Origin of the sequence: Leifsonia sp. RAF41 (genome assembly GCF_052114085.1) — a bacterium.
In the GTDB taxonomy this organism is placed as follows: Bacteria; Actinomycetota; Actinomycetes; order Actinomycetales; family Microbacteriaceae; genus Leifsonia.
Genome location: NZ_JBFREB010000001.1, coordinates 505,070 through 620,412, shown reverse-complemented (window position 1 = coordinate 620,412; position 115,343 = coordinate 505,070). Strand labels below are relative to the sequence as shown.

The window sequence follows — 115,343 nt, the reverse complement described above, 5'->3', positions numbered from 1 at the left end:
AGTCCTTCCCCTCCCAGTCGATCAGGTGTGCAGGCGGCTCGTCGGTCAGCCCCTCCCACCAGACATCGCCGTCGTCGCGCAGTGCCACGTTGGTGAAGATCGTGTTTCCCCAGAGCGTTTCGACTGCGGTCCGGTTGGTGCTCTCACCGGTGCCCGGCGCGACGCCGAAGAAGCCCGCCTCCGGGTTGATGGCGCGGAGCCGGCCGTCCGGTCCGGGTCGCAGCCAGGCGATGTCGTCCCCGATGGTCTCCACGCGCCAGCCCGGGATGCTCGACTCCAGCATCGCCAGATTGGTCTTGCCGCACGCCGACGGGAAGGCCGCCGCGAAGTGGAAGGCGCGCCCCTCCGGCGAAGTGACCTTGATGATCAGCATGTGCTCGGCGAGCCAACCCTCGTCGCGCGCCATCACCGAGGCGATGCGCAGCGCGAAGCACTTCTTGGCGAGGATGGCGTTGCCGCCGTAGCCGGAACCGTACGACCAGACCTCCCGCGTCTCCGGGAACTGCACGATGTACTTCGTCGTGTTGCACGGCCACGCGACGTCGTCCGTGCGCGTCCCGCTCACGTCGACCAGCGGGTGACCGACGCTGTGGACGGTCGGAACCCAGGGCTGCCCGGCGTCGATGAGGTCGAGCACGGTCGCGGTGACGCGGGTCATCATCCCGAGGCTGACGGCCACGTAGGCGGAGTCGGTGAGTTGGATGCCGACCTGCGACAGTGGGCCGCCGACCGGCCCCATGGAGAACGGCACGACGTACATCGTGCGGCCGCGCATGCTGCCGGCGAAGACCGTGCGGAGCTCGGCCCGCATGGCTTCCGGCTCGCGCCAGTTGTTGGTCGGGCCGGCGTCCGACTCGTCCCTGGAGCAGATGAACGTGCGGTCCTCGACGCGGGCCACGTCGCCCGGGTCGGTGCGCGCGAGGAAGCTGTTGGGCCGCCACTCCGGGTTCAGCCGGATGAGCTTCCCTTCCGCGACGAGTTGCTTCGTGAGGCGGTCGGCCTCGGCGAGAGAGCCGTCGCACCAGACCACCTCGTCCGGCTGGGTGAGGGCGACGATGTCGTCGACCCAGGCTCGGACCGCGGACAGACCGCCGATCGGTGCGGTGCCGGGAAGGTCGAGTTCGGCGATACTCATGGGGAGTCCTTTTCGTCGAAAGAAGTGGTGATGCATCCAGCATCCGGGATGTTCCGCGGCGTGGGCCCCACAATTTCTCCGTAAGAATCGCGAATCTTTCGCTATCGTGAAGGCATGAGCAACGTGGACGCCGGCGACATCGATGTCGCCACGCTCGGGCACCGCATCCGTCACTTCCGCACGCGCCGTGGCATGACGCTCGATGATCTGGGGGCGGCGGCCGGTGTCGCCGCGAGCCAGCTCTCCCTGATCGAGAACGGCAAGCGGGAGCCGCGGATCTCGCTCCTCAGCAGCCTCGCCTCCGCGCTCGGCGTCCAGCCGGCCGACCTGCTCTCCGCCGAGCCCCCGGATGAGCGGGCAGCGCTGGAGATCGAGCTGGCTCGAGCGCAGCGCGGCACGCTGTACGCCTCGCTCGGGCTGCCCGCGGTCAAGCCGACGAAGGGCACGCCGACCGAGACCCTCCGCTCACTGGTCGGACTGCACCGGGAGCTCAGCCGACGCGCGACCGAGGCGGTCGCCACGCCGGAGGAAGCGCGGCGGGCGAACACCGAGCTCCGGGAGCGGATGCGCGCTCAGGACAACTACATGCCCGAGATCGAGGAGCTGGCGGAGCAGCAGGTGCGCGCATCCGGCCACACCCGCGGCGCCCTGACGCACCGCGAGGTCAGCGTGATGGCCGAGAAGCTGGGCTTCGAGCTGATCTACGTCAACGACCTGCCCCGATCCGCCCGGTCGATCACCGACCTGGAGAACGGGCGGATCTACCTGCCGCCGGCCTCCATCCCGGGCGGGCACGGCCTCCGCTCGATGGCACTGCAGGCGATGGCCCACCGGCTTCTCGGGCATACGCGACCCACGTCGTACGCGGACTTCCTCCGGCAGCGGCTGGAGATCAACTACTTCGCCGCCTGCTGCCTGATGCCGCGGGACGCCGCCGTCGGTTTCCTGCAGCAGGCCAAGAAGGAGCGGGATCTGGCGGTCGAGGACTTCCGCGACGCTTTCGGCGTCACCCACGAGGCGGCCGCGCTGCGGCTGACGAACCTCGCGACCAGTCACCTCGACATGACCATGCACTTCCTCCGGGTGGGCGACGACGGAGCGCTCTACAAGGGCTACGAGAACGACGGGCTTCCGCTGCCCACGGATGTGACCGGCTCGATCGAAGGCCAGGTGGTCTGCCGCAAGTGGGGTGCCCGCAGCGCCTTCACGCACACCAACCGGACGACCGAGCTGTACCAGTACACCGACACGCCCGCGGGGACGTACTGGTGCGCCACGCAGACCGGCACGACCACCGAAGGCGGCTTCTCGATCAGCGTCGGCGTGCCGTTCGACGAGGCCAAGTGGTTCCGCGGCCGAGAGACGACCGACCGCGCGGAGTCACGCTGCCCCGACGAGTCGTGCTGCAAGCGGGCGCCATCCGAACTGTCCGGACGCTGGGCGGGCAAGGCCTGGCCGAGCGCGCGGCTGCACGCACACATCCTGGCGCCGCTGCCGTCGGGGTCGTTCCCGGGCGTCGACGACTCCGACGTCTACGCCTTCCTCGAGGCGCACTCCGGAGCCTGACGCCTTCGGAGGCGGCGGCTCCCGCTACTTGGGCTGCATGCGGATCGCGCCGTCGAGGCGGATCGTCTCCCCGTTGAGCATCGGGTTCTCGACGATCGCTCGCACGAGGGCCGCGTACTCGGCCGGCTTCCCGAGCCGAGATGGATGCGGCACCTGCGCCGCCAGCGAATCCTGGGCCGCCTGCGGCAGCCCCGCCATCATCGGCGTCTCGAAGATGCCCGGCGCGATCGTCATCACCCGGATGAGACTGCGGGCGAACTCCCGCGCCAACGGCAGCGTCATGGCCGCGACGCCACCCTTCGACGCCGCGTAGGCGGACTGTCCGATCTGGCCGTCGAAGGCGGCGACGGACGCCGTGTTGACGATCACGCCGCGCTCCTCGCCCACCGGCTCGGTCTGAGCGATCGCCGCGGCGGCGAGCCGGACGACGTTGAAGGTGCCGATCAAGTTGACGCGGACCACGCGCTCGAAGTGCTCCAACGGGATGAGGCCGTCCCGCCCGATGACCTTCTCGGCCGTGGCGATGCCCGCGCAATTGACCACGACGCGCAGGGGGCCGAGGCCGGACGCGGTGTCGATCGCCGCTTGCACCTGCTCCTCGTCGGTCACGTCGGCCGGCACGAACCGCGCGGTGGGGCCGAGGGCGACCGCCGCTTTCTCCCCCTCCGAGCGCGGGAGGTCGAGAATGACGACATGCGCGCCTGCCTCGGTGAGCGCGTGAGCTGTGGCGTTGCCCAGGCCGCTGGCCCCGCCGGTGACAAGGGCGGAGCATCCGTCGAGCTGCATGGTTCTCCCTGGGGGTCGTCGAGTGAATGGATGTGGTCGCCGCGCCGGTTAGCGCAGCACTTCGATGAGGGTCGCGTTCGCTGTGCCCCCACCCTCGCACATCGTCTGCAGCCCGTACCGGCCGCCGCGCGCCTCCACCTCATTGAGCAGCGTGGCCAGCAAGCGGGTGCCGGACGAACCGAGCGCGTGCCCGAGCGCGATCGCGCCTCCCCGGGGGTTCAGCTTCGAGGGGTCGGCGCCGAACTCCTGCTTCCACAGCAGCGGGACCGGTGCGAACGCTTCGTTCACCTCGTAGGCGTCGATCTCGTCCAGCCCGACGCCGCTGCGGTCGAGCAGCTTGCGGGTGGCCGGCAGAATCCCGGTCAGCATGAGCAGCGGGTCGCTTCCGGCGACCGCGAACGAGTGGAACCGGGCTCGCGGACGCAGCCCCAGCCGTGCGGCCGCCTCCGCGCTCATGATGAGTGCTGCGGAGGCGCCATCGGTCAGCGGGGAGGAGTTTCCCGCGGTGATCCGCCACTCCACCTGCGGGAAGCGCTCGGCCAGACGCTCGCTGCGGAACACCGGCTGCAACTGCGCCAACTTCTCGGCGGTCGTCCCCGCCCGGATGGTCTCGTCCGCGATGACGCTGCCCGAGTCGGGCGTCGGGACGGCCACCAGCTCACCCTCGAACGCGCCGCTGGCCGCGGCCCATGCTGCGCGGCCATGCGATTCGGCGGCGTAGTCGTCGAGCTGGGCACGGCTGAAACCCCAGCGGTCGGCGATCAACTCGGCAGCGACGCCCTGATTCACGAGTCCCAGCGGATACCGACTTTTCAGCAGGGCCCCGCCGAGCTCCGCGCCCTGCGCGTTGGAGCCCATCGGGACGCGGCTCATCGACTCCACCCCGCACGCGATGACGACGTCGTACGCCCCCGCGATCACGCCTTGTGCCGCGAACGCCGCCGCCTGCTGGCTGGAGCCGCACTGCCGGTCGATGGTGACGGCCGGGACGCTCTCGGGGAACCCCGCACTGAGCACTGCCGTGCGGATGATGTTGCCCGCCTGCTCACCCGACTGCGTGACGCATCCACCGATCACGTCGTCGACGACCGCCGGATCGATCCCGGTACGCCCGACCAGTTCGAGCAGGACGCCGGCGAGCAGGTCGGCCGGGTGGATGTCGGAGAGCTCGCCATCGGGCTTGCCACGCCCGGACGGCGTCCGCACTACGTCGACGATGACCGCTTCGGTGCGAGCCACGTCAGGCCCCGAACGGGTTCGGCGTCAGGGTGTACTTGGTGTTGAGGTACTCGTGGATGCCCTCGAAGCCGCCTTCGCGACCCAGCCCAGACTGCTTGACGCCGCCGAACGGCGCCGCGGCGTTGGAGACGACACCGACGTTGAGGCCCATCATCCCGGTCTCGAGCCGCTCGATCATCCGCTGACCGCGTGCCAGATCCTTGGTGAAGACGTACGACACCAAGCCGTACTCCGTGTCGTTCGCCAGGCGCACCGCCTCGTCCTCGTCGGAGAACCGGATGATCGACAGCACAGGCCCGAAGATCTCCTGACGGAGGATCTCGCTCCCCGGTCGCACATCCGTCACGACGGTCGGCTCGAAGAACGTCCCCGTGCCGTCCACACGCCCGCCTCCGGTGAGGACAGCAGCCCCCCGCGTGACCGCATCCTGGAGCAGCTCGGACGCCTTCTCTATCGCTCCCTCGTTGATGAGCGGACCGATGGTGACGCCGTCCTCGGTGCCTCGGCCGACCTTCAGCCCGTTTACGCGCTCTGTGACGCGTCGGGCGAACTCGTCGGCGACGGCCTCGTGCACGATGAACCGGTTTGCCGCAGTGCAGGCCTCGCCGATGTTGCGGAACTTGGCCAGCATGGCCCCGTCGACCGCCTTATCGAGGTCGGCATCGTCGAAGATGACGAAAGGTGCGTTGCCGCCGAGTTCCATCGAGGTGCGCAGGACGTTCTTCGACGCCTGCTGCAGCAGCTTGCGACCGACCTCGGTCGAGCCCGTGAAGGAGAGCTTGCGGAGGCGTGCGTCGGCGATGATCGGCGCCGACACCTTCCCGGAGGTCGTCGTCGTGATCACGTTGAGCACGCCGCCCGGGAGCCCCGCGTCCTCGAGAAGTTTCGCGAAGTACAGCGTCGTCAGGGGTGTCAGCTCGGCCGGTTTGATGACGACCGTGCAGCCTGCCGCGAGTGCCGGAGCGATCTTCCGGGTGGCCATCGCGAGGGGGAAGTTCCACGGCGTGATGAGGAAGCAGGGGCCAACGGGATGCTGCGAGACGATCATCCGCCCGTTGCCTTCCGGGTTGGCGCCGTAGCGTCCGGAGATGCGAACGGCCTCTTCGGAGAACCAGCGCAGGAACTCGCCGCCGTACGTCACCTCGCCGCCGGCCTCGGCGAGCGGCTTCCCCATCTCGAGCGTCATCAGCAGCGCGAACTCGTCGCGCCGCTCCTGCAGGAGGTCGAACGCTCGCCGCAGGATCTCGCCGCGCACGCGGGCCGGGGTCGCGGCCCAGTCGTCGGCGGCGGCGACCGCTGCATCCAGCGCCCGGATGCCGTCCTCGGGTGAGGCGTCCGCGATCTCCTTGATGCGGTCCCCGGTCGCCGGGTCGAACACGGCGAAGGTGCCGGCCGCGCCTGTCGTCCACTCCCCACCGATGTAGAGCCCGTCGGGCACACGCTCCAGCAGAGCCTTCTCATCCATCACTTGTGTTCCTCCTCGGTCGTCGCGCTGTCGCTGTCAGGACTCACAGCCGCCTGAACGAGCGGCACGGTTCGATGGTCGATCACGGTGGTGAGAGCGATGACCGTCGACGTGCGGCCCACCGCCCGGTCGCCGTCGATGCGGTCGATCACCCGTTGCAGGTCGGTGTTGGTGCGAGCCACGGCACGAACCATCAGGTCCCCCGCTCCAGTGATGGTGTGCACCTCGAGCACCTCCGGGATGGCCCTCAGGTGCTCGGCGACCGCACCATCGCCGCGGCCATCCTCACGCGCGAGCTCAACGGTCACGAATGCGGTCACCGGGTAGCCGAGCCGGGCCGTGTCCACCGTCGGCGCGAAGTCGCGCACCACGCCCGACCGCTGCAACCGGTCGAGCCGCGCCTGTACGGTCCCCCGCGCGACGCCGAGGCGCCGCGACGCCTCGAACACGCCCAGCCGCGGCTCCGCGGCCAGCAGCGCGATCAGCTCGGCGTCGAGCTTGTCGATCATGCGGCCTCCTTCGGTCCTCGCACATCGTACGACGCAGGGTACGCGCCTGCGGCACGGTGATCGAAGCTCTCAGGAAGAGGCGGGCAGCCTGCCCGAGGCGGCGGCCCGAGGCGGCGGCCCGACTGCTCAGCTCGCCAGGAACGGCAGTGCCGCCTGTTTGAACGCCCGCGCGCTCAGCGTCGTGACGTGATTGCGCTTCGGAATCACGATCAACTCGGCGTTCAGCAGCCGGGCCGCCTCCTCGGCGCCCTCGGTGACGGGGTCCACCTCCCCGACGACCAGCATCGTGGGCACCACGCTGGTCAGCGGCAGCGGATGCGCAGCCATCCCTTCCGCGCAGGCCGCTAGCGCTTCGCGGTCGACCCCGGGCGCCTGGCGCAGGGACGCGAGCAACGGCCCCAGCGGACTCGCCGGATCCAGAGCGGTCGCGTCGTCCCGCAGCGCCGCCTGCACGGCGGACACTCCCCAATACCCGAACTGCTCAACTGTGCCGACCCCGCCGACGACCAACCGCCGCACCCGCTGCGGGACGAGCCCGACGAGCGCGAGCGACACCCAGCTGCCCATCGAGTAGCCGATAACATCCACCCGGTCGACGTCCTCCTCATCGAGAACGGCCACGAGGTCGGCGGCGAGGAGGTCGGGCGAGTACGCGTCCGCATCGTGCGGGGAGTCGCTCCCGCCGTGGCCGCGGAGGTCGGGGACGATCGCCCCGCGACCCACCTCGGCGAGCGCGGCGACCCATCCCGTCGCCTCCCAGGTGAGGGCGCCCGTCGACGCGAACCCGTGTACGAGCAGCACGGGGTCCGCACCGGGATGCCGTTCGACGTGGAGACGCGTCATGACGTCACTCTCGCCCACGCGGAAGCCGCGGGCAAGCCGGGCGTCAGGAGTCGACCTCCGCGCGTTCGACGTTCGTCGTGTCGCGCCAGAGCTTCGACGGCCACCAGATCGCGCGCCCGATGTCGTAGGACGCGGCCGGGACGAGCAGCGAACGCACGATGACCGTGTCCAGAAGCACGCCGAACGCGACGATGAACGCGATCTGCACGAGGAACAGGATCGGGATGACGGCGAGCGCCGCGAACGTCGCCGCCAGCACTACACCGGCGGAGGTGATGACGCTGCCGGTGAGCCCGAGACCGCGGAGGATGCCGGGGCGCGTCCCCAGCCGCACGGACTCTTCCCGAACCCGTGTCATCAGGAAGATGTTGTAATCCACCCCGAGGGCGACGAGGAACACGAATCCGAACAGCGGCACGGCCGCATCCGCGCCAGGGAAGCCGAACACGTGGTTGAAGACCAGGGCGGAGACGCCCAGCGCGGCCGCGTACGACAGCACGACGCTGCCGATCAGGAGCACCGGCGCCAGGATCGACCGCAGCAGCAGCATCAGGATCACGAGGATCACCGCCAGGACGATGGGGATGATCTTGGCGAGGTCACTCTGCGCCGTCTCGTTGGTGTCCAGCGCGATGGCGGTCACGCCGCCGACGAGCACAGAGCCGTCCGTGGACAGCGAGGCACGCAGGTCCTTCACCACCGCCTCGGCCTCGGCCGAGTCCGGTTCCGACGCCAGCGTCGCCTGGATGAGGACGTGACCGTCCTTCACGACCGGGTCTGCCGTCGCGCCGGGTTGGGGACGGCCTCCCCCGGTGTAGAACGCGGCGGACGCGATGCCGTCGGCCTTCTTCGTCGCCGCGAGCACGGCGTCGCCGTCGCTCTCCGGCGCGACGATCAGCACCGGCGAGCCGGAGCCTGCGTCGAAGTGCTTGGCGACGACCGCCTGCCCGTCGACCGCGTCCGACTGCGAGAGGATGACATCGGTCTGCTGCACACCGTTCGCCTTGAGCTGCGTGAGTCCGAGGGCACAGGCGGCGAGCAGAACGAAGGACACGATCCACGTGACCCGGGGCCGGCGCGCGATCAGGCCGCCCACTCGCCGCCACAGCCCATGGACGCCCTCGAGACCGGTCAGGGTGACGCCATCGGCGTGCTTGTGCGGGCGCCCGCCGACGACCGGCCGGAACGGCCAGAAGGCCGCCCGGCCGAAGACCGCGAGCAGTGCGGGCAGCAGCGTGAGCGCCGAGAACAGGGAGAACACGATCCCGATCGCGGCGATCGGCCCGAGGCTCTTGTTCGAGTTGAGGTCGGAGAACAGCAGGCACAGGAGCGCCAGGATGACGGTCGCCCCCGACGCGACGATGGGCTCGAACGACGCCTTCCAGGCGCGCAGGATCGCGACCCAGCGCGACGGCTCGTGCTCGAGCGCCTCCCGGTAGCGGGAGACGAGCAGCAACGAGTAGTCCGTCGCGGCGCCGATCACGAGGATCGACAGGATGCCCTGGCTCTGCCCGGACAGCTTGATCCACCCCCAGAGCGCGAAGAGGTAAACGAGCAGGATCGCCGCGCAGAGCGCGAAGATCGACGTGAACAGCACCAGGAACGGCAGGAGCAGGGCACGGTAGACGAGCAGGAGGATGACGAAGACGGCGGCAACCGCTACCAGCAGGAGGACCCCGTCGATGCCGCCGAAGGCGTTCACCAAGTCGGCGGTGAGTCCCGCCGGGCCGGTCACCCAGGCCTGTGCGCCGTCAGGGACCGCTTCATCGGCCACGGTTCGAAGGTCGGCGACCACCGTCTTGACCTCGTCGGTGTTGGACACCGGCACGATGTACTCGACGGCTCGGCCGTCCTCCGACGGGATCGGGCCGGCCACGCTCGTGGTCTCACCCTCCGCCGGCGCCTGCACGCCGTCCACCTGTCCGAGCTTCGTGCCCAGGTCGGCGTACGTCGTCCCGAGTTCGCTCTTGGGGATGACCTCCTCCGCCTCGACGACGACGATGGCCGGGATCGAGCCGGAGTCGGTGAAGCGCTTCTGCCATTCCTGCACTTCGGTCGACTCGGCGCTGGCCGGCAGGAACGCCGCCTGGTCGTTGCTGGAGACCGCGGAGAGCTTGCCGAAGGTCGGGCCACCGATGCCGGCGAGCACCAGCCAGATCAGGATGAGCGCGGTGGGGACGACAATACGCAGCCAGCGGGCCGGTTCGCGGCCGGGGACGTCCTTGGACACTTCGCCTCCTGATTACTAGATGAGCTAGCAATTAGGGTAGCGCGAACGGTCCGATCCGTCCACGCGAGTGGTCCGAGTGGTCAATCCACGAGTTCGGCGCCCGCGTGAGCGAGCTCGACGAGCGCGGCCTCCGAACTGGCGGGGGCGACTCCGGCGACCAGCGACGTCAGCACGCGTACGTGCTGGCCCCGAGCCAGCGCGTCCAGCGCTGAGGCCCGCACGCAGTAGTCGGTGGCGATCCCGGCGATGTCGATCGTGTGGATGCCGTGCTGGTCGAGGATCTCGTGCACGGTCGCCCCCGACTCGGTCCGACCCTCGAACAACGAGTAAGCGGGCACTCCCTGCCCCTTGCGGACGTGGAACATCACCCGCGCCGTGTCGAACGCCGGATGGTAGTCGGCGCCGTTCGTGCCAGCCACGCAGTGCTGCGGCCAGCTGCTCTCGAAGTCGGGCGCATCGTCCGTCGCGAAATGCCCGCCGTTGTCGTTGTCGCCGTCGTGCCAGTCGCGACTCGCGACGATGACGGCGTAGTCGTCGGCGTGTGCCCGCAAGAGCTCGGTGACACCCCGGGCGACCGCCGCACCACCCTCCACCCCGAGGGCGCCCCCCTCGGTGAAGTCGTTCTGAACGTCGACGATGAACAGCGCCCTGCCCATTCGGTCCTCCCGGATCGGTTGTCCTCCGACCGCTCGGCTCAGCCGTTGGAGAGGTTGTCTCCGCAGTTGTAGAAACCGGTGACGAGGCTATCGATCGCCTGCTTGGCGTTGTCGCCGACGTTGCCGAGGGCGAACACCGCGAAGGTCAGAGGCGTGCCGTCGGCGGCGTTGACGATGCCGGACAGCGTGTAGCCGTGGTCGATCCAGCCGGTCTTCGCGAAGACCGCACCGCGCGCGGCCGAGCTCGACCCGGTGAACCGGTTGTATCCGGGGCCGAGCGTGCCCGACTTGCCGGAGACGGGGAGGCCGTCATAGACGACGCCGAGACCGTTCTGCCGGTTCAGCACCTTGATGAAGAGCTGCGTGAGGTACGACGGCGGCACCGCGTTGTCCGCACTCAGCCCGGAGCCGTCGGCGATGTGGATGCCCGCCGTGTCGATCCCGTAGCCTTTGAGGCCGGCGAGGACGCCCGCGTTGAGCGCATCGAAGGTGTTACCGGCGCCGTTCTTGATCGCGACGAGGCGGGCGAGTTCCTCCATGATCGTGTTGTCGGAGACCCGCATGGCCTGGTCGATCAGCGTGGTGACCGGCTGCGACTGAACCACGCCGAGCTGACGCGCGCCTGCCGGCGCGACGCCCTGACTGACGCCGACACTGGTGCCCAGGTACTGCTGGAGGTACTGCACCGCACGTGCGACCGGGTCGGTACTGCGCGGCGACTCCACCGCGGTGGGGTCGTCGCGGTCGCCGTCGACCATCAGCGCGGTCATGTACGGCGTGGAACCCTCGACGACGCGCTCCTCGCGCTCGTCCCAGCTGGGCTGCCAGAACGGTGCGCCGAAGAGGGAGGCATCGACGACGATGGAGGTGATCTGCTGGCCGCCCATCGCCTGCTTCACCTGGTTGGCGAGGTCCTGGATCTTCGGGGCGCCCGTGTAGAACGAGGCCTGGCCGTCGGGCAGACGAGAGAGCGTCACATCCCCACCGCCGACGATGACGATCTGGCCGGGGGTGCTACCTGCGACGACCGTGGTTGAGACCCGGTAGTCCGGGCCGAGCGTCGCGAGCGCGGCCGCCGAGGTGAGGGTCTTGAGCACGGATGCCGTCGGCCCCGGCTTCACACCGTTGCGGTCGAACAGGGTCTGACCGGTCTTCGCGTTGACGACCTGCGCCTCCAGGCTCCCGAGTCGACCATCGGCCGCGAGGCCCGCCACCGAACACGTGCGGATACGCGTAGCCGCCGGCTGGTTCGCCGGGACCGGCCGGGCCGGGTCCACCGTCGGCGTGGGCGTCGGCGTCGCGGTGCGGGTGGGGGTCGGAGTGCTGGTGGAGGGGATGCCGACCGCGGCAGCAGGGCCTCCGACCGTCGCGCCCAGGGCGACGCTGCCCGTGCCGAGGAGCACGAAGACGACGGCGGCCGCCCCGGCAATCCACGCCTTGGGGTGCTTCCGAATGGTGGCCATGACGCCGGCTGCGACGCCTGGGGAGGGGGTGGTCGACGGGGCGGACGGGTCGGGCCCTGTGACCGGCTGGTCCGATTCGTGCATCCGGGTATGCTACCTGGGCTTTCTGAATGCTGCCACGAGACGGACGGTCATTTCTTCTTCGAGCGCAGCGCCTCGGCTTGTCCACGCCGTGGGAGGACCGCGAGAGGGATGAAGTGGAGCCGCCCAAGGGAATCGAACCCTTGACCTTCTCATTACGAGTGAGATGCTCTGCCGACTGAGCTAGGGCGGCGTGGGCCGGCTTCCGCTCGGCGCACAGTCAGATAGCTTACCCGATCCCGTGCGATGGTGACGACCAGGAGGGATGCGCGGTCAGCGCACCTGCGCGCCGAGCTCTGACAGCTGCTTGAACGAACTCCGCAGGCGGTCCGACAGCGGCTCGACGCCGCCATGGTCGGCCCAGCACGACCAGGCGTGCCGCATCCCGGCGAAGGCCACGTAGGTCACCAGACGGGCGCGCTGATGCAGCCCTTCGGGGTCGCCCGCGAGGGCGGGATCGTCGTGGGCCAGCCGGCGTTGCACCACGCCGCTGAGCGCGTCCTCGAACTTGTGCATGCTCGCCATCCGCAGCGCGAACAGCTCCGGGTTGTCCTTGAGGAGTGCCCGGCGCAGTGTGTGCAAACGTTGCATGCTCTGCGGATCCGAGCCGCCCTCGTCCGGCTCGCCCCCGGTGTCGCCGACGTCGATGGCGGCGATGAGGAGGATGCTGATGCCGTCCAGGATGGCCTCCTGGGGCCCCGCGGTGACGAAACGGTCGATGCTCTCCTCGTCGGGGAGCTCCGGGAGTTCGCCAATGATCGCGGACTCTTTCGACGGGAAATAGTTGAAGAAGGTACGCGGGGAGACGTTGGCCACGTGGCTGATCTCATCGATGGTGACGCGGTCGAAGCCGCGCTCGCTCGCAAGCTCGACGGCAGCGATCTGGATCGCCCGGCGGGTGGCGATGCGCTTGCGCTCGCGCAGTCCCAACTCGCCCAGCGTGGATTCGGGGGCCACAGACACGAACACGATTATTTCATTCCCTGCAAAATTGCACCACTCGTCAGCAGGTCTTACCTTCGTCGGGGATCGTGCCCTTCACGAGGTAGGCGTCGACCGTGTCGTTCACGCACGAGTTCGACTTGTTGTAGGCCGTGTGGCCCTCGCCCTTGTAGGTGAGGAGGTGGCCGTTCTGTAGTTCGGCGGCCAGGTTCTTCGCCCACACGTACGGCGTGGCCGGGTCGTTCGTCGTGCCGACGACGAGGATCGGCGCCGAGCCGTCAGCCGAGATGGGGCCCCGCTCGCCGGTCGCTTTGTAGGGCCAGTTGGCACACCCGATGTCGCCGTAGGCCATGTACGGGCCGATGACCGGAGCGGCCTGCGCCAGCGCGGCGGCCTGCGTCCGCATCAGCGCGGGGTCGGCATCGTAGGTGTAGTCGAGGCAGTTGATCGCGACGAACGCCTCGGTCGAGTTGTCGGAGTAGGCGCCGTCCGCAGTGCGGTTGTTGTACGTGTCGGCCAGGGTGAACGCGACGGACGCGCTCCCCTGCATTACGGACTCGAACAGCTTGTCGAGGTACGACCACGCCGTCGCGTCGTACAGCGGGGTGATGATCGCCGTGACCAGGGTGTTCGCACCCAGCTCGCGGCCATCCGAGTTCCGGATCGGACTCTTCTCGACCGCCGCCAGGAGCTGAGCGACCGTTCCCATCGCGCCGTCGACCGTTCCGCTGAACGGGCAGTCCTTCTGTTTCAGGCAGCTCGCGAGGTAGGCGCGCAGGGCGCTCTCGAAGCCTTTGGCCTGCACCTCGGTGACATCGAAGTTGGATGCGGCCGGGTCCAGCGCGCCGTCGAGGACGAGCCGTCCGGTCTTTCCGGGGTAGAGCCCCGCGTAGACCGAGCCCAGGTAGGTGCCGTACGAGTAGCCCAGGTAATTCAACTTCGTGTCGCCCAGGGTGGCGCGCAGGAGGTCGAGGTCGCGGGCGGCGCTGACGGTGTCGAGCTTCGGGAGCGGTTTGCCGGTGTTCTTCTGGCAGGCCTCGCCGAAGTCCTTCGCGATCGCCGTGTTCTCCGCGATCCATTGATCGGACCCCCGCACGCCCGGGGTGATGCCGTAGAGGTACTGGTCCATCTGCTTGGGGTCGTAGCACTTCACCGCTGTGGAGCGTCCGACCCCTCGGGGGTCGAAGCCGACGATGTCGAAGTGGTCCTGGAGGGTGGCGTCGGCCACAAAGTCGACGGAGTCTTTCACGAAGTCGAAGCCGGAGGCACCGGGGCCGCCCGGGTTGGTCAGGAGGGAGCCCTGCTTCGTCCCCTTGGCCGGTTGGCGGATGAGTGCCAGCTCGATCTCGCCGGCCGCCGGGTCGGTCCAGTCGAGCGGCGCCTTCGCGGTGGCGCACTGCTTCCCGCTCGCACACGACGTCCAGTGGAGGATCTGGCCGTAGTACGGCTGCAGGGCGGCCGAGACTTTGTCCGGGGCGGGGCTCGAGGTGGCCGGGGCCTTCGCGGGCATGAACCACGTGACGCACCCGCTGAGGGTGAGGGCGAGAATCGCGGCCACCGCGATGGCGGCTGTACGGACGGCGTGCCTCCGAGCCGCTGTGCCGCGGTCGCCGGACGCGCGGCTGCCGGTTCGGGTGGTCACAGTTCGGTCCCCTTCCGCGCGTTCGTTCCGCGCAGGATCGTGGTCAGCATGGCCTCGAGGGCGAGGGCCGGGGCGACGTTGCCGTCGATGCGTTCGCGTGCGGTGGCGACGGCGTCCATCGCGGCGAGCGTAGCGGCCGGATTCGTGTGAGCGCTGAGAGCGTCGAGCTCGGGACGGAGTTCTTGATTGACGAGTTCGCTGTCGCTCCCGAGCTGGATCATCATGACGTCCCGGTACAGCGAGAGCAGGTCGACGAGGATGCGATCGATGCCGTCCCGCAGGCTGCGGGTGGCGCGACGCTTCTGGTCCTCCTCCAGCTGGCGCAGCTGTCCGCGCAGAGCCGGAGGGATGGTGCCGCCCGGCTCGATGCCGAGCGAACGGAGGGCGTGCTCCCGCTCTTCCGCGTCCCGCTCCTCGGTGATCGCCTTCGCGTCGGCGCCGGCGATCTCGAGCAGGGTTGCGGCGGCCAGCACCGCGTCGGAGAGGGAGCGGATGCCGAGCGCCAGCTCGAGCGTCTGCTCGCGGCGTCTTCGGGCCTCCTCGTGTGTGGCGAGACGGTGTGCCATCCCGATGTGGCTCTGTGCGTGCCGCGCTGCACGTTCCGCGGTCTCGGCGTCGACTCCGTCGCGGCGCCGGATCAGCTCGGCGACATCGGCGACGCCAGGCACGCGCAGACGCACGGTGCGAACGCGGGAGCGGATGGTGGGCAGCAGGTCGGCGTCGCTCGGTGCGCACAGGATCCACACCGTGCGCTCCGGGGGCTCCTCAAGGGCCTTGAGCAGGACGTTGGACGTTCGCTCGGTCATCCGGTCGGCGTCTTCGATGACCATCACGCGGTAGCGGCCGACCGACGGGGAGAACTGGGAGCTGGCGACCAGGGCGCGCACCTCGTCGATGGAGATGATCACCCGTTCCGTGCTCAGGACCGCGAGGTCGGGGTGCGTGCGGGCCTCGACCTGACGCTGGGTGGCGAGGTCGCCCTCGGGAGTGCCCGGGCTCAGGAGGGCCGTGGCGAACGCGTAGGCGAGGTTGGACCGCCCGGAACCGGGCGGGCCTGTGATGAGCCAGGAGTGCGTCATCCCCCGGCCGGTGGAGCCGTCCGGCGAGCGAACGGTCGATCCGGCCGCGGCGGCGCGGACGACCTCGATCGCCTCGTCCTGCCCCGTGAGCTCGTCCCAGACCGTCATGGTCTCCAGGCTAGCTGGCACGGCGGACACCGCTGCACACCCGCTGCTGGACGGCGGGATCAGACCCGTGCGGCGAGACGGTCGCGGATCTCGGCGGCGATCTCTTCCACCGGTCGCGACGCGTCGACCACGAGGAATCGATCGGGTTCGTCGTCCGCGAGGCGGAGGTAGGCGGAGCGGACGCGGGCGTGGAAGTCGGAACGCTCCGCTTCCAGCCGGTCGTAGCGCGTCCGCGACGTGTCGAGGCGCGCACGGGCGGCCTCCTCGTCGAGGTCGAGCAGGATGGTGAGGTCGGGGACCAGCCCCTCGGCCGCCCAGAGCGAGAGGTCGCGGATCTGCTCCGCGTCCAGCACCCGCCCCGCGCCCTGGTAGGCGACGGAGGAGTCGATGTAGCGGTCCTGGACCACGACCTCCCCGCGCGCCAGCGCTGGACGGACGACCGTCGCGATGTGGTGGGCGCGGTCGGCGGCGTAGAGGAGCGCTTCGGCGCGGGGAGCGATGTCGCCGCGGTGGTGGAGCACGATCTCACGGATTTCGACGCCTGCGGCCGTGCCACCGGGTTCGCGAGTGCGGACGACGGTCCGGCCCTGCTCGGTCAGCCACCCCTCGAGGAGGGCGGCCTGGGTCGACTTGCCCACGCCGTCCCCACCCTCGAGAGTGATGAAGAGGCCGCCGCTCACTCGGCGGGCTTCTTCGCGGCGGTGGACCGCGGGGTAGCGGGTCGCTTCGCTGCAGGCTTCTTGGCTGCCGGCTTCTTGGCCGCGGTCGTCTTGGCGGCGGTCGTCTTGGCGGCTGTCGTCTTGGCGGCGGTCGTCTTTGCCGTGCTTGTCTTGGCGGTCCCTGCCGCCTTGCGCGCCGGCTTCTTGGCCGGCCCCTTCGCCCGCTTGTCGGCGAGCAGCTGGACCGCTCGATCGAAGTCGACCTCGTCGACGGTCTCGCCGCGCGGGATCGTGGCGTTGGTCTCGCCGTCGGTCACGTACGCGCCGAAGCGCCCGTCCTTGATCCGGATGGGCTTACCGCTGACCGGGTCCGCGTCGAACTCTTTCAGCGCGCTCGATGCACGGCGGTTGCCGTACTTGGGCTGCGCGTACAGTTCGAGCGCCCCCGCGAGATCGACGTCGAAGATGTCGTCCTCACTGGGGAGGGAGCGGGTGTCGCTGCCCTTCTTGAGGTACGGGCCGTAACGGCCGTTCTGCGCCTGGATCTCGTCGCCGCTCTCCGGGTCGACACCGACGATGCGGGGAAGGTCGAGGAGCTTGAGCGCGGTCTCGAGATCTATGGCCGCGAGGTCCATCGACTTGAAGAGGGACGCGGTGCGCGGCTTCTCGGCAGCGGCCTTCTTCGTCTTCTTCGGGGCCTCGGCGACCTCACCCGTGTTCGGGTCGACGGCAGAATCGTCGTCCGGGTCCGCCTCTGTGACGTACGGACCGAAGCGTCCGTCTTTGGCGAGCACCTGCTTGCCGTTCGCGGGGTTGGTCCCGAGCACACGGTCGGTCTGCACGGGGGCGTCGATCAGCTCGCGTGCTTTGGCGGGGGTCAGTTCGTCGGGGGCCAGTTCCGGCGGGATGTTCACCCGTCGTGGGGTCGCATCCGGGGCCGCGTCCGGCTCGCCGACCTCGAGATACGGGCCGTACTTGCCGATGCGGAGCGTGATGCCGTCGTCGATGGTGATCGAGTTGATGCTGCGCGCATCGATCTCGCCCATGTTGTCGATGACGCGACGGAGTCCCTTGTGCTTGCCGCTACCGAAGTAGAAGCTGTTGAGCCAGTCGACCCGCTCGGCTTCGCCGTCGGCGATGCGGTCGAGGTCGTCCTCCATCTCGGCGGTGAAGTCGTACTGCACGAGGTCGCCGAAGTAGTCCTCGAGCAAGCGGACCACGGAGAACGCAACCCAGCTGGGGACCAGAGCCTGGCCGCGCTGGGTGACGTACCCGCGGTCGATGATCGTCGAGATGATGCTCGCGAAGGTCGAGGGCCGCCCGATGCCCAGCTCTTCCAGCGACTTGACGAGGCTCGCCTCGGTGTAGCGGGGCGGCGGGGTGGTCTCGTGGCCGTCGGCCGCGACCTCTTCGACGTGGAGCGGCTGCTTCTCGGTGAGTGGCGGGAGCTTCGCGTCGGCCGAGTCGGAGGTGTTGCGCTCCTCGTCCTTGCTCTCTTCGTAGGCGTTGAGGAAGCCGCGGAAGGTGATGACCGTGCCGCTCGCGGTGAACTCGGCGAGTGTTCCGTTCAGCGGACCGTCGGTGACCCGCGCTTCGACGGTCACGGAAGCGGTCTGCCCCTTGGCGTCGGCCATCTGCGAGGCGACGGTGCGCTTCCAGATCAGTTCGTACAGGCGCATCTCCTGGCCGCGGAGCGACCGCTCGAGCTCCGCCGGGGTGCGGAAGGTCTCGCCGGACGGCCGAATGGCCTCGTGCGCCTCCTGTGCGTTCTTGCTCTTGGAAACGTAGGTGCGTGGCTTGTCGGGCACCGTCTCGGGGCCGTAGAGCTTGGCGGCCTGTGCACGGGCAGCATTCGTCGCCTGCTGCGACAGCGACGCGGAGTCGGTGCGCATATAGGTGATGTAGCCGTTCTCGTAGAGCGACTGGGCCACGCTCATCGTCTGACGCGCGGAGAAGCGGAGCTTGCGGGCAGCTTCCTGCTGCAGCGTCGACGTCGTGAACGGCGCAGCAGGTCGCCGGGAGTAGGGCTTCGAGTCGACCTTGGAGACGGCGATGGCCGTGCTGGGCTGACGGATCGCTTCCGCCAAAGCTGTCGCCGACGCTTCGTCGAGCGTCCTGGCGTCCGAGGTGAGCTGTCCGTGGTCGTCGAAGTCGCGGCCCGTAGCGACGCGGAGGCCATCGAGGCGCGCGAGACGGGCGTCGAATGCGTTGGCGTCTTCCGGTGCGAGTCGCGCGGTCAGCCCCCAGTATGAGGCGGGGACGAAGGCCAGTCGCTCGCGCTCACGGTCGACGACGAGCCGCGTCGCAGCCGATTGGACGCGTCCCGCGGACAGTCCCGGACCCACCTTGCGCCAGAGAACGGGCGACACCTCGTAGCCGTAGAGGCGGTCGAGAATGCGCCGCGTCTCCTGAGCGTCGACCAGTGCGGTGTCGATCTCGCGGGTGTTGTCGCGTGCTTTCTCGATGGCTTCGCGGGTGATCTCGTGGAACACCATCCGCTTCACGGGCACCTTCGGCTTCAGCACCTCGACGAGGTGCCAGGCGATCGCCTCGCCTTCGCGGTCCTCATCCGTCGCGAGCAGGAGTTCGTCGGCGTTCTTGAGCGCGCGCTTCAGATCGGCGACCGTCTTCTTCTTCTGGTCGGAGACGACGTAGTAGGGCTCGAACTCGTTCTCGACGTCGACGGAGAACTTGCCCAGCGACCCCTTCTTGAGCTCCGGGGGGAGATTCTTCGGCTCGATGAGGTCGCGGATGTGGCCGACCGAGGCCATGACCTCGTAACCGTCGCCCAGATACTGGGCGATCGACTTGACCTTGTTCGGAGACTCGACAATCACGAGCTTCTTCGTGTCAGGCACCTGACTCCTCTTAATATGCAGACGCTGTGTCGTCCACAGCTGACCATGTCGTCCACGACTGGACGGACGTGGCGTGCTCCCCCTGCGGCGACGCCCCACACCCCGCGTGGTCCGTCGTCCGACAGGCAAACCATACACACCTTCGCCGCTTGTCCGCCTAATCGGGTTCGCGACGTTCGCCCTCGGCGCAGCCGCCCAGCGAGCGGCGGACCACGCCGAGCGAGCCCGCAGCCCTTTCCCGCCGTGCCCCGCAGGAGGACAATGACAACATGGCAACGACAATGATGTACACCGCCAAACTGATCGACGGCCCTCTCGAAGGAAAGACGATCTCGACCGGTTTCCTCGATTCCGGCGACGCCCGCCCTCGCCTCCAGATTTCCGCATCCGTCGGCTCGAAGCACTATCTCTATGTCCGCGCTTCGGGCGACGAACGGGAGTACGCCTCGGACGACGGTCGAGGCGACCGGCCGACCGCGGTCTCGTATCGCTTCCTGGAGACCGTCTTCGACTGAGCCGATGCCGGCTCACCCGCCCTCGGGAGGTCCGGCTCGCGCCGATGCGGACGCGCTCAGGCCCAGATAAGGGGTCGAAGCGGTGACCGTTACGATCAGGCCCGCCTGGCTGCAGGTGACGAGGCGGGCGCTGTTGGCGCGCGCGACGACCTCTGCTGCCTCGCACGGCACTCCGTCGGCGCGCCCGGTCGCGACATCCGCAGCAGCGAGCGCTGCCAGATCGGCTGCCGCTGCAGCCCGCGCATGTGCCGCGCCCGCACCCACGACCGAGATCGCGCCACCTCCGACGGCAACCACGGTGCACACGATGCTCAACGCGAGCACGGAACCCGACCCTCGGTCATCCCTCCAGCGGACGTTCACCCGCCCCTTCACTTGCGGACCCCTTCGTCGAGTGCGCATGCGCGGGCACTGAGCCGGATGCTCAGGCGACTGAGCACCGTGTCGTCTGCCGCCGCCATCGATACGCATAACACTTTCCCTTCTCGTTCTATCGCCGTGATCGCTCCGCCCTGTACGCCCGCGGCTGGGTCGTCGCCACGGCCGGCGAGCCGCGCGGCGACCGCGGCGCTTCCGGCCAGGCCCGCGTATTGAGCCATCCCCTGCACCACTCCGACACACAATGCGAGACAGGCGAGCACGCTCGGGACCGCGATTGCGAACTCGGCGGTGACGCTCCCCCGGTCACCCTCCGGAGAGCGCACGGTGCACCAGGTCGGACAGGATCGCCTTCACCTCGTCACCCTTCAGGAGGGCGACGAGTACACCGGCGAACCCCACCGCGGCCAGAATGGTGATCGCGTATTCCGCGGTCGCCGCTCCGCGATCTCCGCTGACGCGTCGACTCGCTCTGCGCAGTAGTCCGATCATGTGAGACATCGGATCTCCCTTCTTACCCGTCTGGGTTTCCTCGGCTGTGGTGGTTCCACTGAGTCCATCCTTCGGCGCGCTGCCATCCCCTCGGGCGCAATCGCGACATCCGTGGAAACCTCATCGCAACCCGGCCGTTGTGGACGACAACAGGGACAACACGAGCGGAGCGACGGCCAGCAGGAGAAAGCTCGGCAGCACGCAGACTCCCAGCGGCAGCATCAGCCGGACACCGAGTGTCGCCGCTGCGCGCCGCGCATCGGCCCGGGAAGATCGCCGCTGCTGGCGCGCCGAGGCCGTCAGCAGGTCGACCGCCGGTGCGCCGGCGGACTCGGCCACTCGCAGGATGCGCCGGGCGCCGGTGTGATCCTGCGGTCGCAGTCCGACGGCACGGATCGCGCGATTCGCCGCGTCGACCGATGCCTCGGCCGACGCCCCGCCGGCCAGAGAAAGGGCGACCAGTTCCTCTCCCAGTCCCGGGATCGGCCGACGCGCGAGCGCCTGCCGGAGAAGCGCCCGCATCCACCACCGGCCGGCGAGCATCAGGGCGACGCCCGCCACCAGAACCGTCCCTCCGGCCGGAGTCGCCGCGGTGCCGACGACATCGGCCCCGATGGCCAGCGCGAGCACCACCCCGGCCGCAGGCAGCCAGGCGACGAGTCGCGCGGTCGCCCGCGGCCCGCTCAGCGCAACCTCCCCCTCGCGTTCCGCCTCGGCGACGTCTCGCACGGTCTCCGCCACCACGCGGAGCGTATGCCCCAGCGGTGCGCCCGCGTCTTCGGCCACCTGCCAGGCGGCGGCGACCGCGCGCACATCGTCCGATCGCGCCGCATCCCGAAGTCCGCGGGCGCACGATGGCTGAGCCGCCAGCGATGCGACAACGTGCGCCGCCACCGGATGGCCGCCGTGCTCAGCCACCGCGGCCCAGGCCGACCGCGGCGTGAGCCCTGCGTCGAGGAGCACGGCGAGCGACTCGGCCAGCGCGGCGACGGCGTCGGCCTCGGCGCCGGGAACGCGCCGTTTCATTCCGGTTCCTCGGGGAGGCCTCCGAGCCGGCGGATCGCGAGTCGCCCGTCCGCATCTAACCGGAACCGCCCGAACCCGCCCAGCCGACGCAGACCGCCGGAGCGCTCGAGGTGCACGACCAGTCCGATGGCACTCACCGCCTGCCGTGCCAGCGCACGATCGTCCAGCCCTGCGAGCGCTCCCAGCGCCTCCAGCCGAGCCGGCACATCGTCGAGGGAGTTGGCGTGCAGGGTGCCCGCGCCCCCGTCGTGGCCGGTATTGAGCGCCGCCAGCAGGTCGCGCACCTCCTCACCTCGGCACTCCCCCAGCACCAACCGATCGGGTCGCATGCGCAGCGCTTCGCGGACGAGCCGACGGAGGTCGACACCCCCTGCGCCTTCCAGGTTCGGCTGGCGCGTCTCCAGGCCGACGACATGGGGGTGCGGGATGCGGAGCTCGGCCACATCTTCGATGACGACGATGCGCTCGTCCGGCGGCGCGTTGGCGAGAACCGCTGCGAGCAGTGTCGTCTTCCCTGCCCCGCCGGCGCCGGTGATGAGAAGGTTCGACCGGGCCTTCACCGCCCGAAGCAGACGATCGCGGTCGCTCGTTCGCATCCCGCCCGCCGCGACCAGTTCGTCGAGCTGTGGCTGCGAACGCGGCGGCACGCGGATGGAGAGCAGCGCACCGCCCGTGGAGACCGGCGGAAGCACCGCATGAACGCGCACGCCTCCGCGGAGCCGGACATCGACGAACGGGGTGGACTCGTCGATATGCCGCCCACCGGCCGAGATCAGACGCACCGCGAGTTCGCGCGCGCTGCGCTCGTCAGCACTCCACCCCTCCTCTCGTCGCAGCCCATGTGGGGGCCCGTCACTCCACAGCTCCCCCGCTCCTGTCACGAACAGATCGGTGACTCCGGGGCGAAGCAGATATGGGGCGAGCGGCCCGAACGTGCGCCAGAGGCCGGGCTCTCGGGTGGAGGAAGAAGGTGCGTCGATCGTCATATGGCGACACTAGAAACTCGGCCGCACGCACGAGCGCAGACCGTGAAGACCGTGGAGAACCGAAGCGACTCCGGAGCTGTGGACGACGCCGTCTACAGCGCGAAACGCGCCAACCAGCGGTTAAACAAAGGGGGGCCGCACCTATTGGGGGGAACAGGTGCGGCCACTGCGGCGCAGGATTGGGGGGAATCGATTGCGCCGCACGCACGAATTTACATTCGGCCGGGGACTAGTTTACGCAGAATCGATGCAAACGCAAGTCTTCTGCGGCCACCTCCCTGGCAGGTTGTAGAGTCAGGCATTGTCGCGCCACGACCCGTATCGACCGCATCGCGAAGGAGCGAAAAGCCTCCCTATGAGCAACACAATCGACAACCTGCTCCACGAAGCCCGCCGGTTCCCGCCGAGCGAAGAGTTCGCGGCGAACGCCATCGCGAACAGCGACCTGTACGAGCGCGCAGCCGCCGACCGTCTGGGATTCTGGGCCGACCAGGCTCGAGAGCTCCTGCACTGGCACACGCCTTTCACCCGGACTCTGGACTGGAGTGAGCCGCCCTTCGCCAAGTGGTTCGACGACGGCGAGCTCAACATCGCCTACAACTGCCTCGACCGCCATGTGCTGGCGGGAAACGGCGATCGGGTCGCGATCCACTGGGAGGGCGAGCCCGGAGACGCCCGCACCATCACGTACGCCGAGCTCACGACTGAGGTCAAGAAAGCGGCCAATCTGTTGACCAGCCTGGGCATCCGGGCGGGCGATCGTGTCGCGATCTACCTTCCGATGATCCCGGAGGCCGTGGTCGCGATGCTGGCCGTGGCACGCATCGGCGCCGTTCACTCCGTCGTCTTCGGCGGCTTCAGCGCCGAGAGCCTCCGCTCGCGCATCGACGACGCGGAAGCGAAACTCGTCATCACCGCGGACGGCGGCTGGCGCAAGGGCCGTGTCTTCCCGCTCAAGGACGCTGTGGATGCGGCGCTCAGCGGCGAGGCCACCTCTGTCGAGCACGTCCTCGTGGTGAAGCGCGGCGAGAACGAGGTGGGCTGGACCGAGGGACGCGACCTGTGGTGGCACGACGAACTGGCTCAGGTCGACGCTGACCACGTGGCCAAGGCGTTCCCCGCCGAGCAGCCGCTGTTCATCCTGTACACCTCGGGCACGACAGGGAAGCCGAAGGGCATCCTGCACACGTCGGGCGGCTACCTCACGCAGTCCGCTTTCACGCACAAGAACGTGTTCGATCTGCACCCGGAGACGGACGTCTACTGGTGCAGTGCCGACGTCGGCTGGATCACCGGTCACACGTACGTCGTCTACGGCCCGCTCGCCAACGGCGCCACCCAGGTGATGTACGAGGGCACGCCGGAGACGCCGCATCCCGGACGCTGGTGGGAGATCATCGAGAAGTACAAGGTCTCGATCTTCTACACCGCACCGACCGCGATCCGCTCCTTCATGAAGCTCGGCCGTCAGCACCCGCAGCAGTTCGACCTGTCCAGCCTGCGCGTGCTCGGCTCGGTGGGTGAGCCGATCAATCCCGAGGCATGGATGTGGTACCGCGAGGTGATCGGCGGCGACACCACCCCGATCGTCGACACGTGGTGGCAGACCGAGACCGGAGCGATCATGATCTCCGCGCTGCCCGGCGTCACCACCTTGAAGCCGGGAAGCGCCCAGGTACCGCTGCCCGGCATCTCGGTCGACATCCTCGACGAGGCAGGGACGCCGGTCGGCAAGGACCAGGGCGGTCTGCTGGTCGTCACGGAGCCGTGGCCGAGCATGCTGCGCGGCATCTGGGGCGACCCGGAGCGTTTCAAGGAGACCTACTGGTCGAAGTTCGGCGACAAGTACTTCGCCGGCGACGGGGCCCGCTACGACTCCGACACCGAGATCTGGCTGATGGGCCGCGTCGACGACGTGATGAACGTGTCCGGACATCGACTCTCAACGGCCGAGATCGAGTCTGCGCTGGTGGCGCATCCCTTCACGGCCGAGGCCGCGGTGGTCGGCGCGAGCGATGAGACGACCGGTCAGGCCGTGGTGGCGTTCGTCATCATCAAGCAGAACCAGCTCGAGCAGGCGGGAGCGATGGATGTCGCCGCTGAGCTGCGTAAGCATGTCACCCAGCAGATCGGCGCGATCGCCCGGCCGCGCGACATCTTCATCGTGTCCGAACTGCCCAAGACCCGCTCGGGCAAGATCATGCGGCGCCTACTGCGCGATGTGGCCGAGGGCCGAGAGGTCGGCGACACCACCACGCTGGCCGACACGTCGGTGATGAACTCCATCCAGGCGAAGCTCACCTGACGAGCGGTGGGGACGACGAAGGGGCGGTGCCGATCGGCACCGCCCCTTCGCTGTTCGTCGAGAGTCGCGGGTCGTCAGTCGACCGCGAGGATGAGTTCGACCTCGACGGGCGAATCGAGCGGCAGTACCGCGACGCCCACGGCCGAGCGCGCGTGCACACCGGCGTCGCCGAAGATCTCGCCGAGGACCTCGGACGCGCCGTTGATGACGCCCGGCTGACCGGTGAACGCGGGATCGGAGGCGACGAAGCCGACGACCTTGACGACCCGACGCACCCGGTCGAGGGATCCTAGGACGCTCTTCGCCGCCGCCAGGGCGTTGAGAGCGCAGATGCGCGCGTACTCCTTGGCATCGGTGGAGGCCACGAGTCCCGGCCCTTCGCCCACCTTGCCGGTCGCGGGCAGCACACCGGACACCATGGGAAGCTGCCCCGAGGTGTACACGTGGTCGCCATCGAGGACGGCGGGAGTGTAGGCGGCGACCGGCGGGACGACCTGGGGCAGCTCGATGCCGAGCTGGGCCAGACGCGCTTCGACGTCCGCCATCAGGCCTGCTCCCCATCCAGCACGGGTCGCTTCAGGTAGGCCACGAGGCCGCCCTCCGGCCCGGTCACCACCTGCACCAGCTCCCAGCCGTCGGACCCCCAATTGTTCAGGATCGCGGCGGTGTTGTGGATCATCAGCGGGGTGGTCAGGTATTCCCAGCGCGGCATCGTACTCCTCGGTTCGGGGGATTTCGCAGGTTCATCACCTACTCTGATCCTATGTCTGCGCAAAAACCACAGGCTAGAGGTGTGCTCGGTGCCACTGGTGCCTTCATCGGCATGAGCGTCGTGGCCGGTCTTCTGGTCACCGCCGCCGTCACCCCCGCGATCGCGGTCACAGGGATGGCCGCGAACAACAGCATCGGCGTTTTCGAGGGACTCCCGGAGTACCTGAACGTCGATCAGCTCGCTCAGCCGACCACCATCTATGCGAAGAACGGCGACCAGGACGTCCCTCTGGCCACGTTCTACTCCCAGAACCGACTGCCTGTCGGCTTCAACCAGATCTCGCAGGCCGCGAAGGATGCGGCGATCGCGGGTGAAGATCCGCGCTTCTACAGCCATGGCGGGATCGACGTCCAGGGCACCGTCCGCGGTGTGCTGTCCACGGTCGGCGGTGGCGGTGTTCAGGGTGGTTCCTCCATCACCCAGCAGTACGTCAAGAACGTGCTCCTGCAGAAGTGCGAGGCGCTCCCGGTCAAGACCAAGGAGCAGAAGACCAAGTACCAGCAGTGCGTGGATGACTCCACCGGCGTCTCCCCGGACCGCAAGGTCAAGGAGATGAAGTACGCGATCGGCATCGAGAAGAAGTACACCAAGGACCAGATCCTGGTCGGGTACCTCAACATCGCCGGTTTCGGCGGCTCCGTGTACGGCATCGAGGCCGCGGCGAAGTACTACTACAACACGACAGCGGCGGCACTGACGCCGGCGCAGGCGGCGAGCCTGATCGCGATCGTGAACGAGCCGACGAGCCTGAAGGTCGACGACCCCGCGTCGAAGACCAACGGCGCGGCCGACGGGTACGCCAAGAACAAAGAACGCCGGGACTACATCCTCGGCAAGATGTACCAGTACAAGAAGCTGACCAAGACGCAGTACCAGGAGGCGGTGAAGACGCCGATCCAGCCGGCGATCACCCCGTCCGTCCGCGGCTGCCAGACCGCCGGCGGCTCCGCCTACTTCTGCGACTACGTGCAAAAGATCATCCTCAACGACCCGAGCTTCGGCGCCGACGAGGACACCCGCGCATCCAACTTCAACCGCGGCGGTTACAAGGTGTTCACGTCTCTCGACCTCCAGCTCCAGCAGGTGGCCGAAGAGACGATCGCGTCGTACGTGCCGCCGTCGTACAACCGCGCCGACATCGGCGGCGTGCTCACCGGTGTGCAGCCAGGCACCGGACGCGTGCTCTACATGGCGCAGAACAAGAAGTACAGCCAAGACCCGGACGTGCTGAACACCAGCACCGACTACTCCTCCGTCAACCTCGCCACCGATCAGAAGTACGGCGGCTCCGGCGGCTTCCAGGTCGGCTCGACCTACAAGGTGTTCACCCTCGCCGAATGGCTCAAGCAGGGCCACTCGCTCAGCGAATCCGTCAACGCGAACATCCGCACCTACAAGACGTTCAAGGACTCCTGCACGGGCGGATGGAACGGCACCTACACGCCGCAGAACGACTCCCCCGGCGAAACCGGCATCCGAAATGCGCAGAGCGCGACGACGCAGTCGATCAACACGGCGTTCATCTCCATGGCGAGCCAGCTCGACCTCTGCGACATCAAGAAGGATGCGGAGGCGTTCGGCGTCCACACCGCCAAGGGGGAACCGCTCGACACGAACCCCGCAGCCGTGCTCGGCACGAACTACATCGCGCCGCTCACCATGGCGACGGCCTTCGCCGGCATCGCCAACAACGGCCTGACCTGCACGCCGATCGCCATCGACAAGATCCTGGACGCGACCGGTAAAGATGTGAAGCCGCCGGCCACCGCCTGCAGCCAGTCGGTCGACCCCGCCGTGGCCCACACCATGGCGAAGGCGCTCATGGGCCCGCTCCAGGGCGGTGGAACCGCGTCCGGTATGAACCGCACCGGCAAGGACATGCTCGGAAAGACGGGAACCACCGAGTACAACGACCAGCTGTGGCTGGTCGCCGCGACCACCAAGGTCGCCGGAGCGTATTGGGTGGGCAACATCCAGGGTCACGTCGACTTCCGTAGGGTGTACCCGACGCACGGCACAAGCCCCGCCAGCGCCCGAACGGCCGTGATGCGCACCATGATGTCCGCTGCGGTCGGCAAGTACGGCGGCGACGACTTCCCGGCACCGCCGGACAAGCTGACCCGCGGGGTCCAGGTCGCCATTCCGGATCTCACTGGCAAGTCGCCCGACGAGGCGAAGTCCATTCTTACGGGTCTGGGTCTCGACTCGGCTGACGGCGGTCCGCAGGACTCGGTCGTGCCAGCAGGCGCCGTCTCGGCCACCGACCCGGCCCCCGGTACCCAGGTCAGCAAGGGCACCGTGGTGACCCTCTTCACCAGTAACGGTTCGCTCGTCGCTGTTCCCAACGTCGTCGGGCAGAAGTACTCCGACGCGCTTGCGGCGCTGACCGCCGCCGGCTTCAAGGTGAAGACAACTGGTGGCAACAGCCCGACCGCGATCGTGCAAGCTCAGGATCCGGCCGGCAATGCACCGGCCAAGCCGGGAACCCAGGTAACCCTGGCTCTGGCTGAAGCCAGCGCTCCGCCGACACCGGGCGCCAAGGGCTAGTGGCGCGCACGGCCTTGCGTCCGGCGGCGTCCGCCCTGGCCTTCGTGGCCGCGGCGGGCACCGCCGCGTTCGCGTACGGTTCCCTGGTCGAGCGTCGTGCCTACACGCTCCGCGAGGTGAGTGTTCCCGTTCTGCCGGCCGGCGCCCAGCCCATCCGGGTGCTCCACCTGTCGGATCTGCACATGGCCCCGTGGCAGCGGGACAAGCAGGAGTGGATCCGATCGCTGGCCCGGCTGAAGCCGGACCTGATCGTCGAGACGGGGGACGTGCTGGGCCACGCCCGGGGCCTCGAGGGTGTCCGCGCCGCTTACGAGGGCTTCCAGGGGATTCCGGGCGTCTTCGTGCACGGGTCGAACGACTACTTCGGTCCTCAGGTCAAGAACCCGCTCAAGTACTTCCTCGGCCCGTCGAAGAAGAAGGGCCCCACGGCAGCCCGGCTCGACACGGCCGCCCTCACGGCGTTCTTCCGCGACCTCGGCTGGACCGATCTCGACAACCGCGCGGCCGGTCTCGAGGTGCGCGGCACCCACCTCGAATTCTTCGGAGTCGACGACCCGCACATCCGCTTCGACCGGGTCGAGTCGATCCCTGGCGCGCTGGATGAACTCCGCGAGAACGACCCGTTCTCAGAGGACAACACCTGGCCGGACGCCGGTCCGAGCCGACAGCGGCAGGCCGTCACGATCGGGGTCACCCACTCCCCCTATCGCCGGGTCCTGGACGCGTTCGTGACCTACGGCGCCTCGATGATCTTCGCGGGCCACACGCACGGGGGCCAGGTCTGCGTGCCCGGCTTCGGTGCCCTCGTGACGAACTGCGACATCCCTCGCGCCCAGGTGAAAGGCTTGAACGTCTGGCGCCACGCCTTCCGTTCGGCCTACCTGAACGTGTCGGCCGGCCTGGGCACGTCGATCTTCGCGCCGGTACGGTTCGCGTGCCGTCCGGAGGCGTCGCTCGTGACGCTGACTGCCGCGTCCTAGCAGCCTGCTGCGACCGCTGGGCGGGTGCGTTCCGCTCCGGCACTTCGTCGTTTCAGGCGACAGCGGCAGTTGCCAGCCGAGAACGCGACGCTCAGAAAGCGTCCGGCCGAGCGAATTCGCGCTCTGCCAGCTGCGCCTCTGGGTCGACGTTCGCCCGGATGAGCGGCAGGGTACGGGCGACGGCCGTGTCGATGCGCTGCCGCAGGTCGTCCGACCGGATCTGGTAGTCGGCGAAGTCGCTCTCACTGGCGTAGATCCCCAACGGAACCGTCAACGACTGGAAGAACCCGAAGAGCGGGCGCATCTGGTGCTCCACCAGCAGAGCGTGGCGGTCGCTGCCGCCCGTGGCGGTGAGGACGACCGGCTTGTCGATGAGGGCGTACTGACCGACGTGGTCGAAGAACAGCTTGAACAGGCCCGTATACGTGGCCCGGTAGGCGGGCGACCCGACCACCAGGATGTCCGCAGTCTCCACGGCCTCCAGCGCCTCGGTCACGATCGGGCTGAGGCTGCTGCGGAAGGGTCCGGCACCGAGCTCGGGCAGCAGAGGAGCGAGCTGGATGGTGCGGGCGACACCGCCCGCGGCCTCCGCGTACGAGCGCGTGACGTCGTCCACGAGCACGGTCGTCCGGGACGGATGTGTCGGGCTTCCGCTCACTCCGACCACGGTCAGTGGGTGCGACATGGGTACCGCCTTTGCTCAGATCCGGGATGTGGCCCCACGGTACCTGCCGATGACGGCGACCGCGCGGGTCGCCGTCACGGTCCGTCATGCAGCGGGGTACAGCTCCCGGACGATCTCGAGCGAGCGGATGCGTCCCTCCACGGTCGCGGCGCCGGACGAGATCATCAGCTCGTCGGTCTGGGTGGAGGCGAGCAGGGAGTCGAGCCGCGCCTTGACCTCGGTCGGCGTACCGATCGCCTGACGGGCGTTCCGGGAGGCGATGAACTCCTCTTCGAGAGGCGTGAACTCGTAGGCGAGCGCCTCCTCGACGCTGACCGGCTCCGGCTTCAGGCCGCGTCGCATCCGGAGGAACGACAGCTGACCAGGCAGGGACAGCGCACGCACGACCTCAGGATCCTCATCGGAGACGACGTTGACGGCGATCATCGTGTGCGGTTCACCGAGCATGTCGCTGGGCTCGAACCGCGAACGGTACAGATCGAGCGCGGCCTCGGTATTCTCACCCGCGAAGTGGTGCGCGAAGGCGAACGGCAGTCCGAGCGCCGCGGCGACCTGGGCACTGAAGCCGCTGGAGCCGAGCAGCCACACCTGGGGCGCATCGCCGAGACCGGGGACGGCGGTGATGCCGTGCAGGGGGTTGGCGTCGCTCATCCCGCCGTAGAAGAAGCCGAACAGGTCGAGGAGCTGCTGCGGGAAGTCTTCGACTCCGAGACCTTCGGGGCTGCGGCGGAGCGCCATGGCGGTCGCGCCGTCCGTGCCGGGCGCGCGGCCGATGCCGAGGTCGATGCGGTCGCCGTAGAGGGCGCGGAGGGTGCCGAACTGCTCTGCGACCACCAGCGGCGCGTGGTTGGGCAGCATGACGCCGCCGCTGCCCACGCGGATGCGTTCGGTCGCGGCCGCGACGCCGGCGATGAGCACGGCGGGGGCGCTGGAGGCGATGCCTGGCATGCCATGATGCTCGGCGACCCAAAAGCGTTCGTAGCCGAGCGCCTCCGCGGCCTGCGCGAGCCGGATGGTGCCGCCCACCGCATCGGCGTTGCTGCCTCCGGCTGGGCGGCTGGCGAGGTCGAGGACGTTGAGGGGGATGGTGGTGGCGCTCACCTCAAGCGCAACGCATCCCCCCACGCGACGATTCCCGGCCGGACCTGTGGGGTCCGACCGGGAATCGAATCGGGGTGGTGCTGGTGCGTCAGGACTCCGTCCGGACCCTTCGCAGCCAGGCCATGATGGCCAGGGCGATCAGTCCGAGGATGACGAGCGAGCCGCCCATCCACACCGCCCAGACGGCGATGGTCGAGCCCGTGTGGGCGAGCCCGTTGTCGCCGGGGTCGACGGCGGTGCTGTACTGGTCCGCCGGGAGGACGGTCAGGGAGGCGGGGCAGATGTGCCCGCTGGCCTGGCCGCGTCCGACGACGCTGTACGTGCCCGACGCGGACGCCGGGATGGTCACCGTCAGGACATCGCTGCCGTCGGCGTTGGAGTGCTTGGTGAAGTGGAGACTGCTGTTTGCCGTGCTGAACGAGGCGAGGCGGAACGATGCCCCGTTCTCCCCGGTCACGGTCCAGTCGATCGCTTCTCCAGGGGACCACGTCCCCGGGATGCAGATCAGTGTGGCGGTGCCTCCAGCCTGCGCGACGCTTGCGTCGAAGGAGCATTGGGCACCGGCGGTGTAGTCGGCGGCGTTCGCGGCAGCTGGGACCGCAAGCAGCAGTCCCGCGCTCACGGCGATCGCCGCCAGGATCTTCTTGAACATCGGCCCGCCTTTCTGTTGGGCCCGGCTCACGGTCGGGGTAGTTGAGTAATCTTCACTTTACGACGGAAGAGCACTGAACGACAATGGGCGCCACGGTGTTCTGTGCCCCCATATCGGGGGTCGACCCGTCCCCCGGAAGCGTCGGAGTCGTAACGACGCTGAGTTTCGTCGACGATCCACGCGAGTTGAGAAACTGCACGGACACGGTCTGGGAGGCGCCCGGCGCCAACTCGACCGTGAACACGCTCACCGGATGGGAGCGGTCGACGCCGGCCACCGTCGCGTAACCGCGGCCCTCGCTCTGGGTAGCGGCGAGCAGTGAACCGGCAGGGCCATAAACGGCCACCCGCGTGCGGATCGAACCCGGCGGTACGCCGTAAGTCCCACCACCGGTGACATACCGCGGAAGCGTCGCGCCCGCGTCCGCCGGCGCACGGTTGGTCAGCGTCACGTTCACCACTGTCGACGGCCTGCCGTCGGCCCGGCACACCTTGGAGCCCGCGGCGACCGATGTGGCCAGGTAGTAGTCCATCTTCGCGCCGGTCGCGTCGTTGTAATAGACGCCGACCCCCGACGACGGCGTCTGGGAAGCGGGGAGGCCACCGGCGAGGGTCGTTCCCGCAAGCGTTCTCTGGTCGCCGTCGTGGGCACTCCAGATCAAGACGCGACGCGCCTCGCCGGCAGCGGCCAGCGCGCTCACGAGCTTCGCGGCATCCACACCCCCGGTCGACAGCCTGCCGAACACTGCGCTGGCGGCGCTCGCGAAGAAGGCGTCCTGCTGGGCTGGATCCGAATACCGCTGGTAGACGTCGCTCAGCAAGAGTTTCACCGCGTTGGACGAGGTGAGCCGGTCGCCTTCGGGCAGCGTCACAGGGCCTGTCGACTTCAGCAGCGCACTGAGAACGATCGGGTCCATGGCGATGACGCCGTCGACCTTTCCTCCGTACTTCGTCGTCCACATCCGGGACACGGTGGACGCGGCGACCGGGAAGTCCGGGGTCAGGTTCGCGTCCTGCATGAAGCGACCGACCAGCGGGCCGTAGAGACCCTGAGTGTTCAGGGGAACGTCGGCGACCGGGGTCTTCCACGGACCGATGGCCGATCCGGCGGACTGCCGCTGCAGGGACACCGCGCCCTGATCGGTGTGGACGAGTGCGATGGCGCCGACCAGGCCGCCAGTCGCGCGCAACTCGGCGGGGTTCTGAGCCGCGAGGAGGTAGTCGCGCGGGCCGTCCGCTCCGAGCATGGCAGGAAGCAGCCGGACGGCATTCCCGAGCGCGTCGATGCCCGGCCCCACCTGGTCGAGGACACCGCGCAGGCGTCCGATCCCGCTCGCGACCGGGCCGAGGAGCTCATCGGTGTGGATGGCCGTCACGCTGGCGTGCGCCGTCGCGAAGGCAGCTTGCGCCCGAGCGACGGCCGGCTGCGCCGCCTGAATCGGAGCGAGGTCGATCCGACCCTTGTCGATGGCGAGGGCGCGCAGGTTGATCGCGGAACCGGCCGCTACGAGGGGCTGAACCACACGTGCAGCCACAGTGTCGGACGCAGCTGCCACGGTTCGCACCGCCGTGAGGTTCGGCCCGACCCAGGGAACGACCTCCGCCGCCCTCCAGATCGGGTCGGACGTCAAGGCGACCGCCTGTTCGGTCTTCCGGCGGAGGTCGCCGGCCGCACGCCCCGCGGAGGCGAGGTCGCCTGAGGCGACGGAAGTCTTGATGTGGTCGGCCGCGGGAACGGCGTCAGTGAGCGCGCGCTGGGCGAGGAATCCGCGAACACCGATCCAGGCGACGACGAACACCAGGACAGCGGCGATACCCACGAGCACCCAGAAGACGACAGGATGGCGCATCCGCCGGGACCGCGGAGCGCCCGGCAGTGCTTCCCGGTCGGCACGCGGCGGCGCGTCGGGCTCGGTGAGATCTGTCGCCATACGACAAATCTAACAAATCCTCACTTTTGCGGCGGCCCCCAAAGGGGAGCACACGATGAGGCCCGTCTCAGCGGCCGAGGCCGCGATACGTCCACCCGGCGGCACGCCACGCCTCGCGGTCAAGCGAGTTGCGGCCGTCGATGATCGTCCGATGCGCGACCAGCTCGCCCACGGCCTCCGGGTCCAGCCCGGTGAACTCCGGCCACTCCGTGATCAGGAGCACGACATCCGCATCGCGCACGGCATCCTCGGCCGAGTCGACCAGCGTCAACTGCGGCGCACGGCGGCGGGTGTTCTCCACCGCCTGCGGGTCGGTCGCCGTCACGATCGCGCCGGCCTCCGCCAGACGCAGAGCGATCTCCAGCGCGGGCGAGTCGCGGATATCGTCCGAGTGCGGCTTGAAGGCGAGGCCGAGCACACCGACGCGCACCCCGGCGAGCCCGCCGGCCTCCTCGCGCACCATTTCGACCACCCTGGTGCGCCGCCGGAGGTTGATCTTGTCGACCTCGTCGAGGAACTGGACCGCATCCCCGCGGCCGAGCTCACGCGCCCGCGCGCTGAATGCGCGGATGTCCTTCGGCAGGCACCCTCCGCCGAAACCGACGCCCGCGTTGAGGAAGCGGCGGCCGATCCGCGCGTCGTGCCCGATCGCGTCCGCCAGCTGCGTCACATCGGCGCCGGTCACCTCGGCGATCTCAGCCATAGCGTTGATGAACGAGATCTTCGTGGCCAGGAAGGCGTTCGCCGACACCTTGACCAGCTCGGCGGTCGCGTAATCGGTCACGATGACGGGAGTGCCCGAGCCGACGGCGGACGCGTAGACCTCGTCCAGCAGGCGCGCGGCGCGCTTCCCGGCCTCTCCCTCCGGAACCCCGTAGACCAGGCGATCGGGGCTGACGGTGTCCGTGACCGCGAAGCCCTCGCGAAGAAACTCGGGGTTCCAGGCGAGGGTGGCACCCGGCTGTCTTTCAGCCACGATTGCGGCGAGGCGTGCTGCCGTACCCACGGGGACGGTGCTCTTGCCGACGATCACGTCGCCGTCCTTCACATGCTCCAGGAGCGACGCGAAGGCGGTGTCGACGAACCGCATGTCGGCGGCGTCGCCGTCAGCGATCTGCGGCGTCCCCACAGCGACGAAATGGACGTCCGCGTCCGCGGCGGCGGCGAAGTCGGTGGTGAAGCGGAGTCGGCCGGACTCCGTCGCCGACCGCAGCACCTCCGGAAGTCCGGGCTCGAAGAACGGCGCGCGACCGGCGGAGAGCGAGGCGATCTTCGCCTCGTCCACATCGATGCCGACCACATCGTGGCCGAGATGCGCCATGGAGGCGGCATGGACGGCCCCCAGGTAGCCGCAGCCGATCACGGAGATTCTCATGGTGTCCACTTCTCTCAGCTGGAGGGGCTTCAGGAACCGGGCCGGCTCAGGTGAAGTCCGGGTCCGGCTCGTCGACGTACGCGGGCGCGGCATCCACGGGCCAGTGCCTGCGGCCGTTGTTGAGCACGCCGCGGCTTTCCTGCAGGTAGCAGTTGCCGCACAGGGACTCGTAGGAGACCGAGGCGCCGTCGATCGCCACCTGGTCACCGTCGAAGACGAAGACCCCGTCGATCTTGCGCGCGTTGAAGATCGCCTTGCGTCCGCAGCGGCAGATCGTCTTGAGTTCCTCGAGGCTGTGGGCCACCTCCAGCAGGCGACGGCTTCCGGGGAAGGCGACGGTCTGGAAATCGGTGCGGATGCCGTAGGCGAGCACCGGGACACCGTCGAGCAGCGCGATCCGCAGCAGGTCGTCGACCTGTGCTTCTGTGAGGAACTGCGCCTCGTCCACCAGCAGCGCGCTGACGTCGGTGTCGAAGCGCTTGATCGTGCGCTCGCGGTGTCGCTGGAAAGCTCCGTACGCATCGGTATCGGGGGTGATGAGGAAGTCGACCTGACGGGTGACGCCCAGCCGCGACAGGATGCCGAGGTCGCCCTTGGTGTCGATGGACGGCTTCGCGAGCAGCACGCGGTGCCCGCGCTCCTCATAGTTGTAGGCGGCCTGGAGCATCGCCGTACTCTTGCCGCTGTTCATCGCGCCGTAGCGGAAATACAGTTTTGCCACGCAACGATCCTAGAGGGACGGCGCTGTGAGAACGGCGACGCCGCGTCAGGTCAGGTAGCCGTCCTCGGCGGCGCGACGGATGAGATCGGCGCGCGAACTCGTGGGGCGGCCCGCCTTGCCGTACTTCTCACGCACGCGCCGCAGGTACGTTTTGGCGGTCTCGTACTGGACGTTCATGGCGCGCGCCACCTCGGAGGTGGTGCGCCCGTCCGCGTAGAGCACGAGCGCCTGCCGCTCTCCGTCGCTCAGGCGCGGTCGCGCCGACTGAGGGATGAGTGGTCTCGGCCGCCATGCCGGCTCGGCTGCTGCGGTCCGCACGACACCGCGGCCCACCGCAGAGAGTGCCGCAGCCACCAGCTCTGCCATGGGCTGCGACTTCGTCACGTAGGCGACCGCGCCGGCGGCGAGCGCGGCGTCGCGATCCTCCGGAGTGTCCACGGCGCTCAGCACGACCACCTTCGCCCCCGCGGCGCGGCAGGTGCGGACGCGCGCGCCGATCGAGATGGTCTCCTTCAACTGCAGATCCATGATGACGAGGTCGGTCGGGAAGGCGTCACTGTGGACCAGCTCGAGCCAGCTTCCCGCACGCACGACGAGGTCGAACTCCGGAGCGTTCTTCTCTATCCAGCTGGAAAGGCTGTCGAGGAGGATCTCGTGGTCGTCGAGGATGGCCAGCCGGATCGGCGGCTCGATGTCGCGGGCGGTCGTGCGGCTCTGCGCGGTCGGATCGGGGTGTGCTTGTGTCATTGTCTTCTCCCCTCAGGGTAAGGGAAGCTGCGCTCCGGGTAAGTGAATCGCACGGTCAGCTCGCCGCCATCGACGGTCATGGTGGCGCGCATGGTGGCCGCGTTGAGGGAGCTGACGAACGGCAGCAGTTCGCGGCGCAGCTCGTTCCACGGCTCGTCGACGCGGGCACGCAGAGTGAACGACGGCTGGTCCGGGTCGCTCGCCGCGATCCGGACGCTGGAGGGGTCGAGACCGGGGCGCCCGGCGATGCTCGCGATGAGCGCTCCCACGATGGCTCGCTGGTCGGTGGTCAGGACCCGCTCGAGGCGGTCGGGGTCGTCGACGCGATCACGAGGCTCACCCTCGGCGGGGATGGACTGCGCCAGCCGCTGGCCGAGCGCGAGCTGGAGGGTGTCCTCCAGCCAGGTGCGCTCGACGGCTCGCACCGACAGGTCGCGCAGGCGCTCGGCGATCGCCCGGGCCGTGTCCCTGTCCTCCGCCGTGATCGCATCGCGACCCGCCACTCCGGTCAGGAAGGGCACCGCCTCGGCGTTGAGAGCCGTCATGCGTTCCTGCGAGATCATCCGTTGGGCGGCCTGTCGCAGTTCCCCCTCCAGGCGGATCTGGCCTTCTCGCGCCACTTCGCGCCACCGAAGCGTCTCTCCGGTCAGCGTCCAGGCGTAGCCGGCGCCGCCCGCGGCCAGCGCGAGGATGGGCGTGGCGGCCACGGTGGCGTAGACCAGAGGGGCGTTGCTGATGACGATGGAGTGCTGCGCAGCCGCAAGACCGCCGAGCACCACCGCCGAGACGACAGCCGAACCCGCCACTTCTCCGATCGGGCGGTAGAGCGGCATGGCGACGATCATCAGCGCGACCGCGATCTGACCCCAGTCGTCCTGGATGCGGTCGTTGCGACCCCAGACGGAGGCGCTGAACAGACAGGCCGCCGTCAGCGCCCCCGCGATGACGCCGAAGTGCGACCATCGGCCGAACGGTGCGAAAGCGGGATGTGTGCGGATCGCGGCCACCACCACGGCGAGCGCGAGCACAAGGATGCCGACCAGTGCGGGCGTCAGGTCGCGAAACTGACCGGAGTGACGAACCGTCGAGAAGACGGCGTACGCTACCGCGACCGCACCGAGCAGCGGGACGAGGAGCCACGCGGACTGGGCACCCAGCGGGTCGAGCCGCTGCGGGGTGCGCTCGACGGCGACCGAGCGCGCGCCGACGATGGTGCGTGGGTTGAGGGCGGTCATCCGGCACGGCCTTCGGGAGTGTCGCGCGGGTTCTGTGGGTGAATCGGCGTCGTCGGTACCGTCAGGATCACGGTCGTCCCGACCTCCGCGGTGGAGTAGATGTCGACGCTGCCGCCGACGCGCGCGATGCGGTCCTGCACGGATTGCCGCAGGCCCAGCCGGTCCGCCGCCGGTCCGTTGGCCGGGAAGCCGCTGCCCCCGTCCACCACCATGATCGAGAGCGACCCGGCGTCGGCGGACAACGCGACCTCGGCGACGGGACTGCCGGAGTGACGGATGACATTCACCAGGCACTGCCGCACGGCCAGTCCGACGGCGCGTCGCACCTCCTCGTCGAGGCGGACGAAGGAACCGGGATCCCCGGAGATGTCGACGGTGAGGCCTTCGTCTCGGGCCGCTTCGATCGCGCGGTGCAGTTCGCTGTCGTACCAGGGGTCGACGTCAGACGGGAAGTCGGGGTCGCCGCCTCCCGCCACATCCCCTCGCCCGGTGGCGGTCAGTTCGCCGCCCAGCCCGCGCAGGTCGGCTTCGATCCGGCGAGCCAGCCGCTCGTCCAGCGGACCAGGGCTCGACCCGGCGACGGCGGCCAGCTCGCTCAGCACGGTGTCGTGAAGGTCGGCGGTCGAGGCGGCAACGATCTCCCGCCGGAGATCGACGAGCCGCGCGTCGCGGACCGCCCGGTGCAGGGCGGACTGCGCCCGGGTGCGCGTTCCGCGAGTGAGACCGTCGTAAGCCAGGATGCCCACCAGCAGCAGGTACGCTCCCAGCGAGATGGCGTCGGGGACGTACGCACGGCCGGTGGTGGCCGCGCCGACGATGACCGCGGCTTCGGCGAGCGCGAATCCGAGCGTCGCCCACAGGATGCCGGCGAGCGCGCCGGTGCCGGTGCCGCCGACGAGCGTCATCGCGACGACGGGGAGCGCGATGACGAAGAGGTTGGTGTCGCGGTAGGCGGGGGTCGCGGTGAACAGTGCCACGACGTAGAAGTAGGTACAGACGGTGCCGACGAGGAGATAGGCGACCGTGAGCCCCGCCGTTCGTCCGCGGGCCAGCACCAGGAGCAGTGCCACCATCGGGACCAGCACGACCAGGCTGACCCAGGACGTGAGGCTGTCACCGGTCACGCTCGATGTAGCCACGTTGACGGCGGCGGCGCCGAGGCAGACCAGGCCGGCCCAGCGGGCCGCGGTCGCCAGCGCCCGAGAGTTCGCCGGTCGCGCCAGGTGGCTGGGCAGACCGAGCGACACGACGACCCGTCCCTTCTGGGCCAAGCGCGCCTCGGTCCCTTCCGGATTATGGCATCCTCTTCGGCTGCTGTGTACCCCGGCTCGTACCCCGATGCATGCCGTATCCGATCCGCGCACATTCGCACGCGGGAGGGGTGTCGTGCTCCTCAGAACAGCGTTGGCTGCACCCCCAACCCGGTGAGAGACGCACTCACGACCGAGGCAGCGTCCGGCGCCCCACCCGAGGCGGCCCGCACCGCCGATCCGACCGTCCGGCGCTCCCCCTCGTCGTTGCGCAGCATCCCGAGCGCCGTGGACCGCACTCCCCCGGTGAGCGGGTCTTCCTCACCGCGCTCCAGTCTGTGCGACCGGATGAGCGGCTTGATGCGCCCGGCCAGCCAGCGTCGGTACTCCTGAGGGGCGTAGGTGCCGCGGCCGTACATCTGTCGATACTTCGGCAGCAGCTCGGGATGCGCCTCGCCGAGCCAGAGATAGAACCACTCCTTGACCCCCGGCTTGAGGTGCAGCGCGGAGTACAGCACCGATGTTGCGCCCGCCTCCTTCGCCTGGCGAAGCGCCTCATCGAGGTGGGCCCGGGTATCGGTGAGGTACGGGAGGATCGGCATCAGGAACACGCCGCAGTCGAGGCCGTGCTCGCGGACCGCCGTGACCGTCGCCAGCCGCGCCTTCGTCGTCGGCGTGCCGGGCTCGACCGGCTGCTGCAGTTCGTCGTCGTACACCGCGATGGACATCGCCAGGTCGACCGGCACCCGCTTGCTCGCCTCAGCGAGCCGGTCGAGATCGCGCCGCAGCAGCGATCCCTTGGTGAGAATGCTGAACGGCGTACCCGTGTCGGCCAGCGCGTCGATGATGCCGGGCATCAGCGCGTAACGCCCTTCCGCCCGCTGATACGGATCGGTGTTGGTTCCGAGTGCGACCGGATGGTGCCCCCAGCTCGGCTTCGACAGTTCGGCGCGCAGCACGTCGGCGACGTTCACCTTGACGATGATCTCGTTGTCGAAGTCTTTGCCCGAGTCGAGGTCGAGGTACGTGTGCGTCGGCCGCGCGAAGCAGTAGACGCAGGCATGCGAGCACCCTCGATACGGGTTGATGGTCCAGCCGAATGGCATCGGGCCGCCCCCGCCGGGGATGCGGTTGAGCGCAGACTTCGCCAGCACCTCGTGAAACGTGATGCCGGCGAAGTCGGGCGTGCGCACCGAGCGCACCAGGTTGTTCAGCCGCGCCAATCCGGGCAGCGCAGACGGCTCATCGACCGACAGCTCCTGACCACTCCAACGCATGGCTCCATTCGAACATACGTTCGAAGGTTAAGCAAGATGCACCGTCTCCCCCGTCCACGCGGACCGCAGCCAACGGTCGTGGCTGGCGACGACGACCGCTCCGGGATACGTCCCGAGCGCCTCCTCCAGCTCGGTCGCCAAGGCCAGCGATAGATGGTTGGTCGGTTCGTCGAGGAGGAACAGGTGCGGCGGCCGAGCGACGATCAGCGCCAGGGCGAGCCGCCGCTGCTGCCCGATCGACAGTGCGCCCACCGGACGGTCAGCGTCGCGAGGCGCGATCAGCCCGAGGGAGGTGAGCGGCGCGGCCTCCGACCGCCTTTCGCCCACGGCCGTCTCGTAGATCCGACGAGGGGACAGCGAAGGATCAGCGAACCGCACGTCCTGCTCCAGCAGACCCACCCGGAGGCCGCGCCGCCGCTGCACCGATCCCGCATCCGGCTCCAGCCTCCCGGCCAGCACCGACAGCAGGGTCGACTTGCCGGCTCCATTCGCTCCCGTGACCAGGATGCGCGATGACGGACCGACCGAGAGTTCGTCAACGGCGAGCCGAGCAGGGATGCGGACATCGCGGGCATGCACCAGCAGTCCGGTCCCGTCGCCCAACGTCTGGAACCCGGCCGGGATGCCGGCGAAGCTCAGCGGTGCAGGCGGCTTCCGCACCTGCGAGTCGCGCAGCGTCTCCAGCCGACCTTCCGCGTTACGGATGCGGCGGCTGATCTGCTTGTCCAGGGCATTCCCCTTGACGGACTTCACGAACTTGTCGTTGTCGCGGATCTTCCCCGACCAGGCGATGGATCGTGACGTCACGTCGACCGCATGCTTCAGCTCCTTCAATTCGTGCTGCTCGTCGGCGAACTGCTTCTCCCAGCGCTCGCGCTCGGCCGCCTTCTCCGCGAGATAGGCGCTGTAGCCGCCGCCGAAGACCGTCGTCCCCGATCGCGCCGGGTCCAGGTCGAGGAGCCCGGTCGCCACAGCGTCGAGGAAGGCGCGGTCGTGGCTGGCGAAGATCACCGGGCCAGCCCATCCCTTCAGCTGTCGCTCCAGGAAGGACGCTGCTTCGTCGTCGAGGTGGTTGGTGGGCTCGTCGAGCAGCAGCGCGTCCGGCCGACCGAGCAGCAGGGCCGCCAGTGCGAACCTGCTGCGCTGACCACCGGAGACCTCGCTCAGCCGCCGGGCCAGCGGGATGTCGCCGACTCCGAGACCGGCGAGCAGCTCATCGCGCCGGGCGTCCACGCTCCAGATCTCGGCACGCTCTGCTGCGGCCAAGGCCAGGTCGTAGCGCGCCGCAGCGGCGGGGTCGTCGGACCCGAGTGAGACCGCCGCGTCCTCCAACTCGCGCTCGATGGCGCGCACGTCGGAGAGGGCGTGCTCGACGAGCGCCGCAAGCGTATCGCCGGGCTCGAACCGCAGCTCCTGCCAGAGGAAGCCGGTGCGGGCCGGCCGGGTGAGCGCTCCGGCGTCCGGTATCTCGGCGCCGGAGAGCACGCGCAGCAGGGTCGACTTGCCCGCCCCGTTCTCTCCGATCAGGCCCAACCGCTGGCCGGGGGCGACCGTCACGGACACATCGGTGAGAACACGGCGCTCGCCGTAGACCACCGAGACGCCGTCGGCGCGCAGCGGGGTGAGTGTGATGGTTGGCATGGGAACCGTCCTTCCGGGCGCTCCACAAGGAGCGGGTTCCCGCCGGGCGATCTCCGTCGTGAGCGGCGCTGGAGCGCCCAGGTGCCTGACCGGGCAGCGCGTGACCTATGGGTCCTCTCTCACATCGACGGCGCCTCAGGCGCGGGACGTTCGGAGGTTCTCACTTCATAGCGGGATGACGATAACAGGTCGCCCACGCGTTTGTCCAGCGGCCCTACTGCTGCAGCTGGAGCGTCTCCGCGGTCGTGGAGAGCACGCGCTGCGCCTCGTCCGGCCGGTCGTTGAGCGTCGTGCCGACGGTCGGGATCAGTTCCTTGATCGTCGGCAGCCAGCCGGCGAAGCGGTCCGGGAAACAGCGCTTCAGCAGGTCGACCATGATCGGGACGGCGGTGGATGCGCCTGGCGAGGCGCCGAGCAGGCCGGCGATCGAGCCATCCTCCGCAGCGACGACCTCGGTGCCGAACTGCAGCACGCCGCCCTTCTTCGGGTCCTTCTTCATCACCTGGACGCGCTGACCGGCGGTGATCAGTTCCCAGTCCTCGGACTTCGCGGTCGGCATGAACTCCTGAAGCGCCTTGACCTTCTTGGCACGGTTGGCGAGGACCTCACCCACCAGATACTTGATGAGGTCGAAGTTGTCCCGAGCGACGGCGAGCATCGGGCCGAGGTTGCCCGGACGGACCGAACCCGGCAGGTCGAACCACGAGCCGGTCTTCAGGAACTTGGGGCTGAATCCCGCGTAGGGACCGAACAGCAGCGACGCCTGACCGTCGACCACACGCGTGTCCAGGTGGGGCACCGACATCGGCGGGGCGCCGACAGCGGCCTTGCCATAGACCTTGGCCTGGTGCTGGGCGACGATCTTCGGGTCGCTGGTGCGCAGGAACTGGCCGGAGATCGGGAAGCCGCCGAAGCCCTTGATCTCCGGGATGCCGGACTTCTGCAGCAGGTGCAGCGCACCGCCGCCCGCGCCCACGAAGACGAACCGCGCCGTCGCGACGTGGGAGGTACGGCCGACGTCATGCCGGACGTTGAGGCGCCACAGGCCGTTCTTTGTGCGCTTGATGCTCCGCACGCTGTGGTTGAGCGCGAGGTCGGCGCCGTTCTCGACCAGGTTGTCCATGAGCGCGCGGGTGAGCGCGCCGAAGTCGACGTCGGTGCCGGAGGTCTGACGCGTCGCGGCGATGCGCTGCTTGGTGCTGCGCTTCTTGGTGAGCAGCGGCGTCCACTCCCCGATGACCGCGGGGTCTTCCGAGTACTCCATCCCGGCGAACAGCGGCTCGTCCTTGAGCGCCTCATAGCGCTTGCGGAGGTAGCGGACGTTGTCCCGCCCCTTCACGAAGGTCATGTGCGGGGTCGAGTTGATGAAGGTGTTGGGCTCCGGCAGATCGCCGGCCGCGACGAGGCTCGCCCAGAACTGCCGGCTGAGCTGGAACTGCTCGTTGATGCTGATGGCCTTCGCGGGGTCGACGGTGCCGTCGGACGCCTCGGGCATGTAGTTCAGCTCGCAGAGGGCGGCGTGACCCGTGCCTGCGTTGTTCCACGGGTTCGACGACTCCTGGGCCACTTCGCCCAGGCGCTCGTAGATCCGGATGCTCCAGTCGGGCTGAACGCGCTGGATCATGGCCCCCAGCGTGGCGCTCATGATGCCGCCGCCGATCAGGACGACGTCGATGGGAGAATTGCTCACCCGTCAATCCTATGATGCGGTGGGGTCCGGGCCGCCCCACGGACGGCCCGGATCTCTCGATATCGAGACAATCGCGCGGGATGCCCTACGCGGTGACCGGGTTCGCGAGGCGCTCGGCGACGAGTTCGGCGATCTGTACCGCGTTGAGGGCCGCGCCCTTGCGCAGGTTGTCGTTGCTCACGAAGAGCGCGATGCCGCGACCCGCCGGGGCCCCCTCGTCCGCGCGGATGCGGCCGACGAAGCTGGGGTCGCTTCCCGCGGCCTGCAGCGGGGTCGGGACGTCCGTGAGCTGGACGCCGGGTGCATCCGCAAGCAGCTCGGCGACGCGCTCGGCGCTGATCGGGTCGGCGAACTCGGCGTTGATCGAGAGCGAGTGACCCGTGAAGACCGGAACGCGCACGCAGGTGCCGCTGACCAGGAGCTCGGGGAGGCCGAGGATCTTGCGCGACTCGTTGCGCAGCTTCTTCTCCTCATCGGTCTCGTTCAGCCCGTCGTCGACGATGGAGCCCGCCAGCGGGATGACGTCGAACGCGATCGGACGCAGGTACTTGACGGGCGCGGGCATGGCGACGGCGGAACCGTCGTGCACGAGGTCGAGCAGGTGCTCGTCCGCGACGGCGGCGCGGGCCTGCTCCGCGAGTTCCTCAGCGCCGGCGAGGCCGGAGCCCGAAACGGCCTGGTAGGTGCTCACCACGAGACGGGTCAGACCGGCCTCGTCGTGCAGCGGCTTCAGGACGGGCATGGCCGCCATGGTCGTGCAGTTCGGGTTCGCGATGATGCCCTTGCGGGCGTCGGCGATCGCGTCGGGGTTGACCTCGGAGACGACCAGCGGGACATCCGGGTCCATGCGCCAGCCGCTGGAGTTGTCGATGACGATGGCGCCGGCCTCGGCGAATCGCGGCGCGTGCGCCTTGGAGCCGGTCGCGCCCGCCGAGAACAGGGCGATGTCGACTCCGGAGACGTCGGCCGTAGCGACATCCTCGACCGTGATCTCCTGGCCCTTGAACGGCAGGGTCGTCCCCGCGGAGCGCGACGAGGCGAAGAAGCGGATGCTCTTCACCGGGAAGGAACGCTCCTCGAGCAGGCGGCGCATGACGCTGCCGACCTGGCCGGTGGCGCCCACGACGGCCAGTCGCACGCCGTTGCTGTCGAAATCGGTGAACTCGCTCATGTCAGCCCCTTCGGGTTGGTGTGATGAGGGGAACCGCCGGAATGGGAGGCGCATTCCCTCGGGGAAGATCTAGCGGCCGGTTCCGGCGTAGACGATGGCTTTCTCATCGCCATCGAGACCGAACGCCGTGTGGACCACGCGGGCGGCTTCGGCAACGGTGTCGGCGCGGGTCACGACCGAGATGCGGATCTCGCTGGTGGAGATCATCTCGATATTGATGCCCGCGTCGTAGAGCGCCTCGAAGAGCATGGCCGAGACGCCGGAGTTGGTGCGCATCCCGGCGCCGACCAGGGCGAGCTTGCCGATCTGGTCGTCGTACTGCAGCGACTGGTAGCCGACCTCGTCGCGTTCGGCGGTCAGCGCGGTGAGCACGCGCTGCCCTTCGGACTTGGGGAGGGTGAACGAGATGTCGGTCAGGCTGGTGGCCGCGGCGGAGACGTTCTGCACGATCATGTCGACGTTGGCGTTGGCCTTCGCGACGATCTTGAAGATCTGCGCGGCCTTGCCCGGCACGTCCGGGACGCCGACGACGGTGATCTTGGCCTCGCTCAGGTCGGTGGCGACGCCGGAGATGATGGGCTCTTCCACGGTTCCATCCTTCTTGGCGGCCTCGGCCGCCGCTGCTTCATTGAGGACGTACGTGCCCTCCTTGTTCGAGAACGACGAGCGCACGTGCAGCGTCACGTTGTGGCGACGCGCGTACTCGACGGCACGGATGTGCAGGACCTTCGCGCCGGCGGCGGCGAGCTCGAGCATCTCCTCGCTGGTGATGCGGTCGATCTTGCGGGCGAGTGGCACCTGGCGCGGGTCGGAGGTGAAGACGCCGTCGACATCGGTGTAGATCTCGCAGACCTCGGCGCCCAGCGCCGCGGCGAGCGCGACGGCCGTGGTGTCGGAACCGCCTCGGCCGAGCGTGGTGATGTCACGGGATTCGCGGCTGAAGCCCTGGAATCCGGCGACGATGGCGATGGCGCCCTCGCTGAGTGCGTCTTGGATGCGGCCCGGCGTGACGTCGACGATGCGGGCGGAGCCGTGCTGGGCGTCGGTGATCATGCCCGCCTGGCTGCCGGTGAAGGAGCGGGCGTCGTAGCCCATGCTCTTGATGGCCATCGCGAGCAGCGCCATGGAGATGCGCTCACCCGCGGTGAGCAGCATGTCGAGCTCGCGCGGCGCCGGAATCGGGGTGACCTCGTGCGCCAGATCGAGGAGCTCGTCGGTCGTATCGCCCATGGCGGAGACCGCCACGACTACCTCGTTGCCCGCCTTGCGCGTCTCGACGATGCGCTTCGCGACGCGCTTGATGCTCTCAGCTGTCGCGACGGACGAACCGCCGAACTTCTGGACGATGAGGGCCACGGACACTCCTGAACTCACGGGATTCTCATCCTACCGGCCGCGATATGGCGGTTCCTTCATGTGACGTCCGCGACTGGATGAGTGGGTGCGGCGTGAGGTCAGGAGACCTGGCGGCGGCCCTCGAACGCGCGACCGAGGGTGACCTCGTCGGCGTACTCGAGGTCTCCTCCGACGGGCAGTCCGGAGGCGAGGCGCGTGACCCGGATGTCGAGGGTGGTGAGCAGCCGGCTCAGATAGGTGGCGGTCGCCTCACCCTCCAGGTTCGGGTCGGTCGCGATGATGACCTCCTGCACGGTGCCGTCGGCGAGACGGGGCATCAGCTGCCGGATGCGGAGGTCGTCCGGCCCGACGCCGTCGATCGGGCTGATGGCACCGCCGAGCACGTGGTACAGCCCACGGAACTCGCGAGTGCGCTCGATCGCGACGACATCCTTCGCCTCCTCCACCACGCAGATGGACGCAGGGTTGCGACGCGGGTCGCGACAGATCGAGCAGGTCGGCTCTTCGGAGACGTTGCCGCAGATCTCGCAGAATCGGACCTTGTCGCGGACCTCCAGCAGTACCTCCGCCAGGTGGGTGACGTCGAACGTTTCGGTCTGCAGGATGTGGAACGCGATGCGCTGAGCGGACTTCGGGCCGATGCCCGGGAGCCGCCCGAGCTCATCGATCAGCTCTTGGACGATGCCTTCGTACACCGACTACCTCATCCCTGGAGTCGGAGGCGCGGGCTGCTCCTCGATGAAGGTGGCGCCGAGGATCTCGCGCACCACCGCCTCGCCGTAGCGCTGCGGCTGCTGGAAGGTGGGCGTGCGGGAGCCTGCGGCTGGGGCCGACGCCGTTCGTGCGGTGCGGGCCGAGGGAGCGTCGGGTGCGGCCGGTGCCGCCGCCGGCCGTTCTGTCGCTGACGACCGGGAGGCAGGTCGGGCGTCTGCAGCAGGCCCGGCGGTCTCCGCCGACGGGGATACGGACCAGTCGCCGCTCGGTTCTTCCGGGACGGGCGGCTCGTAGGGTGGCTCGATCTCGGGCGGGGGCACGTCGTCGTAGGGCGGGTCGTCCGTTGCGGGAGTCGCTGCGCCGACAGACGGCCGCGCGGGCGCCTCCGCTGGTGGACGCTCCAATGTCACGACAGGAGCAGACGACGTCACCGATGCCGAGGCGGTCTCGTCGGCCAGGGCCGGCGACGAGGGGATGGCGACGGTCGCCCACTCGGTGACCGTGCTGGCTGCGCCGGTGGGGCCAGCCGAAGAATCAGTGACGCGGGCTGCGGGTGCAGCAACCGAAGGGGAACCGCCCGAGGCCGACGCGGACGCGCCAGCAGCGGGCGCCGATGGCGCACTCGCGGGGTCCGCACCGGGCCACGTCTCGGCCGTCGGCGCTGTGGGCGCACCTCCGGAGGGTCGTGGCGACCCGCCGGAACCCGGCGCGGAATCGGCGCGCGCGATGAATTTGACCCGGATGCCGAGGATCTCGACGATCGCCTGGCGGAGGTACTCGCTGACGCCGGGGGCGCCGGCCGCGTCCGGCTGACGGAAGCTCTGCACGTCGTTGTCGCTCGGGAACGACAGCGTCAGCACGTCGCCGTTGAGCGAGCGGACCTGGGCGGTGAAGACGACCATCCACGCGCTGCGCTTGGCGCGCTGGACCGCCTCCAGGATCTGCGGCCACGAATCCTTGACCTGCTGGGTGGTGACGGCACCGATCTCAGCGGCGGCGGCGGGGGCGGCCGCGGAAGCTGAGGTGGCTGAGGTGGCTGAGGTGGCCGACGGTGAGTCGGCGGACGGCGCACCCGCGGCCTCGGCCGGCTCGGTCGCCGCCGGGGTCGATGCAGGCGCCGACGACGCGGACGCGGACTGTTCCGGAGTCGCGGCAGTCGCAGAAACAGCCGGTGAAGCAACGGCAGCCCCCGGCGCGGCCGCAGGCGCAGCAGCAGGCGCGACGCGTGCAGCCGGAGCCGCCACCCGCTCCACACGGCGCTCGGGCTCCGCCGCGACTGCGTCGCTGACGCCGACCCGGCGCTCCAGCCGTTCGACGCGAGCGAGCGCACCGCGCTCGCTCTCATCGCTCGACGGAACCAGCACGCGGGCGATCATCAGTTCGAGGTGGAGTCGCGGTGAGGTGGCGCCGGTCATTTCGGTCAGGGCCGCGTTGACGATGTCGGCGGCGCGGCTGAGCTCGGCCGCGCCGAACTTCATGGCCTGCACGCCCATCCGGTCGAGCTCGTCTTGCGGCACCCCGCGGAGCACGGCGGCCGCGCCTTCGACGCTGGTCGCCGCGACGACGATGAGGTCGCGCAGCCGCTCCAGCAGGTCTTCGACGAAGCGCCGCGGGTCTTGCCCGGTCTGGACGACCCGGTCGACCGCCGCGAACGCGCCCGCTGCATCCCGGGCCGCGATGGCGTCGATGACGTCGTCGAGCAGCGCCGCATGTGTGTAGCCGAGGAGGGCGACCGCACGCTCGTATTCGATCGCGCTTCCCTCCGAGCCCGCCATCAGCTGGTCGAGCAGGGAGAGAGTGTCGCGCGGCGAACCGCCGCCCGCGCGCACCACGAGCGGCAGCACTCCGGGGGCGACCGTCATGCTCTCGCTGTCGCACAGGGTCTGCACGTACGCGAGCATCTGCGCCGGCGGCACCAGGCGGAACGGGTAGTGGTGGGTGCGGGAGCGGATGGTCCCGATCACCTTCTCGGGCTCCGTGGTCGCGAAGATGAACTTCACGTGCTCCGGCGGCTCTTCCACGATCTTGAGCAGGGCGTTGAAGCCCTGCGGCGTGACCATGTGGGCCTCGTCGAGGATGAAGATCTTGTACCGGTCGCGGGCAGGAGCGAAGATGGCCCGCTCGCGGATGTCGCGCGCGTCGTCGACGCCGTTGTGGCTGGCGGCGTCGATCTCCACCACGTCGAGCGAGCCTCCACCGTCACGGCTGAGCTCGATGCAGCTGGCGCATTTTCCGCACGGGGTGTCGGTCGGGCCTTCGGCGCAGTTCAAGCAGCGGGCCAGGATGCGGGCCGACGTGGTCTTGCCGCAGCCGCGCGGGCCGGAGAACAGATAGGCGTGGTTGACGCGATTGGTGCGCAGCGCCGTCATCAACGGATCCGTCACCTGGGACTGGCCGATCATCTCGGCGAAGGTGTCTGGCCGATAGCGGCGATACAGGGCGGTTACCACTCACACATGGTACTCATCGCCGCCGACATTCTGGTGGGGATCGGACACCTCAGGCGTTGCACCGATCGAAGGGTGAGTTGTGGTCGCTATTTTCGCCAAATAACGACCACTACTCACCCCTCGGCGATCGCCCGGATTCTCAGGGTCCGCGGACGTTCAGCGCCCGAGCGATCGCCGACCAGAGCGACACCCGCGCCTCCTCCGTCGCCCGGGCTGCGGGCGGCGGTGGGAGGTAGAGCGGCGTGTAGGGCGGCACGTAGAAGAGGTGCGTGGCCTGAACGGCCCGCACATATGCGTCGCCCCCACGGGCGGGGCGGACGGCCGCCGCCTCGTCCATCCACCGGCACGCGTTGTCGAGCTGCTCGTCCTGTCCGGCGCACCCCAGCACGACCGGGCCACGGATGCGCGTCAGGTCGAGCACGGCGGCCCGTGTGACCTGGCGGTTGCCGCTCAAGCACGGCACCCACGATCCGCCGACCGTCACCGCCGGCCCGGGCACCGGCGAGGGGCACACCAGCCCGGTCGTCCCCGCCGGGGCGATCGCGCCGTAGACGAGTTCGGGATGGGCGACCGCAGTCCAGAGGGCCAGCTGCGCTCCCCGCGAGCTGCCGAAGACGAAGATGCGCCGCGCGTCGACTCCCGGCTGAGAGCGCAGCCAGTTCAGCGCGGCGACAACGCGCTCCCCCTCCAGAGTCCGGATCATGTTCACCTCACCGGCCGAACCGTAGGTGGAGAACGCGAGCGCCGGGTAGCCCATCGCCGACAGGGTCGACGCCGACAGCACCCCGCTCGGGGCTCCCGGGTCCGTCCCGTCGAGCACGAGCACCGCCGGACGCGGCGCCCGGGAGCCGGTCGACGGCTCGAAGTAGTCACCGGTGATGCCGTCGTCGAACACGGCCCGCGACGGCGCGACCGACAGCAGTCCGACCCGGTGGATGCGGCGCGCGGCCACCCGGCGCCCGTCGACCACGGCGTCGAGCTCCACGAACATGCTCGCCGCACCCCACTGCTCCGGGGAGGTGGCCGCGGCACCGGAGGCGGCGCCCAGTGACCAGAACAGCCCCATCCCGTCCGCCCCGGTGAACGGCGCCTCGACGGGCGCCTCGCGGTCCAGGTCGACGACGCCCGAGGACGGCACGACGTAGACGGCCTGGGATGTCCACTGGGCGCCGGCCATCGCGCGGGCACGCACCGTCACGCGTCCCCCGGGCGGCAGCGCGACGAGACGCACGTGGATGGGCTCCCAGACTCCGCTGGGGTCTTCGTTGACCACGAACCGCGGGCCCGCAGCGCCGGTCGTCGCCTGCCCGCAGCCGACCAGCGCCGTGAGCGCCAGTCCGAGCGCCGCAACGACCGCGGCCAACCGGGCAGCCAGTCCTCCGCGCTTCCGCCTCATGGCCGGGTCGCTCCTGCCAGCTTGGCCACAACGAGCGCCCAGAAGGACCCGCGAGCGTCCTCGGTGGACTGCGCGGTCGCCGGGGGCAGATCACTCAGCCCGATGGGCAGCAGCGGCGGCGTCGTGATGTCGTGCCCCGCGCCGTCGGCGTACAGGAACGCGTCGCCGTCCCGCTCCCCGCGCACCTGCTCGCCTGCGCGCGTCCAGTCGCAGGCGGTCGGGAGCTGCCGGTCGGCCGTTCCGCAGGCCAGGACGAGGGGGCCCTCGATGCGCTGGAGCGGCAGGATGTCGGTGCCCGCGATGGTCCGCTCCGGGTTCGCGCACGGAAGCGCCCTCCCGTGCTGGATCAGCAGAGGGCTGCCCGCCGCCGACGTGCACTGCAGCGCGGTCGCGCCGCTGGCGGCGAAGGCGCCGTGGATGCGGCCTGGTTCCTCCGCCGCGAACCACAGCGCGAGCGACGATGCCCGCCCGGTGCCGTAGACGAAGATGCGGTCCTCGTCGACGATCGGCAGCGACGAGAACCAGGTCAGCATCGCGTCGAACGTCTCGACGGACAGCGCCGCCGAACCGGGGATCTGCCCGGGCGGAACGAACGCGGGGAGCACGGCCACGGGGAACCCGGCCGACGCGATCATGCGGGCCGCGAAGGCTCCGGCCGCTCCGCCGTCGTCACCGTCCACCACGATCACCCCGGGTCGCAGGTCGACCGGTGTCGGCACCGCCGTGACCAGCCGCCCGACCCGGGCCGTCGGTCCGAGCGCCGACGCGTCGGGGTTGCCGCTGCCGATGAGATCGCTGCCCAGCACATCCCGCTCCACCGTCCCCGCCGCGAGCGCCGAACGGCGGAGCTCGTCCGAGGCGACCGGACGGCCGTCCTGCTCGGCGGTGAAGCGGATGTCGAGTCCGCCGAACACCCACTGCCTCTCCAGCTGTGCCTGACTCAGCGACGGGCCGGTCAGACTCCACAGCAGCCCGGACCCGTCCGCGCGCGGGAACGGCGCGGTGAGCGGCTCCTGCGACCACAGCCGGACTCGCCCATCCGGAGGAACCGCGTACACCGCGCGCGATGACAGCGAGCCCGACGCGGTGCGGGCTCGAGCCGTGACCACGACCGGGTGCCCCGGCTCCAGCCCGGCGAGCTGAACTCCGACGGGCTGCGTCACGCCCTCGCCGAACCGGCTGAAGGCGAACCGCGGGCCGCCGTCGGCTCCTGCGCTGCATGCGGGAACGAGGAGCGCGACGAGGAGCGCCACCACTGCGGCGCCCGTCCAGCGGGCAATGCCCGGCCGTCTCATCCCAGCACCGCCCGCAGCAGAGCGCGGCCGACGGCGTCCCAGAAAGCGACCCGCGCTCTCTCGGTCGGCTGACCGCCCGCGGCTGGAAGCGCAATAGGTAGTCCGGGAGGCACCGACACGGCGTGCGCGGCGCCGCCCGCGTAAATTGTCGCGTCGCCCGCGCGCGGGCTCCGGGTCGCGGCGAGCGCCCGCTGCCAGTCGCAGGCGTTCGGGAGCACGTCGTCCTGCTCCCCGCACGCCAGGACGACCGGCCCCTCGATTCCCTCGATCGGCCGGATGGCGTCCGGGACGACCGACCGCGCGCTCGGCAGGCACGGCAATCCGGAGGCGTCCTCGAAGGCAGGCGCGACACGCGCCGACGGCAGACAGAGCAGGGCCGGGGACCCAGCGGCAAGGAACAGGCCATGCACCCGCCCGGGGACACGGGTCGCCGCCCACACCGCCAGCTGTTCGGCCGCACCCGTTCCGTACACGTAAATCTGGTCGTGCACGATGTCCGGTCGGTCGGCCAGCCAGTCGAACACGGCGTCCACGGTCGTACCCGAGATGATGCTCGTCGAGCGGATGCCGTCGGCGCTCGGTGACACCGGGATGCGCAGAACCGACGCACCGAATTGCGCGATCAACGGTGCCGTGTACTCGGCTGACGCCCCGGGGGTCGCGTCGTCGAACATGACCACCGCCGGCGTCTGCGGATGCTCGAGGGTCGCCGCGCTGAAGAAGGTGCCGAGCACCACATCCTCATGCGTCTGCCGTGGCAGCCGCGGGTTGATCGCGGGCCGCAGGTCGCGCGTGTACAGCGTGCGGACGGACAGGGATGCCGCCAGCCCGTCGAGCTGGAAGGTGCGGGAGGCGATCACACGGTCGCCGTCGGATGCGGTCATCGTGACGCGGGTGGTGTCGAACATCCACTGCTGGGCCGCGGCGGAGCCCGACAGCCGCGGGCCACGGAGCGACCAGAACAGTCCCGCCGAATCCGGCTCGGTGAACGGGGCAAGCTGCGGCCGGGCTCTCGCGAGGTCGAGCGTCCCTGACGCCGGGACGGTGTACGTCGCCGCCGAGCTCCACGAACCGTGCGCCGTCGTCAGCCGCGACGTCAGTCGCAGTTGCGCGCCGGGCTCCGCTCCGACCAGTTGGAGGGGCACCGGCCAGAGCACCGCGCTGTAGCGGACCAGCGGCGGAGTGACGAACCGGGCGCCCGCTCCGCCGTCGACGGCGCTGCAGCCGGCCAGCCCGGATACGGCGAGCACGGTCGCGGCGACGGCCGCCAGCACGGCCGCGAGACGCGCGCGCAGCGACCGCGGCGGCATCTTCTGCCGCCCGTCGTCGCCGCGCCGTCGCCGCATGGCCCTGCTCCCGTCAGCCCCCGGTCGTGTGACGGACAGCCTGCAGCGACTGCCGAGAGATCTCCAGCTCCTCGTTGGTCGGCACGACGAGGACCGTGACCGCCGAGTCGTCCGCGGAGATGACGCGCGCCTCCCGCGACGGACTCGCGTTGCGCCCTTCGTGGAGCCGGATGCCGAGCACCTCCAACCCGCTGAGGACTTCCGCCCTCAGGGCCGCGTCGTTCTCGCCCACCCCGGCGGTGAACGTGAGCACATCGAGGCCGCCCAGCAGCGCCGTGTACGCGCCGATGTAGTGCTTGAGGCGGTGGACCGTCACGTCCAGGGCGAGTCGCGCCTGCTCCTCGCCGCGGCCGGCGGCAAGCCGGACATCGCGCATGTCGCCTCGGCCGGAGAGCCCGAGCAGGCCGCTCCGGCGATTCAGCAGCTCATCCTGCTGGTCGGTCGTCAGGTGGGCGCGCCGGGCGAGGTGGATGAGGACAGCCGGATCGAGGTCGCCGGACCGCGTGCCCATCACCAGTCCCTCGAGCGGCGTCATGCCCATGGATGTGTCGACCGACCGGCCGCCGTCCACGGCACAGGCCGACGCACCGTTGCCCAGGTGGAGCACGATCTGCTTCAGCTCACCGAGCGGACGATCGAGGAACGCCGCCGCCGCCTCGGAGACGAACTTGTGCGAGGTGCCGTGGAAGCCGTACCGGCGCACCCGATGCCGCTCCGCCAGGTCGGCGTCGATGGCGTAGGTGTACGCCGCCGGCTCCAGAGTCTGGTGGAAAGCGGTGTCGAACACGGCGACGTGCGGAACGTCCGGGAACGCCTTCTTCGCGGCGCGGATGCCCTCCAGGTTCGCCGGATTGTGCAACGGCGCCAAGTCGGAGAGGTCCTCGATGTTGATCTCGACCAGCGGAGTGATGATGGTGGGCTCGAAGAAGCGCTTGCCGCCGTGGACCACCCGGTGACCCACCGCATCCAGCGGGTTGTCATCGAGGCTGGGACCCTCGGCGGCGAAGGCGTCGAGCATTGCCCGGAAACCGGCGGTGTGGTCGGGGATATCCAGCGTCCGCTCCGTCGTACCGGAGGGGCCCCGGTGCGAAGTGCGCCCGCTCGCCTCGCCGATCCGCTCCACGAGCCCGGACGCCAGGGATTCTTCCGTCTCGCTGTCGATCAGCTGGTACTTGAACGACGAGGAGCCGCTGTTGACGACCAGGACGGCGCTCATGAGAGGGCCGCCTGGATCGCGGTGATGGCCACGGTGTTGACGATGTCGTCGACCGTCGCCCCGCGGGACAGGTCGTTGATCGGCTTCCGCAGGCCCTGGAGGATCGGTCCGATCGCCACGGCGCCGGCGCTGCGCTGCACCGCCTTGTACGTGTTGTTGCCCGTGTTGAGGTCGGGGAATATGAACACGGTCGCCCGCCCGGCCACCTCCGACCCGGGCATTTTGGCCGCGCCGACCGCCGCATCCGCTGCCGCGTCGTATTGGATGGGACCGGCCACCGCGAGCTGCGGTGCGCGCTGTCGCACCAGCTCGGTCGCGGTCCGCACCTTCTCCACGTCCTCCCCCGCACCCGAGTCGCCGGTCGAGTACGACAGCATGGCCACGCGTGGTTCGATGCCGAACTGCTCCGCCGTCATGGCCGATGAGATGGCGATGTCGGACAGCTGCTCCGAAGTCGGGTCCGGGATCACTGCGCAGTCGCCGTAGACGAGCACCCGGTCGGCCAGGGCCATCAGGAAGACGCTCGAGACGACCGACACACCGGGCGTCGTCTTGATGATCTCGAACGCCGGGCGGATGGTGTGGGCGGTCGTGTGGGCGGCGCCCGACACCATCCCATCGGCGAGTCCGAGCTGCACCATCATCGTTCCGAAGTACGACGGATCGGTGACGGTGTCTGCGGCCTGGTCGACCGTGATCCCCTTGTGCGAGCGCAGCCGGGCGTACTCGTCGGCGAACCGCAGCCGCAGCACGTCGTCGAACGGGCTGAGCACCTCGGCGCCGGACAGGTCGAGTCCCAGCTCGATCGCCCGCGAGCGCACCTCGAACGGCTCGCCGAGGATGGTCAGCTGGGCCACACCGCGCGCGAGCAGGGTGTGAGCGGCCCGCAGGATGCGGTCGTCCTCCCCCTCGGGCAGCACGATGTGCTTCTTCGCGGCGCGGGCCCGCTCGATGAGGTCGTACTCGAACATCAAGGGCGTGACGACGTCGTGGCGGGTCACGTCGAGGCGGGCGAGCAGCGCCGCCGCATCCACGTGTCGCTCGAACAGGGCCAGCGCGGTGTCGTACTTGCGCTGCGAGTCCGCCGCCAGCCGACCGCGCGCGTGGGTGATCCGGACCACCGTCTCGTAGGTGTCGAGGCCGGTCCGCACGATCGGCAGCGGGGAGCGGAGCCCGGCGAGCAGCCGCTCGATCGGCTCGGGCAGGTCGAAGCCGCCGTTCAGGACGATGCCCGCGATCGAGGGAAACGTCCCCGACGCGTTGGCCATCAAAACGGCGAGCAGAACCTCGGTGCGGTCGCCGGGCACGACCACCACAGCACCGTCGACGAGCCGCGGCAGGACGTTGTTCATCGACATGCCGGCGACGACGACACCCAGCGCCTCCCTCGCCAGCAGCGCCTCCTCACCGGCAAGCAGAGTCGCCCCGGTCTGCTCCATGATCGAGCGGATGCTCGGCGCGACCAGGAACGGGTCCTCCGGGATCGCCCACACGGGCTGGCGGTCGCTGCTGCCCGCCGCGACGGCCGCGGCACCGACAGCCGAACCCACAGCGGCGATGATCTCGTCCAGCCGCGCCTCGTCGGCGCGGTTCGCGATGACGGCGAGGAGCCCGGCATGCTCAGCACGCAGCTCGGCGACCGCCAGCTCGGCGAGCTGACGCAGCTCCTCCGGCGACCGCGGGTCGGCCTGCCCGAGGCGCTCGCCGAAACCCTGACCGACCCGCCCACCGAGCACGAGCAGGACGGGAGCACCCAGGTTGGCGGCGATCCGGGCGTTGTAGGCGAGCTCGGTCGGACTGCCGACGTCCGTGAAGTCGGACCCGAGGATCACGACGGTGTCGCACCGCGCCTCCACCGCGCGGAAGCGTTCGACGATCTCGCCGAGGGCTGCGTCCGCGTCGGCGTGCACATCCTCGTAGGTGACGCCGAGGGCATCCTCGTAGGTCAGCTCGGCGGTCGTCCGCTGCAGCAGCAGCTCGAGCACGTAGTCGCGCTCGTCGGTCGACCGGGCGATCGGGCGGAAGACGCCGACGCGACCGACGGAGTGCCGTAACGACTCCAGCACGCCGAGCGCCACCGTCGACTTGCCCGTGTGCCCCTCGGCGGAGGTGATGTAGATGGAACGCGCCACGTCAGCCGATCCGCTCGATCGCGGGGATGGTGTAGCTGCCGTCCAGCACATCGTCGCCGGGTTCGTAGAGCCGCAGGATCGGCCGGAAGGGCCCCTCGGGCGTCGGCAGCCAGTTCGCGGCCGCCTTCTCGTCGGCGGGTCGGGTGGTGCTCATCGTGATGGTCAGTCCTCCGTCGTCGTCGTACACGAGCCCGCGGGTCCTGTCCCCCACCGAGTAGCGCTCGATCGGGTTGCGGACCAGGAAGTAGTTCGGCAGGTCGTACATGGTCAGCGACCAGAACGCGCCGACCGGCGGCGTCGGGCTCAGGCGCAGCCGGTAGACGTGGTCGCCGGTCAGCCGCTCGCCGTCAGCGTCCTCGTAGGTCATGATGTACGCCGCCTCGTAGGCATGATTGCCCCACAGGCCGCCCAGAGCGGCGGATGCGCGAAGCGCGTAGCGGGTGCGCGGCTCGGCCATCTTCCACGCGGGAGAGTCGATGGCACCCACCTCGAAGAAGTCGAGGTTGTAGTCGAAGACGTGGAGGTTGACCAGCCAGTGGTCGTCGAGCACTCCCGCGGTCCGCAGGGCGGATTCGAGGGCCTCCTTGCCGAGGGCGTACCCCTCCTCGAGCGCATCGCGAACTCCCTCGGGCTGCTCGTCCACGGTGTAAGGGCTGACTAGGCCGAGCGGTGCGTACGACTCGAGCGCCGGCCGGTCGCGCGCCGCCGGCGGGAACGCCTGCGACCACACCCGCAGCTTCTCGAAGAAGTCGAGCGCTTCGTCGGAGCCGGGCGGCACGGCGGGGACACCCTCCGGCGGGACCAGCGTCTGGTGCACGGGAGTGAGCGCGAGCGCATCCTGGAGAGCGAACACGGCAGGCAGGTCCTCCTCTCCGTCAACGGCCCAGCGGCCGACGATGGTGCCGACGCGCGTCGGGAACCGGATCGTCGGAATGCGCCCATCCGGCTGCGTGTCGGTAGAGATGTCGGCGTCAGGCGGGAGCAGCAGGAACTCGCCGGCGGCGCCTCCGGTCGCCCGGGTGCCGACATAGGCGAAGTTGTTGGTCCACGCGTCCACGAACTGGAGGACGTAATAGCGGTCACCCGCCTCCGGCACGGTCAGGCGGATGGGCCCGACACCGAGGTCGACCTGGGCGATGGAGTACAGGGTGTCGTTGTTGATCGAGACGAACGTGTCGTCCGGGCCCGCGAGCCGTCGAGCGTGGCCGAACGCGTTAAAGGGGGTGGCGGGCACGCCGCCCACACCCTCTTCGGTGAAGCGGACCACCTGCTCCAGGTCGAACACCAGGGGGAAGCCCACGACGTAGGCCTCGGTCGCCAGCTCGGTCAGCTGCTCGGTCACTGCGGCACCCCGTCCATCCAACGCTCCACGGAAGACACGAGTCATTCTACAGGGCGTAGAAGACCCGGCACTGATGGGCACAATATACGCGGGCGCGATGACCTGGTGCTGGACATGGAAAAGACCCCCCACGCACCCGCCAGAGCCCGGTTACCCTTGCTGCGTTTCCGCCCTGGGGGAGTTGGCCTGGATGGCGCCACGTGGGGAGCCGGAAACCAGTGTAGCGGGTGCCGGTGGGAGGCGTGTGCGCGAGCGCCTCCGACGATCCAGTAAGATATTGGGAGCCGTCGGCCGCGAGAGCGGAAGGCAGCGCCAGGAGAATTCGCCTAGTGGCCTATGGCGCACGCTTGGAAAGCGTGTTGGGTGCAAGCCCTCGGGGGTTCGAATCCCCCATTCTCCGCCATTTTCTTCTTTCGGCTTCTGCCCCGCGATCCCAGTGGTAGCGCGGAAGTTCGGCACTCCAGGGTTCATTTAGTCGTCGCTGCGAGCACGCTGTGCCCACACTTTGCCCACATTTTTCTGACGGCCTCCGGCATCTAGGCGCATCGCAACCGCATCCAGGTCATCATCGAAGAGGTCTGCATAGGTATCCAGCGTCATCGCTGCGGACTTGTGTCCGAGCATCCGTTGCACGGCTTTCACGTTCGCTCCTGAACTGACGGCGAGGCTCGCGGCGGTGTGACGGAGGTCGTGCGGTGTGAGCCGCTCGAGGCCTGCTCCGGTGAGAGCGGTCAGGAACCAGGAGCGCTTATTGTTGCTGGCGCTGGGGCGCCTCAGGAAGCCGCCAAAGCGGTCCGCAAACAGCAGGTCGTCGGGCTCCTTCCCTTCGCACAGGCGCGCTAGGGGTTCGGCGAGAAATGGTGGGAACGGGACGGAACGCTTCTCCCAGGTCTTAGGGAGACCCTCCACGACGTTTCCGTTCACCTCGGTCGCGGTGCGATTGACTTGCAGTCGTCGGCGCAGCATCACGACGTCCCGCACGCGGAGCCCGGTTGCCTCGCCCCATCGGAGTCCGCAATAGGCCAGGACGATGAGTAGCGTCGCCTGCATGTCCGTCTCGGCCGCCTCGGCGAAGCGGATGACCTCCTCATGGCTCAGGTAGCGGCGGGTCTTGCTCGAGTGTTTGCGGGGCGTCCCGTCGGCGCCGCGGGCGACGTTTTTCGCGACGCGACCGTCTTTCAGAGCGACGTCGAGAATGCCGGCAAGAACGCCGAGCGCCCGCAGCACCACGGTCGCGGATCGCGGGCGCGAGTCGTCCGCGGTCCAGCGGACGCGTTGCGTCGAGACGGCCGAGCCTTCGCCGAGCTCGCGGATCCACTGTTCAACGGCACTGGGCCGGATCGACCCGACGGCGGTAGTGGACCAACGTGGTTCCACGTAGACGCGCCACGAGGTGTCGACGGAGTGAAAGCTGGAGGGCTTCATCGCTTGGCGTTTGTTGGCGAGCCAGTCGACGGCGAGTTCGCCGACCGTGATCCGCGAGGCGCGCGGATCGACGTAAGAGCCCGCAGCTTTGGATATCTCGACGTTGGCTAGGAACAGCTCGGCATCGCGTTTCGTCGTGAAGCCGCGTTTGTCGGTCTGTCGATGGTCCGGTGTGCGGTAGCGCACACGCCATCGACGGCCGCCGCCGGTTTCGTAGGGTGTGACGGTTCCCACCGCGACCTCCTCGCTCGGCTCCTGAGCCGTTCACTTCGGCGATGAACTTCCAACTACAAGTTGTGCTTTGGGCATCGATTTGACGCGCGCCATCGATTCACCCGAGACCCGGCTTCTCTCCATCCACCCCGGCCAAGGAGGATCGCGCTTTGAGAGGCCGTGTCAAGGGCGCTCCGCGTCGCTTCGCGATGCAGCGGAGCTGCACCCTTGACTCGGCGTCTCAACGCGCCAGGCTGCTCCGTGCGGGGCGGAAGGAAAGTCATCAGGACCGCCCCTGGGTCTTGGAAGCGCGCATGCTGAGCGCTTGTCGGCTCAGTCCGCTGGCCGCTGCGATGGAGTTCCAACTGGTTCCTAGTTGCCTCAACTGGAAGATCAGTTCGTCCCGATCGGTCAAGAGAGCATCTTCTTCTCGTCGCAGACGGTCTAGGTCTCGGCCAAGGTGATGCAGTCGTCGAAGCGTATCTGTCCGCGTGCGCGATTGGGATTCCGACGCTCGTCGCTGCTCTGCTTCGAGGTTGTGGACGACTTGAAGCTGGCGCCCTTCAGCACGTCGAGCAGCCGCCACCTCGTGCTCCTGCCGCTGCCGCGCATAGGACGCCACGCGTCGTTCAACCCTGCCGAAACTCCCCCGTTTGGCCATGCAACTGGGTTTACACGCGACCCCCGACATTCCGGCGATTTTTCGGTCCACTCAAAAGAGTGCCTACGTGCATTGGCTTTCCACCTTGAGGCCCTCTCGCCGCTCCATCTGTATTTCGTGCGCTGGATCGGATCCTCGCTCTTTGATCCTCCCGTGGGCTTGTTGCTCGGCTGCCCCGGCTTCACTTGGTGGTCACTTTGGTGGTCGCGGCATGTCGCGACCATGGGGATCAATTGCCGCCCTGAGCGAGTCTCTGGTGAACGTGGACGTTCGACACCGACTCGATGAGGCGTTAGCTTTTGGCGGCGAGGCAGGCATAGTCGATCGCATGCGCCGACTCTTGCGGTTGGGCTGCCTTGACCCGGCATTTCGCGGGCGCGTCTTACGGGAACATCGCCTCCACAACCCAGCGGTCCTGGCAGGTCTCCGTTCCAACGACGTCCGCGAAGCCGTAAATGGGCCGTCACCAGCGGCGCCAGTCCGTCAGCTCCGCCTCCCAAGCCCCTGCCAGCTAGCTTCAGACCCAGTGGCTTCGAGAGATCAGCTCTCGATCGATAGGGCTCTGGGGACGCTTCGGCGCATCGAGAAGACGGCTGGCGCGACGGTGGCGACCAGGAGGATGGGAACCGCGATGACTGCCACCCACGCCGAGCCGGCAACACTCAATGCCGCACGGGCGCTTCCTGAAACGGTCGCGAGACGGGCGCCCTCTACGAGGGAACAGCCGCCGATCACGACGACCGCCAACGCTGCCGCAGTTGCCAGGTTGATGACGCACTCCCAGACAGTCATCGTGACCAGGAATCGCGGTGTTCCGCCCACGGCAGCCGTCAGTGCCAACTCGCGGGAGCGGGCCTGGCTCGACATGAAAGTGGAGGCAGCGGCGCCTATCAGCGCCATCAGAATTGGCCCACTCAGAATCAACTCGGCGCCTGTGGCCGGTGCGGAACCACCCCCAGTTGCCGAGGCCAGCGTGTCGTGTCCAGACTCCAGCGCCATGGGCACGGCAAACGCGACCATCAACGCCACCGTCGTCCCGGAGCTTCGGGAAGTCGCCTGACGAACGGCTGCGCGGGCCATGAAGAACGAACCGGAAGCTGACGGCGGAATGAGTCCGGTCCAGGCGAAAGTGACAGCGGGAATGAGCCATGGACCAATCGCCGCCACAACCCCGATCGCCAAGGGCCCGATAAAAACCACTTGGGCTCCACCGGTGTGCAAGGAGCCGGGCAGCGTGACAACCATTTGGGTCACCACGGCAGCCAGGCTGGCTGCGACTACGACGCGCAAGGTGAGCCGAGGTCGAGGTTCGCGCCCCCCACCAGTGGTCAGTGCCACGGGCGGCGTGCGGCCCGCCCGACGCGCGGCGCTACGGCCTACGCCCACGAGAAACAGCGATACGAAACCCACCACGATCAAGGCTGACATCGCCGTGAGGTGAGCGTCGACCGTGCCGACGCCCGGGAGGGCTCGAATCTCCTCCTGTACAACGGAAGGCACAAAAGCGGCAGCGATAGCAATTCCGCAGCTGGTCCCGAGCAGGCTGACCGCCGCCAACTCGGTGGTTACCACTCGCGCGATAGCAGTTGGAGACAGACCAACCACCGACCAGAGGCCGAATGAACGCCGCCGGACGGCTACGTGAAGTTGCATCGACGATCCGGCGACGATCGCAACCGCCAAAGTCGAAAACAGGATCACAACCCCGCTGATTGAGGCAAGAGCAAGGCTGGCAAGGCCACCGGCACGGATAGCGCCGCCGATGAGGGACGCGGGGATCGAGTACGCGATAGCGGCACCAGCAGCGATCCCAAACGCTGAGATCCAGAGTCTGACTGTGGCCCTCAGATCGCCGGCAATGAGCCGAATCATGACACGTCCGTGCGCGGCGTTGGTCCGAGAGCGGAGAAAACCGCTGCCGGTGACGGGTCGCGGAGGCGCTCTACGATACGGCCATCCCGCAGGACGAAGGCGGCGTCCGCGCGCGCAGCCGCATCCACATCGTGGGTAACCATGACAACGGCCGCCCTATCTGACGCCAGCTCGCGCAGAAGGTCGAGCACGGCGGCGCCAGCTGCCGAATCCAGCGCCCCTGTCGGTTCGTCGGCAAAGACGACCGAAGGGGAGCCGGCAACTGCCCGTGCGATGGCAACTCTTTGCTGTTGGCCTCCCGAGAGGGTGCTCGGTAGGCGGTTTTCGAATCCCGACAAGCCGACGCGATCCAGCGCGCTGAGGATCCGGACGCGGTCGGGCCGTTGCCGCGCCAGTCGCACGGGCAGGGCAACGTTCTCGTAAACGCTGAGGGACGGGATCAAGTTGTAGGCCTGGAAAACAAATCCGATCCGGTCCCGACGAGTGACTGCCATTTGTCTCGCTGTCAACGCCGCGAGGTTCGTGCCCTGTAGCTTCACTGAGCCGGCCGTTGGTGCTTCCAAGCCGGATAGGCAGTACAGCAGCGTGGATTTTCCCGAGCCACTTGGGCCGACGATGCTGACCATCTCGCCTTCGGCGACGGTAAGGGACACGTCCTGCAGGATGCTGCGCGGACCACCATCCGCATCCCGAACAGATTTGGATACACCGGTCGCCTCGATCAGGGCGCTCACTGGTCACTCACCTCTGTAACTCGGTCGTCTCAGAGCGTAGAGCCGGGTAGAGCACTCCAACATCGGACGAAAGGCCCTCCCGTACGGTTCGAGTCGTCTCATCGGCGAGGACTTCATGTGCGTCGGACTCGAGGCCGTCGTACACCTCATTGACGACGTCGGCGGGGCGGTTCATTTCAGGGATGGTCATGCCGTCGTTCATCGGCGTGTCTGTGAATGCGAGATATGCACCGAGAACCTGGACTCCCTCTGGAGCCAGCTCCAGGCGGAACGCGTTCGTCGCTGCCCAGAGGGCGGCTTTGGAGACGCTGTAACCCTTACCGATGGCAAGCCAACTCAAGACGGACGCAACGTTGATAACGGCTCCGCCATGAGCTTTGAGGGCGGGAGCAAAATCGCGAGTGATGTGAATGGCGCCGAACAAGTTCGTTTCCATCTGCTCGCGTATATCCGCCAGTGGCCCTTCTGTCAGTGAGCCCCGGCGGAGAATCCCCGCGTTGTTGACTACGACTGTCACGTCTGTGGCCTGATCGGCAGCGGATCTGACGGAGGTGGGGTCGGTGACGTCCAGCTGCAGCGGGACAATCCGGTCGTTGCCCCAGTCGCGAGGTGTGCGGGCGGCCGCATAGACCTTGGCAGCGCCTCGGTTGAGCGCTTGCTGGACGAACTGCTGTCCGAGTCCGCCGTTGGCTCCCGTCACGAGGACGACGGCATTGATGAGAGTGGTCATGGGTTATCGCTTTCGTCGAAGGTCTGGTGGTGCCCAGGGGGCCAGTCTTGGAGGTCCATCGGGACGGGCGCGCCCAGTGCGCGGATAAGAGCGGCTAGCTCCGAGGACAGGTCGCGCCCGACATCGGTTATTTCTGGTCGTTCGAAGGAACCGAATTGAAGGTGTGGCAACTCGGCAGTGAATAGGACGGGGCCGTCCCCAGCCTGGGTGAGTTCCACACGGAGGGGCGCGTAATTCATCACACGCGGATCGTGGCGGAACATGCGCTCTGCGATCACGTGGTTTCCCATCAGGTAGGCCGTGCAAAAAGAGGTGTTGCCGGCCACACGCATGAGCAGTGTCGCGTCGTTACGCCAGTACCGCAAAAAGCCCAGCGGCGCTTGCGCGCGGGTCCACTCGGCTATGGCCTGCCAGGAGGAGCTTCTCCGTGCAACTTCTGTCAGCTTTTCGACGTCGAGTGCGGGGACGAGAGATTCATAGAGCTCCCGGGCTTCGTCGAAACCAAGCGAAACAGGCGTGGAAAACCGAGTTGCGAGGTACTTGCGGGTACCTGAGATGACGGCACTCATGTGCCCCCTCCGTTCGTATGTCTCGGAAACAGCTGGTTGTACAAGCGTGTCGGGTTGACCTCGTCGGGGCGTGTCCCTGACAACCCCACCCGACCGGGATGCGGTTCAACCGATCTAGGACGGGATCGTTTGACCGCGACCCGCTGACCGCGGCCTGTTGCGCGAGCCCTCCACCGTCAGACGAGCCGAACGGAAATAGGCGGAGATCGTCTGGGTGGCCCTTCCCGGGACCTGTTCCCAATGGGGACACGCGTCCCCGAGATGGCAGCTTCTACCGTGTTTTCGGGGAGCAAACGACCAGGGCGACTCGAACTACCAAGCGGCATCGCTGGGCAGAGAAGACGGGCACGGCGGTCTTGCCGAGCGGGGCCTTCCCTCGGCCCAGGCGCTTGCGGCCCCCGACGCAAATCTCTTGATGAAATAAGGAAGCGACCATGACTGACACCTCGCAACTGACGGCACCCACTCTCACCGTCGAAGCTGCAAACGGAGTGACTTACGCGTATCGCCGATTCGGGGAAAGCAGCGACGGCGTTCCGCTGGTCTTCCTGATGCACTTCCGCGGCAATCTAGACAACTGGGATCCGGCCCTGGTCGACGCAGTTGCGCAGAAACAAGAGGTCATCCTCGTCGACAACGCCGGCGTCGGCGGATCGACAGGCACCGTACCGTCGACCATCAAGCAGATGACCATCGACCTCATCGCGTTCATCGACGTGCTCGGTCTGCGCACTTTCGATGTCTTCGGCTTCTCGCTCGGCGGTTTCGTCGCCCAGGAGATCGCGTTGCTGCGGCCGTGGGCCGTGCGCAACCTTGTCCTCGCGGGTACTGGCCCTGCAGGAGCACCCGGAATGCACGGTTGGAGAGAAGACATTCAGCGCGAGTCTCGAATCGACCAGAGCACAGCAGAGAGCTTGCTCTACATCTTCTTCGCGCAGACCGACACCAGTCGGGAACTCGGAAAGGCATTCCTCGGACGTATCTTCGCTCGCACCGATGATCGTGACGAGCCGACGACCGCGGCAACGCGTGATGCCCAGTACGACGCCATCCTCGATTGGGGAATCCCCGACATCACCAAACTGGAACGCCTCACTGGCATCTCGCAGCCCACGCTGATCCTTCAGGGGGATGACGACCGGATGATCCCGACAAAGGAGAGCCACACGATGGTCGGTCTCATCCCCAACGCTCGCCTCCACATCTTCCCCGATGCAGCGCACGCGTCGATCTTCCAGTACCCGGAAGAGGCGGCTGTGTTGGTCAACGACTTCATTTCCGAACAGTCCAGCGCCGTCTGAAACCACCCAACGAAAGGAACAACCATGTCATCACTTCTCGATAAAGTCATCGACGCCCACGGTGGAAGCCGCTGGTCCGAGGTGAAAACAATCTCGGCTATCCGCTCGTTCGGGGGTGCGCTGTGGGAGCTCAAGCAGGTTCCCGGCATCGCTGAGCACGGCCGCTTCACGGTCGACCTGACGCGCGAGTGGACGTCCCTGCAGAACTTCGGCGACCCGGATGTTCGCACGGAGTTCACGCCTGACCGCGTCGCGCTCGTGCGCGGCGACAACGAAGTCATCGAAGAACTCACGAATCCGCGAGCCTCTTTCGACGGACACGAGCTGACGACCCCCTGGAGCAAGCTTCAGGCGGCCTACTTCACGGGTTACGCCATGTGGACTTACAACACGGAACCGTGGTCGTTCACTTTCCCTGGAGTCGTCGTCGAGGAGACGGGAACCTGGACCGAGAACGGGGAGACCTTCGATCGACTCCAGGTGACGTACCCGAGCATGCTCGCCACGCACAGCCCTACCCAGACCCTTTACGCCGATTCGGACGGCATCCTTCGGCGCCGTGACTACGACGTGCTGATCATGGGCGGCAACCCGGCGGTCGAGTACATGACCGGCCAAACCGAGGTTGGCGGACTCATCCTCCCAACGGATCGATCCATCTTCGTCCGCGACGAGGAAGGCCACGCCGTCCCCGAGCCCCTGATCGTGTCGATCAACATCAGCGACATCACGGTGGAATGAATAGGTTTTACTGACGCGTCAGGTAAGTGGTAGTGTTCCTGACGTGTCAGCAAAAATGCCCGCGAGCCACTTAGATACGTGGCAGAAGTTGCAGGTCGTGCTCGAAGTCCTCCGCCGAGAGGTCGGCAGAGACCTCTGGGCCGAGTCCCAACTGTCGGACTCGGAGTTCACGATCCTGGCTCAGCTGTCGAGCGCAAGCGGTGACGGCGTCCGTCCCACCGATTGCGCTCGAGCCATCGGCTGGGACTCCAGCCGGCTCGCCCATCAAACGCGTCGCCTCGAGAAACGGGGCCTTGTCGCAAAAACGGCTGCATCCGACGACGGAAGGGCTATTCGCCTCGCCGTGACGGATACGGGTCGTGCTGCCTACCGCGCATCACTCGGGCCCCACCTGCGTTCAGCAAAGAAATGGTTCGCAGACGGACTGACCGAGGAACAAGTCGCGGGGCTCGAAGTCGCGCTCGATGCGCTGACAACCCACATCGAAAACCTCACTGCCACCCCACCCGCAAGGACTCAGGACTCGTGACCCAGCTAGAGAACACACCCGTCAAATCAGGAGATCTCTCCGGGGAGAACATCCTCGTCGTAGGCGGTTCCGGCGGCGTCGGAGAAGGAGCGGTCCGAGCCCTCCTGGCCCGAGGCGCGAACGTCATCGCCACCGGTCGGTCGAAGAAACGCTTGGATGCGTTCGAGGCGCGGATCAACAACGAGAGCCTCTCTACGCTCGTGCTCGACTCCCTGGCACCCCAGTTCGCCGCAGACGTTGAGCGTGAGGTCGCGGCCTTCGGGCCCTTGAGCGCCGTCATCGTTGCTGTGGCCTCTTGGGGCGACCAAGGCGCGAAACCCCTTCTGTCCCTGGAAGACGACGAATGGTCGGCTCTCATCGAGCAGAACCTGACGAGCGTATTCCGCGCCTACCGCGCCCTTGTTCCGCTGATTGCTCCTGGCGGGGCGCTCATCCAGTTGAACGGCATGTCCGCCGAAATCCCATTCCCGGGAAACGGGGTCGTTGGCCTGACCGCCGCCGCCGGGAAATCCTTGACAGTGACCCTCGCCGAAGAGCTGAGGCGAACAGGAATCCGGGTTTACGAAATCATCCTCGGCGTCGTGCGCACGCGCCAGCGACAGCTCGCCGGCATCGACAACGAACTCTGGCTCTCCGGCGACGAAATCGGCGATCATCTGGCGGACCTCATCACAGGCACCAGCCCGCTGGCCGCAACGACCCTTCAGTACTTCGTGGACAAGACCATTGGACCGACCCCGACCGTTCCCCGCCTGAGGTGACTGTGAGCATGCTCGAAATTCGTCCTGGTGATGCCCGCTACGGAAGCGTCCAACACGTCTACGGCGCCGTGGGTCGTCCAGCCCTTGTGCTCTTGCCGGACACGACCTCGCAAGTGGCCGAGGCCATCGTGCGGGCTCGCGACCTCCCCGGCCCCCTCGCCATCCGCAGTGGTGGCCACGGGATCAGCTCCTTGTCCACGAACGACGGCGGAACGGTTATCGATCTTCGGCGCCTTTCCCGCATCGAACGACTCGACTCCACGCATGTTCGGCTCGGCCCTGGTGCCCGATGGGGTTCTGTGGCCGACGCGCTCCAGCCCTGGGGGTTGGCAATCAGTTCCGGTGACTCCGGCGACGTCGGCGTGGGAGGCTTGGCGACCACCGGAGGACTTGGCCTGATGGGGAGAGCCCACGGCCTCACCATCGATCGTCTCCGCCGCGCTGAAGTTGTCCTGGCCGACGGTAGCGTGCACGTAGTCTCTGCGGAGGAAAACGTTGACCTCTTCTGGGCCGTCCGCGGTGCGGGAGCCAACATGGGCATCGTCACGTCGTTCGAGTTCGAGGCCTCTCCGACGTCGGAAGTTGCCCGAGCCACGATTGTGTACGCGCCCGAGGATCTCGCGTCCTTCTTCGTCAGCTGGGGTGCCGCAGTCGAGGCGTCACCTCGGGCCATCTCAGCGTTTCTCTACGTCGGCGGGGGCCCAACTCCGTTTGCGCAGGCGACCGTCGTCTATGCGGGCAGCGATGTCAACGGGGCGCAGAAGGCGCTCACCCCGTTCGCTGCGCTGCCGGGAATCCGGGGCCAGCGAGCCGAGCTCGTCCCCTATGCTGACGTCCCCATCACGATGGGCGCGCCGCACTCGGGTCAGCAGACGGCCGTCACCCACACAGGCCTTGCCGACCACCTCGACCTCCACCTCAGCGCAGCCCTCGCGTCGCTCGTAGACCGCGGCGCTCTGGACATGCTCCAGATTCGCTCAGCTGGCGGCGCGATCAACGACGTCGACGAACTGGCCACCGCTTATGCTCACCGCCACCAGAACTTCTCCGTGACAGGAGTCTCGGCGTCCGCATCGGCTGCCTTCGACGACGGGTGGGCTCCCCTTCGAGACGATATGCCCGGTATCTACCTGAGCTTCGAATCGAATCACCGCCCGGAGGACATCGCTCGGGCGTTCCCGCCAGCCACTCTCGACAAACTACGACGGATCAAGTCAACCGTCGACCCCGAGAGCGTGTTCAATCAGAACTTCGACCTCAGCGCGACAGCGCCGAACACCTGACCGTACGCCGCACCCCTTCCGCAAAGACACAACATGCCGGGCCTGCACGGACGCCTGGGTATCTCCCGAGCAGTGGGGCACCGTCCTAGGCCTGCTGAGTCGCGGCCAGGTGAGAGAGCACGTCGCGAGCACGGCTGCCTGTCTCCGCATGGAAAGTCGTGAGTACATACCCGGGTGAACCTGTCACGGCGAGGTTCTGATAGTTCAGCTCGATGCTGCCGAATCCCTCAATGCGATGAGTCGTCCTCCCGATGTTCACAAAGCCGACGTCGTGGCGCGCCCACATCTGCCGGAACTCGGCGCTCCGGACGGACAGGATGCCGACGACTTTCTGGAATCCCTTGTCGAACGGGTCCCCGCGAAAGCGGAGCGCTTTTACGCACCACCTCGCGACCTCCTGCCAATCGTTCGACAAAGATTGCGCGAGGTCACTGAACACGAGCATCGGAAGGTTCACTCCCGGATTCAATCCACCGGCTCCCAAGGCCTGCGCTAGAGAATTTGACATCACGATGGTGAGGTTCGAGTCGGTGACAAGTGCTGGTGTGCCCGTCCACTGTTGCAAAAGTCGACCCATGTTCTGCTGCGCATGGGACGAAAGCCCCGTCGCGGCGCTTCGGCCGACCTCGTTCTCCAGTAGCGCAAGTCGTGCCAGGTGGGTCCATTCGTCTCCGTCGAGTCTCAACGCACGAGACAGGGCATGAAGTACCTGCTCGGAGGGCTGGCGGTCCCTGCCTTGTTCAAGTCGCAGGTAGTACTCGGGGCTGATTCCGGCGATGCGGGCAAGTTCGTCTCGCCTGAGTCCTTCCACCCTGCGTCGTGATTGGCGAGGGAGGCCGACGTCCTCCGGCGTGATCTGGGCTCGTCGAGCTCGCAAGAAGTCGCCTAGCGGCGCTACTGCGCCGTCCATCAGACGGACTCGCTTTCGATTCGTCTTTGCGGTGTGCTCACGGTGTCTGCCCTCCAGGGTTCAACATCTCTCTGAAGAACACGATCCCGGAGGGGATGACCTAAGAGCATCTAGCAAATGACCACATTCGGCGTCGACGACCTCTGCGGTCAGACGCCAGAGGTCGTTGCGGGGTCACCAAGCGACGCCAGGTAGTCAATTGCGCGGCTGGACTCGGAATCGGGTTCGGCCTGAAACACCGTCAACACGTGACCATGGGTACCGAGGATCTCGAGATTTTGCCATTCCAAAGGCACTACTGTCCCGAGGCCCTGGATGTAGTGCTCCGTGTGTCCAGATATCAAGGGGCGAGCGTCATGACGTGCCCACATACGTGGAAAGAACGGGTCCCGGACCGAGAGAGTACCGACCAGTTCCTGAAGCCGCGGATCGAAAGGGTCAGAGCGGTACCGAAGATCTGCGATCGTCGAGGTTGCGAGCTCATCCCAGTTGGGCGTCAGATCGCGCATCAGCTGACTGAACATCGTCTCGACCAAGCTTCGGCCGGGGTCCATGTATCCACCGCCGAGATGGCGCGCCAATGAGTTGGCGAGGACGATGTCCTGGGTCGGAGTCACAACGAATGCTGGGTTCTGGGACCACTGATCCAGCATCTGCGACAGGCTCTGGTGGACCGCGTATTGGTCCGCCGGCGGAGCGTCGTGAGGGCTGTGTTGCCGCAGCCTGGCCATGCGTCGCATGTGTTCAAGCCCATCGGGATCCAGCTGCAACGCACGAGCCAGTGAAGCCAGCACTTGGTCCGATGGTTGCGTGTCACGACCTTGCTCCAGTCGCAGGTAGTAGTCCGTGCTTATCCCGGCGAGGGTGGCGACCTCGTCTCGCCGCAGACCCTCAACGCGCCTGTTGTCTTCCCGAAACAGTCCGACATCTTCCGGCTGAACAAGGGCACGCCGGGCCCATAGGTAATCCCCAAGCAGGGATGACTTGCTGTTCATCGTTCCTCCAGTGACTTGACCACCTGGTCAGTCTGCCCCGTGGGGAAACAAGCGCGGGGTGGGTGGGATTCCTGGGAACACCTTCGCCGGCACCCCCGCGGGTAACGTGTCTCCCATGGCAGTTGACGAGGACCCAGAGTTCCCCCGAGCTGCGGCGATGCAGCTTGTCGATTCGTGGGGCGACACTCCTGCCTTCGTCCACGACAAGCACCTCACAGTGCTGGCAGCAAACGCACTAGCGAGGGCAATTCTTCCCGGCCTGGATGTGGGCATCAACATGGCCAGATTTACGTTCCTGGACGAGCGCATCGCAACGGACGCCACGGGTATCAGCGACGAAGTGGCGTCGGTGTTGCGTGAGTCGCTGCAAAGGCACAACGAAGACCCCGTATTCATTGAGATAGTCGGGGAATTGTCTGCACGCAGCCGCGAATTCGCGGAGGCCTGGGCCAACGACGATGTTCGAGCGCCCACGACGCGAGCACACCGCCTGGAGCCGGAAGGCGTCGAGCCCATGACGCTCGCATACCAGCAGCTGCAAGTGCCCGGGCGCGACGAAGAGATCCTCGTCGTCTGGAAGCCGTGCGACCCGAATTCCGAATTAGAGCTGGCGCGCCTAGCGAACATCATCCGGGGCTCGGCCTAGCGCCGGCAGGCAAGGACGACGCCGACGTGGCGGAAGGCTGTATCGTCAGCCAAAAGTCGTCACCGAAATCAAATCGGCCGAAACTATGGTGGGTAGTCATGAGAACCGTGGCGTACGCGCTTGTCCGCTCGCCTGATCCGGATGTCCGGCACGAGACGTATGCTCTCGAGGCTAACGGTGCGAAACGCGTTTACATGGATGACGCCAATGCCGGGCCAGCGCAGCCGAACCTGGCCGCCTGTATCGATGGGTTGGGCGCCGGTGACCTGCTTCTGGTCTATTCGCTGGACCGGCTGGGGCGGAGCCTGCGAGACGTGTTCGTAACCGTTGAGCAACTGAAAGCCCGCGGCGTCGCATTGCGATCGCTGACGGAGCCGATCGATACCGTCAGGGTTGGAGGGGAGCTCTTTTTCGATCTCTGCGCCGCTCTTTCGAGTGTCGGAAGCCGCTTTGCGACTCGCCGTTCTCAGCCGGGTCTTTCTGCTGCACGGTCGAGGGGGCGAACTGGTGGGCGCCCGACGGTGATGACTCCCGAGCGCATCTCGATTGCCCGCCGTATGCGCCGGGAAGGTGCGACGTGGCAGGCGATAGCCGACCACCTAGGTGTGGGCGCATCGAGCGTGCGACGGTCAGCGGGATTTTTGGACTGATCAACGCCCCGCACCTCCGCTACGACGCGAGTCGGCCGACACCTCCAATAGCTTGTTGCAGTTGGGAGCGCCGACTGATGCCGAGCTTGGCGAAGGCGCGATGCAGGTGCGCGCCGACGGTGCGGGGGGAAAGGTACAGTCTGTCGGCGATCTCCTTGTTAGTCAGGCCCGTGGCTGCGAGTTGCGCTGCAAGCAGTTCCTGGGCGGTGAGGGAACGGCTCATCTCGGCTTGTTCCTCGAAGGAGGTGTCTACATTTGCCACGCCTGCGGCACGGAGTTCCGCGGCGGCACGGGTCGCCAAAATCGCTGCCCCTGCCTCCTCGAATCCCCGTTTAGCGTTGGCCAGGTGACTTCTGGCTTCGCGGATTCGACGCTCGCGTCGCAGCCACTCTCCGAAGAGCAGTTGTGAGCGGGCCACATCGACCCGGGCCTCCGTGCGGGCTCCGTATTCAATCGACAGCTCAAAGTGCTGGTGGGCTTCGTCGCCGTAGGAGAGAAGCGCCCGGGCGCGGTGTACCAGCATTCGCAGATGATCCGAATCCGCGCTCTCCGCCGTCGTCTCCGCGAGGGTGACCCAGTCTGAGACGAGGTGCCCCTGTTGAGATCCAGCAGCTGCTTCGACAAGGTCTGCGCCGGCCCAGAGCGCGATCGGCGGGTTGGCAGAGGTGCCTTGCAACTCTGCAAAAGCTTCCGCGAAACGCCCGTGCTGCAGGGCCAGGAGCCCGGAGGCCCAGGCCCCCATTGCGGCGATGCGTGCGACGACTTCGCCTTCGGGCCGGAGGCGAAGACGGTCCAAGGTCTCTTGTGTTCGCTCTCGGTATCCTTGCATGGCTTGGACGCGCGCCAATCCGGCGAGCCCCATCGCCAAGACCACGCCCAGGTTGAGGTCTTGGCTGATCTGAATGGACTGCTCGAGGTCCATCACGGCCAGATCCAACCGTCCAAGCACCGCGCGCACGACGCCACGACCACACAGCCCGGCCGCCTCGTTCGCAACCTGGCCGAGGTTCCGGTACAGCTCCACGGCAGCGGACCACACCGATTCAGCAGTCTGCATGTTGGAGTTTTCCGTAGCAAAGGCGAGGAGGTTGAGGAGGTGACCATCGGACTCGCTGACCTTGCCCTCGAAGCGCTTCAGCGCCACTGTCGGGTCGTCGAATCGGACTTGGGGGTCGGCCAGCGCGAAACCTACAGATCGGAGTACGTCGTCGACTCCGTCGGGAACCGATTCAAGCTGCTCGTGGACCGTTCTGCGTACGTCGAGCGTCTGACCCTGCAAGTAGCAGGTCGCCGCCGCCCACACCAGCATTTCTAGTCCTTTTGCCGCATTCGGCTGGCCCTGCGCCAGTGTGACCAGCTCGGCAGTGCTCGGCCCACGATAGACAGCGGTGACCGATAGCATCCATTCTGTTTGGGCAATCTGCCATATCAACTCCGGGTCCGTCGCGATCGGCTTGGCTTGGCCGACAAGATCAGCGGCCTCTCCGGGGGCGGCGGCTTGCCTCGCGGAATCTGCCGCAGCAACGAGTCTTCTGGCGCGGTCATCGGGTGACGGCGAAAGGGTCGCCGCACGACGCCAGGCTCCCGTCGCCTCGACCCAAGCCCCCTGCTGCGCGGCCGCGATCGCGGTCGCTTCGATTTCAGCCGCCACATCTTCGTCGAAGCCGAGGGTCCCTGATGCGCGGTGACGAGCTGCTCTGCCTGCGTCCTTTGCAGCACCGGCCAACGCTTGATGCGCGTTGGCTTTCTCGAGAGTTCCTGCCGATTCGTAGAGGGACGAACTGATCAGAGGGTGTCGAAAGACAAAGGCGTTGTTCTGCACCTGAAGGAGGTGAAATCGCTCGGCGGGAATCAAGTCGTGTTCTGAGCCACCGGCGCTTCGGATAGCAGCGACGATTTCGTCATACGGGGCGTCTTCGCCGGCCGCCGCGATGAGAAGGGCGCTTCGCGTCGCCTCTGGCAGGAGGCCCACTTCCGCGAGAAAGGTGGATTCGATCCGACGTGTCGTCGGTAGGCGCTTAGTGGACGAGAGCGAGACCGCGTCATCCGGGACGATGGCGGATAGTTCGGCGAGGGCCAAGGGGTTGCCTCGGGCCTGTTCCAGGATCAGGCCCATGAGCGTGTCGTCGAGTCCCGGAGTGTGGTCCAAGACGAGAGCGCGCGACGTATCGTCATCTAACGGTGCCGGTGTGAGTGAGGTGGTGAAGGCGCTCTCCCAGTCGGGATATGCCGGGTCGACCCGCGTGGTCGCGACGAGGGAGGCGGACAAGCCTCCGAGCCGGGCAGCGACGAAGGCCACTACTGCGGCCGTCGAAGTGTCAAGCCAGTGAAGGTCTTCGACGAGGAGGAGGGTGGGGGATGTTGTGGAGGCCTCCTCGAGAAGCCCCATGGTTGCCAGCCCGATCAGCAGGCGGTCAGGAGAGTCGCCCTCGCGTCGTCCGAATGATATTTCCAAGGCAGCCCTTTGCCGGTCTGGCAGATCACCCAGACCTCCGAAAAGTGGACGGAGGAGATCGTGAAGACCGGCATACCCGGCGAGGCTGCCGCTGCGAACCCCGGCGCAGCGAAGGACGGTGAATCCCTCGGCTTTAGCGGCCCGTTCGACCTCCCACGCCAGGGCACTTTTTCCGATACCGGCGTCACCTCGAATAAGAATCGAGCGGCCCTGAGCCTTTTGCGTGTCGGCTATCAGTTCCTCAAGAGCGGCGAGTTCGCCGGCCCGTCCCACCAAAGTCATGGCACGAGGCTATTAGCGCACTCAGATGCCTGTCCACTTCACAGATTGTCCGCGCGCGTGACCGAAATGTGGCCTCGGCGGAGTTCGGTCTGCGGCAGCTACTCCCTCAAAGTTGCTAGCGCGTGTTCGAGGTCGCTATCTCCCGTGGTGACCTCGAACTGCTTGCGAGACACGTCACCGCTCGTCGCCAAGCGCACGAGTACGGCTGCCACGTCGGAGCGCGTAATCCCTCGCCGCGGAACGCGATCACCGACCTCGAAGAGGCCGGCTTCCGCCTCATCGGACAGCCCGTCGGGCCGGACGATCACCCAGTCCAGCTCAAGGTCTCGCACCAACTCATCTGCGTCCGCCTTCGCGTGAAGGTAGATCTGGAATCCGTCTTGGGAGTCGCGTTCGTAATCGTCCGCGCCGGCGCCTGAGAGGAGAATGAATCGTTTGATTGCTGCCTGAACGGACGCCAGAGCCAGTAATATCGCGCCGTCACGGTCCATGCTCAGAGACCTCTCCACCGGGCTCGCGGGGCCCGAGCCTGCCGCGAAAATGACCGCGTCGGCGCCCGTCAGCACCTCAGCCACCTCCGACACGCTGCTGTCCTCCAGGTCCATGACGACGACCTCTGTCCCGGCAGCCTCCAAACCGGCTCTCTGAACTGGATTTCTGATCAGCGCGATGGGGACGTGCCCGCCCTCGGTGAGTTTGCGTTCCGCAATCCGAGCGATCTGTCCGTTGCCGCCTGCAATGACAATTCTCATGGACAGACACTATTCGCGGGCAGAAAGGTCGTACCTGTTCCCGCCGGGATCATGTTCGTGCTGGGGACACGCGCGTGCTGATGGGCACTCCTACTTTTGTGTCATGGCAGACGGATGTGGATTCGAACGGCGCTCGATCATGAGAGACACCGCCGCTTCAGCTGCCCGCCCTGTCACCACAAACACAACCAGGAGACGAACATGCCTTACATCACCACGCCCGACGGCGTCGAAATCTATTACACCGACCAGGGCACTGGACAGCCCGTCATCCTGAGCCACGGCTGGCCGCTCAGCTCCGACGCCTGGCAGACCGAGATCAAACTGCTCAGCGATGCCGGCTATCGAGCGATCGCTCACGACCGTCGCGGCCACGGCCGGTCCACCAAGACCTTCACCGGCAACGACATCGACACCTACGCCAAAGATCTCTCGGCGCTGGTCGAGGCCCTCAACCTTACGGACGTTGTGGTCATCGGCCACTCCACCGGCGGCGGAGAAGTTGTACGCTACGCAGCCCAGTACGGCAAGGGACGCGTGGCCAAGGTCATTACGGCCGGCGCGATCCCACCGCTCATGGTCAAGACCGATGCGAACCCTGACGGTCTTCCCATCGAAGTCTTCGACGAGATTCGCGCCAACGTTCTGAAGGACCGCTCGCAGTTCTGGTTCGACCTGGCAGAGAGCTTCTTCGGCGCCAACCACGGACGGGACGTCTCCTACGGCGCCAAGATCGACTTCTGGCGCCAGGGCATGCTCGTCAACCTTTCGGCGGCCTACGACTGCGTCAAGGCATTCTCGGAGACGGACCAGACAGAAGACCTGAAGGCGATCGACGTTCCGATGTTCATCGCGCACGGATCCGACGACCAGATCGTCCCGATCAAGGACGCCGCCCTGAAGGCTGCGGAGCTCGTCGCGAACGCCACCCTCAAGGTGTACGAGGGCGCCCCGCACGGAATCCATGGCGACTACCAGGAGATCCTCGACAAGGACATCCTCGCGTTCATCGCAGAGTGACTCCACGGCAGCAGCGGTGAACGCCACCGGTACCCCGAGGTGGCGGGAGGGGCGGGCGAGGGGTGACGCCCGCCCCTCAGTGAGTGGCAGTTGCACCAACGTTCAGCTCATCAGCCCACGAGGGCATCACGGAAAGAGCAACCATGGCAACACAATCCGCCGCGAGACCGCGGCTGCCACTGAACACCTTCAGCATTGCGTTTGGGCTCTCAGGCCTGGCAGGCACCTGGACAGCGGCGACCACCGTCCTGAATTCCCCGCGGTCCATAGGTGAGATCCTCTGGATCCTCGCCGCACTCGTCTGGATCAGCACGATCGTGCGATACGTCGCCACAGCGCGTAGCGCCCACGCAGCGATGGCCGACGCCAAGGATCCCGTCCTAGGCCCGTTCGCGTCCCTCGTACCAGCGACAGGCTCTCTCCTCAGCGGCCACTTGGTAAGCATCGCGCGCACACCGGGAAGCATCGGCGTGTGGATCTGCTTTATCGCCACGGTCGGCTTCGGTGTCTGGTTCGTCGCTCGCCTCATGTCGGTTCCACGAGAACAAGGCGCCCTTCACGGAGGATACTTGCTGCCGACGGTTGCGGCGTCTCTGATCGCCTCGCAGTCGTTGGCTGGGGTGGGAGCACCAACCCTCGCGACTGCGGTCTTCGGCGTGGGCCTGTTGTTCTGGGCGCTGATCGGCAGCATCCTGCTCGCTCGGTTCATGACGGGACCCGCCGTTCCCGGGCCGCTCCTTCCGACGCTCGCGGTCTTCTCGGCACCCCCGGCCGTCGCAGGAAACGCGTGGTGGGCGATGAACGGAGCGGAAGCCTCCACCGAGATCACCCTCCTGACAGGGGTGATGGTTGCGCTCCTCATCCCCCATGCCTTCCTCATTCGCCGATACATCGCCCTGCCCTTCGCCGTCGGCTTCTGGGCACTGACCTTTGCCGCCGCCAGCAGCGCCACCTTCAGCATCCGCGTTTTGAGCCTCGCCAGCGGCCCGTGGGTGACGCCCGTGTCCTGGCTCGTGGTCGCGGCCGCCACTGCGATCGTCGCGACGATCGGCATCCGCACCGTTCTCGGCCACCGACCGCGTGCGCGAAGGCTCACAAGCACGACCGAAAAGATCGCCTCGCCCGTCTCTTAGGCCCCACGGTCTATAGACCCACATGCGGCCCCGAAAGAAGGAACCACCATGACTACCACCTCTACCCAGCCCGACGCGGCCGCCTCCGGAACCTTCGTCATCGGCGGAGACCTGCCGGTTCACCGGCTGGGCTTCGGATCGATGCAGCTCACCGGCCCCGGCGCCATGGGAGAACCACGCGACGTTGAAGGCGCGCGATCCGTTCTACGCCGAGCTGTGGAACTCGGCGTGACCCTGATCGACACCGCAGACGCCTACGGACCAGGAGTGCCCGAACAACTCATCGGCGAAGCTCTCTTCCCCTATCGAAAAGACCTCGTCATCGCTACCAAGGGCGGATTTGTGCGAGGCAGCCGCGGCGAATGGATCACCGACGGACGGCCGGTGCACCTTCGGCAGGCTCTCGAGGGCAGCCTCCGCCGACTCCGCCGTGAAACCATCGACCTTTACCAGCTCCACCGCATCGACCACAAGGTTCCCCTCGCCGAGCAGATCGGCACTCTTGAAGAGTTTCGCCAAGCCGGCCTCATTCGTCACATCGGACTGAGCGAAGTCAGCGTCGCCCAGTTGCGAAAGGCGCAGACCTTGGCACCGATTGCCACCGTGCAGAACCTGTACAACCTCGCGGAACGTCACTCGGAGGAGTTGGTCGCTTTCGCCGCCACACACAACATCGGCTTCATCCCGTGGTTCCCCCTCGCCACCGGCGGACTGACGACCCCATCCGGCCCCCTCGCGGCAATTCAGGCACGCACCGGGGCAACGCCGTCTCAAATCGCCCTCGCGTGGCTTCTTCAGCACTCCGCGACGATCCTGCCGATCCCTGGCACATCAAGTGTCGAGCACCTCGAGCAGAACGTCGCTTCCTCCCACCTCCAGCTGTCCAGCAGCGACGTCCAGCAACTCGACCAGGCTGCCCGATGACCAGAAACACGTCGCGGATTGGGACCGCAGCTCTTGCCGGTGTGGTCGTGGCGTCCGTAGCAGTCGCATTCGCAGCCGGAGCCGGCAGCCCCCTTTTCGTCGTATACCAACGCGAATGGGGATTCCCGAACTGGCAGCTGACAACGGCGTTCACCGTCTACGCGATAGCACTTCTCCTCACACTCCTGATAGCGGGCTCCGTGTCCGATTTCATCGGCCGCCGCCCCGTCCTTATCGGCGCTCTCGTCATGATGATGATCTCCAGCGGACTGTTTCTCGTAGCCGATGGAATCGGATGGATCATCGTGGCCCGTGTCGTGCAGGGCATCGCCACGGGCGCAGCGACGAGCAATTTCACGGCCGCCATCATCGAACTCTCCAGCGAACGCCGCAAAAGCGTAATGACAGTGGTGACCAGCGCCGCACCCGTCGGAGGCCTCGCCCTAGGCGCTTTCGGAGCGGGCGTCGCGATTCAGCTGACGTCAGATCCGACGCTCGTTCTGTTCTCATGCCTTGCCATTCTCTTCGCGCTGGGCATCGTCTCAGTCCTGTTAGTGCGCGAAACGGCCGAACGTCGGCCGGGCGTCTGGCGCACCCTCAAACCTCAGCTTCAGATTCCCAACACTGCAAAAGCCCGATTCATCAGCCTCGCCCCCCTTGTCGCAGCGGGCTGGATGTTCTCCGGACTCTTCCTGGGACTGACTCCGTCACTTGATCGGTATGTCTTTGACATCACCAACGCAGCGCTAAACGGTGCAATCGTTGCCCTTCAACCCATTTCGGCTGCGATTGCCGGCCTGATCTTCGTCCGGTTCAACGCCGTGCGATCCACTCGCCTAGGAGCGCTTCTCGTCACGGTCGCGGCCATCATGGCCGTGGGAGGAATCAGCCTGCACAACATTCCCATCCTGGCCGCAGGGGCCATCATTGGCGGTGCGGGACAAGGCGCCGGCTTCGGCTCCACGCTCAGAATCCTGGGGCCTCTCGCACACAACTCGCAGCGGGGCGCTCTTTTGGCAGCTGTCCTCCTAATCGCCTACGCCGCCTACGGGGTACCCGTACTCATAGGCGGGATCGTCAGTGGACTCGTCGGGTTAGAGACGACCGCGGTGTCTTACGCGATCCTCGTCGCGCTCGTCGGGTCGTTATCGATGGTGAGCTTGGGCCGGCGAGAGACAGCAACCCACGAGTTGGACAACGTGCGCGAACCTCCGACCCCTATATCCGGATGACCCCTCCCATTCCAAACGTGCACAACCAGCGGCGCCTGAAGGGTGCCATCAAGGAAAGCAGAGATGATCACAATGCAAATCACCATGAACGACAAGGCGGGATTCTGATGGAACTTCCGCGCCTTCACGTCGCCCGAGCGGCGACATTCAACGAGACGGCCGAAGACGTCTGGTCCCGTATCGGCAACTTCTACGACGTCTCCTGGATGCCCGGGGTCGAACGCGTCAACGCCGACGAGCCCGCACAGATCCGCGAGGTGTACCTCCAGGGCGGTGGTTCAAGCGTCAGTGAAAAGCTTCTCTCGGCAACACCCCACTCGCACACCTTCACCTTCACGGACCCCGGCGCGCTGCCAGTCAAGGATTACCTTGCCGTTCTCCGGGTCCACGAGGACAATGGCGCAGCCGTCGTGACCTGGACCGCCGAATTCGGCGCCCGGGACGCAACGGACGAAGCCGCCAAGGCTCAGATGGTCTCGTGGTACGAGGCGTGCCTCCAGAACGCAGGCGGCGTGCTCCTGTCGCCGCTGTCGCTCAATGTCTTCGTAAGCGACTACAAGCCCATCGGCGCTCCGGTCCCCGAATGGGACGTGAGCCGGCAGGCGACGTGGCCCGCCAGCACAGCAACGCTCATCAGCGGAGAGCGAGATGCTGTTCTCGTCGACGCGCTCATCACCGTAAACGAGGTAGACGAACTCGTCGCCTGGATCGAAGCCACCGGCAAGAACCTGACGACCGTGTATGTCACCCATGGGCATGCCGACCACTTCCTGGGACTGCAAGCGGTCCTCCGCCGCTACCCCGACGCCATGGCGATAGCGCTGCCCGAGGTCATCCCGTTCGCTGACGGCCAGCTTACGGAGGGCTACCTGGCCTACTGGGAGTCGCTGTTTCCCGGTCAGCTCCCCACGTCGGTCGTCGGACCCGAAGCACTGGAATCCGCCTACATCGACCTGGAGGGGCACAGCCTCGTTCCGATCGCTGTAGGACAGAGCGACACGGACCCGTCCACGGTCGTCTACGTGCGCGACCTCGACGCGGTCGTGGGCGGGGACGTCGCCTACAACGGCATCCACCTGTGGCTCGCGCAAGCCGACGCCGAGGCCAGAAAGGGGTGGGACGAGGCGCTGAACATCGTGGAGTCGTACAGCCCAGCGTGGGTCGTCGCCGGTCACAGAGACCCGTCGTCGCCATCGGACGCGGCCCCCACCCTCATCGAATGGACCCGTGGTTACCTGAGGGACTTCGGCGCCGGCACCGAGGTGACATCGTCGACCGAGGAGCTGGTGGCGTTCATGTCCGAAAAGTACCCCTCGCTGGGGAATCCATACACGCTGACGGCCTCTTCGGCCGCACAGTTCACGAACGACTGAGAGACACGCGTGGCGGGCGGGGCCGTTCGTAGGGCACTGCTCGCCAGACGTTGCCCGATGTGGAGTCTTGGGTAATTTCATGACGGTCGCGAGCCACACGGCAGGCCCGCCCGTTACGAGCGTCGCCACCGGCATGACAAGCGCACGACGACCCTTGCCGAGCGCATCCATCGCTACGAGGATCGCGCTCGACGGGTGAGGCCCGTGCCCACACTTTGCCCACACTTTTCTGAGATGCCACGAGATCGCTGCGATTGCAAAGGACCTAGAAACCGCGGAATCTAGGGCTTTTCTGTGCGTTTGGGGGGCCATGAAATGGCCTGATGGGGGTTCGAATCCCCCATTCTCCGCCATTTTCGACCCGAGCGACTGCGGCAGTTCGGAACGTCGGCGGGTGGTCGCGCAGCAGCGAACGTCGCATACGGGCGCCCTCACGTCGCCGCCGGCGTCTGCCGGAAGCGGGCGCTTCCGGCAGTGAGGCAGGATGAGAGCATGGGTCGTGCGCCGACAGGCAACCAGGATGCGGCCGTCGGCGCGATGCTCGGCGGCGACGTCGTCTCCGTGGGTCCGGTACGACGAACCGTGCTCGATTACGACGCCTTCTTCGCACACCGCGAGTTGAGCAGGCTCGACGGCGAGGCCCTCGTCGAGGGCGAACGCCGACCTTGGTCGTTGATCGAGAAGCGCACCGAGGGGCCGCACCTCGCCGATCCCTACCTGTATGACAACGCGGTGCGTGAGCTGGACGCCTACCGGTCCGGCATGTTCGACGATATGCCCGTCGGCATCCGCGCCCCGAGGGTCTACGGCACACTGCTGGAGGCCGACGGCGCGATCACCCTCTCGATCGAGGACGTGCGCCACGAAGGGTCCCGCCCGTTGGATGCGCAGGCGATCGTCACTGCCGCGGGCGACCTCGGGAGAATGAACGGCCGCTGGTTCGGGAGCGCAAGCGCGGAGCCCTGGTTCTTCGCGGGCTGGATCGACCGGCATGGCCAGCCCGGGGCCGTCGAGGCGGGTCTTGCGACCGTGCGGCGTGCGCATCCGGATGTCGTTCCCCTCTGGGGAGATCACTTCGCCGACATCCACCGGCTCATCCGCGCCCAGTCGCGGGTGCGCGCCGTGCTCGAATCCCTGCCGCACACCGTCTGTCATCACGACGCCGTGGGGGCGAACGTGTTCCGCACCTCGGCTGCGACCGTGCTGATCGATTGGGAGTCCGTCGGCCCCGGCACGGTCGGCGCCGACCTCGCCTCGCTGTTGCTCTCGCCGCGGCGAGGCGATGCGTCCGTGCACGTTGTCGCATCGGTCTTCGACGAGGCTGTTGAGGCCTACATCGATGGCTTTCGCGATCAGGTGCCTGCCGTCGCTCCCGCCCAGATCCGCCAGGGGGTGGACGCGGCGATCGCTCTGCGGTGGAAGCTCGCGGTCGACGTCCTCGCCAGTCTGGAATCCGGTGAGCCCGCGATCCGCGGCAGCCTGCGTGACGAGTCGCCGGAGACCGCCTTGGACGAACTGATCCAGCTCGTCGGCGTGGTGCTGGCCGCGGCAGGTCGCACGCTCGACAGACCCGGCGCTAGCATCGATGGGAAGCCGGTCGCTCTCCGCGGCTGCTGCCCCACCCCCGACGTCTGGAGCAGTCCATGAGAGTGTCGCCCCGCCCGTGGATCGGGATCGCCGTCTGGGTCGGCTATGTCGTCATCGTCACCGTAGTGGGCGCCCTGTCGGGCGTCGGCTACAACAACATCGGCGACTCTGCTGAGACGTTGTTCCGAAGCGCCGGGCTGTTCCTGGGCATCGGTGCCGTCTACCTCGTCATCGTCACCACGATCCTCGGCTGGTGGCGACCAGCCCTGTTCGAGAGGGCGCGAAGCAGGCACCGCTGGCCGATCGTCGCTCCGGCCATCATGGCGCTGTCCGTCGCGATCGCGCTGCCCGCGGTCGACTGGTCCCGCATCGACGGCGGTTATCTGGCCGGCCTCCTCACGCTCGGCATCCTGGTCGGGTTCAACGAGGAGCTCGTAACGCGCGGCCTGCTGCTGACGGGTCTCCGTGCCGAATTCCGGGAGGTGTGGGTGTGGCTGACTACGAGCGCCCTGTTCGGCCTCATGCACGCCACCAACATCATCAGCGGTGCCCCGGTGGCTCAGACCCTGCAGCAGGTGGTGCTCGCCTTCTTGGGCGGGACCGCGTTCTACATCACTCGGCGGGTGACCGGAAGTCTGATCTGGGCGATGGCGCTGCACGGGCTGTGGGACTTCACCACGTTCGCCACCGGCCACGGCACGGTCGGGCCCAGTTTCGGGCTCTTCCTCGGCGTTGGTGGTGAGGTGCTGGCGCTGGTCGTCGTGTGGTGGACGTTCGCGAACGCGGAGCGGCGGACAGTGGCCACGGAGGCGCAGTGATGACAGCCCGCTCGACCGGGTGGGCCTCCTGACCGGCGTCGGTCAGCGGAGGTCGTCCGACTCGTCCCATTCGCCGCCCTGGAACGGCGGCTCGAAGGTCGGGAGCAGCGGGGCGAGTTCGGCTGTCAGGGTCCTCAGCCGCGCGAGAGCTACGTCGTCGACCACCTCGGGCCAGCCCCCATCCGAAGGTTGAGTGGCCAACTGGCTCGCCGGGCCGATCAGGACCTCGATCTCACCCCGAGTGCCGTCCTCGTCGAGCGCGGGGATGAAGATGGTCGCCGCGGTGTCGGCACGCGCGAGGGCGGCGGCGTACTCCAGGAGAGCTTCGGCGAGCAGGTCTCCCGTGTAGAACGTGCTGCCCGCGTAGACGATCTTGCGCATGCTCCGACTATCGGCCCGACAAACCCTCGCGCCAAGGGGTGGCGCGACGAACGCACCCAGGCTAGGAGCGGTCTCGTGCTTGCCCTCGCCGGGGCGAGACCCCTGAACGGGTGTCCCCCAAAATGCCGCTACCGAGACGTGTCTCGATAGGGGAGGCTCATTGGGTGAGTGAGCAGACGGACGTGGACAGGGATGCAGGGGCGGCCCGAGTGACCGTCCTGCGCCCGCACCGCCATCTGTTCACGCGGGGCATCGTCGCGGTCCTCGCCCTGACGACACCGGTGTTCGCCGTCGTCTACTGGCTGACGATTCCGGGGCCGGGGTGGCCCTTTGTCCTGGCGGCGCACCTGGTCGTGATCGCCGCGACCGTCGTGGGCGTCGCATCCTTCCTCAATACGACCATCAGCGTCGGACGTGACGGGGTGCGGGAGCGCGGCTTCTTCGGCCGAACGGTGCACGTCGCGCCCGGCGAGGCGGGCGCCGTCATCCTGGTCCAGGTTTACGAGAGCAGCACGCTCGACGTCCTCCCCCAGCTCTTCGTCGCCTCCGACCAGGGCCGGTTGCTCATCCGGATGCGCGGCCAGTTCTGGTCGCAGGCCGACATGGAGCGCGTCATCGAAGAACTCGACGTGCCGGTGACCCGGCCGGAGGAGCCGATGACGTTGAACCAATTGCGGCGTACCTGGCCGCGCCTGCTGTACTGGTTCGAGCGCGCGCGTCTCGGCCGCTGACCTCCGGGGTCCCGCTCCGCGTCGTGACGGGATGACGTCGTGACAGGATGACGGGGTGGAAGCGCACACCGAGGTCGAACCGCTCAGCAAGGGATTGCTGACGGCGACCGCGCCCGGGTCGCCCGTGAGCATTGACCGACGCTCTGCCCGGGGGCGCGCAAAGCTGTTCGTTCGGCACTACTGGCTCCCCCGCTGGAGCCTCCCGTACGGCGCGAGCCTCCGCGAGAACGTGCTCGAGTACCCCACGGCGAACCTGGTGGTGGAACCCGGCGCTGCAGCCCTGTACCGCGCTCACCGGGGCCTCAGCTCTCGAACGTTGGAGGGCACGGGATGGGCGTTCGGAGTCCTCCTGCACCCCGGCACAGCGCGCGGCTGGACGGGCGCGTCGGTCCGCGGCCTGCCGGATGTCGTGCCCGTGGATCGGCTCGACGTGCCAGGGATCGCGCCGATGGTGGCGGCCGTGCGTCAGGCCATGACGGCGGGTGCCCAGGACGACGCGGTCACCGCGTTCGAGGCGTGGCTGGAGACGGTGCCCGCGCCGGACGACGATGCGCGCCTGGTCGACCGGATCGTGGCGGCGGCGGAGGAGGACCGCGCGCTGCTCCGCGTCGAGCAGCTCGCCGACCGGTTCGGGATCGGCGTCCGGCGGCTGCAGCGCCTGGTCGCCGGGCACATCGGCTTCGGACCCAAGTGGCTGATCCAGCGCTACCGGCTGCAGGAGGCGGCGGCCGCGTTGCGCGAGGCGCACCCGCCACGGCTCGCCGCCCTCGCCGCCGAGCTCGGGTACGCCGATCAGGCGCACTTCAGTCGCGAGTTCGCGGCCGTCGTCGGCACGACTCCCGGCGCTTACGCGGCCGGCCAGCGGGCATCGGACCCTGCTGCCCGCTAGCGCCACACTCTACTGGCGGGTTCGGGCGAGGAAGAACGGATGTGGTTCGGTCGCCTCGAGCGCCAGCCGGTGCGCCAGCGGGGTCCACACGATGATGGCGACACCCGCGCCCAGTAGGAGCCCGCCGATGGTGTCGCTGATCCAGTGGGCGCCGAGATAGGTGCGGCTCACCGCCATCAGAACGGCCCAGATGACGCCCAGCACCCAGACCCAGACCCGCGGGAACAGGATGCCGAGCACGACGACCATGGTCGCTGCGTTCGCCGTATGCCCAGAAGGGAATGAGCCGGTGTCGGCATTGACCAGGATCTCGCTCGGGCGGGCACGACCCACGGTGTGCTTCAACAGCTGCACGCAGAGCACCGACACGATGCTGGCGATCGCGAAGAAGGCCGCGCCCCACGGTCTGCGGAACGCCAGAAGCAACAGGAAGATCACGACGGGGATGACCACGGAGCCGATGATGCTTCCACCCGCGTAGTTGAAGAACAGCGCGGGACCGAGCCAGATCGGCGAGCGGTGCTCGACGATCTCGCCCATCCACTCGGTGTCGACCTCGAACGGGAGCTTCGGGCGCAGGGCGATGATCACTCCCAGGCCGACGACCACCACGACCGCGACGGACGCCGCGATGATGGGCCACCGGCTGGAGACCCGTGCCGCTTTTGCGACGTCGTGGCCCTCGGCATCCGGCTTGGCCGGGTCCGGTCGGGGTGAGCTCATGCCTGCAAACGTACCCGTCGCGGTATGGACGGCCTAGGGTGCCGTCAGTGCGCGAGTTCGGGAACCGTACGCGGACGCACGACGAACCAGAGCGAGGCGATCGAGACCAGGGCGCAGACCGCCATGACGGCTCCCATCGGCGCAGCACTGCCGACGCCGAGGATGCCGACCACGGGCGAGACGATTCCCGCAGTTCCGAAGTTCAGCGCGCCGAGCAGGCTCGCCGCTGTCCCCGCCTCGTGCCCATGACCGTTGAGCGCGAGCACCTGGACGCAGGGGAAGCCGAAGCCACACGCCGCGATGAAGAACCACAGCGGGATGGCCACGCCCCAGATCCCCGCGTGCGCCTGGTCGAGCACGACGATCGCCGCGGAGGACAGGAACATGACGATGGTCGAGCAGGCCAGGATCCACTGCGGCCCGACGTACTTGGTGAGGCGGGCCGCCGACTGGACACCGATGATGATGCCGATCGAGTTCACCGCGAACAGCAGGCCGTACTCCTGCGCATTGAAGTGGTAGAGATCCTGGAAGATGAACGAACTCGACGACAGATAGGCGAAGAGGCCGGTGAAGTTCGCGGCACCGACGATGGCGATTCCGACGAAGACCCGGTCACTGAGCACCGACTTGTAGCGCTGGCCGACTGTCGAGTGCCCCGCGTCCTGGCGGCGCGCCTTCGGCAGTGTCTCCACGATCCAGAGCGCGACGCAGGTGACGACGAACAGGCCGTAGACCGCGAGCACGACGAAAATGCCGCGCCACGGCATGACGAGCAGCAGCCACGACCCCATCAACGGCGCGAGAACCGGCGCCAGGCCGTTGACCAGCGCCAGTCGGCTCAGCATTCGCACGAGGGGCCGGCCGCCGAACAGGTCGCGGACCATGGCCATCGCCACGACACCGCCCGCCGCGGCGCCGATGCCCTGGAGGGCACGGGCGATACCGAGGAGTTCCACGTTGGGAGCGATCGCTGCGGCCAGGCAGGCGATGATGTGCACCGAGGTGGACACCATGAGCGGAACGCGTCGGCCGATCTTGTCCGACCACGGGCCGACGAGCAGCTGGCCGACGCCGAAGCCGATGGTCGTGGCGGTCAGTGTGAGCTGGATGGCCGGCGTCGAGACGCCGAACTCGCTCTGCAGCGTGGGCAGTGCCGGCAGGTACGTGTCGATCGTGAACGGGCCGAGTGCGGTCAGAGCGCCCAGAATCAGGATGTAGGCGAGGCGCTGGCGACCGGAGAGAGAGTCTCCGGGATGCACGACGGTGGTCACGAGAAAGTCCTTGGCGAGTGGGTGGTGGGCGAGGGCCGCGCCCGCCGTTGGACGCAATACAGAAGCACCGCGTCGAGAACGCGGTGCTGGATCCCCTGCCTCGAATCGATTCGATCGGGAGGGTATGAGTAATCCTATAGTGTCGGCGCGCCGCATGTGACCGAGCACACGCGATCGCGCCCCACCCTCGTTCGGTCCGAGAACACGCTTCAGGAGGCCGGCGACGCCAACAGCGGACCGAACGCCAACTCCGCAGCTCCGATCATCAGGATGTCCGAGCCGAGCTCGGCCCGGACGATGGACAGGCTCTCCGCACTGGCCGCCAGCGCCTGCGCCGACACCAGCCGCGGGAGCCGCCCCGGGTCGAGCGCGTGCAGCGCGCCGAGGAATCCGCCGAGCACGATCAGCTGCGGATCGAACACGTTGGTCGCGGTCCGCAGGGCGGTCGCGAGGAAGCCGAGCTGCCGATCCACCTCGGCGATCACCGCCCCGTCCCCTCCGGCGACGGCGCTCGACAAGGACCGGTCGAGCTCATCGGCGTCGGCCGACTCCATCCCGAGCACGCTCAGCAGGGCGCGCTGGCTGACCTCGGTCTCCAGGCAGCCGGTGGCGCCGCAGTGGCAGCGGACTCCGCAGGAGTTGACGAGGGTGTGACCGAGCTCCCCCGCGTAGCCGCTGATCCCGGTGAGCGGCAACCCGCCCACGATGACCCCGGCACCGATTCCGGACGCTCCGCCGTTGAGATAGACCAGATCGGCGGCGCCTCGACCGGCACCGAACAGCCGCTCGGCGTTGGCGCCGAGACTGGCGTCGTTGGCCGCGAGCACCGCGTATCCGGTGGCCGACTCCAGCTCGGCAGCGAACGGCTCCTCGGTCCACTCCAGGTGCGGGGCCAGCCGTACGACCCCGTCCTCCTCCCGGACCAGACCAGGAACGGCCACGCCGATCCCCACGACGCGGGTGGCCTGGGCCAACGCGGAACGCAGCCCTTCGATCACTGTAGAGATGATCGCGACGGCCTCCGCCGCCGACGGGATGTGTCCGGTCGGGTACCGCACTCGGGCGTGCACCCGGGCATCCAATCCGACGATCGCAACGGTGACGGCGTCGACCTCCGGGTTGACCGCGAGGGCGACGACCCGGCTGCTCGGCACCACCACGGGCGAGGGCCGTCCCACCCGATTGCTGGACGCGGGCTCGCGCTCCTGGACGAGTCCGAGTTCCGCGAGTTCGGCGACCAGGGCGCCGACAGTCGAGCGGTTGAGGCCCGTCGCCTGGGTCAACGCGGACCGCGCCAACGGCCCTTCGCGGTGCACGAGCTCGAGCACGGCGGCGAGATTGTGCCGTCGCACCGTGTCGAGGTTCGTCCCCGCAGTCCTACCGTTCATTTTCCCGTAACTGTACCGGGCGGGCGCGACCTGGGACGGCGCCCGCCGTCCTCACCCGCCGAGCGTGGCAGTGCCGGCGTCCGCCCCGACGGTCCGGCCGGTCGCCGCATCCTGGAGAGTGAAAGGACGGTCGGTCGGTCCGGTCGCCTCCAGCCGCGTTCCGGTGCGGGTCACCGTGTACTCGGCGACCTCGCCGTCCGGGGTCGTCACCGTGACCGTCCGGACGCCGTCCGGTCCCGGGTAGATGGCGAGCGTCAGGCCGTCGCGATAGTCGTAATCCGGCCGGTCGTCACGCGCCCCCAGCGGGAGCACGGCGCCCTCGCGGACATAGAGCGGGAGGCTGTCGAAGCCGTGCGACTGGCGCAGCCACCGTCCGCCTTCGATGCTCTCGCCCGAGAAGAACTCGGTCCAGGTGCCGTGAGGCAGGTAGAACTCGACGTCCGACGGCGAGAACACCGGGGCCACCAGGAGGTCGGCGCCCAGCATGTACTGCCGGTCGAGGTGGTCCACCGCCGGATCGCCCGCGAACTCCAGCTGCATCGGGCGCATGACCGGTGTGCCCGCGCGGTGCGCCTCAGCGCCCGCTGCGAACAGGTAGGGCATGAGCCGCAGCTTCAGCTTGGTGAACCGGCGGGTGACGTCGACGGCCTCCTCGTCGAACGCCCACGGCACCCGTACCGATCCGCTGCCGTGCAGCCGGGAGTGGCTCGACAGCAGACCGAACGCGGTCCAGCGCTTGAAGACTCCCGGGTCCGGCGTCCCCTCGAAGCCGCCGATGTCGTGGCTCCAGAACCCGAATCCGCTGAGGGCGAGCGACAGCCCGCCACGCAGGGTCTCGGCCATCGATTCGTAGCTGGAGGTGTTGTCCCCGCCCCAGTGCACGGGAAGCTGCTGGCCCCCCGCCGTCGCCGACCGCGCGAACAGCACGGCGTCGCCGACGCCCTTGGCCTCCTGCAGGACCTCGAACACGGCCTCGTTGTAGAGCTGTGTGTAGAAGTTGTGCATGCGCTCCGGCGACGAACCGTCGAAGTACTCCACCTCCAGCGGGATGCGCTCGCCGAAGTCCGTCTTGAAGCAGTCGACCCCCTGCGCGACGAGGGCGCGCAGCTTGTCCTGATACCAGCGGGTCGCGTCCGGGTTGGTGAAGTCGACCAGTCCCATCCCCGCCTGCCACATGTCCCACTGCCAGACATCGCCGTTCGGGCGCTTCACGAGGTAACCGGCCGCGGCGGCCTCGGCGAAGAGGGGCGAGCGCTGGCCGATGTACGGATTGAGCCAGACGCAGACGCGGAGGTCCTTGTCGTGCAGCCGCGCGAGCATCCCCTCCGGGTCCGGGAAGGTGCGCGGATCCCACTCGAAGTCGCACCAGTTGAATTCACGCATCCAGAAGCAGTCGAAGTGGAACACCGACAGCGGGAGGTCCCGTTCCGCCATCCCGTCGATGAACGAGGTGACCGTCTCCTCGTCGTACGCCGTGGTGAAGCTGGTGGACAGCCAGAGCCCGTACGACCACGCGGGGACCGTCGCCGGACGTCCGGTCAGCGCGGTGTAGCGCTCCAGGATCTGCTTGGGCGTCGGACCATGGATGATGTAGTACTCGAGGCTCTCGCCGGGCACAGAGAACTGGACACGCTCGACCGACTCCGAACCGACCTCGTACGAGACATGACCGGGGTGATTGACGAAGACGCCGTAGCCGCGGTTCGTCAGATAGAACGGGATGTTCTTGTACGCCTGCTCGCTCGAGGTCCCGCCGTCCGCATTCCAGACGTCGACCACCTGGCCGTTCTTCACGAGCGGACCGAAGCGCTCGCCCAGGCCGTAGACCAGCTCGCCGACGCCGAGCGACAGCTGCTCGTGGACGTACGCCCCGGCGCCTGCGACGGTCATGTGACCGATCGACTTGTGGCCGCTCGACGTCAGGACGCGCTCGGCGCCACTCGCCGGGTCGGCGGCCGAGAAGGTCAGCGACCACGGTGCGCCGCGTCGTACGGTGGCCGTCAGGCCGCCGCTCCGCAGGACGCCCGCTTCGTCGTCGACGACGACCTCCGTGTGCCCCTCCTCCACAGTCAGGTCGAAGCCGCGCTCAGGTCGCACGCCCTGCCAGTGATCGATGCGGACGCCGATCACATCGGGCAGCGGCGAGCTGAGGGTGACGGTGAGGGTGGGTCGGTTGAGGGTGTCGCCGCGGCGCTCGATGACCTTGGCGGGTGCGGTGATCGTGACGGTCCCGTCGCCGGCGAACACGTCGTACGCCTCCTGGGCGTAGATCGGCGTGACGCCGTCACGGAGCTGCCAGAAACCATCGGTGAACTTCATGCGGGGATAGCTCCGGTTACTTGACCGCGCCGGCGGTGATGCCGCGGGTCAGGGTGCGCTGGAAGATGAGGAAGAAGATCAGGGTGGGGATGAGGCCGAGCAGAGCCGAGGCCGAGGTCGTGGTCACATCCATCAGCCGGTCGCCCTGCAGGGCGCTGATCGCCACCGGCACCGTCTGGTTGTCGTTCGACACCAGGAAGGTGAGCGGGATGAGGAACTCGTTCCAGGTCCAAATGAAGAAGAAGATGAGCAGGACGCTGAGCGTCGGCCGCGAGATCGGGACGACCACGCGCCACAGGATCCGCCACCGACCGGCGCCGTCGAGGGACGCGGCCTCCAGCACCTCCTTCGGGAAGGTCCCGTAGACGCTCGACAGCAGGTAGGTGCCGAATGCGCTCTGGATGACCGTGAAGATGATGATGACGCTCCACACGTTGTCGTAGAGGCCCACCTGCTTGAACATGAAGTACAGCGGGTAGAGCAGCGCCTCCTGCGGCAGCATGTTGGCCAGCAGGAACAGCACGATGATCCAGGTGCGCGCCTTGACCCGGCCGATCCCGAGCGCGTAGGCGTTCAGCACCGAGATGACGACGGCGAGGATCGAGACCACACCCGCGATGAAGAACGAGTTCCACAGCTTCTCGGGAAAGTCGACGCGGTTCCAGAAGTTGACGATTCCGTCGGTGTAGAAGGACGTCGGCAGCTGAAGCGGGCCACCCGCGTTGTAGTCGGCCGGGCTCTTGAACGAGTTGATCAGGATCAGCAGGAACGGGAAGGCGATCCCGATGCCGATCACGATGGCGACGATCAGGATGACCCAGTCGGTCGCGGTCTTGCGCGGCTTCTGCCGCTTCAGCTGGCGGGGAGGCGGCGTCGGCGCGGTGACGCGCGGACGCGTGGTCGTGGTGGTCATCAGCGCTCGTTCTCCTTGCGCTCGGCCCGGTTCTGGGCGGTGATGAAGAGGATCGAGACGACGATGATGACGAGCGTCAGCGCGGTCGCGATGGTGGCGCCGTATCCCACCTGCTGGCTTTGGAAGAACTCGCTGTAGGAGTAGTAGCTGGGCACCATCGTGGCGGTGCCGGGGCCGCCACGGGTCAACGTGTAGACCGGGCCGAAGACCTTGAGCGCGGCGATCGTGCAGGTCAGCGTCACCACGAAGATCTCGGGCCGGATGATGGACACGGTGATCGAGCGGAACCGCTGGAACCAGTTCGCGCCGTCCAGCTCCGCTGCCTCGTAGAGTTCCGGATCGACGCGCTGGAGCGCGGCCATGAAGATGACGACCGGGTAGCCGATCTGCACCCAGACCATGACGGCCATGATCGACGCGAGCGCCGTATCCGGGCTGCCGAGCCAGTTGTGCGACAGCTCACCGAGGCCGACCGCCTTCAGCATGCTGTTGAGCGCGCCGTTGTCGGGGCGCAGGATCCAGCCGATCACGATGGCCGCGATGACGACCGGGAGGATCTGCGGCAGGTAGAAGGTGGCGCGCAGGAAGCTCGCCGTCTTGCCACCGAACTTCTTGCCGATCAGGTCGAACAGCATCGCCGCGAGGATGAGGCCGACGACGGTCGGGATGACGACCATCGCGACGATCATCGCGATCGAGTTGCCGAAGGACGTCCAGAACTTGTCGTCGCCCATCAGGCGGACCCAGTTGTTGAGACCGATGAACTTCGGAGGCCGGATGCCGCGATAGCTGGTGAAGCTGAGGTAGATGTTCCAGACCAGCGGGACCAGGACGATCACCGTCAGCAGGACGAACCCCGGCAGCAGGTACAGCCAGAACCGTCCGTGCCCGCTCCCGGGCAGCAGCGCCTCGCTGCGCCGGCGGCGCTTCGGCGCCCCGGGCGCCTCCGGCGCCTCGGGGGCGTCCGGCACCCGCACACTCACGTCGACCATGAGGTATCTCCTTGTGTTGCGTGACTTCCCGGAGCCGCCCCGCCCAGCAGGGCGGCTCCGGAACGGTCTCGTATTACTGGTTGACGATCTGGTCGACGCCGTCCTGGTACTCGGAGCCGAGCTCCTTGTTGACCGCGGCCGGGTCCTTGGTGCCGTTGATCAGCTCCTGGAGGCCGGCGTTGAGCTGGTCGTAGAACGTCGGCGTGGGCCAGTCGGGGTAGAACGCGATGCCGTCCTCACCGGTGAGGGTGTTGAAGTTCGCGATCAGCTCCTTCGACTTCTCGTCGGTGATGTCGCTCGTCTTCGCCGCGACGGGCACGCCGCCGTTGTTGCCGATCAGGGCCTGGATCTTCGGGGTCATCGTGATGTCGATGAACTTCTCGGCGAGTCCCTTGTTCTTTGCCTTCTCGGGGACCACCCACATGTTGCCCGCGGATCCGGGCGAGAGCTTGGTGCCCGGGAAGAGGAAGGTGCCCCACTGGTAGTCCTTGATCTCCGTCTGGAAGCGGCCGTACCACCAGCTGCCCGAGAAGAAGATCGGGTACTGGCCCGAGATGAAGGAGGTTCCGGCGTCTTCGGCCTTGAGGCCGGAGGCGTCCTTGGAGATGTAGCCCTTCTGCACCCAGTCGTCCACGGTCTTGGTGGCGTTGCTGAGCTCGCTGCCCTGCCAGTTCACCTTGCCCTTGTAAAGCTGGTAGTCATCCACCCAGGAGCGGTCCGCCTTGTTCAGCGCGAGCTGGTACCAGAGCTGCCCGAGCGGGTACTCCGCCGCCGACTCGGCGAGCGGGGTGACGCCGTTGTCCTTGAACTTCTGCAGAGCGGCGACGAACTCCTCGTAGGTCTTCGGGACCTCGACGCCGTACTTCGAGAACATGTCCTTGTTGTAGTAGACCTCGACGTACTCGCCGTAGTTCGGGATGCCGTACCAGGACCCCGAGCCCATGATGCCCTTGTCGTCGTACTTGGCCGTGGTCTGCAGGCTCGGAGCCAGCTTCTTGTCCCAGCCGTACTTGGCGACGGCGTCGTCGAGGTTGCTCAGGAGGCCCTGGCTGGCCAGGAGGCCGGCGGTGGCGTTGCCCTTGTTGTACTCCAGGATGTCCGGAGCCTGGTCGGAGTTGAGCACCTGGGAGGCCGTGGAGCGGATCTGCTCGAAGGCCTTGGCCTCGAACTTGACCTTGGCGCCGGTCTCGGACTCGAACTCCTTGATGGCCTCGTTCCAGGCCTTCCCCATCGCCGAGTCTTCGCTCTCGAAGTGCCACAGGGTGAGGGTCTTGCCCTTTCCATCGGTGCTGTCGGACGACGATCCGGACGTGCCGGAGCATCCGGCGAGCATCAGGGCACCGGCGGCCAGAACGGCGCCGATTGCGAGGTGCCTCTTGCGCATCTCTTACCTCCTTGTAGTGGAGTGGACGCGCGTCTGCAGGCCTCGCAGCCACTCCGATGCAATTTGTTGACGATCACAACATAAGTGACGTCAGAAGCGAATGCAAGTCAATTTCGGGATGCGGAACTGCATTTAATCGGCATTGATGAATTAGTTCCGCTTGGCAACAATCAGGGCGAGGAAACCGTCTGCGATCGTCACGCGGCGGCGAGGACCCCGGCCGGATCCGCGATCAGTTCGGCGAAGACGAGTTCTGCGGCACCGATCAGAAGCTGGTCCGGGCCGAGTTCCGCCTCCACGATCTGCACTCCCGCACGCGACGAATGGACGGCGTCGGCGAGAAGGTCGGGCGCGCCATGCGCTCGGGCGCCGCGGTACAGCGCGGCCAGGAATCCACCCAGCACGAGGGTGGACGGATTGAACGCGTTCACCGCGTTGCGCGCGGCGACCTGCAACAGCGGGTAGTCCCGCTCCATCACCGCGACCGCGGCCGGATCGTCCGTCTCCGCGAGGCTGGAGGCGAGCGATGTCGCATCCGCCGATGAGAGACCCACGGACCGGAGCAGCTCCGCCTGGGTGACCTCAGCCTCCAGGCAGCCGCGGGCGCCGCACGAGCACTCGCGGCCGTCGGTGCGGACGAACGTGTGACCGAACTCCCCCGCGTACCCGGCGGAACCGGTGAGCAGACGGCCGCCACCGACGGCTCCGCCGCCGATGCCTGACGCGCCGCCGATCAGATACACGAGGTCGTCGATGCCGCGGCCGGCACCGAACGCGCTCTCCGCGCGCAGACCCAGGACAGCGGCGTTCGCCGCCCAGACGCGCAACCCCGTCCGCTCGGCGAGCATGGCAGCGAGCGGCTCGTCGACCCAGCCGAAATGCGTTGCCTCGCGGACCATGCCGTCCGAGAGGCGCACCTGCCCGGGGACGGCCACGCCGATCCCGATCACACGGATCGCCGACTCCCCCGCCAGCATGCCGGCGATGCCGGCCGCGGCGAGCGTCACCGTCTCGGAGGCCGAGCGCGCCGAGGCCGTCTCGATCCGGATCCGCTTGAGAACCCGGCCGCCGAGGCCCACCAGTCCGACGATCACCGCATCCACCTCGGGGTTGACCGCCACGGCGGCGACGCTCTCCGAGACGCGCACCACCGGGCTGGGGCGTCCTGCACGCCCGTCACCCGGAGCTTCGCCGACCTCGACGAGGCCGATGCCGGCGAGTTCCGCGACCAGGTCGCCCACGGTGGAGCGGTTCAGACCGGTGAGCCGCGTGAGGTCGCTGCGCGACAGATCCCCGTCGCGGTGCACCAGGCCGAGGACCGTTGCCAGGTTGCTCCGGCGCAGCGCATCGGTGGCTCCGCCACTCGCCGGGCGCACCGTGCTCAGATCGGATGCGGACATGATCCGACCCTAACGCCCGGCGAGCGGGCGGGCCGTCACCACGATTCGGGGCGCGCGCCGAGCGGTACGGGCGCCGGGCGCTCGACCGTCGATGACAGCTCCACGACGGCGTGCTGCTCCCCCGCGCGCGTCACGTCCTCCATGATCTCGAGGATGTGGAACGCCAGCTCGCCTGACGCCCGGTGCGGCCGGTCCGTCTCGAGCGCGCGCGCCAGATCGGCCAGGCCGTAGCCACGGCCCGCGTCGGCATACCCGGCGGCCACCGGCACCTCCCGGAACTCGCGGTCATCGGCGGTGGCGAGCTGAACAGTGTCGGAGAACATGTTCGGGTCCGGCACCTCGAGCGTTCCCGCCGTGCCGTAGACCTCGAACTTCGGGACGCGCGTTGCCCACACTTCGAACGAGACCGTGACCGTCGAGATGACGCCGGAGGCGTGCTCCAGGATCGCCGTGACGTGCGTGTCCACGTCGACCGGGATCACCGTCCCCGCCAGCGGGCCGGTGGCGACCGTGCGCTCCCGCGACGAGCGGCTGGTCGCGCCCGAGACGCGCACCACCGGGCCGAAGAACGTGACCAGACTAGTCAGGTAGTAGGGGCCCATGTCGAACAGCGGGCCGGCGCCCGGCTGGTAGTAGAACGCCGGGGCGGCGTGCCACAGCTCGTGGCCGGGAGCGCTCCAGGCGACGGATGCGCCGACGGGGGCGCCGATCCGGCCCTCGTCGAGCAGCGCGCGGGCGGTCTGGATCCCCGTCCCGAGGACGGTGTCCGGGGCACTGCCCACCCGCAGGCCCAGCGCTTTCGCACGCTCCAGGATCGGCGCCGCCTCAGCCGTCGTCAGGGCCAGCGGCTTCTCGCCGTAGACGTGCTTGCCCGCGTCGAGTGCACGGAGAGCGATCTCGGCGTGCGCCTGCGGGATGGTCAGGTTGAGAACCGCGTCGATGTCCGGGTGCGCGAGCAGCGCATCCACATTGAGGCCCTCGACCCCTTGCTCGGCTCCGACGGCGGAGGCGCGGTCGACATCGAGGTCGGCCACGGCGACGAGTCGCAGGTTCGGAAGCTTCGGGAACTGCTCGAAGTACTGCCGGCTGATCGTGCCGACGCCGATCACCCCGATGGTCAACGGGCCGCCCACAGCAGTCCCCTCTCGATGATGGTTCGGACGGGCTGGCTCTCCACGATCTCCAGCCGGTGGCCCGGCGCCGAGACGAAGATGCGACCGTCGCCCCACTGGCGGGTCCAGATCGCGGGCGAGGTCACCGGCCGGTTCCAGGCATCCCACGGACGGACGCTCTGCGTGGTGGTGGCGAGGACGTCGTTGTACTCGTCGCTGAGCACCCAGTACTGCTCGGTCACGAGGTCGAAGTCTTCGATGCCGGTCGTGATGGGATGCGTCCGGCCGTACTCGGTGATGTGCACGGTGTACGGGATGTAGTTGTCGGACTGGTCGCCGACGCGCTCCGCCGGGTCCTTGCCTGCATGGTGGGCGAACTGACCGCCGATCATGTGCAGGTAGTCGGCGTTGTTCCGATACGAGTCCGCGATGCCGCCGTGCCAGCCCGCCATGCCGGTGCCGTTCAGCACGGCCCGCTGCAGGCCGCCGAACTCCGCGTCCTCGATGCTGCTCATGGTGTTGACCTGGACGACGAGGTCGACCGTGTCCATGAACGCGTCATCGGCGTAGACGCCGGTCCCGTCCTCCACCCGCACCTCGAAGTCGTTCTCGCGGAGGAACGGGATGAACGCGTCCGTCGTCTCGACGGGCATGTGCCCGTCCCACCCTCCTCGGACCACCAGCGCCTGTCTGCTCACACTTCCTCCTTCAGCCCGCGAGCACAGGAAATCTGCGCGCGGATCGGTGTTTTCGTCACGTTTTTCCTGTGCTCGGCGGCTACGGGTCGGCGGGTCACGGGATCTGGGTCCAGGCGCTGCCGGTGGCGGCGCTTCGGGAGACGGCGTCGAGGACGCGCTGGATGTGGAGGCCGTCGGCGAACGACGGCTCGGGGTCGGTTCCGTTCGCCACGGCGGTGACGAAGTCGACCACTTCGTGACTGAACGCGTGCTCGTAGCCGATCGCGTGTCCGGTCGGCCACCAGTTCGCCATGTAGGGATGCTCGGGCTCGGTCACGATGATCCGCGCGAAGCCCTGCTCCCCCGCGGGCGCCGTGGCGTCGTAGAACTGCAGCTCGTTCATCGCCTCCAGGTCGAAGGCGATCGCGCCGCGGGAGCCGCTCAGCTCGATCCGCAAGGAGTTCTTGCGACCGGTCGCGTAGCGCGTGGCCTCGAACGCGCCGATGGCGCCGGCGGCGGAGCCGCCCTCCAGGCGCGCCGTGAACCACGCGGCGTCGTCGACGGTCACCCGGCCGCGCTGCTCGGAGGCGGTCCCCGAGAGCCCGACAGTCTCGCCGAGCAGCGGGCGCTCCTCGACGAACGTGGTCAGCGTCCCCGAGACGCCCGCCAGCCGCGACCCGGTGAGATGCTCCACCAGGTCGACGGCGTGTGCGCCGATGTCACCGAGGGAGCCGGATCCGGCAGCCGCTTTGTCGAGCCGCCAGGTCATCGGGCCGTCCTCGTCGCGCAGCCAGTCCTGCAGGTAGAGCGCGCGCACCTGGCGGATCGTGCCCAGGCGTCCTTCCTGGATCAGGGTGCGGGCGAAGCCGATCGCCGGCACTCTGCGGTAGCTGAAGCCGACCATCGAGCGGACGCCGCGCTCGGCCGCACGCTCAGCAGCCGCCGTCATCGCCTCCGCCTCCTCGACGGTGTTCGCCAGCGGCTTCTCGCAGAGGACGTGCTTCCCCGCCTCCAGCGCCGCGATCGCGATCTCCGCGTGGCTGTCGCCGGGCGTGCAGATGTCCACGATGTCGATGTCCGGATCCTCGACCGCCGCGCGCCAGTCCGTGGCCGCCCTCTCCCAGCCGAAGCGGCGGCGGGCGTCCTCGACACGGGTGGCGTCGCGCCCGACGATGACCGACATGACCGGCTCGGCGGGCAGGTCGAAGAAGCGGGGAGCGGTGCGCCAGCCCTGCGAGTGCGCGGCGCCCATGAAGCCGTAGCCGATCATGGCGACGCGGAGTCGGGGCGTTTCCTCGGTCATCGTCGGCCTTCCTTTCGCATACCCGTGCGACGCTAAAGCGCGAGCGGCGGCGGGGCAAGTTTCGCCCGCAGGTTGGAAAACTTTCCAATGTCTCGGGGGCGCGTGCGGCGGCGGCATGATCGAGGGGTGGGTCGTGGTCGGAATTTCCGCGAAATAGCGACCACTAGTCACACCTCGGCGGTTCTCGGGGCGAGGGGTCAGTGGCGGCGGGGCGAGGCGGTCGAGGCGCGCTCGACGAGGGTCGTCGCCAGTTCCAGCCGTGTGATCTCCTCGTCGCCCGCGCGCAGCCGGAGTGCCAGCCGGGTCGCCTCCTCCGCCATCTCCTGCAGCGGCTGGCGGATCGTGGTGAGCGGAGGCCGGGCCCAGGATGCCGACGGCGCGTCGTCGAAGCCGATCACCGAGACGTCTCCCGGCACGTCCAGGCCCAGGGCGAAAGCGGCATCGTAGACGCCCAGCGCCTGCATGTCGTTGGCGCAGACGATGGCGGTCGGCCGGTCCGCCGCGGCCAGCAGCCGCCGCCCCTCCCGCTCGCCGTCCTCCCGGGAGAAGCCGCCGCCGCCGATCCGCCGGGGGACCGGGATGCGCGCCTCCTGCATCGCCGCCTGGTACCCCGCCAGCCGGGCCCGGGAGCACATCAGGTCCGCCGGTCCGCCGATGGCCGCGATGCGCCGATGGCCGAGCGTCAGGAGGTGACGGGTCGCCGCCAGGCCGCCCGCCCAGTTGGTCGCGCCGATGGAGGGAACGCCCGCCGGAGGGTCACCGGCGGGGTCCACGACGACGAAGGGGATGTTGCGGGCGCGCAACTGGCGGCGATGGTCGGCGGTCAGGTTGGAGAACTGCAGCACGACCGCGATCGGCTTCCGGCGGAGGACTCCGGTGACGAACTCGTCCCCGACCACGTGGTAATCGCCGATCGTGGAGAGGACCATCGCGAGCCCGTTCTCCCGCGCGACGCGCTCGACACCACGGATGACCTCGACGGACCACTCGCTCGCCAGGTTCTCGATGACGAGCTCCACGGTCTCGCCGCGTTCCGCATCCACCCCCCGCCGCGCGTAGCCGGAGTCGTGGAGAAGGTCTTCCACACGTCGGCGGGTCGCGGGCGACACTCCCGGCCGCCCATTCAGCACCTTGGACACGGTGGAGAGCGACACGGACGCCTCGCGTGCGATCGCCTGCAGCGTCGGACGGGAGGGGGCGGCCATGCTGCCACTGTCGCACATTCGCGGGGGGAGGCCGACGCGGGAGCGGGTGCCGCTGTACCGCTGTGCCTCCGTACCGCTGTGCCTCCGTACCGCTGTGCCTCCGTACCGCTGTGCAACAATGACGCCCACGCCATCCGACGGGCGGTGTACCCCTCCGCCGGATGCGCCCCGCAGAAAATTGTGCCGAAAGCGAGACCGATGCCGCTCACCGACCTGACCCACTCCGAACTGCTCGACTTCCGCCCGGGGGTGGACGAGCCGGCCGACTTCGACGCGTTCTGGGAGCGCACGATCGCGGAGGCCCGCGCCGCCGGTGGCGTCCCGGAGCTGACCCCTGCCGACACTCCCGTCACCCAGCTCATCGTCGAGGACCTGGTGTTCCCCGGCTTCGGCGGGGAGCCGGTGCGTGCATGGGTATCGCGGCCGCTCAACGCCGACGGGCCACTGCCGGCGGTGGTGCAGTTCCAGGGTTACGGCGGCGGCCGCGGGCTGCCCGGGGAGAACGTCTCGTGGGCGCTCGCCGGGTACGTTCACGTCTTCGTCGACACGCGCGGCCAGGGTAGCGGCTGGGGCAGCGGCGGCGACACGCCTGACCCGCACGGCTCGGGACCGGCGACCCCTGGCGTGATGACCCGCGGCATCCACTCGCCGGAAACGTACTACTACCGGCGTGTCTTCACCGATGCGGTGCGCGCTGTCGACGCGACGCGCGGCCTGCCCTTCGTCGACGGCGAGCGCATCGCCGTCACCGGAGGCAGCCAGGGTGGCGGGATCGCTCTGGCCGCAGGCGCGCTCGCTGACTGTGTCTCCGCGGTGCTGCCGGACGTGGCATTCCTCTGTGCGTTCCGCCGCGGCGTCGACATCGCTGCCGGTGGTCCGTACCTCGAGCTCGCCACGTACCTCTCCGTGCACCGCGACGAAGTGGCCGAGGTCTTCCGGACGCTGTCGTACTTCGACGGCGTGAACTTCGCGCGCCGCATCCACGCGCCGTCGCTGTTCTCCGTCGCCTTGATGGACACGGTGGTGCCGCCCTCGACGACGTTCGCTGCGTTCAACCACCTGGCTGCGCAGGATCGCGCGATCGAGGTGTACCCGTTCAACGACCACGAGGGCGGCGGCGGTGCGCACTGGCGCGCGCAGGCCGCCTGGCTGGCCGAGCGCTTCGCCCGCTGACCGTTCGGGTCCGGTGGCGCTGCGGTCAGGGGGCGGGTTGTCCCGTGGCGGTCGCGGCCGTCATGCGGTCACGAGCGGGCTGTGCCCAGAAGACGATCAGCACGATGAGGCCCGCGATGGGGACCAGCAGCCACAACATATGGCCCCAGCCGTAGCCCGCATCGCGGAGCCTGCGAACGCCGACGGCGAGCGTGGGAAGCAGCGTTGCGATGCCCCAGAGGCTGGACAGGATGGCGCCCAGCGACGACGTATCGCCGATCCGGATGACGCTGAACACGTTGAGCGCGCTGGCCACGAGCGCGGAGAACAGCATCCACCACCAGAATTCGGGACGCGACGCCCGCCCGCCGAATTCGGCGTACTTGCGCAGCACCGTCTGGATGGCCTGACCGAACGTCATGCGGTCAGTGTAGAGCCCCGCTCGTCCCCGCTGTTCGGCGGCTTCGGCGACCCGTGAGTCGTTGCTCGTATGCCGCCTGAGCGGTGACATCGTGTCGCAACTCGGCGGGTGGGCGCGGGTCAGCCGGCCGGCGGGGCCGTCGTCGCGCGCCGGACCAGCCTGGTCGGGAGGCGGAGGTGCGTTCGCTCCGGCGTCTCACCGTTCATCAGCGCGACGAGCAGGTCTGCGGCCGCCGCGCCCAGACTCTGCATCGGCTGGCGCACCGTGGTCAGCGGCGGGTTGTACTGGGATGCCTCCGGCACGTCGTCGAAGCCGATCACCGACAGCTCGCGCGGCACATCCAGGCCGATCTCCGCTGCCACCTCCATCACCGCGATCGCCGAGATGTCGTTGGCCGCGAAGACCGCGGTCGGCCGATCGGGACGCGTCAGCAGCGGCAGCGCCACCTCGCGGACGGTGTTGTGCTCGTAACGTCCGACCGCGACCAGAGACGGATCGAACGGGATGCCCGCCTCGCTCAGCGCACGCCGGTAACCGGCGTCGCGCAGGCTGGAGGACCGCAGATCCGGGCGGCCGGCGACGTATGCGATCCGGCTGTGGCCCAGCCCGATCAGGAAGGCGATCGCATTGCGGGCCCCGCCGAAACTTTCCGACTCGACGGTCGGGACGTCGGCGCGGCCGGTGTGCGGGTCGATGGCGACCATGGGCACGTCGGCGTTCGCGTTCACGACCGTCGGGGTGACCATGATCACGCCGTCGATGAGGGTTCCGCTGAGTCGGCTCAGCGACCGGCGCTCCCATCCTTCGCTCGACGGCTGCCTCGAACCGCTGTAGGCGAGGAGGTCGTACCGGGAGTCGTGGAGCGCGGCGCCGACGCCCTTCAGGATCTCGGCGGAGAACGGCTCGAAATCCGCGACGAGCACGCCGATCACGCCGGTCCGCCGCGAGCGCATGCTGCTGGCGACCAGGCTGGACTCGTATCCGAGCTCCTGCACCACGCTGAGCACGCGCTCCACGGTCTCCACCGCGACGCCGTATCTGCCGTTGACCGCCTTGGACACGGTGGCAACGGAGACGCCGGCCGCTTCGGCCACATCATTGATCGTCGGACGCCGTCCCATGGCGCTTGAGCATAGCGTAGAAAAGGTTTTCGAAAACGTTTGACACGATGGCTGGCGCTTGCGACACTCTCCACGTCCCCACCTCAACGAAGAGAACAGGTTGGAATCACATGAAAGGCACCAAGCTCCTTACAGGGGCCGCCGTCGTGATGGCCGGCGCGCTCGCCCTCACCGGGTGCAGCGGCGGCTCCGACAGCTCCAGCAGCAACGGCAAGGTCAGCATGACCCTCTGGCAGAACTCCACCACCGGCCCCGGCCAGGCGTTCTGGAAGAATGCCGTCGCGGCTTTCGAGAAGGCGAACCCCAACGTCACCATCAAGGTCCAGTCCATCCAGAACGAAGACCTGGACGGCAAACTGCAGACCGCGCTCAACTCCGGCGACGCACCCGACATCTTCCTGCAGCGAGGCGGCGGAAAGATGGCAGCAATGGTCAACGCCGGGCAGCTCATGGACATCACCGGCAAGGTGTCGTCCGAGACGAAGAAGAACATCTCCGAGGGATCCTTCAAGGCGGAGACCTACCAGGACAAGGTCTGGGCCATGCCCATCGCCGTGCTCCCGGGTGGGCTCTTCCACAGCCAGGACCTGTTCAAGGCCGCCGGCATCACCGAGGCACCGAAGACGATCGACGACCTCAACGCCGACGTCACCAAGCTGAAGGCAACCGGCGTCTCGCCGATCGCCCTCGGCGCCAAGGACGCCTGGCCCGCCGCGCACTGGTTCTACTGGTTCGCGCTCCGCGAGTGCGCCGGCTCCACCATGGAGAAGACCGCCGACTCCAAGTCGTTCAGCGACGGCTGCTGGCTGAAGGCCGCGGAGGACCTGCAGAAGTTCTCCGACACCAAGCCCTTCAACGACGGCTTCCTCACCACCTCCGCCCAGCAGGGCGCGGGCAGCTCGGCCGGCCTCGTCGCGAACCACAAGGCCGCGATGGAGCTCATGGGCGCGTGGGACCCGGGAGTGATCGCATCCCTCACCCCCGACCAGAAGCCACTGCCTGACCTGGGCTTCTACCCCTTCCCGGAGGTTTCCGGCGGTAAGGGCGAGCCCGGCTCCATCATGGGCGGCGTCGACGGCTACTCGTGCTCGGTCAAGGCTCCGAAGGAGTGCGCCGACTTCCTGAACTTCGTCGCAACCACCGACCAGCAGGAGGCCTACTACAAGGCCTTCAACGCTCCCCCGGTGAACTCGGAGGCGCAGAAGGTCGTCACCGAGCCCTACCTGAAGGATGTGCTCAAGGCCTACAACGCGGCCCCGTACGTCTCGCAGTGGCTCGACACCGTTCTGGGTCAGAACGTCGGCAACGCGCTCAACGTGGCGGTCGTCGACATGCTGGCCGGAAAGAGCGACCCGAAGCAGCTGATCCAGGCGGCCAACGACGCCGCCAAGAAGGGCTGAGAGGGCTGACCTCGTGAGCAACACCCGCGAGAACACGTCCACCGGCATCCTGCCGAAGTCGGATCTCGCGCAGCACGGCGGGAGCGGCGCAGTCGCGTCGCTCCCGCCGCAGCAGCGCAGCCGCAAGCGTGCCGGCTGGGCCATGCGCCTGGAGATCCTCCTGCTGGCGGGCCCCGCGGCGATCGTCTTCATCGCCTTCGTGATCTTCCCGGTCGTGATCGCCGCCTACTACGGCTTCTTCCGCTGGCAGGGCTACGGCCCGGCGACCGACTTCATCGGTCTGCAGAACTACGTCACGATCCTCCAGGACTCGGCCTTCCTGCAGGCCCTCTGGCACAACGCCCTGATCGTCATCGGCTCGATCGTCCTGCAGGGGCCGGTGGCCATCCTGCTGGCGCTGCTGCTGAACCGGAAGATGCGCGGGCAGTCCATCATCCGCGTCCTCATCTTCGTCCCCTACGTCATCGCCGAAGTCGTCGTCGGGACGGGGTGGAGCTTGATGCTCGCCACGAACGGCGCGCTGAACGGCATGCTCAAGAACTTGGGGCTGGACTTCCTCGTCCACGACTGGCTCTCCGACCCCAGCATCGCCATCTGGACGCTGCTGGCGATCCTGACCTGGAAGTACGTCGGCTTCGCCGTCATCCTCTTCCTCGCAGGACTCCAGGGCATCCCGGAGGAGCTGTACGAGGCGGCCGCGCTCGACGGGGCCTCCTACTGGCAGATCCAGCGGCGGATCGCTCTGCCGCTGCTCGGCCCGACCCTCCGAATATGGGCGTTCCTGTCGATCATCGGGGCGCTTCAGCTCTTCGACCTCGTCTACATCATCTGGGGCCAGTACGTGGCCTCCACCGCCGGCACCTCGACCATGGCGACCTACATGGTCGCCAACGGCCGCAACGCCGGCAACTTCGGCTACGGAAACGCCGTCGCCGTCGTGATCTTCCTGATCTCCCTGATCGTCGCGCTGTTCTACCAGCGGTTCGTGCTCCGGCGCGACACCGCCGGCGCGATCACGGGTGACAGGCGCACCGGAAGGAAGAACCGATGAGCGCATTCGTCGCCGTCCCGGATGCCCCGGAGGCGCCTGGCGTTCTGGAGGCGCCGGACCGCAAGAAGGCCAAGGGCCTGCCGTGGGGTTCACCGACCGTCTACTTCGTCGCCCTCATCGTGATCGCGCTGATGCTGGCGCCGATCGTGTACATCGTGCTGGGCGGTTTCCGCACCAACTCGCAGATCACGGTCGACCCGGCCGGTTTCCCCAACCCGTGGAACGTCCAGAACTACCTCGGCGTGCTCACCGGCGGGGTCTTCTGGCAGGAGGTGCTCAACTCGAGCATCGTCGCGGTGGTCACCACCCTGGGTGTCATCGTCCTGGGGCTGATGGCGAGCTACGTGCTCGCTCGCTACAGCTTCCGCGGGCGCGGACTGCTCTACGCCCTCTTCGCCGCCGGCCTGATGTTCCCGATCACCGTCGCCATCACGCCGCTGTACATCGTGGTGCGCAACCTGGGGCTGATGAATTCGCTGGGCGGCGTGATCCTGCCGCAGATCGCGTTCGCGCTGCCGACCACCATCATCATCCTGGTCCCGTTCCTGCGGGCGATCCCGGACGAGATCCAGGAAGCCGCCTTCATCGACGGCTGCAGCCGACTCGGGTTCTTCTGGCGGATGGTGCTCCGGCTCTCGCTCCCCGGTGTGATCACCGTGGGCATCCTGGCCTTCATCGCCAGCTGGAACAGCTACCTGCTGCCGCTCTTCCTCCTCAACAACGAGGCGACCTTCACGCTGCCCCTCGGAGTCCAGGCGTTCTCGTCGCAGTACTCCGTCGACACCGCGAAGGTGCTGGCGTTCACCTCCCTCTCCATGATTCCGGCGCTGATCTTCTTCAGCATCTTCGAGCGCCGCATCGTCGGCGGCCTGACTGGCGCCGTCAAGGGCTGAGGCCCGTCCTCCCAAGAAGTGTGAGATCGACATGACCGAATCCCTTCCGCGCCCTTCCGCGCCCTCCGAACGCGTTCGCGCGCTCCTCGCCGACATGACACTGGACGAGAAGCTCGCCCAGCTGGTCGGCTTCTGGGTCGACAAGGGCGACGAGCTCGTCGCCCCCATGGCCGGCGAGATGGGCAACCCCGGTGCCTACGCCGACGTGACCGCCAACGGTCTCGGACAGCTGACCCGCGTGTACGGCACCCGCCCGGTTGACCCGGCCGAGCGCGCAGCATGGCTGTGGGCGGAGCAGCGGCGGCTCAAGGAGGAGACGCGCCTCGGCATCCCTGCACTCGTGCACGAGGAGTGCCTGACCGGGCTCGCCGCGTGGAAGGCCGCCACGTTCCCGACGCCGCTCGCCTGGGGTGCCTCCTTCGACCCGGAGCTCGTCGAGGAGATGGCGGGCCTCATCGGGATGTCGATGCGCGAGCTCGGCATCCACCAGGGCTTGGCCCCGGTGCTCGATGTCATCCGTGACCCGCGCTGGGGCCGTGTGGACGAGTGCATCGCCGAGGACCCCTACGTCGTCGGCACTCTGGGGACCGCCTACGTGCGCGGGCTGCAGGGCGCGGGCGTGCACGCGACGCTCAAGCACTTCGTCGGGTACTCGGCTTCGCAGGCCGGCCGCAACCACGCCCCCGTGCACGCCGGACCGCGCGAAGTGCGCGACACCCTGCTGCCTCCCTTCGAGATGGCGGTCCGGGATGGCGGGGTGCGGTCGGTCATGAACTCGTACGCCGAGATCGACGGCATCCCGGTGGGCGCATCGCCCGCGTACCTGACCGGAATCCTCCGCGACGAGTGGGGCTTCGACGGGACCGTGGTCTCCGACTACTTCTCGGTCGCCTTCCTGCACACGATGCACGCCGTCGCCGCAGACCTCGGGGAGGCCGCCGCCCTCGCGCTCGCGGCCGGAATCGACGTGGAGCTGCCCACCGGCGACGCCTTCCTCGAACCGCTCGCCGCGCGCATCCGCTCGGGCGAGACGGACGAGGCGCTGGTCGACACCGCCGTTCTGCGGGTGCTGGCTCAGAAGGAGGAGCTGGGCCTGCTGGATGCGACCTTCGACGAGCCCCCCACCTCCATCGACCTGGACACGCCCGCCCACCGCGACGTGGCGCTGCGACTGGCCGAGGAGTCGCTGGTCCTGCTCACCAACGACGGCGTTCTGCCGCTGGAGTCCGCCCCCGCACGGATCGCGGTGCTCGGCCCCAATGCCGATGCGCCCGAAGCGCTGATGGGCTGCTACTCGTTCGCCAACCACGTGCTGGCGCACCACCCCGAGGTCCCCCTGGGCTTCGAGCTCCCGTCGGTGCTGGAGGCGGTGCGCGGCGAATTCTCGTCGGCTTCCGTCGCATACCAGCGCGGCTGCGACGTCGAAGGCGACGACCGTTCGGGCATCCCGTCCGCCGTCGCAGCGGCGAGCGCCGCCGACGTCGCCGTCGTGGTCGTCGGCGACCGGGCCGGGCTCTTCGGCCGCGGGACCGTCGGCGAAGGGAACGACGTCGAGAGCCTGGAGCTTCCAGGCATCCAGCGGGAACTCGTCGAGCGGGTCGTCGCGACCGGCACGCCCGTCGTACTGGTGGTGCTGTCGGGCCGGCCGTACGCGATCGGCTGGGCAGTGGAGGGCGTGACCGCCCCCGCCGCCGTGATTCAGGCGTTCTTCCCCGGCGAGGAGGGTGGCCGCGCCATCGCGGCGGTCCTCTCCGGCCGGGTCTCCCCCTCCGGCCACCTGCCGGTATCGCTTCCGCGGTCGGCCGGCGCGCAGCCGTACTCCTATCTGCACCCCATTCTCGGCGGGCCGAACGAGATCACCAGCGCCGACAGCACCCCGGTGCTGCCGTTCGGCCACGGTCTCTCGTACACGACGTTCGAGCGGTCGGAGCTGGAGGTCGAGGCGCAGGTCGAGGCCGGTGACACGTTCACCGCGAGTGTCCGCATCCGGAACACCGGCGAACGCGCAGGCACTGATCTGGTGCAGTTGTACGCCCGGGATGTGCACGCCAGCGTGACCCGTCCGGTCGCGCAGCTGCTCGGCTACCGCCGGGTCGATCTCCGGCCGGGTGAGGAGGCGGTCGTGCGCTTCGCGGTTCCCACCGCGCGCCTGGCGTTCTCCGATCCCTCGCTCCGCCGCATCGTGGAGCCCGGCGCTGTAGAGCTGTGGGTCGGGTCGTCGTGCGACGAGCGCGAGACGGCCGCCGCTTTCGCGATCACGGGTCCCGTCCACGTCGTCACCGCCGCGGACGCCCGCCTGGTGACGTCCGAGGTGGAGGCGGCTACCGTGGGTGCCGTCTACACCGACGCGCTCTGAGCACTCGCGCCGAGCGCTCTGGTGCGGTATAAGTTTATTGAAACAACAAATCACCGACGAAGCTGAAGGAACCCCATGAGCCTCACCCCTACCCGTGCCGACAAGTTCTCGTTCGGTCTCTGGACCATCGGCTACAACGGGACGGACCCGTTCGGCGGCCCCACCCGCCCCCAGCTCGACGTGGTCGAGGCCGTCACCAAGCTGAACGAGCTCGGCGCCTACGGCCTCACCTTCCACGACGACGACCTGTTCGCCTTCGGCTCCACCGACGCAGAGCGTCAGAAGCAGATCGACCGCCTCAAGCAGGTGCTCGCCGACACCGGCATCATCGTGCCGATGGTCACCACCAACCTGTTCAGCGCTCCCGTCTTCAAGGACGGCGGGTTCACCTCCAACGACCGCGCCGTGCGCCGCTTCGCCCTGCGCAAGGTGCTCCGCAACCTCGACCTGGCCGCCGAACTCGGCGCCAAGACGTTCGTCATGTGGGGTGGCCGCGAGGGTGCCGAGTACGACTCGGCGAAGGACATCCGCGCCGCGCTCGAGCGCTACCGCGAGGCCGTCAACCTGCTCGGCGACTACGTCACCGACAAGGGCTACGACATCCGCTTCGCCATCGAGCCGAAGCCGAACGAGCCGCGCGGCGACATCCTGCTGCCGACCCTCGGCCACGCGCTCGCCTTCATCGAGACGCTGGAGCGTCCCGAGCTCGTGGGCGTGAACCCCGAGGTCGGCCACGAGCAGATGGCCGGACTGAACTTCGCGGCCGGCATCGCCCAGGCGCTGTACCAGGGCAAGCTCTTCCACATCGACCTCAACGGCCAGCGCGGCATCAAGTACGACCAGGACCTCGTCTTCGGCCACGGCGACCTGCAGAACGCGTTCGCGCTCGTCGACCTGCTCGAGAACGGCGGCCCGAACGGTGCACCGGCGTACGACGGCCCGCGCCACTTCGACTACAAGCCGTCCCGCACCGAGGACATCACCGGTGTCTGGGATTCGGCCGCCGCCAACATGCGCACCTACCTGCTCCTGAAGGAGCGCGCGCAGTCGTTCCGCGCCGACCCGGAGGTGCAGGAGGCGCTCGAGGCCTCGCGCGTCACCGAGCTGTCGCGTCCGACGCTGGGTGACGGCGAGAGCTACGACGACCTGATCGCCGACCGCGCCGCGTTCGAGGACTTTGACGCCGACGCATACTTCGGCGGTAAGGGCTTCGGCTTCGTCCGGCTGCAGCAGCTGGCCCTCGAGCACCTGCTCGGCGCCCGCTGACCCGTCCCAATCCCCCGTCCCATCCCCCGAAGTGCACCTTGTGGTCGCTATTCCGCTCGAATAGCGACCACGACGTGCACTTCGACCGAACGTGAGGCCCCCTGACGTGACATTGGTTGCCGGCGTCGACTCGTCGACCCAGAGCTGCAAGGTGGTCGTACGCGACCTCGAGACAGGGGCGCTGGTGCGCTCAGGGCGAGCCGCGCATCCCGACGGCACCGAGGTCGACCCGGCCGCCTGGTGGGCCGCCCTGCAGGAGGCGCTCGCTGCCGCCGGCGGCCTCGACGACGTGGACGCGATCTCCATCGCCGGGCAGCAGCACGGAATGGTGGTGCTGGATGCGGACGGTCGCGTGATCCGCGACGCCCTGCTCTGGAACGACACCCGCTCGGCCCAGGCCGCCCGGGACCTGATCGCGGAAATCGGCGCGGAGGAGTACGCGACCCGCGTCGGCGTGGTTCCGGTGGCCTCCTTCACCGCGACCAAGCTGCGCTGGCTCCGGGATGCGGAGCCGGCGAACGCGGACCGCGTCGCGGCCGTCGCGCTCCCCCATGACTGGCTGACCTGGCGTCTGCGCGGCTACGGACCGGCGGGCGAGAGCGAGCACGGTCCGGACCTCGAGGAGCTGACCACCGACCGCTCCGATGCGAGCGGAACCGCGTACTGGAGCGCCGCGACCGGTGCGTACGACCTCGACCTGTTCGAGCGGGCGCTCGGACGGCCGGGACGCGAGGCAGGCGGCGCGGACACCGCAGGCACCGCAGGCGACGACAAGACAGCGTCGCCGGGCGCCGTGGTACTCCCGCGCGTGCTCGGCCCGTCGGAGGCCGCCGGGCGCACCCCGTCCGGCGTGCTGGTCGGGCCCGGTGCGGGCGACAACGCCGGCGCGGCCCTCGGCCTCGGAGCAGCGGAGGGCGACGTGATCGTCTCCATCGGCACCTCCGGAACTGTCTTCGCGGTGACGGATGCGCCCGTCGCCGACGCCTCCGGCACGGTCGCCGGCTTCGCGGACGCCTCGGGAGTGTCCCTCCCCCTCATCGCCACCCTCAACGCGGCGCGCGTGCTCGGCTCGATCGCCGGGCTGCTCTCCGTCGACCACGACCGCCTGTCCGAGCTGGCGCTCGGCGCCGAGCCTGGTTCAGGCGGGGTGGTGCTCGTCCCGTACTTCGAGGGCGAACGGACCCCGAACCTGCCGGACGCGAAGGCCAGCGTCCACGGGCTCACCCTCGCGTCGACCACGCCGGCCAACCTGGCGCGGGCGGCGATCGAGGGGATGCTGTGCGGGCTCGCCGACGGCCTCGACGCCGTACGTGCGGTCGGCGTCCGCGAGCGCCGCATCCTGCTCATCGGGGGCGCAGCCCAGAACCCGGCGGTCGCGCACGTCGCCGCCCAGGTCTTCGACGCCCCCGTCGAGGTTCCGGCTCCCGGCGAATACGTGGCCGACGGCGGGGCCGTTCAGGCCGCCTGGGCCCTGACCGGCACCCGCCCCGACTGGACCGTCGAAACCTCGGCAACGCTCCCCGTCGACACCCACGCCCTCATCCGCGCCCAATACGCCGCCGCCCGCGCCTAACCCGTACCCCCGCCAGCCCCCCGCCCGCACCGTCGAGTCCGCGAAGACTGCACGGGCGAACGGCGCGTCGCGTCCAAAGTTCGCGGACTCGATGGCGGGGGGCGGGGTCAGGGGCTTAGGAGGTAGGGAGGGCTAGGGCGGCGGAGGCGCGATCGGCCAGCGCTGCGGGAGTCGCGCCGATGTCGAGCGTGACGTGACGCTCCCCCGCACCGGGCGGCTCGAGCAGGTCGAGTTGCGACTGCAGCATCCCGGCCTTCATGAAGTGGTGCTCGCGGGCCGCCAGGCGCTGCGCGAGCAACTCGCTCGACCCCGTCAGGTGCAGGAAGGCCACGTCGTCCCGTCGCAGCACGTCGCGATACCGGCGCGTGAGGGCCGAGCAGGTGACCACGACCGGCCGGCCGGCCGACAGCCGCTCGTCCATCCATGATGCGATGGCGGCCAGCCACGGCGCGCGGTCCTCGTCGGTGAGCGGCGTTCCCGCGCCCATCCGCTCGACATTCGCCGCCGGATGGAGGCTGTCGCCCTCCAGCAGGTCCCAGCCGAGTCGTTCGGCGAGCAGGGAGGCGACCGTTGACTTGCCGCACCCGGCGACGCCCATCACGACGACCGCGCGCACCGGAGTCACCCGAGGCCGCCGACGAAGAGGCTCAGGATCAGCACCCCGGCCAGCCCGACGACCGAGACGATGCATTCCAGCACCGTCCAGCTCTTCAGCGTCTGAGGGATGCTGAGGCCGAGGTACTCCTTCACCAGCCAGAAGCCGGCGTCATTCACATGCGAGAGGAAGACGGAGCCCGCTCCGATCGCCAGCACCATGAGCGAGACCATCGGCACCGACAGGTGCTCGGTCAGCGGCAGGAGGATGCCGGCGGCCGTGACCGTCGCCACCGTCGCCGAGCCGGTAGCGATGCGGATGAGGGCCGCGACCGTCCAGGCCAGCAGCAGCACCACGATGCCGCTCGCCCCGGTCGCCCAGCCTGCGATGACCTGCCCGATGCCGGTGTCCACCAGCACCTGCTTGAAACCGCCACCCGCGCCAACGATGAGCAGGATGCCCGCGATCGGAGGCAACGAGGCACTCAGGCTCGTCTGGATCGCCTTGCGGTCCATCCCTCCGCCGACCCCGAGGAGCAGCAGACCGGCGAGCACTGCGACGGTCAGGGCGATGACCGGCGTTCCGAGGAAGTCGAGCACGCCCTTCCAGGCCGGCGAAGCCGTCGGCGACACGATGTCGGCGAGAGCCTTGCCGAGCATGAGGACGACCGGGAGCAGGATGCTCACCAGCGCGGCGACGAAGGACGGCCGGCGACGGGAGGTGTCGTCACCCTCTTCGGCGACGAACAGGTTCGGGACGCCGACCGGCACCCACTTCGCGGCGAGGCGGCTGAACAGCGGGCCGGCGAGGGCGATCGTCGGAATGGCGACCAGCACGCCGAAGGCGAGGGTCAGGCCGAGGTTGGCGCCGAGCGCAGCGATGGCGACGAGCGGCCCGGGGTGCGGCGGGACGAGCCCGTGCATGGCGGAGAGACCGGCGATGGTGGGAAGCGCGATGCGCATCAGCGGCAGTCCGGAGCGGCGGGTCACCAGGATGATGACGGGCATCAGCAGCACGAGGCCGACCTCGAAGAACATGGGGAGGCCGATGATCGCGCCGACAGCGCCCATCGTCCACGGCAGCAGCCGGGCGCTCGTGCGTGAGACCAGAGTGTCGACGATGCGGTCTGCGCCCCCGGAGTCGGCGAGCAGCTTTCCGTACATCGCGCCCAGGCCGATGAGCACTCCGACGCTGCCCATGGTGTTGCCGAAGCCGGTGATGAAGCTAGCGATCGCCGCATCCGCGGCCATGCCGGCGGCGAGGCCCGCGACGAGCGAGCCGAGCAGCAGGGAGAGGAAGGGGTGGAGCTTGAGCCAGGTGATGAGGACGACGATCACCGCGATGCCGGCAAGGGCGGCCACGATGAGCTGGCCCTCCGGTGCGGTGGGTGTGGGGGCGGGGGTCGGGGCCGCAGCCGCGGCGAGACCCGCGAGCAGTGCTGTGTTCATGAGCATCCTTGATCGTGAGGGGTGGGGCAGGAACACTCTAGAAATAAATCTGATTTGTGTCTAATCAGCGAACCTAAAAGCGGACGTAATCGAGGGACACGTCGAATTGACCGGACGAGTCCGCACCGCAGATAATGATTCCGTGTCCCAGCCAGCGTCCGGCTCCCTGCATGAGCAGGCCATCGCCTCGCTCGGCGCGCGCATCGTATCCGGCGATATCGCCGTCGGGACGGTCCTCACCCCCGAGAACCTCGGTATCTCGCGCACCGTCCTGAGGGAATGCATCCGGGTGCTGGAGTCGCTCGGATTGGTGCACGCACGGCGTCGCCGCGGCACCGTCGTCATGCCGGAGTCCTCGTGGCAGGCGCTCGATCCGCGCATCCTGAACTGGCGGCTCGCCGGCCCAGACCGCCTGACGGCGCTGGGAGACCTCAGCGAACTGCGGATGGCGGTCGAGCCCGTAGCGGCGCGGCTGGCGAGCGCGCGGGCCACACCGGCTCAGTGCGGCGACCTCACCGCAGCGATCGTCGGAATGGCGGCAACGCAACGGTCCGCGGACCGTGACGAGTACTTGGCGCACGACCGCGACTTCCACCGGGTGCTGCTCGAAGCATCCGGCAACCCGGTGTTCGCGGCGCTCAGCAGCGCGGTGGCGGAGGCGCTCAACGGGCGAACCGTCCACTCGCTGATGCCCGACACCGCCAACCCGGAGGCGATCCGGCTGCACGAGGAGGTCGCCGCGGCCGTGCGCCGGGGAGACGGCGCAGCAGCGGAGCAGGCCATGCGCCTGATCGTCGAAGAGGCGGACGGCGCGGTCCAGCGCCCTGCGCGCTAACGACGCAGGAGGCGAGGGCCGATCACCCAGGCGAGCCCGCAGAGCACGGCTGAGACGGCGAAGGCGCCAACGAACGGCCAGGCGCCTCCGGCCTCCCGGAGCGCGGCGAAGACGATCGCTGTCGCCGCCAGCGCCACCGCGGACCCGGTCGCATCGGAGATCGACAACGCGGAACTGTTGAAGCCCTGGTCGTCGCTGGTCGAGTACTCGAGGGTCAGCACGCCGAGCCGCGGGTACAGGATGCCCATCCCGGCTCCGGCGAACGCCCACGCGATGACAGCGACGAACGGATTCAGGTGCCACACGGCGAGCGCGATGAGGGCGGCGAGCGCGATCGTCAGCCCGAGCGCGCCCAGCCACGAGGCTGTGCGGTTCGTGATGCGCGGGAAGTGCCCCTGCACCCAGGATGCGCCCGACCAGGTGAGCCCAGCCGCGGTCAGCGCGAGGCCGGCGACGGCAGCCGACAGCCCGTACTCGGTCACCATGATGAGCGGCACATACACTTCGGACGCGAAGAATGTCCCCGCCACGATGGCGCGCAGGAGGATGACGCTCGGCAGCCCCCGGCGCGCGACCAGCGTGCCCGTCGGGACCAGCGGCCGGATCGCGAAGGCGGCGAGCGCCGCGGCCAGTACCGGCACGATCCACTGGACCGGCCCCGTCGTCTCGGCCGCGAGAGTGAGCGCCAGAACCGCCGCGGCGAGCAGCGCGGCCCAGAGCAGCCTGGCCGGGCGGAACGGTGCCGGCTCGGCCGGGGCTTCGAGCACTCCGTGCATCACGGGCACCACCATCAGCATCGCGAGGGCCGTCAGAACGACCACGCCGAGGAACACCCACCGCCAGCCGACCGTCTCGGCGAGGACCCCGGCGATGAACGGTCCGATCAGCGAAGGGATGACCCAGGCCGCCGCGAATCCGGCGAAGATCCGGGGATGCAGCCGGGGCGGATAGACCCGGGCCA

General features: G+C 68.1%; 98 protein-coding genes, 2 tRNA genes and 1 other RNA gene (2 of these 101 running past the window's edge). 30 read left to right on the top strand and 71 right to left on the bottom strand.

The features are described 5' to 3' along the window. Positions 1 to 1,135: the 5' portion of a phosphoenolpyruvate carboxykinase (GTP) gene (locus AB4Y74_RS02965; protein WP_441797628.1), read on the bottom strand. It extends 698 nt beyond the left edge of the window; only the first 1,135 of its 1,833 coding nucleotides appear in the window; the start codon lies at positions 1,133 to 1,135; its stop codon lies beyond the left edge, outside the window. A gap of 114 nt (positions 1,136 to 1,249) precedes the next feature. On the opposite strand from AB4Y74_RS02965, the gene AB4Y74_RS02960 reads away from it, so the two are divergent. Continuing rightward, on the top strand, positions 1,250 to 2,701 hold the full coding sequence (locus tag AB4Y74_RS02960) for a helix-turn-helix domain-containing protein (RefSeq protein WP_441797627.1): 1,452 nt from the start codon (positions 1,250 to 1,252) through the stop codon (positions 2,699 to 2,701). A 24-nt stretch (positions 2,702 to 2,725) separates the two neighbouring features. Here AB4Y74_RS02960 and AB4Y74_RS02955 read toward each other — a convergent pair whose 3' ends face one another. The 14 genes from AB4Y74_RS02955 to topA form a co-directional block, all read right to left on the bottom strand. Then, positions 2,726 to 3,487 carry a 3-hydroxyacyl-CoA dehydrogenase gene (locus AB4Y74_RS02955; protein WP_441797626.1) on the bottom strand — a complete coding sequence of 254 codons (762 nt, stop codon included), beginning with the start codon at positions 3,485 to 3,487 and terminating at the stop codon, positions 2,726 to 2,728. Between the two features lie 48 nt (positions 3,488 to 3,535). After that, a complete protein-coding gene (locus AB4Y74_RS02950; protein WP_441797625.1) occupies positions 3,536 to 4,726 on the bottom strand; it encodes a thiolase family protein in 1,191 nt (396 codons plus the stop codon). Position 4,727: 1 nt separating this feature from the next. Continuing rightward, on the bottom strand, positions 4,728 to 6,191 hold the full coding sequence (locus AB4Y74_RS02945; RefSeq protein WP_441797624.1) for an NAD-dependent succinate-semialdehyde dehydrogenase: 1,464 nt from the start codon (positions 6,189 to 6,191) through the stop codon (positions 4,728 to 4,730). Further along, entirely contained in the window at positions 6,191 to 6,700 is a 510-nt protein-coding gene (locus AB4Y74_RS02940; protein ID WP_441797623.1) for an Lrp/AsnC family transcriptional regulator, read from the bottom strand. The genes AB4Y74_RS02945 and AB4Y74_RS02940 overlap by 1 nt, the downstream gene beginning before the upstream one ends. 126 nt (positions 6,701 to 6,826) lie before the next feature. Beyond that, entirely contained in the window at positions 6,827 to 7,543 is a 717-nt protein-coding gene (locus AB4Y74_RS02935) for an alpha/beta fold hydrolase (protein WP_441797622.1), read from the bottom strand. A gap of 43 nt (positions 7,544 to 7,586) precedes the next feature. After that, positions 7,587 to 9,773 carry an MMPL family transporter gene (locus tag AB4Y74_RS02930; RefSeq protein ID WP_441797621.1) on the bottom strand — a complete coding sequence of 729 codons (2,187 nt, stop codon included), beginning with the start codon at positions 9,771 to 9,773 and terminating at the stop codon, positions 7,587 to 7,589. A gap of 80 nt (positions 9,774 to 9,853) precedes the next feature. Beyond that, positions 9,854 to 10,429, bottom strand: a complete 576-nt coding sequence (locus AB4Y74_RS02925) for an isochorismatase family protein (RefSeq protein ID WP_441797620.1) — start codon at positions 10,427 to 10,429, stop codon at positions 9,854 to 9,856. 38 nt (positions 10,430 to 10,467) lie between these two features. Continuing rightward, entirely contained in the window at positions 10,468 to 11,976 is a 1,509-nt protein-coding gene (locus tag AB4Y74_RS02920) for a D-alanyl-D-alanine carboxypeptidase/D-alanyl-D-alanine-endopeptidase (protein WP_441797619.1), read from the bottom strand. A gap of 114 nt (positions 11,977 to 12,090) precedes the next feature. Further along, positions 12,091 to 12,166 (bottom strand) — tRNA-Thr (locus AB4Y74_RS02915). Positions 12,167 to 12,246: 80 nt separating this feature from the next. Further along, complete coding sequence (locus AB4Y74_RS02910; protein ID WP_441797618.1) at positions 12,247 to 12,936, bottom strand: TetR family transcriptional regulator; 690 nt, start codon at positions 12,934 to 12,936, stop codon at positions 12,247 to 12,249. A 40-nt stretch (positions 12,937 to 12,976) separates the two neighbouring features. Continuing rightward, complete coding sequence (locus AB4Y74_RS02905) at positions 12,977 to 14,557, bottom strand: alpha/beta hydrolase (protein WP_441797617.1); 1,581 nt, start codon at positions 14,555 to 14,557, stop codon at positions 12,977 to 12,979. Next, positions 14,554 to 15,744, bottom strand: coding sequence for a DNA polymerase III subunit delta' (locus tag AB4Y74_RS02900; protein ID WP_441797616.1), 1,191 nt, complete (start codon positions 15,742 to 15,744; stop codon positions 14,554 to 14,556). Before AB4Y74_RS02900 ends, AB4Y74_RS02905 begins: the two co-directional genes overlap by 4 nt. Before the next feature lie 59 nt (positions 15,745 to 15,803). Further along, positions 15,804 to 16,424: a dTMP kinase gene (gene tmk, locus AB4Y74_RS02895; RefSeq protein WP_441797615.1), complete on the bottom strand. Its 621-nt coding sequence runs from the start codon at positions 16,422 to 16,424 to the stop codon at positions 15,804 to 15,806. After that, positions 16,421 to 19,261 (bottom strand): type I DNA topoisomerase, encoded by a 2,841-nt coding sequence (gene topA / locus AB4Y74_RS02890; protein WP_441797614.1) that lies wholly within the window; start codon positions 19,259 to 19,261, stop codon positions 16,421 to 16,423. The genes tmk and topA overlap by 4 nt, the downstream gene beginning before the upstream one ends. 269 nt (positions 19,262 to 19,530) lie before the next feature. Here topA and AB4Y74_RS02885 point away from each other — a divergent pair, with 269 nt between their 5' ends. Continuing rightward, a complete protein-coding gene (locus AB4Y74_RS02885) occupies positions 19,531 to 19,776 on the top strand; it encodes a hypothetical protein (protein WP_441797613.1) in 246 nt (81 codons plus the stop codon). A 12-nt stretch (positions 19,777 to 19,788) separates the two neighbouring features. On the opposite strand, the gene AB4Y74_RS02880 is transcribed toward AB4Y74_RS02885, so the two are convergent. The 4 genes from AB4Y74_RS02880 to AB4Y74_RS02865 form a co-directional block, all read right to left on the bottom strand. After that, the gene (locus AB4Y74_RS02880) at positions 19,789 to 20,178 is read right to left on the bottom strand and encodes an Rv3654c family TadE-like protein (protein WP_441797612.1); all 390 of its coding nucleotides are present in this window, start codon (positions 20,176 to 20,178) and stop codon (positions 19,789 to 19,791) included. A gap of 282 nt (positions 20,179 to 20,460) precedes the next feature. Continuing rightward, a complete protein-coding gene (locus AB4Y74_RS02875) occupies positions 20,461 to 20,655 on the bottom strand; it encodes a DUF4244 domain-containing protein (protein WP_441797611.1) in 195 nt (64 codons plus the stop codon). A gap of 111 nt (positions 20,656 to 20,766) precedes the next feature. After that, positions 20,767 to 21,672 carry a type II secretion system F family protein gene (locus AB4Y74_RS02870; protein ID WP_441797610.1) on the bottom strand — a complete coding sequence of 302 codons (906 nt, stop codon included), beginning with the start codon at positions 21,670 to 21,672 and terminating at the stop codon, positions 20,767 to 20,769. Continuing rightward, positions 21,669 to 22,658 carry a TadA family conjugal transfer-associated ATPase gene (locus AB4Y74_RS02865; RefSeq protein WP_441797609.1) on the bottom strand — a complete coding sequence of 330 codons (990 nt, stop codon included), beginning with the start codon at positions 22,656 to 22,658 and terminating at the stop codon, positions 21,669 to 21,671. The genes AB4Y74_RS02870 and AB4Y74_RS02865 overlap by 4 nt, the downstream gene beginning before the upstream one ends. A 355-nt stretch (positions 22,659 to 23,013) precedes the next feature. Here AB4Y74_RS02865 and acs point away from each other — a divergent pair, with 355 nt between their 5' ends. Next, a complete protein-coding gene (gene acs, locus AB4Y74_RS02860) occupies positions 23,014 to 24,963 on the top strand; it encodes an acetate--CoA ligase (protein ID WP_441797608.1) in 1,950 nt (649 codons plus the stop codon). A gap of 74 nt (positions 24,964 to 25,037) precedes the next feature. Here the strand turns inward: acs and AB4Y74_RS02855 are convergent, their stop codons facing one another. Both AB4Y74_RS02855 and AB4Y74_RS02850 read right to left on the bottom strand, forming a co-directional pair. Then, on the bottom strand, positions 25,038 to 25,508 hold the full coding sequence (locus AB4Y74_RS02855; RefSeq protein ID WP_441797607.1) for a RidA family protein: 471 nt from the start codon (positions 25,506 to 25,508) through the stop codon (positions 25,038 to 25,040). Next, positions 25,508 to 25,675: a hypothetical protein gene (locus AB4Y74_RS02850; protein WP_441797606.1), complete on the bottom strand. Its 168-nt coding sequence runs from the start codon at positions 25,673 to 25,675 to the stop codon at positions 25,508 to 25,510. Before AB4Y74_RS02850 ends, AB4Y74_RS02855 begins: the two co-directional genes overlap by 1 nt. Positions 25,676 to 25,756: 81 nt before the next feature. On the opposite strand from AB4Y74_RS02850, the gene AB4Y74_RS02845 reads away from it, so the two are divergent. After that, positions 25,757 to 28,282, top strand: a complete 2,526-nt coding sequence (locus AB4Y74_RS02845; RefSeq protein ID WP_441797605.1) for a transglycosylase domain-containing protein — start codon at positions 25,757 to 25,759, stop codon at positions 28,280 to 28,282. Next, the gene (locus AB4Y74_RS02840; protein ID WP_441797604.1) at positions 28,282 to 29,262 is read left to right on the top strand and encodes a metallophosphoesterase; all 981 of its coding nucleotides are present in this window, start codon (positions 28,282 to 28,284) and stop codon (positions 29,260 to 29,262) included. Before AB4Y74_RS02845 ends, AB4Y74_RS02840 begins: the two co-directional genes overlap by 1 nt. Before the next feature lie 91 nt (positions 29,263 to 29,353). Here AB4Y74_RS02840 and msuE read toward each other — a convergent pair whose 3' ends face one another. The 23 genes from msuE to ffs form a co-directional block, all read right to left on the bottom strand. Continuing rightward, entirely contained in the window at positions 29,354 to 29,947 is a 594-nt protein-coding gene (gene msuE / locus AB4Y74_RS02835; protein WP_441797603.1) for an FMN reductase, read from the bottom strand. An 84-nt stretch (positions 29,948 to 30,031) separates the two neighbouring features. Then, positions 30,032 to 31,048, bottom strand: a complete 1,017-nt coding sequence (locus AB4Y74_RS02830) for an LLM class flavin-dependent oxidoreductase (protein WP_441797602.1) — start codon at positions 31,046 to 31,048, stop codon at positions 30,032 to 30,034. An 88-nt stretch (positions 31,049 to 31,136) separates the two neighbouring features. Then, positions 31,137 to 31,700, bottom strand: a complete 564-nt coding sequence (locus AB4Y74_RS02825) for a hypothetical protein (RefSeq protein WP_441797601.1) — start codon at positions 31,698 to 31,700, stop codon at positions 31,137 to 31,139. A gap of 52 nt (positions 31,701 to 31,752) precedes the next feature. Beyond that, positions 31,753 to 33,630: a DUF4012 domain-containing protein gene (locus AB4Y74_RS02820; RefSeq protein ID WP_441797600.1), complete on the bottom strand. Its 1,878-nt coding sequence runs from the start codon at positions 33,628 to 33,630 to the stop codon at positions 31,753 to 31,755. Positions 33,631 to 33,697: 67 nt separating this feature from the next. Next, positions 33,698 to 35,005, bottom strand: coding sequence for a UDP-glucose dehydrogenase family protein (locus tag AB4Y74_RS02815; RefSeq protein ID WP_441797599.1), 1,308 nt, complete (start codon positions 35,003 to 35,005; stop codon positions 33,698 to 33,700). A gap of 46 nt (positions 35,006 to 35,051) precedes the next feature. Then, a complete protein-coding gene (locus AB4Y74_RS02810) occupies positions 35,052 to 35,726 on the bottom strand; it encodes a thymidine kinase (protein ID WP_441797598.1) in 675 nt (224 codons plus the stop codon). A gap of 45 nt (positions 35,727 to 35,771) precedes the next feature. Further along, positions 35,772 to 36,473 (bottom strand): response regulator transcription factor, encoded by a 702-nt coding sequence (locus AB4Y74_RS02805; RefSeq protein ID WP_441797597.1) that lies wholly within the window; start codon positions 36,471 to 36,473, stop codon positions 35,772 to 35,774. Next, positions 36,470 to 37,708 carry a hypothetical protein gene (locus AB4Y74_RS02800; RefSeq protein ID WP_441797596.1) on the bottom strand — a complete coding sequence of 413 codons (1,239 nt, stop codon included), beginning with the start codon at positions 37,706 to 37,708 and terminating at the stop codon, positions 36,470 to 36,472. Before AB4Y74_RS02800 ends, AB4Y74_RS02805 begins: the two co-directional genes overlap by 4 nt. Beyond that, entirely contained in the window at positions 37,705 to 38,979 is a 1,275-nt protein-coding gene (locus AB4Y74_RS02795; protein WP_441797595.1) for a sensor histidine kinase, read from the bottom strand. Before AB4Y74_RS02795 ends, AB4Y74_RS02800 begins: the two co-directional genes overlap by 4 nt. Positions 38,980 to 39,101: 122 nt before the next feature. Continuing rightward, entirely contained in the window at positions 39,102 to 40,235 is a 1,134-nt protein-coding gene (locus AB4Y74_RS02790) for an Rv2578c family radical SAM protein (RefSeq protein ID WP_441797594.1), read from the bottom strand. 27 nt (positions 40,236 to 40,262) lie between these two features. After that, entirely contained in the window at positions 40,263 to 41,876 is a 1,614-nt protein-coding gene (locus AB4Y74_RS02785) for an ABC-F family ATP-binding cassette domain-containing protein (RefSeq protein ID WP_441797593.1), read from the bottom strand. A gap of 214 nt (positions 41,877 to 42,090) precedes the next feature. Next, entirely contained in the window at positions 42,091 to 43,566 is a 1,476-nt protein-coding gene (locus tag AB4Y74_RS02780; RefSeq protein WP_441797592.1) for a malate:quinone oxidoreductase, read from the bottom strand. Between the two features lie 85 nt (positions 43,567 to 43,651). After that, positions 43,652 to 44,737 carry an aspartate-semialdehyde dehydrogenase gene (locus tag AB4Y74_RS02775; RefSeq protein WP_441797591.1) on the bottom strand — a complete coding sequence of 362 codons (1,086 nt, stop codon included), beginning with the start codon at positions 44,735 to 44,737 and terminating at the stop codon, positions 43,652 to 43,654. Positions 44,738 to 44,806: 69 nt separating this feature from the next. After that, on the bottom strand, positions 44,807 to 46,093 hold the full coding sequence (locus tag AB4Y74_RS02770) for an aspartate kinase (protein ID WP_441797590.1): 1,287 nt from the start codon (positions 46,091 to 46,093) through the stop codon (positions 44,807 to 44,809). Positions 46,094 to 46,191: 98 nt separating this feature from the next. After that, positions 46,192 to 46,788, bottom strand: a complete 597-nt coding sequence (recR, locus tag AB4Y74_RS02765) for a recombination mediator RecR (protein WP_441797589.1) — start codon at positions 46,786 to 46,788, stop codon at positions 46,192 to 46,194. A 3-nt stretch (positions 46,789 to 46,791) separates the two neighbouring features. Then, a complete protein-coding gene (locus AB4Y74_RS02760) occupies positions 46,792 to 49,257 on the bottom strand; it encodes a DNA polymerase III subunit gamma and tau (RefSeq protein WP_441797588.1) in 2,466 nt (821 codons plus the stop codon). Positions 49,258 to 49,396: 139 nt separating this feature from the next. Then, on the bottom strand, positions 49,397 to 50,653 hold the full coding sequence (locus AB4Y74_RS02755; protein ID WP_441797587.1) for an acyl-CoA thioesterase/BAAT N-terminal domain-containing protein: 1,257 nt from the start codon (positions 50,651 to 50,653) through the stop codon (positions 49,397 to 49,399). Beyond that, on the bottom strand, positions 50,650 to 51,948 hold the full coding sequence (locus AB4Y74_RS02750) for an acyl-CoA thioesterase/BAAT N-terminal domain-containing protein (RefSeq protein WP_441797586.1): 1,299 nt from the start codon (positions 51,946 to 51,948) through the stop codon (positions 50,650 to 50,652). The genes AB4Y74_RS02755 and AB4Y74_RS02750 overlap by 4 nt, the downstream gene beginning before the upstream one ends. Continuing rightward, positions 51,945 to 53,294, bottom strand: a complete 1,350-nt coding sequence (locus tag AB4Y74_RS02745; protein WP_441797585.1) for an acyl-CoA thioesterase/BAAT N-terminal domain-containing protein — start codon at positions 53,292 to 53,294, stop codon at positions 51,945 to 51,947. The genes AB4Y74_RS02750 and AB4Y74_RS02745 overlap by 4 nt, the downstream gene beginning before the upstream one ends. Before the next feature lie 13 nt (positions 53,295 to 53,307). Continuing rightward, complete coding sequence (locus AB4Y74_RS02740; RefSeq protein WP_441797584.1) at positions 53,308 to 54,510, bottom strand: acetate/propionate family kinase; 1,203 nt, start codon at positions 54,508 to 54,510, stop codon at positions 53,308 to 53,310. After that, positions 54,507 to 56,642 carry a phosphate acetyltransferase gene (gene pta, locus AB4Y74_RS02735; protein WP_441797583.1) on the bottom strand — a complete coding sequence of 712 codons (2,136 nt, stop codon included), beginning with the start codon at positions 56,640 to 56,642 and terminating at the stop codon, positions 54,507 to 54,509. Before pta ends, AB4Y74_RS02740 begins: the two co-directional genes overlap by 4 nt. A gap of 1 nt (position 56,643) precedes the next feature. Next, on the bottom strand, positions 56,644 to 57,984 hold the full coding sequence (locus AB4Y74_RS02730; RefSeq protein ID WP_441797582.1) for a DUF1254 domain-containing protein: 1,341 nt from the start codon (positions 57,982 to 57,984) through the stop codon (positions 56,644 to 56,646). A gap of 116 nt (positions 57,985 to 58,100) precedes the next feature. Then, positions 58,101 to 58,197: signal recognition particle sRNA small type (gene ffs / locus AB4Y74_RS02725), an RNA gene on the bottom strand. Between the two features lie 102 nt (positions 58,198 to 58,299). Here ffs and AB4Y74_RS02720 point away from each other — a divergent pair. Next, positions 58,300 to 58,387: transfer RNA gene (locus AB4Y74_RS02720), tRNA-Ser, on the top strand. 68 nt (positions 58,388 to 58,455) lie between these two features. On the opposite strand, the gene AB4Y74_RS02715 is transcribed toward AB4Y74_RS02720, so the two are convergent. The 5 genes from AB4Y74_RS02715 to AB4Y74_RS02695 all read right to left on the bottom strand — a co-directional run bounded on the left by AB4Y74_RS02715 (position 58,456) and on the right by AB4Y74_RS02695 (position 64,188). Next, the gene (locus tag AB4Y74_RS02715) at positions 58,456 to 59,643 is read right to left on the bottom strand and encodes a tyrosine-type recombinase/integrase (protein ID WP_441797581.1); all 1,188 of its coding nucleotides are present in this window, start codon (positions 59,641 to 59,643) and stop codon (positions 58,456 to 58,458) included. A gap of 1,180 nt (positions 59,644 to 60,823) precedes the next feature. Continuing rightward, positions 60,824 to 62,155 (bottom strand): FtsX-like permease family protein, encoded by a 1,332-nt coding sequence (locus AB4Y74_RS02710; RefSeq protein WP_441797580.1) that lies wholly within the window; start codon positions 62,153 to 62,155, stop codon positions 60,824 to 60,826. Further along, a complete protein-coding gene (locus AB4Y74_RS02705) occupies positions 62,152 to 62,889 on the bottom strand; it encodes an ABC transporter ATP-binding protein (RefSeq protein ID WP_441797579.1) in 738 nt (245 codons plus the stop codon). The genes AB4Y74_RS02710 and AB4Y74_RS02705 overlap by 4 nt, the downstream gene beginning before the upstream one ends. A 7-nt stretch (positions 62,890 to 62,896) precedes the next feature. Continuing rightward, a complete protein-coding gene (locus AB4Y74_RS02700; RefSeq protein ID WP_441797578.1) occupies positions 62,897 to 63,619 on the bottom strand; it encodes an SDR family oxidoreductase in 723 nt (240 codons plus the stop codon). After that, positions 63,616 to 64,188, bottom strand: coding sequence for a hypothetical protein (locus tag AB4Y74_RS02695; protein WP_441797577.1), 573 nt, complete (start codon positions 64,186 to 64,188; stop codon positions 63,616 to 63,618). The genes AB4Y74_RS02700 and AB4Y74_RS02695 overlap by 4 nt, the downstream gene beginning before the upstream one ends. Before the next feature lie 434 nt (positions 64,189 to 64,622). On the opposite strand from AB4Y74_RS02695, the gene AB4Y74_RS02690 reads away from it, so the two are divergent. The 5 genes from AB4Y74_RS02690 to AB4Y74_RS02670 are packed head-to-tail and all read left to right on the top strand — an operon-like array spanning position 64,623 to position 68,803. Next, positions 64,623 to 65,489, top strand: coding sequence for an alpha/beta fold hydrolase (locus tag AB4Y74_RS02690; RefSeq protein ID WP_441797576.1), 867 nt, complete (start codon positions 64,623 to 64,625; stop codon positions 65,487 to 65,489). Between the two features lie 24 nt (positions 65,490 to 65,513). Then, the gene (locus tag AB4Y74_RS02685; RefSeq protein ID WP_441797575.1) at positions 65,514 to 66,230 is read left to right on the top strand and encodes a hypothetical protein; all 717 of its coding nucleotides are present in this window, start codon (positions 65,514 to 65,516) and stop codon (positions 66,228 to 66,230) included. A 43-nt stretch (positions 66,231 to 66,273) separates the two neighbouring features. After that, complete coding sequence (locus AB4Y74_RS02680) at positions 66,274 to 66,759, top strand: MarR family winged helix-turn-helix transcriptional regulator (protein ID WP_441797574.1); 486 nt, start codon at positions 66,274 to 66,276, stop codon at positions 66,757 to 66,759. Beyond that, positions 66,756 to 67,520, top strand: coding sequence for an SDR family oxidoreductase (locus AB4Y74_RS02675; protein ID WP_441797573.1), 765 nt, complete (start codon positions 66,756 to 66,758; stop codon positions 67,518 to 67,520). The genes AB4Y74_RS02680 and AB4Y74_RS02675 overlap by 4 nt, the downstream gene beginning before the upstream one ends. Before the next feature lie 8 nt (positions 67,521 to 67,528). Next, positions 67,529 to 68,803 carry an FAD-binding oxidoreductase gene (locus AB4Y74_RS02670; RefSeq protein WP_441800381.1) on the top strand — a complete coding sequence of 425 codons (1,275 nt, stop codon included), beginning with the start codon at positions 67,529 to 67,531 and terminating at the stop codon, positions 68,801 to 68,803. Between the two features lie 85 nt (positions 68,804 to 68,888). Here the strand turns inward: AB4Y74_RS02670 and AB4Y74_RS02665 are convergent, their stop codons facing one another. Further along, the gene (locus tag AB4Y74_RS02665) at positions 68,889 to 69,713 is read right to left on the bottom strand and encodes a helix-turn-helix transcriptional regulator (RefSeq protein ID WP_441797572.1); all 825 of its coding nucleotides are present in this window, start codon (positions 69,711 to 69,713) and stop codon (positions 68,889 to 68,891) included. A 149-nt stretch (positions 69,714 to 69,862) separates the two neighbouring features. After that, complete coding sequence (locus AB4Y74_RS02660; protein WP_441797571.1) at positions 69,863 to 70,708, bottom strand: helix-turn-helix transcriptional regulator; 846 nt, start codon at positions 70,706 to 70,708, stop codon at positions 69,863 to 69,865. A 115-nt stretch (positions 70,709 to 70,823) separates the two neighbouring features. Here AB4Y74_RS02660 and AB4Y74_RS02655 point away from each other — a divergent pair, with 115 nt between their 5' ends. Both AB4Y74_RS02655 and AB4Y74_RS02650 read left to right on the top strand, forming a co-directional pair. Further along, the gene (locus AB4Y74_RS02655; RefSeq protein WP_441797570.1) at positions 70,824 to 71,354 is read left to right on the top strand and encodes an MmyB family transcriptional regulator; all 531 of its coding nucleotides are present in this window, start codon (positions 70,824 to 70,826) and stop codon (positions 71,352 to 71,354) included. Positions 71,355 to 71,452: 98 nt separating this feature from the next. Beyond that, positions 71,453 to 72,004, top strand: coding sequence for a recombinase family protein (locus tag AB4Y74_RS02650; RefSeq protein ID WP_441797569.1), 552 nt, complete (start codon positions 71,453 to 71,455; stop codon positions 72,002 to 72,004). 19 nt (positions 72,005 to 72,023) lie between these two features. Here the strand turns inward: AB4Y74_RS02650 and AB4Y74_RS02645 are convergent, their stop codons facing one another. Together AB4Y74_RS02645 and AB4Y74_RS02640 are read right to left on the bottom strand one after the other, a co-directional pair. Further along, positions 72,024 to 74,741: an AAA family ATPase gene (locus tag AB4Y74_RS02645; RefSeq protein ID WP_441797568.1), complete on the bottom strand. Its 2,718-nt coding sequence runs from the start codon at positions 74,739 to 74,741 to the stop codon at positions 72,024 to 72,026. Between the two features lie 98 nt (positions 74,742 to 74,839). After that, positions 74,840 to 75,493 (bottom strand): SDR family oxidoreductase, encoded by a 654-nt coding sequence (locus AB4Y74_RS02640; RefSeq protein ID WP_441797567.1) that lies wholly within the window; start codon positions 75,491 to 75,493, stop codon positions 74,840 to 74,842. A gap of 201 nt (positions 75,494 to 75,694) precedes the next feature. On the opposite strand from AB4Y74_RS02640, the gene AB4Y74_RS02635 reads away from it, so the two are divergent. The 7 genes from AB4Y74_RS02635 (at position 75,695) to AB4Y74_RS02605 (ending at position 83,580) form a co-directional block, all read left to right on the top strand. Further along, entirely contained in the window at positions 75,695 to 76,513 is an 819-nt protein-coding gene (locus AB4Y74_RS02635) for an alpha/beta fold hydrolase (protein WP_441797566.1), read from the top strand. Between the two features lie 143 nt (positions 76,514 to 76,656). Continuing rightward, complete coding sequence (locus AB4Y74_RS02630) at positions 76,657 to 77,646, top strand: hypothetical protein (RefSeq protein ID WP_441797565.1); 990 nt, start codon at positions 76,657 to 76,659, stop codon at positions 77,644 to 77,646. Between the two features lie 48 nt (positions 77,647 to 77,694). Beyond that, positions 77,695 to 78,570 (top strand): aldo/keto reductase, encoded by an 876-nt coding sequence (locus AB4Y74_RS02625; protein WP_441797564.1) that lies wholly within the window; start codon positions 77,695 to 77,697, stop codon positions 78,568 to 78,570. After that, positions 78,567 to 79,802 carry an MFS transporter gene (locus AB4Y74_RS02620; protein WP_441797563.1) on the top strand — a complete coding sequence of 412 codons (1,236 nt, stop codon included), beginning with the start codon at positions 78,567 to 78,569 and terminating at the stop codon, positions 79,800 to 79,802. Before AB4Y74_RS02625 ends, AB4Y74_RS02620 begins: the two co-directional genes overlap by 4 nt. Positions 79,803 to 79,819: 17 nt before the next feature. Continuing rightward, on the top strand, positions 79,820 to 81,175 hold the full coding sequence (locus tag AB4Y74_RS02615; RefSeq protein ID WP_441797562.1) for an SRPBCC family protein: 1,356 nt from the start codon (positions 79,820 to 79,822) through the stop codon (positions 81,173 to 81,175). A gap of 492 nt (positions 81,176 to 81,667) precedes the next feature. Next, the gene (locus AB4Y74_RS02610; RefSeq protein WP_441797561.1) at positions 81,668 to 82,822 is read left to right on the top strand and encodes a phosphotransferase family protein; all 1,155 of its coding nucleotides are present in this window, start codon (positions 81,668 to 81,670) and stop codon (positions 82,820 to 82,822) included. Then, positions 82,819 to 83,580, top strand: coding sequence for a CPBP family intramembrane glutamic endopeptidase (locus tag AB4Y74_RS02605; RefSeq protein ID WP_441797560.1), 762 nt, complete (start codon positions 82,819 to 82,821; stop codon positions 83,578 to 83,580). The genes AB4Y74_RS02610 and AB4Y74_RS02605 overlap by 4 nt, the downstream gene beginning before the upstream one ends. Before the next feature lie 42 nt (positions 83,581 to 83,622). Here the strand turns inward: AB4Y74_RS02605 and AB4Y74_RS02600 are convergent, their stop codons facing one another. Next, positions 83,623 to 83,961, bottom strand: a complete 339-nt coding sequence (locus AB4Y74_RS02600; protein WP_441797559.1) for a hypothetical protein — start codon at positions 83,959 to 83,961, stop codon at positions 83,623 to 83,625. 164 nt (positions 83,962 to 84,125) lie between these two features. Here AB4Y74_RS02600 and AB4Y74_RS02595 point away from each other — a divergent pair, with 164 nt between their 5' ends. After that, entirely contained in the window at positions 84,126 to 84,692 is a 567-nt protein-coding gene (locus tag AB4Y74_RS02595; protein WP_441797558.1) for a hypothetical protein, read from the top strand. A gap of 55 nt (positions 84,693 to 84,747) precedes the next feature. Then, positions 84,748 to 85,581, top strand: a complete 834-nt coding sequence (locus AB4Y74_RS02590) for a helix-turn-helix domain-containing protein (protein WP_441797557.1) — start codon at positions 84,748 to 84,750, stop codon at positions 85,579 to 85,581. A 9-nt stretch (positions 85,582 to 85,590) separates the two neighbouring features. Here the strand turns inward: AB4Y74_RS02590 and AB4Y74_RS02585 are convergent, their stop codons facing one another. The 12 genes from AB4Y74_RS02585 to AB4Y74_RS02530 form a co-directional block, all read right to left on the bottom strand. Continuing rightward, positions 85,591 to 86,304, bottom strand: coding sequence for a phosphatase PAP2 family protein (locus AB4Y74_RS02585; RefSeq protein WP_441797556.1), 714 nt, complete (start codon positions 86,302 to 86,304; stop codon positions 85,591 to 85,593). Between the two features lie 44 nt (positions 86,305 to 86,348). Further along, positions 86,349 to 87,578, bottom strand: a complete 1,230-nt coding sequence (locus AB4Y74_RS02580) for a multidrug effflux MFS transporter (protein WP_441797555.1) — start codon at positions 87,576 to 87,578, stop codon at positions 86,349 to 86,351. Between the two features lie 209 nt (positions 87,579 to 87,787). Next, positions 87,788 to 88,966 carry an ROK family protein gene (locus AB4Y74_RS02575; RefSeq protein ID WP_441797554.1) on the bottom strand — a complete coding sequence of 393 codons (1,179 nt, stop codon included), beginning with the start codon at positions 88,964 to 88,966 and terminating at the stop codon, positions 87,788 to 87,790. A gap of 51 nt (positions 88,967 to 89,017) precedes the next feature. Beyond that, entirely contained in the window at positions 89,018 to 91,285 is a 2,268-nt protein-coding gene (yicI, locus tag AB4Y74_RS02570; RefSeq protein ID WP_441797553.1) for an alpha-xylosidase, read from the bottom strand. Between the two features lie 16 nt (positions 91,286 to 91,301). Beyond that, the gene (locus tag AB4Y74_RS02565; protein WP_441797552.1) at positions 91,302 to 92,198 is read right to left on the bottom strand and encodes a carbohydrate ABC transporter permease; all 897 of its coding nucleotides are present in this window, start codon (positions 92,196 to 92,198) and stop codon (positions 91,302 to 91,304) included. Beyond that, the gene (locus AB4Y74_RS02560; protein WP_441797551.1) at positions 92,198 to 93,190 is read right to left on the bottom strand and encodes a carbohydrate ABC transporter permease; all 993 of its coding nucleotides are present in this window, start codon (positions 93,188 to 93,190) and stop codon (positions 92,198 to 92,200) included. The genes AB4Y74_RS02565 and AB4Y74_RS02560 overlap by 1 nt, the downstream gene beginning before the upstream one ends. A 73-nt stretch (positions 93,191 to 93,263) precedes the next feature. Then, on the bottom strand, positions 93,264 to 94,574 hold the full coding sequence (locus tag AB4Y74_RS02555; protein ID WP_441797550.1) for an ABC transporter substrate-binding protein: 1,311 nt from the start codon (positions 94,572 to 94,574) through the stop codon (positions 93,264 to 93,266). Between the two features lie 197 nt (positions 94,575 to 94,771). Continuing rightward, positions 94,772 to 95,974, bottom strand: a complete 1,203-nt coding sequence (locus AB4Y74_RS02550; protein ID WP_441797549.1) for an ROK family transcriptional regulator — start codon at positions 95,972 to 95,974, stop codon at positions 94,772 to 94,774. A gap of 35 nt (positions 95,975 to 96,009) precedes the next feature. Next, the gene (locus tag AB4Y74_RS02545) at positions 96,010 to 97,107 is read right to left on the bottom strand and encodes a Gfo/Idh/MocA family protein (RefSeq protein ID WP_441797548.1); all 1,098 of its coding nucleotides are present in this window, start codon (positions 97,105 to 97,107) and stop codon (positions 96,010 to 96,012) included. Then, positions 97,092 to 97,739: a ThuA domain-containing protein gene (locus AB4Y74_RS02540; protein WP_441800380.1), complete on the bottom strand. Its 648-nt coding sequence runs from the start codon at positions 97,737 to 97,739 to the stop codon at positions 97,092 to 97,094. Before AB4Y74_RS02540 ends, AB4Y74_RS02545 begins: the two co-directional genes overlap by 16 nt. 139 nt (positions 97,740 to 97,878) lie before the next feature. Further along, a complete protein-coding gene (locus tag AB4Y74_RS02535; RefSeq protein WP_441797547.1) occupies positions 97,879 to 99,066 on the bottom strand; it encodes a Gfo/Idh/MocA family protein in 1,188 nt (395 codons plus the stop codon). Positions 99,067 to 99,263: 197 nt separating this feature from the next. After that, positions 99,264 to 100,220, bottom strand: a complete 957-nt coding sequence (locus tag AB4Y74_RS02530) for a LacI family DNA-binding transcriptional regulator (protein ID WP_441800379.1) — start codon at positions 100,218 to 100,220, stop codon at positions 99,264 to 99,266. A gap of 249 nt (positions 100,221 to 100,469) precedes the next feature. On the opposite strand from AB4Y74_RS02530, the gene AB4Y74_RS02525 reads away from it, so the two are divergent. Then, positions 100,470 to 101,444: an acetylxylan esterase gene (locus AB4Y74_RS02525; protein WP_441797546.1), complete on the top strand. Its 975-nt coding sequence runs from the start codon at positions 100,470 to 100,472 to the stop codon at positions 101,442 to 101,444. Positions 101,445 to 101,469: 25 nt separating this feature from the next. Here AB4Y74_RS02525 and AB4Y74_RS02520 read toward each other — a convergent pair whose 3' ends face one another. Continuing rightward, the gene (locus AB4Y74_RS02520; protein ID WP_441797545.1) at positions 101,470 to 101,844 is read right to left on the bottom strand and encodes a DUF805 domain-containing protein; all 375 of its coding nucleotides are present in this window, start codon (positions 101,842 to 101,844) and stop codon (positions 101,470 to 101,472) included. A gap of 119 nt (positions 101,845 to 101,963) precedes the next feature. Beyond that, a complete protein-coding gene (locus tag AB4Y74_RS02515) occupies positions 101,964 to 102,965 on the bottom strand; it encodes a LacI family DNA-binding transcriptional regulator (protein ID WP_441797544.1) in 1,002 nt (333 codons plus the stop codon). Between the two features lie 110 nt (positions 102,966 to 103,075). Between AB4Y74_RS02515 and AB4Y74_RS02510 the strand changes: the two genes are divergently transcribed. The 6 genes from AB4Y74_RS02510 (at position 103,076) to AB4Y74_RS02485 (ending at position 111,504) form a co-directional block, all read left to right on the top strand. Further along, the gene (locus tag AB4Y74_RS02510) at positions 103,076 to 104,365 is read left to right on the top strand and encodes an ABC transporter substrate-binding protein (protein ID WP_441797543.1); all 1,290 of its coding nucleotides are present in this window, start codon (positions 103,076 to 103,078) and stop codon (positions 104,363 to 104,365) included. A gap of 13 nt (positions 104,366 to 104,378) precedes the next feature. Then, entirely contained in the window at positions 104,379 to 105,416 is a 1,038-nt protein-coding gene (locus tag AB4Y74_RS02505; RefSeq protein ID WP_441797542.1) for a carbohydrate ABC transporter permease, read from the top strand. Continuing rightward, positions 105,413 to 106,309: a carbohydrate ABC transporter permease gene (locus AB4Y74_RS02500; RefSeq protein WP_441797541.1), complete on the top strand. Its 897-nt coding sequence runs from the start codon at positions 105,413 to 105,415 to the stop codon at positions 106,307 to 106,309. The genes AB4Y74_RS02505 and AB4Y74_RS02500 overlap by 4 nt, the downstream gene beginning before the upstream one ends. A gap of 31 nt (positions 106,310 to 106,340) precedes the next feature. Further along, complete coding sequence (locus tag AB4Y74_RS02495; protein WP_441797540.1) at positions 106,341 to 108,665, top strand: beta-glucosidase; 2,325 nt, start codon at positions 106,341 to 106,343, stop codon at positions 108,663 to 108,665. 75 nt (positions 108,666 to 108,740) lie between these two features. Then, a complete protein-coding gene (gene xylA / locus AB4Y74_RS02490; protein WP_441797539.1) occupies positions 108,741 to 109,931 on the top strand; it encodes a xylose isomerase in 1,191 nt (396 codons plus the stop codon). A 106-nt stretch (positions 109,932 to 110,037) separates the two neighbouring features. Next, positions 110,038 to 111,504 (top strand): xylulokinase, encoded by a 1,467-nt coding sequence (locus AB4Y74_RS02485; RefSeq protein WP_441797538.1) that lies wholly within the window; start codon positions 110,038 to 110,040, stop codon positions 111,502 to 111,504. A 115-nt stretch (positions 111,505 to 111,619) separates the two neighbouring features. On the opposite strand, the gene AB4Y74_RS02480 is transcribed toward AB4Y74_RS02485, so the two are convergent. Continuing rightward, positions 111,620 to 112,129, bottom strand: coding sequence for a gluconokinase (locus tag AB4Y74_RS02480; protein WP_441797537.1), 510 nt, complete (start codon positions 112,127 to 112,129; stop codon positions 111,620 to 111,622). Then, positions 112,126 to 113,547 (bottom strand): GntP family permease, encoded by a 1,422-nt coding sequence (locus AB4Y74_RS02475; RefSeq protein ID WP_441797536.1) that lies wholly within the window; start codon positions 113,545 to 113,547, stop codon positions 112,126 to 112,128. The genes AB4Y74_RS02480 and AB4Y74_RS02475 overlap by 4 nt, the downstream gene beginning before the upstream one ends. Before the next feature lie 142 nt (positions 113,548 to 113,689). Here AB4Y74_RS02475 and AB4Y74_RS02470 point away from each other — a divergent pair, with 142 nt between their 5' ends. Continuing rightward, a complete protein-coding gene (locus tag AB4Y74_RS02470) occupies positions 113,690 to 114,382 on the top strand; it encodes a FadR/GntR family transcriptional regulator (protein WP_441797535.1) in 693 nt (230 codons plus the stop codon). On the opposite strand, the gene AB4Y74_RS02465 is transcribed toward AB4Y74_RS02470, so the two are convergent. Beyond that, positions 114,379 to 115,343, bottom strand: partial view of an MFS transporter gene (locus AB4Y74_RS02465; protein WP_441797534.1) — the 3' portion only. It continues 427 nt past the right edge of the window; the window shows 965 of its 1,392 coding nt (coding positions 428–1,392); the start codon falls outside the window, past its right edge; its stop codon occupies positions 114,379 to 114,381. The genes AB4Y74_RS02470 and AB4Y74_RS02465 overlap by 4 nt on opposite strands.

Coding starts and splice junctions, on each gene's coding strand:
- AB4Y74_RS02960 (WP_441797627.1), top strand. CDS start 1,250: ATGAGCAACGTGGACGCCGGCGACATCGATGTCGCCACGCTCGGGCAC.
- AB4Y74_RS02955 (WP_441797626.1), bottom strand. CDS start 3,487: ATGCAGCTCGACGGATGCTCCGCCCTTGTCACCGGCGGGGCCAGCGGC.
- AB4Y74_RS02945 (WP_441797624.1), bottom strand. CDS start 6,191: ATGGATGAGAAGGCTCTGCTGGAGCGTGTGCCCGACGGGCTCTACATC.
- AB4Y74_RS02940 (WP_441797623.1), bottom strand. CDS start 6,700: ATGATCGACAAGCTCGACGCCGAGCTGATCGCGCTGCTGGCCGCGGAG.
- AB4Y74_RS02935 (WP_441797622.1), bottom strand. CDS start 7,543: ATGACGCGTCTCCACGTCGAACGGCATCCCGGTGCGGACCCCGTGCTG.
- AB4Y74_RS02925 (WP_441797620.1), bottom strand. CDS start 10,429: ATGGGCAGGGCGCTGTTCATCGTCGACGTTCAGAACGACTTCACCGAG.
- AB4Y74_RS02920 (WP_441797619.1), bottom strand. CDS start 11,976: ATGCACGAATCGGACCAGCCGGTCACAGGGCCCGACCCGTCCGCCCCG.
- AB4Y74_RS02900 (WP_441797616.1), bottom strand. CDS start 15,744: ATGACGGTCTGGGACGAGCTCACGGGGCAGGACGAGGCGATCGAGGTC.
- AB4Y74_RS02885 (WP_441797613.1), top strand. CDS start 19,531: ATGGCAACGACAATGATGTACACCGCCAAACTGATCGACGGCCCTCTC.
- AB4Y74_RS02880 (WP_441797612.1), bottom strand. CDS start 20,178: ATGCGCACTCGACGAAGGGGTCCGCAAGTGAAGGGGCGGGTGAACGTC.
- AB4Y74_RS02875 (WP_441797611.1), bottom strand. CDS start 20,655: ATGTCTCACATGATCGGACTACTGCGCAGAGCGAGTCGACGCGTCAGC.
- AB4Y74_RS02870 (WP_441797610.1), bottom strand. CDS start 21,672: ATGAAACGGCGCGTTCCCGGCGCCGAGGCCGACGCCGTCGCCGCGCTG.
- AB4Y74_RS02865 (WP_441797609.1), bottom strand. CDS start 22,658: ATGACGATCGACGCACCTTCTTCCTCCACCCGAGAGCCCGGCCTCTGG.
- acs (WP_441797608.1), top strand. CDS start 23,014: ATGAGCAACACAATCGACAACCTGCTCCACGAAGCCCGCCGGTTCCCG.
- AB4Y74_RS02855 (WP_441797607.1), bottom strand. CDS start 25,508: ATGGCGGACGTCGAAGCGCGTCTGGCCCAGCTCGGCATCGAGCTGCCC.
- AB4Y74_RS02850 (WP_441797606.1), bottom strand. CDS start 25,675: ATGCCGCGCTGGGAATACCTGACCACCCCGCTGATGATCCACAACACC.
- msuE (WP_441797603.1), bottom strand. CDS start 29,947: ATGTCGCACCCACTGACCGTGGTCGGAGTGAGCGGAAGCCCGACACAT.
- AB4Y74_RS02825 (WP_441797601.1), bottom strand. CDS start 31,700: ATGTTCAAGAAGATCCTGGCGGCGATCGCCGTGAGCGCGGGACTGCTG.
- AB4Y74_RS02820 (WP_441797600.1), bottom strand. CDS start 33,630: ATGGCGACAGATCTCACCGAGCCCGACGCGCCGCCGCGTGCCGACCGG.
- AB4Y74_RS02815 (WP_441797599.1), bottom strand. CDS start 35,005: ATGAGAATCTCCGTGATCGGCTGCGGCTACCTGGGGGCCGTCCATGCC.
- AB4Y74_RS02805 (WP_441797597.1), bottom strand. CDS start 36,473: ATGACACAAGCACACCCCGATCCGACCGCGCAGAGCCGCACGACCGCC.
- AB4Y74_RS02800 (WP_441797596.1), bottom strand. CDS start 37,708: ATGACCGCCCTCAACCCACGCACCATCGTCGGCGCGCGCTCGGTCGCC.
- AB4Y74_RS02790 (WP_441797594.1), bottom strand. CDS start 40,235: ATGCGTTGGAGTGGTCAGGAGCTGTCGGTCGATGAGCCGTCTGCGCTG.
- AB4Y74_RS02785 (WP_441797593.1), bottom strand. CDS start 41,876: ATGCCAACCATCACACTCACCCCGCTGCGCGCCGACGGCGTCTCGGTG.
- AB4Y74_RS02775 (WP_441797591.1), bottom strand. CDS start 44,737: ATGAGCGAGTTCACCGATTTCGACAGCAACGGCGTGCGACTGGCCGTC.
- AB4Y74_RS02755 (WP_441797587.1), bottom strand. CDS start 50,653: ATGAGGCGGAAGCGCGGAGGACTGGCTGCCCGGTTGGCCGCGGTCGTT.
- AB4Y74_RS02750 (WP_441797586.1), bottom strand. CDS start 51,948: ATGAGACGGCCGGGCATTGCCCGCTGGACGGGCGCCGCAGTGGTGGCG.
- AB4Y74_RS02745 (WP_441797585.1), bottom strand. CDS start 53,294: ATGCGGCGACGGCGCGGCGACGACGGGCGGCAGAAGATGCCGCCGCGG.
- AB4Y74_RS02740 (WP_441797584.1), bottom strand. CDS start 54,510: ATGAGCGCCGTCCTGGTCGTCAACAGCGGCTCCTCGTCGTTCAAGTAC.
- AB4Y74_RS02710 (WP_441797580.1), bottom strand. CDS start 62,155: ATGATTCGGCTCATTGCCGGCGATCTGAGGGCCACAGTCAGACTCTGG.
- AB4Y74_RS02700 (WP_441797578.1), bottom strand. CDS start 63,619: ATGACCACTCTCATCAATGCCGTCGTCCTCGTGACGGGAGCCAACGGC.
- AB4Y74_RS02695 (WP_441797577.1), bottom strand. CDS start 64,188: ATGAGTGCCGTCATCTCAGGTACCCGCAAGTACCTCGCAACTCGGTTT.
- AB4Y74_RS02690 (WP_441797576.1), top strand. CDS start 64,623: ATGACTGACACCTCGCAACTGACGGCACCCACTCTCACCGTCGAAGCT.
- AB4Y74_RS02685 (WP_441797575.1), top strand. CDS start 65,514: ATGTCATCACTTCTCGATAAAGTCATCGACGCCCACGGTGGAAGCCGC.
- AB4Y74_RS02670 (WP_441800381.1), top strand. CDS start 67,529: ATGCTCGAAATTCGTCCTGGTGATGCCCGCTACGGAAGCGTCCAACAC.
- AB4Y74_RS02665 (WP_441797572.1), bottom strand. CDS start 69,713: ATGGACGGCGCAGTAGCGCCGCTAGGCGACTTCTTGCGAGCTCGACGA.
- AB4Y74_RS02660 (WP_441797571.1), bottom strand. CDS start 70,708: ATGAACAGCAAGTCATCCCTGCTTGGGGATTACCTATGGGCCCGGCGT.
- AB4Y74_RS02655 (WP_441797570.1), top strand. CDS start 70,824: ATGGCAGTTGACGAGGACCCAGAGTTCCCCCGAGCTGCGGCGATGCAG.
- AB4Y74_RS02650 (WP_441797569.1), top strand. CDS start 71,453: ATGAGAACCGTGGCGTACGCGCTTGTCCGCTCGCCTGATCCGGATGTC.
- AB4Y74_RS02645 (WP_441797568.1), bottom strand. CDS start 74,741: ATGACTTTGGTGGGACGGGCCGGCGAACTCGCCGCTCTTGAGGAACTG.
- AB4Y74_RS02640 (WP_441797567.1), bottom strand. CDS start 75,493: ATGAGAATTGTCATTGCAGGCGGCAACGGACAGATCGCTCGGATTGCG.
- AB4Y74_RS02635 (WP_441797566.1), top strand. CDS start 75,695: ATGCCTTACATCACCACGCCCGACGGCGTCGAAATCTATTACACCGAC.
- AB4Y74_RS02630 (WP_441797565.1), top strand. CDS start 76,657: ATGGCAACACAATCCGCCGCGAGACCGCGGCTGCCACTGAACACCTTC.
- AB4Y74_RS02625 (WP_441797564.1), top strand. CDS start 77,695: ATGACTACCACCTCTACCCAGCCCGACGCGGCCGCCTCCGGAACCTTC.
- AB4Y74_RS02620 (WP_441797563.1), top strand. CDS start 78,567: ATGACCAGAAACACGTCGCGGATTGGGACCGCAGCTCTTGCCGGTGTG.
- AB4Y74_RS02610 (WP_441797561.1), top strand. CDS start 81,668: ATGGGTCGTGCGCCGACAGGCAACCAGGATGCGGCCGTCGGCGCGATG.
- AB4Y74_RS02605 (WP_441797560.1), top strand. CDS start 82,819: ATGAGAGTGTCGCCCCGCCCGTGGATCGGGATCGCCGTCTGGGTCGGC.
- AB4Y74_RS02600 (WP_441797559.1), bottom strand. CDS start 83,961: ATGCGCAAGATCGTCTACGCGGGCAGCACGTTCTACACGGGAGACCTG.
- AB4Y74_RS02585 (WP_441797556.1), bottom strand. CDS start 86,304: ATGAGCTCACCCCGACCGGACCCGGCCAAGCCGGATGCCGAGGGCCAC.
- AB4Y74_RS02575 (WP_441797554.1), bottom strand. CDS start 88,966: ATGAACGGTAGGACTGCGGGGACGAACCTCGACACGGTGCGACGGCAC.
- yicI (WP_441797553.1), bottom strand. CDS start 91,285: ATGAAGTTCACCGATGGTTTCTGGCAGCTCCGTGACGGCGTCACGCCG.
- AB4Y74_RS02565 (WP_441797552.1), bottom strand. CDS start 92,198: ATGACCACCACGACCACGCGTCCGCGCGTCACCGCGCCGACGCCGCCT.
- AB4Y74_RS02560 (WP_441797551.1), bottom strand. CDS start 93,190: ATGGTCGACGTGAGTGTGCGGGTGCCGGACGCCCCCGAGGCGCCGGAG.
- AB4Y74_RS02555 (WP_441797550.1), bottom strand. CDS start 94,574: ATGCGCAAGAGGCACCTCGCAATCGGCGCCGTTCTGGCCGCCGGTGCC.
- AB4Y74_RS02550 (WP_441797549.1), bottom strand. CDS start 95,974: ATGTCCGCATCCGATCTGAGCACGGTGCGCCCGGCGAGTGGCGGAGCC.
- AB4Y74_RS02540 (WP_441800380.1), bottom strand. CDS start 97,739: ATGCCCGTCGAGACGACGGACGCGTTCATCCCGTTCCTCCGCGAGAAC.
- AB4Y74_RS02535 (WP_441797547.1), bottom strand. CDS start 99,066: ATGACCGAGGAAACGCCCCGACTCCGCGTCGCCATGATCGGCTACGGC.
- AB4Y74_RS02525 (WP_441797546.1), top strand. CDS start 100,470: ATGCCGCTCACCGACCTGACCCACTCCGAACTGCTCGACTTCCGCCCG.
- AB4Y74_RS02520 (WP_441797545.1), bottom strand. CDS start 101,844: ATGACGTTCGGTCAGGCCATCCAGACGGTGCTGCGCAAGTACGCCGAA.
- AB4Y74_RS02515 (WP_441797544.1), bottom strand. CDS start 102,965: ATGGGACGGCGTCCGACGATCAATGATGTGGCCGAAGCGGCCGGCGTC.
- AB4Y74_RS02510 (WP_441797543.1), top strand. CDS start 103,076: ATGAAAGGCACCAAGCTCCTTACAGGGGCCGCCGTCGTGATGGCCGGC.
- AB4Y74_RS02500 (WP_441797541.1), top strand. CDS start 105,413: ATGAGCGCATTCGTCGCCGTCCCGGATGCCCCGGAGGCGCCTGGCGTT.
- AB4Y74_RS02495 (WP_441797540.1), top strand. CDS start 106,341: ATGACCGAATCCCTTCCGCGCCCTTCCGCGCCCTCCGAACGCGTTCGC.
- xylA (WP_441797539.1), top strand. CDS start 108,741: ATGAGCCTCACCCCTACCCGTGCCGACAAGTTCTCGTTCGGTCTCTGG.
- AB4Y74_RS02475 (WP_441797536.1), bottom strand. CDS start 113,547: ATGAACACAGCACTGCTCGCGGGTCTCGCCGCGGCTGCGGCCCCGACC.